Source organism: Pseudoalteromonas sp. SR45-4, assembly GCF_014163535.1.
In the GTDB taxonomy this organism is placed as follows: domain Bacteria; phylum Pseudomonadota; class Gammaproteobacteria; order Enterobacterales; family Alteromonadaceae; genus Pseudoalteromonas; species Pseudoalteromonas nigrifaciens.
The window spans coordinates 1-115,343 of the sequence record NZ_JACJDO010000003.1 but is presented as its reverse complement, the minus strand read 5'-3'; the positions used below and the strand labels follow the sequence as shown (position 1 = coordinate 115,343).

At 40.6% G+C, this 115,343-nt stretch carries 117 protein-coding genes, 1 tRNA gene and 1 pseudogene (1 of these 119 running past the window's edge); 23 read left to right on the top strand and 96 right to left on the bottom strand.

What is annotated here, in order from left to right:
* Positions 1–96, top strand: partial view of an SsrA-binding protein SmpB gene (smpB, locus tag H5058_RS02665; protein ID WP_011327534.1) — the 3' end only. Its footprint begins 384 nt before the window's first position; the window shows 96 of its 480 coding nt (coding positions 385–480); the start codon falls outside the window, past its left edge; the stop codon is at positions 94–96.
* 364 nt (positions 97–460) lie between these two features.
* Positions 461–3,049: a TonB-dependent receptor gene (locus H5058_RS02660; RefSeq protein ID WP_011327533.1), complete on the top strand. Its 2,589-nt coding sequence runs from the start codon at positions 461–463 to the stop codon at positions 3,047–3,049.
* 59 nt (positions 3,050–3,108) lie between these two features.
* Here the strand turns inward: H5058_RS02660 and H5058_RS02655 are convergent, their stop codons facing one another.
* Both H5058_RS02655 and fadR read right to left on the bottom strand, forming a co-directional pair.
* Positions 3,109–3,714, bottom strand: coding sequence for a peroxiredoxin (locus H5058_RS02655; RefSeq protein ID WP_011327532.1), 606 nt, complete (start codon positions 3,712–3,714; stop codon positions 3,109–3,111).
* Between the two features lie 278 nt (positions 3,715–3,992).
* Positions 3,993–4,706 (bottom strand): fatty acid metabolism transcriptional regulator FadR, encoded by a 714-nt coding sequence (gene fadR, locus H5058_RS02650; RefSeq protein WP_011327531.1) that lies wholly within the window; start codon positions 4,704–4,706, stop codon positions 3,993–3,995.
* 443 nt (positions 4,707–5,149) lie between these two features.
* Between fadR and dsbB the strand changes: the two genes are divergently transcribed.
* A complete protein-coding gene (gene dsbB, locus H5058_RS02645; RefSeq protein ID WP_011327530.1) occupies positions 5,150–5,668 on the top strand; it encodes a disulfide bond formation protein DsbB in 519 nt (172 codons plus the stop codon).
* Positions 5,668–5,970 (top strand): DUF6170 family protein, encoded by a 303-nt coding sequence (locus H5058_RS02640; RefSeq protein ID WP_011327529.1) that lies wholly within the window; start codon positions 5,668–5,670, stop codon positions 5,968–5,970. The genes dsbB and H5058_RS02640 overlap by 1 nt, the downstream gene beginning before the upstream one ends.
* Positions 5,971–5,985: 15 nt before the next feature.
* On the opposite strand, the gene H5058_RS02635 is transcribed toward H5058_RS02640, so the two are convergent.
* The gene (locus H5058_RS02635) at positions 5,986–6,285 is read right to left on the bottom strand and encodes a helix-hairpin-helix domain-containing protein (protein ID WP_011327528.1); all 300 of its coding nucleotides are present in this window, start codon (positions 6,283–6,285) and stop codon (positions 5,986–5,988) included.
* Positions 6,286–6,600: 315 nt separating this feature from the next.
* On the opposite strand from H5058_RS02635, the gene H5058_RS02630 reads away from it, so the two are divergent.
* Complete coding sequence (locus H5058_RS02630) at positions 6,601–6,918, top strand: YebG family protein (protein ID WP_011327527.1); 318 nt, start codon at positions 6,601–6,603, stop codon at positions 6,916–6,918.
* A 60-nt stretch (positions 6,919–6,978) separates the two neighbouring features.
* On the opposite strand, the gene putP is transcribed toward H5058_RS02630, so the two are convergent.
* Positions 6,979–8,490, bottom strand: a complete 1,512-nt coding sequence (putP, locus tag H5058_RS02625; protein ID WP_310735836.1) for a sodium/proline symporter PutP — start codon at positions 8,488–8,490, stop codon at positions 6,979–6,981.
* A gap of 321 nt (positions 8,491–8,811) precedes the next feature.
* On the opposite strand from putP, the gene H5058_RS02620 reads away from it, so the two are divergent.
* On the top strand, positions 8,812–10,035 hold the full coding sequence (locus H5058_RS02620) for an EAL and HDOD domain-containing protein (RefSeq protein ID WP_179807121.1): 1,224 nt from the start codon (positions 8,812–8,814) through the stop codon (positions 10,033–10,035).
* 63 nt (positions 10,036–10,098) lie between these two features.
* Here the strand turns inward: H5058_RS02620 and H5058_RS02615 are convergent, their stop codons facing one another.
* The 10 genes from H5058_RS02615 to ccmA are packed head-to-tail and all read right to left on the bottom strand — an operon-like array spanning position 10,099 to position 17,809.
* The gene (locus H5058_RS02615) at positions 10,099–10,830 is read right to left on the bottom strand and encodes a VacJ family lipoprotein (protein WP_179807120.1); all 732 of its coding nucleotides are present in this window, start codon (positions 10,828–10,830) and stop codon (positions 10,099–10,101) included.
* A gap of 9 nt (positions 10,831–10,839) precedes the next feature.
* Positions 10,840–12,081, bottom strand: coding sequence for a c-type cytochrome biogenesis protein CcmI (gene ccmI / locus H5058_RS02610; RefSeq protein ID WP_182676792.1), 1,242 nt, complete (start codon positions 12,079–12,081; stop codon positions 10,840–10,842).
* On the bottom strand, positions 12,082–12,543 hold the full coding sequence (locus tag H5058_RS02605; RefSeq protein ID WP_182676789.1) for a cytochrome c-type biogenesis protein: 462 nt from the start codon (positions 12,541–12,543) through the stop codon (positions 12,082–12,084). It lies immediately after the preceding gene.
* Positions 12,543–13,112, bottom strand: a complete 570-nt coding sequence (locus H5058_RS02600; RefSeq protein ID WP_089367885.1) for a redoxin family protein — start codon at positions 13,110–13,112, stop codon at positions 12,543–12,545. Before H5058_RS02600 ends, H5058_RS02605 begins: the two co-directional genes overlap by 1 nt.
* Complete coding sequence (locus tag H5058_RS02595) at positions 13,109–15,079, bottom strand: heme lyase CcmF/NrfE family subunit (protein ID WP_182676787.1); 1,971 nt, start codon at positions 15,077–15,079, stop codon at positions 13,109–13,111. The genes H5058_RS02600 and H5058_RS02595 overlap by 4 nt, the downstream gene beginning before the upstream one ends.
* A 2-nt stretch (positions 15,080–15,081) precedes the next feature.
* Positions 15,082–15,561, bottom strand: coding sequence for a cytochrome c maturation protein CcmE (gene ccmE / locus H5058_RS02590; RefSeq protein ID WP_011327519.1), 480 nt, complete (start codon positions 15,559–15,561; stop codon positions 15,082–15,084).
* Positions 15,561–15,761, bottom strand: a complete 201-nt coding sequence (ccmD, locus tag H5058_RS02585) for a heme exporter protein CcmD (RefSeq protein WP_011327518.1) — start codon at positions 15,759–15,761, stop codon at positions 15,561–15,563. The genes ccmE and ccmD overlap by 1 nt, the downstream gene beginning before the upstream one ends.
* Before the next feature lie 2 nt (positions 15,762–15,763).
* Positions 15,764–16,501: a heme ABC transporter permease gene (locus H5058_RS02580; protein WP_011327517.1), complete on the bottom strand. Its 738-nt coding sequence runs from the start codon at positions 16,499–16,501 to the stop codon at positions 15,764–15,766.
* A 1-nt stretch (position 16,502) separates the two neighbouring features.
* The gene (gene ccmB / locus H5058_RS02575; protein WP_011327516.1) at positions 16,503–17,189 is read right to left on the bottom strand and encodes a heme exporter protein CcmB; all 687 of its coding nucleotides are present in this window, start codon (positions 17,187–17,189) and stop codon (positions 16,503–16,505) included.
* Positions 17,189–17,809, bottom strand: a complete 621-nt coding sequence (gene ccmA, locus H5058_RS02570) for a cytochrome c biogenesis heme-transporting ATPase CcmA (protein WP_089367884.1) — start codon at positions 17,807–17,809, stop codon at positions 17,189–17,191. The genes ccmB and ccmA overlap by 1 nt, the downstream gene beginning before the upstream one ends.
* Before the next feature lie 113 nt (positions 17,810–17,922).
* On the opposite strand from ccmA, the gene H5058_RS02565 reads away from it, so the two are divergent.
* Entirely contained in the window at positions 17,923–20,025 is a 2,103-nt protein-coding gene (locus H5058_RS02565) for a flagellar hook-length control protein FliK (RefSeq protein ID WP_182676785.1), read from the top strand.
* 3 nt (positions 20,026–20,028) lie between these two features.
* Positions 20,029–20,337, top strand: a complete 309-nt coding sequence (locus tag H5058_RS02560; RefSeq protein WP_011327513.1) for an EscU/YscU/HrcU family type III secretion system export apparatus switch protein — start codon at positions 20,029–20,031, stop codon at positions 20,335–20,337.
* 30 nt (positions 20,338–20,367) lie between these two features.
* On the opposite strand, the gene H5058_RS02555 is transcribed toward H5058_RS02560, so the two are convergent.
* The 31 genes from H5058_RS02555 to H5058_RS02405 form a co-directional block, all read right to left on the bottom strand.
* Positions 20,368–20,769: a DUF2802 domain-containing protein gene (locus tag H5058_RS02555; RefSeq protein WP_011327512.1), complete on the bottom strand. Its 402-nt coding sequence runs from the start codon at positions 20,767–20,769 to the stop codon at positions 20,368–20,370.
* A gap of 18 nt (positions 20,770–20,787) precedes the next feature.
* Positions 20,788–21,285, bottom strand: a complete 498-nt coding sequence (locus H5058_RS02550; RefSeq protein ID WP_011327511.1) for a chemotaxis protein CheW — start codon at positions 21,283–21,285, stop codon at positions 20,788–20,790.
* Positions 21,286–21,309: 24 nt separating this feature from the next.
* Positions 21,310–22,059 (bottom strand): chemotaxis protein CheW, encoded by a 750-nt coding sequence (locus tag H5058_RS02545; RefSeq protein WP_089367882.1) that lies wholly within the window; start codon positions 22,057–22,059, stop codon positions 21,310–21,312.
* Positions 22,060–22,062: 3 nt separating this feature from the next.
* Positions 22,063–22,833, bottom strand: a complete 771-nt coding sequence (locus H5058_RS02540; protein WP_011327509.1) for a ParA family protein — start codon at positions 22,831–22,833, stop codon at positions 22,063–22,065.
* Positions 22,834–22,845: 12 nt separating this feature from the next.
* Positions 22,846–23,805 (bottom strand): flagellar motor protein MotB, encoded by a 960-nt coding sequence (locus H5058_RS02535; RefSeq protein ID WP_089367881.1) that lies wholly within the window; start codon positions 23,803–23,805, stop codon positions 22,846–22,848.
* Positions 23,806–23,813: 8 nt separating this feature from the next.
* The gene (locus H5058_RS02530) at positions 23,814–24,578 is read right to left on the bottom strand and encodes a flagellar motor protein (protein WP_058372798.1); all 765 of its coding nucleotides are present in this window, start codon (positions 24,576–24,578) and stop codon (positions 23,814–23,816) included.
* On the bottom strand, positions 24,571–25,746 hold the full coding sequence (locus H5058_RS02525) for a chemotaxis response regulator protein-glutamate methylesterase (RefSeq protein WP_182676784.1): 1,176 nt from the start codon (positions 25,744–25,746) through the stop codon (positions 24,571–24,573). Before H5058_RS02525 ends, H5058_RS02530 begins: the two co-directional genes overlap by 8 nt.
* Positions 25,747–25,797: 51 nt before the next feature.
* A complete protein-coding gene (locus H5058_RS02520; protein ID WP_179807109.1) occupies positions 25,798–27,975 on the bottom strand; it encodes a chemotaxis protein CheA in 2,178 nt (725 codons plus the stop codon).
* Positions 27,976–27,990: 15 nt separating this feature from the next.
* Positions 27,991–28,752: a protein phosphatase CheZ gene (locus tag H5058_RS02515; protein ID WP_011327504.1), complete on the bottom strand. Its 762-nt coding sequence runs from the start codon at positions 28,750–28,752 to the stop codon at positions 27,991–27,993.
* A gap of 15 nt (positions 28,753–28,767) precedes the next feature.
* Complete coding sequence (gene cheY / locus H5058_RS02510) at positions 28,768–29,151, bottom strand: chemotaxis response regulator CheY (RefSeq protein ID WP_011327503.1); 384 nt, start codon at positions 29,149–29,151, stop codon at positions 28,768–28,770.
* Positions 29,152–29,191: 40 nt separating this feature from the next.
* Positions 29,192–29,902, bottom strand: a complete 711-nt coding sequence (locus tag H5058_RS02505; RefSeq protein ID WP_011327502.1) for an RNA polymerase sigma factor FliA — start codon at positions 29,900–29,902, stop codon at positions 29,192–29,194.
* A gap of 26 nt (positions 29,903–29,928) precedes the next feature.
* Positions 29,929–30,789 carry a MinD/ParA family protein gene (locus H5058_RS02500; RefSeq protein ID WP_011327501.1) on the bottom strand — a complete coding sequence of 287 codons (861 nt, stop codon included), beginning with the start codon at positions 30,787–30,789 and terminating at the stop codon, positions 29,929–29,931.
* The gene (gene flhF, locus H5058_RS02495; protein ID WP_182676782.1) at positions 30,782–32,272 is read right to left on the bottom strand and encodes a flagellar biosynthesis protein FlhF; all 1,491 of its coding nucleotides are present in this window, start codon (positions 32,270–32,272) and stop codon (positions 30,782–30,784) included. Before flhF ends, H5058_RS02500 begins: the two co-directional genes overlap by 8 nt.
* Positions 32,273–32,292: 20 nt before the next feature.
* Positions 32,293–34,404 carry a flagellar biosynthesis protein FlhA gene (flhA, locus tag H5058_RS02490; RefSeq protein ID WP_089367879.1) on the bottom strand — a complete coding sequence of 704 codons (2,112 nt, stop codon included), beginning with the start codon at positions 34,402–34,404 and terminating at the stop codon, positions 32,293–32,295.
* Positions 34,405–34,476: 72 nt separating this feature from the next.
* Positions 34,477–35,607 (bottom strand): flagellar biosynthesis protein FlhB, encoded by a 1,131-nt coding sequence (flhB, locus tag H5058_RS02485; RefSeq protein ID WP_011327498.1) that lies wholly within the window; start codon positions 35,605–35,607, stop codon positions 34,477–34,479.
* Between the two features lie 9 nt (positions 35,608–35,616).
* On the bottom strand, positions 35,617–36,396 hold the full coding sequence (fliR, locus tag H5058_RS02480; protein ID WP_011327497.1) for a flagellar biosynthetic protein FliR: 780 nt from the start codon (positions 36,394–36,396) through the stop codon (positions 35,617–35,619).
* Positions 36,397–36,398: 2 nt separating this feature from the next.
* A complete protein-coding gene (fliQ, locus tag H5058_RS02475; protein ID WP_011327496.1) occupies positions 36,399–36,668 on the bottom strand; it encodes a flagellar biosynthesis protein FliQ in 270 nt (89 codons plus the stop codon).
* A gap of 41 nt (positions 36,669–36,709) precedes the next feature.
* Positions 36,710–37,450, bottom strand: coding sequence for a flagellar type III secretion system pore protein FliP (gene fliP, locus H5058_RS02470; protein ID WP_011327495.1), 741 nt, complete (start codon positions 37,448–37,450; stop codon positions 36,710–36,712).
* 4 nt (positions 37,451–37,454) lie between these two features.
* Entirely contained in the window at positions 37,455–37,838 is a 384-nt protein-coding gene (gene fliO, locus H5058_RS02465; RefSeq protein ID WP_041454360.1) for a flagellar biosynthetic protein FliO, read from the bottom strand.
* Positions 37,835–38,233 carry a flagellar motor switch protein FliN gene (gene fliN / locus H5058_RS02460; RefSeq protein ID WP_011327493.1) on the bottom strand — a complete coding sequence of 133 codons (399 nt, stop codon included), beginning with the start codon at positions 38,231–38,233 and terminating at the stop codon, positions 37,835–37,837. Before fliN ends, fliO begins: the two co-directional genes overlap by 4 nt.
* A gap of 20 nt (positions 38,234–38,253) precedes the next feature.
* Positions 38,254–39,345 carry a flagellar motor switch protein FliM gene (fliM, locus tag H5058_RS02455; RefSeq protein WP_011327492.1) on the bottom strand — a complete coding sequence of 364 codons (1,092 nt, stop codon included), beginning with the start codon at positions 39,343–39,345 and terminating at the stop codon, positions 38,254–38,256.
* A 9-nt stretch (positions 39,346–39,354) separates the two neighbouring features.
* Positions 39,355–39,885 (bottom strand): flagellar basal body-associated protein FliL, encoded by a 531-nt coding sequence (fliL, locus tag H5058_RS02450; protein WP_182676780.1) that lies wholly within the window; start codon positions 39,883–39,885, stop codon positions 39,355–39,357.
* Between the two features lie 57 nt (positions 39,886–39,942).
* Positions 39,943–41,523: a flagellar hook-length control protein FliK gene (locus H5058_RS02445; protein ID WP_182676778.1), complete on the bottom strand. Its 1,581-nt coding sequence runs from the start codon at positions 41,521–41,523 to the stop codon at positions 39,943–39,945.
* A gap of 137 nt (positions 41,524–41,660) precedes the next feature.
* Positions 41,661–42,110: a flagellar export protein FliJ gene (gene fliJ, locus H5058_RS02440; RefSeq protein WP_041454359.1), complete on the bottom strand. Its 450-nt coding sequence runs from the start codon at positions 42,108–42,110 to the stop codon at positions 41,661–41,663.
* Positions 42,110–43,444, bottom strand: coding sequence for a flagellar protein export ATPase FliI (gene fliI / locus H5058_RS02435; RefSeq protein WP_182676776.1), 1,335 nt, complete (start codon positions 43,442–43,444; stop codon positions 42,110–42,112). The genes fliJ and fliI overlap by 1 nt, the downstream gene beginning before the upstream one ends.
* Before the next feature lie 18 nt (positions 43,445–43,462).
* Entirely contained in the window at positions 43,463–44,278 is an 816-nt protein-coding gene (gene fliH, locus H5058_RS02430) for a flagellar assembly protein FliH (RefSeq protein ID WP_259398611.1), read from the bottom strand.
* 3 nt (positions 44,279–44,281) lie between these two features.
* Complete coding sequence (gene fliG / locus H5058_RS02425) at positions 44,282–45,322, bottom strand: flagellar motor switch protein FliG (RefSeq protein ID WP_011327486.1); 1,041 nt, start codon at positions 45,320–45,322, stop codon at positions 44,282–44,284.
* On the bottom strand, positions 45,315–47,030 hold the full coding sequence (gene fliF / locus H5058_RS02420; protein WP_182676773.1) for a flagellar basal-body MS-ring/collar protein FliF: 1,716 nt from the start codon (positions 47,028–47,030) through the stop codon (positions 45,315–45,317). The genes fliG and fliF overlap by 8 nt, the downstream gene beginning before the upstream one ends.
* Positions 47,031–47,050: 20 nt before the next feature.
* A complete protein-coding gene (fliE, locus tag H5058_RS02415; RefSeq protein ID WP_041454357.1) occupies positions 47,051–47,383 on the bottom strand; it encodes a flagellar hook-basal body complex protein FliE in 333 nt (110 codons plus the stop codon).
* Between the two features lie 160 nt (positions 47,384–47,543).
* The gene (locus H5058_RS02410) at positions 47,544–49,004 is read right to left on the bottom strand and encodes a sigma-54 dependent transcriptional regulator (RefSeq protein WP_182676771.1); all 1,461 of its coding nucleotides are present in this window, start codon (positions 49,002–49,004) and stop codon (positions 47,544–47,546) included.
* Positions 49,001–50,113, bottom strand: coding sequence for a PAS domain-containing sensor histidine kinase (locus tag H5058_RS02405; RefSeq protein WP_089368937.1), 1,113 nt, complete (start codon positions 50,111–50,113; stop codon positions 49,001–49,003). The genes H5058_RS02410 and H5058_RS02405 overlap by 4 nt, the downstream gene beginning before the upstream one ends.
* Positions 50,114–50,259: 146 nt before the next feature.
* On the opposite strand from H5058_RS02405, the gene H5058_RS02400 reads away from it, so the two are divergent.
* The gene (locus tag H5058_RS02400) at positions 50,260–50,856 is read left to right on the top strand and encodes a DNA-3-methyladenine glycosylase I (protein ID WP_089367872.1); all 597 of its coding nucleotides are present in this window, start codon (positions 50,260–50,262) and stop codon (positions 50,854–50,856) included.
* 140 nt (positions 50,857–50,996) lie between these two features.
* Here the strand turns inward: H5058_RS02400 and H5058_RS02395 are convergent, their stop codons facing one another.
* Entirely contained in the window at positions 50,997–52,430 is a 1,434-nt protein-coding gene (locus H5058_RS02395; RefSeq protein ID WP_179807102.1) for a sigma-54 dependent transcriptional regulator, read from the bottom strand.
* 374 nt (positions 52,431–52,804) lie between these two features.
* On the opposite strand from H5058_RS02395, the gene fliS reads away from it, so the two are divergent.
* A complete protein-coding gene (gene fliS / locus H5058_RS02390; RefSeq protein ID WP_179807101.1) occupies positions 52,805–53,206 on the top strand; it encodes a flagellar export chaperone FliS in 402 nt (133 codons plus the stop codon).
* Positions 53,207–53,212: 6 nt separating this feature from the next.
* Positions 53,213–53,512, top strand: a complete 300-nt coding sequence (locus H5058_RS02385) for a hypothetical protein (RefSeq protein ID WP_011327478.1) — start codon at positions 53,213–53,215, stop codon at positions 53,510–53,512.
* A 380-nt stretch (positions 53,513–53,892) separates the two neighbouring features.
* Here H5058_RS02385 and fliD read toward each other — a convergent pair whose 3' ends face one another.
* The 17 genes and pseudogenes from fliD to H5058_RS02305 form a co-directional block, all read right to left on the bottom strand.
* Positions 53,893–55,305, bottom strand: a complete 1,413-nt coding sequence (fliD, locus tag H5058_RS02380) for a flagellar filament capping protein FliD (protein ID WP_182676769.1) — start codon at positions 55,303–55,305, stop codon at positions 53,893–53,895.
* 82 nt (positions 55,306–55,387) lie between these two features.
* Entirely contained in the window at positions 55,388–55,804 is a 417-nt protein-coding gene (locus H5058_RS02375; protein ID WP_182676767.1) for a flagellar protein FlaG, read from the bottom strand.
* A 171-nt stretch (positions 55,805–55,975) separates the two neighbouring features.
* Complete coding sequence (locus tag H5058_RS18675) at positions 55,976–56,359, bottom strand: flagellin (RefSeq protein WP_404936289.1); 384 nt, start codon at positions 56,357–56,359, stop codon at positions 55,976–55,978.
* A 636-nt stretch (positions 56,360–56,995) separates the two neighbouring features.
* Positions 56,996–57,358 (bottom strand): annotated as a pseudogene (locus tag H5058_RS18670) (flagellin); the annotation flags it as partial.
* A gap of 663 nt (positions 57,359–58,021) precedes the next feature.
* Entirely contained in the window at positions 58,022–59,254 is a 1,233-nt protein-coding gene (gene flgL / locus H5058_RS02365) for a flagellar hook-associated protein FlgL (protein ID WP_182676763.1), read from the bottom strand.
* Positions 59,255–59,256: 2 nt separating this feature from the next.
* The gene (locus H5058_RS02360) at positions 59,257–61,317 is read right to left on the bottom strand and encodes a FlgK family flagellar hook-associated protein (protein ID WP_182676761.1); all 2,061 of its coding nucleotides are present in this window, start codon (positions 61,315–61,317) and stop codon (positions 59,257–59,259) included.
* Position 61,318: 1 nt separating this feature from the next.
* Positions 61,319–62,314: a flagellar assembly peptidoglycan hydrolase FlgJ gene (flgJ, locus tag H5058_RS02355; protein WP_011327471.1), complete on the bottom strand. Its 996-nt coding sequence runs from the start codon at positions 62,312–62,314 to the stop codon at positions 61,319–61,321.
* A gap of 127 nt (positions 62,315–62,441) precedes the next feature.
* Complete coding sequence (locus tag H5058_RS02350) at positions 62,442–63,536, bottom strand: flagellar basal body P-ring protein FlgI (protein WP_011327470.1); 1,095 nt, start codon at positions 63,534–63,536, stop codon at positions 62,442–62,444.
* A 12-nt stretch (positions 63,537–63,548) separates the two neighbouring features.
* Positions 63,549–64,232: a flagellar basal body L-ring protein FlgH gene (gene flgH / locus H5058_RS02345; protein ID WP_011327469.1), complete on the bottom strand. Its 684-nt coding sequence runs from the start codon at positions 64,230–64,232 to the stop codon at positions 63,549–63,551.
* A 16-nt stretch (positions 64,233–64,248) separates the two neighbouring features.
* Positions 64,249–65,037 (bottom strand): flagellar basal-body rod protein FlgG, encoded by a 789-nt coding sequence (gene flgG, locus H5058_RS02340; RefSeq protein ID WP_011327468.1) that lies wholly within the window; start codon positions 65,035–65,037, stop codon positions 64,249–64,251.
* 21 nt (positions 65,038–65,058) lie between these two features.
* Complete coding sequence (locus H5058_RS02335) at positions 65,059–65,802, bottom strand: flagellar basal body rod protein FlgF (protein WP_011327467.1); 744 nt, start codon at positions 65,800–65,802, stop codon at positions 65,059–65,061.
* Between the two features lie 286 nt (positions 65,803–66,088).
* Entirely contained in the window at positions 66,089–67,465 is a 1,377-nt protein-coding gene (flgE, locus tag H5058_RS02330) for a flagellar hook protein FlgE (protein WP_182676759.1), read from the bottom strand.
* A 49-nt stretch (positions 67,466–67,514) separates the two neighbouring features.
* Positions 67,515–68,192 carry a flagellar hook assembly protein FlgD gene (locus H5058_RS02325; RefSeq protein ID WP_011327465.1) on the bottom strand — a complete coding sequence of 226 codons (678 nt, stop codon included), beginning with the start codon at positions 68,190–68,192 and terminating at the stop codon, positions 67,515–67,517.
* Between the two features lie 13 nt (positions 68,193–68,205).
* On the bottom strand, positions 68,206–68,637 hold the full coding sequence (gene flgC / locus H5058_RS02320) for a flagellar basal body rod protein FlgC (RefSeq protein ID WP_011327464.1): 432 nt from the start codon (positions 68,635–68,637) through the stop codon (positions 68,206–68,208).
* A gap of 5 nt (positions 68,638–68,642) precedes the next feature.
* Positions 68,643–69,050, bottom strand: a complete 408-nt coding sequence (gene flgB, locus H5058_RS02315) for a flagellar basal body rod protein FlgB (RefSeq protein ID WP_041454356.1) — start codon at positions 69,048–69,050, stop codon at positions 68,643–68,645.
* 617 nt (positions 69,051–69,667) lie between these two features.
* Positions 69,668–70,498, bottom strand: coding sequence for a protein-glutamate O-methyltransferase CheR (locus H5058_RS02310; protein WP_011327461.1), 831 nt, complete (start codon positions 70,496–70,498; stop codon positions 69,668–69,670).
* Positions 70,499–70,518: 20 nt separating this feature from the next.
* Positions 70,519–71,454, bottom strand: coding sequence for a chemotaxis protein CheV (locus H5058_RS02305; protein WP_011327460.1), 936 nt, complete (start codon positions 71,452–71,454; stop codon positions 70,519–70,521).
* 138 nt (positions 71,455–71,592) lie between these two features.
* Between H5058_RS02305 and flgA the strand changes: the two genes are divergently transcribed.
* From flgA to flgN, 3 genes are all read left to right on the top strand, one after another.
* On the top strand, positions 71,593–72,300 hold the full coding sequence (flgA, locus tag H5058_RS02300; protein ID WP_011327459.1) for a flagellar basal body P-ring formation chaperone FlgA: 708 nt from the start codon (positions 71,593–71,595) through the stop codon (positions 72,298–72,300).
* Positions 72,301–72,376: 76 nt separating this feature from the next.
* A complete protein-coding gene (flgM, locus tag H5058_RS02295; protein WP_179807091.1) occupies positions 72,377–72,697 on the top strand; it encodes a flagellar biosynthesis anti-sigma factor FlgM in 321 nt (106 codons plus the stop codon).
* Positions 72,690–73,121, top strand: coding sequence for a flagellar export chaperone FlgN (flgN, locus tag H5058_RS02290; protein ID WP_011327457.1), 432 nt, complete (start codon positions 72,690–72,692; stop codon positions 73,119–73,121). The genes flgM and flgN overlap by 8 nt, the downstream gene beginning before the upstream one ends.
* Before the next feature lie 91 nt (positions 73,122–73,212).
* On the opposite strand, the gene H5058_RS02285 is transcribed toward flgN, so the two are convergent.
* The gene (locus tag H5058_RS02285; RefSeq protein ID WP_011327456.1) at positions 73,213–73,671 is read right to left on the bottom strand and encodes an LPP20 family lipoprotein; all 459 of its coding nucleotides are present in this window, start codon (positions 73,669–73,671) and stop codon (positions 73,213–73,215) included.
* A 155-nt stretch (positions 73,672–73,826) separates the two neighbouring features.
* Here H5058_RS02285 and H5058_RS02280 point away from each other — a divergent pair, with 155 nt between their 5' ends.
* Complete coding sequence (locus tag H5058_RS02280) at positions 73,827–75,020, top strand: flagellar assembly protein FlgT (protein ID WP_011327455.1); 1,194 nt, start codon at positions 73,827–73,829, stop codon at positions 75,018–75,020.
* Here the strand turns inward: H5058_RS02280 and H5058_RS02275 are convergent.
* On the bottom strand, positions 75,017–75,919 hold the full coding sequence (locus H5058_RS02275) for a LysR substrate-binding domain-containing protein (RefSeq protein WP_182676756.1): 903 nt from the start codon (positions 75,917–75,919) through the stop codon (positions 75,017–75,019). The two genes, H5058_RS02280 and H5058_RS02275, sit on opposite strands and share 4 nt — an antisense overlap.
* A 113-nt stretch (positions 75,920–76,032) precedes the next feature.
* Here H5058_RS02275 and H5058_RS02270 point away from each other — a divergent pair, with 113 nt between their 5' ends.
* Together H5058_RS02270 and H5058_RS02265 are read left to right on the top strand one after the other, a co-directional pair.
* Positions 76,033–76,761 carry a glutathione peroxidase gene (locus H5058_RS02270; protein WP_182676754.1) on the top strand — a complete coding sequence of 243 codons (729 nt, stop codon included), beginning with the start codon at positions 76,033–76,035 and terminating at the stop codon, positions 76,759–76,761.
* Between the two features lie 70 nt (positions 76,762–76,831).
* Positions 76,832–78,280, top strand: a complete 1,449-nt coding sequence (locus H5058_RS02265; RefSeq protein ID WP_182676752.1) for a dihydrolipoyl dehydrogenase — start codon at positions 76,832–76,834, stop codon at positions 78,278–78,280.
* A 414-nt stretch (positions 78,281–78,694) separates the two neighbouring features.
* Here the strand turns inward: H5058_RS02265 and H5058_RS02260 are convergent.
* From H5058_RS02260 to rppH, 11 genes are all read right to left on the bottom strand, one after another.
* A tRNA-Arg gene (locus tag H5058_RS02260) sits at positions 78,695–78,769 on the bottom strand.
* Positions 78,770–78,827: 58 nt separating this feature from the next.
* Positions 78,828–79,484: a FlgO family outer membrane protein gene (locus H5058_RS02255; RefSeq protein ID WP_182676750.1), complete on the bottom strand. Its 657-nt coding sequence runs from the start codon at positions 79,482–79,484 to the stop codon at positions 78,828–78,830.
* An 11-nt stretch (positions 79,485–79,495) separates the two neighbouring features.
* A complete protein-coding gene (locus tag H5058_RS02250; RefSeq protein ID WP_182676747.1) occupies positions 79,496–80,188 on the bottom strand; it encodes a FlgO family outer membrane protein in 693 nt (230 codons plus the stop codon).
* 13 nt (positions 80,189–80,201) lie between these two features.
* Positions 80,202–80,795, bottom strand: a complete 594-nt coding sequence (locus H5058_RS02245; protein WP_182676745.1) for a FlgO family outer membrane protein — start codon at positions 80,793–80,795, stop codon at positions 80,202–80,204.
* A 51-nt stretch (positions 80,796–80,846) separates the two neighbouring features.
* Positions 80,847–81,500, bottom strand: a complete 654-nt coding sequence (locus H5058_RS02240) for an SPOR domain-containing protein (protein ID WP_182676743.1) — start codon at positions 81,498–81,500, stop codon at positions 80,847–80,849.
* A 431-nt stretch (positions 81,501–81,931) separates the two neighbouring features.
* Positions 81,932–82,810 carry a UTP--glucose-1-phosphate uridylyltransferase GalU gene (gene galU / locus H5058_RS02235; protein ID WP_182676741.1) on the bottom strand — a complete coding sequence of 293 codons (879 nt, stop codon included), beginning with the start codon at positions 82,808–82,810 and terminating at the stop codon, positions 81,932–81,934.
* Positions 82,811–82,833: 23 nt separating this feature from the next.
* Complete coding sequence (locus H5058_RS02230; protein WP_182676738.1) at positions 82,834–83,685, bottom strand: thymidylate synthase; 852 nt, start codon at positions 83,683–83,685, stop codon at positions 82,834–82,836.
* Between the two features lie 10 nt (positions 83,686–83,695).
* Positions 83,696–84,499, bottom strand: a complete 804-nt coding sequence (lgt, locus tag H5058_RS02225) for a prolipoprotein diacylglyceryl transferase (RefSeq protein ID WP_089367854.1) — start codon at positions 84,497–84,499, stop codon at positions 83,696–83,698.
* A gap of 12 nt (positions 84,500–84,511) precedes the next feature.
* Positions 84,512–85,321: a sulfite exporter TauE/SafE family protein gene (locus H5058_RS02220; RefSeq protein ID WP_182676736.1), complete on the bottom strand. Its 810-nt coding sequence runs from the start codon at positions 85,319–85,321 to the stop codon at positions 84,512–84,514.
* 67 nt (positions 85,322–85,388) lie between these two features.
* Positions 85,389–87,653, bottom strand: coding sequence for a phosphoenolpyruvate--protein phosphotransferase (gene ptsP / locus H5058_RS02215; protein ID WP_058372750.1), 2,265 nt, complete (start codon positions 87,651–87,653; stop codon positions 85,389–85,391).
* Positions 87,654–87,681: 28 nt separating this feature from the next.
* Positions 87,682–88,200, bottom strand: coding sequence for an RNA pyrophosphohydrolase (gene rppH, locus H5058_RS02210; protein ID WP_008111786.1), 519 nt, complete (start codon positions 88,198–88,200; stop codon positions 87,682–87,684).
* 426 nt (positions 88,201–88,626) lie between these two features.
* Here rppH and mutH point away from each other — a divergent pair, with 426 nt between their 5' ends.
* Positions 88,627–89,298 carry a DNA mismatch repair endonuclease MutH gene (gene mutH / locus H5058_RS02205; RefSeq protein ID WP_011327439.1) on the top strand — a complete coding sequence of 224 codons (672 nt, stop codon included), beginning with the start codon at positions 88,627–88,629 and terminating at the stop codon, positions 89,296–89,298.
* Positions 89,299–89,710: 412 nt separating this feature from the next.
* On the opposite strand, the gene eno is transcribed toward mutH, so the two are convergent.
* The 5 genes from eno to rlmD form a co-directional block, all read right to left on the bottom strand.
* Positions 89,711–91,009 carry a phosphopyruvate hydratase gene (gene eno, locus H5058_RS02200; protein ID WP_011327438.1) on the bottom strand — a complete coding sequence of 433 codons (1,299 nt, stop codon included), beginning with the start codon at positions 91,007–91,009 and terminating at the stop codon, positions 89,711–89,713.
* Between the two features lie 109 nt (positions 91,010–91,118).
* Positions 91,119–92,753: a CTP synthase gene (locus tag H5058_RS02195; RefSeq protein ID WP_179807081.1), complete on the bottom strand. Its 1,635-nt coding sequence runs from the start codon at positions 92,751–92,753 to the stop codon at positions 91,119–91,121.
* Positions 92,754–92,913: 160 nt separating this feature from the next.
* Positions 92,914–93,711, bottom strand: a complete 798-nt coding sequence (mazG, locus tag H5058_RS02190) for a nucleoside triphosphate pyrophosphohydrolase (RefSeq protein WP_179807080.1) — start codon at positions 93,709–93,711, stop codon at positions 92,914–92,916.
* Between the two features lie 2 nt (positions 93,712–93,713).
* Positions 93,714–95,870, bottom strand: coding sequence for a GTP diphosphokinase (relA, locus tag H5058_RS02185; protein WP_179807079.1), 2,157 nt, complete (start codon positions 95,868–95,870; stop codon positions 93,714–93,716).
* 8 nt (positions 95,871–95,878) lie between these two features.
* Positions 95,879–97,204, bottom strand: coding sequence for a 23S rRNA (uracil(1939)-C(5))-methyltransferase RlmD (rlmD, locus tag H5058_RS02180; RefSeq protein ID WP_179807078.1), 1,326 nt, complete (start codon positions 97,202–97,204; stop codon positions 95,879–95,881).
* Positions 97,205–97,306: 102 nt separating this feature from the next.
* Between rlmD and barA the strand changes: the two genes are divergently transcribed.
* Positions 97,307–100,063: a two-component sensor histidine kinase BarA gene (gene barA / locus H5058_RS02175; protein WP_182676734.1), complete on the top strand. Its 2,757-nt coding sequence runs from the start codon at positions 97,307–97,309 to the stop codon at positions 100,061–100,063.
* A gap of 62 nt (positions 100,064–100,125) precedes the next feature.
* Complete coding sequence (locus H5058_RS02170; RefSeq protein WP_086995046.1) at positions 100,126–100,494, top strand: VOC family protein; 369 nt, start codon at positions 100,126–100,128, stop codon at positions 100,492–100,494.
* Positions 100,495–100,629: 135 nt separating this feature from the next.
* Here H5058_RS02170 and pdxJ read toward each other — a convergent pair whose 3' ends face one another.
* The 10 genes from pdxJ to rpoE all read right to left on the bottom strand — a co-directional run bounded on the left by pdxJ (position 100,630) and on the right by rpoE (position 109,194).
* Positions 100,630–101,361 (bottom strand): pyridoxine 5'-phosphate synthase, encoded by a 732-nt coding sequence (gene pdxJ / locus H5058_RS02165; protein WP_011327431.1) that lies wholly within the window; start codon positions 101,359–101,361, stop codon positions 100,630–100,632.
* A gap of 22 nt (positions 101,362–101,383) precedes the next feature.
* Positions 101,384–102,076 carry a DNA repair protein RecO gene (gene recO, locus H5058_RS02160; RefSeq protein ID WP_011327430.1) on the bottom strand — a complete coding sequence of 231 codons (693 nt, stop codon included), beginning with the start codon at positions 102,074–102,076 and terminating at the stop codon, positions 101,384–101,386.
* Between the two features lie 22 nt (positions 102,077–102,098).
* Positions 102,099–103,031: a GTPase Era gene (era, locus tag H5058_RS02155; protein WP_182676732.1), complete on the bottom strand. Its 933-nt coding sequence runs from the start codon at positions 103,029–103,031 to the stop codon at positions 102,099–102,101.
* On the bottom strand, positions 103,021–103,698 hold the full coding sequence (gene rnc, locus H5058_RS02150) for a ribonuclease III (RefSeq protein WP_041454353.1): 678 nt from the start codon (positions 103,696–103,698) through the stop codon (positions 103,021–103,023). Before rnc ends, era begins: the two co-directional genes overlap by 11 nt.
* Positions 103,699–103,700: 2 nt before the next feature.
* Positions 103,701–104,636, bottom strand: a complete 936-nt coding sequence (gene lepB / locus H5058_RS02145; RefSeq protein WP_011327427.1) for a signal peptidase I — start codon at positions 104,634–104,636, stop codon at positions 103,701–103,703.
* 16 nt (positions 104,637–104,652) lie between these two features.
* Positions 104,653–106,443 (bottom strand): translation elongation factor 4, encoded by a 1,791-nt coding sequence (gene lepA / locus H5058_RS02140; RefSeq protein ID WP_086995043.1) that lies wholly within the window; start codon positions 106,441–106,443, stop codon positions 104,653–104,655.
* Positions 106,444–106,565: 122 nt separating this feature from the next.
* Positions 106,566–107,015 carry a SoxR reducing system RseC family protein gene (locus H5058_RS02135; protein WP_182676730.1) on the bottom strand — a complete coding sequence of 150 codons (450 nt, stop codon included), beginning with the start codon at positions 107,013–107,015 and terminating at the stop codon, positions 106,566–106,568.
* Positions 107,016–107,035: 20 nt separating this feature from the next.
* Positions 107,036–107,989, bottom strand: coding sequence for a MucB/RseB C-terminal domain-containing protein (locus tag H5058_RS02130; RefSeq protein WP_011327424.1), 954 nt, complete (start codon positions 107,987–107,989; stop codon positions 107,036–107,038).
* Positions 107,990–107,993: 4 nt separating this feature from the next.
* On the bottom strand, positions 107,994–108,611 hold the full coding sequence (locus H5058_RS02125) for a sigma-E factor negative regulatory protein (RefSeq protein ID WP_011327423.1): 618 nt from the start codon (positions 108,609–108,611) through the stop codon (positions 107,994–107,996).
* A gap of 1 nt (position 108,612) precedes the next feature.
* Positions 108,613–109,194: an RNA polymerase sigma factor RpoE gene (gene rpoE, locus H5058_RS02120; protein ID WP_011327422.1), complete on the bottom strand. Its 582-nt coding sequence runs from the start codon at positions 109,192–109,194 to the stop codon at positions 108,613–108,615.
* Positions 109,195–109,438: 244 nt separating this feature from the next.
* Between rpoE and nadB the strand changes: the two genes are divergently transcribed.
* Entirely contained in the window at positions 109,439–111,046 is a 1,608-nt protein-coding gene (gene nadB, locus H5058_RS02115; protein WP_179807075.1) for an L-aspartate oxidase, read from the top strand.
* On the opposite strand, the gene H5058_RS02110 is transcribed toward nadB, so the two are convergent.
* Positions 111,024–111,392, bottom strand: a complete 369-nt coding sequence (locus H5058_RS02110; RefSeq protein ID WP_179807123.1) for a hypothetical protein — start codon at positions 111,390–111,392, stop codon at positions 111,024–111,026. The two genes, nadB and H5058_RS02110, sit on opposite strands and share 23 nt — an antisense overlap.
* 40 nt (positions 111,393–111,432) lie before the next feature.
* Positions 111,433–111,684: a succinate dehydrogenase assembly factor 2 gene (locus H5058_RS02105; protein WP_011327419.1), complete on the bottom strand. Its 252-nt coding sequence runs from the start codon at positions 111,682–111,684 to the stop codon at positions 111,433–111,435.
* Between the two features lie 164 nt (positions 111,685–111,848).
* Here H5058_RS02105 and ygfZ point away from each other — a divergent pair, with 164 nt between their 5' ends.
* On the top strand, positions 111,849–112,760 hold the full coding sequence (gene ygfZ, locus H5058_RS02100; RefSeq protein ID WP_089367843.1) for a tRNA-modifying protein YgfZ: 912 nt from the start codon (positions 111,849–111,851) through the stop codon (positions 112,758–112,760).
* A 12-nt stretch (positions 112,761–112,772) separates the two neighbouring features.
* Positions 112,773–113,258 (top strand): peptidylprolyl isomerase, encoded by a 486-nt coding sequence (locus H5058_RS02095; RefSeq protein WP_011327417.1) that lies wholly within the window; start codon positions 112,773–112,775, stop codon positions 113,256–113,258.
* Between the two features lie 67 nt (positions 113,259–113,325).
* Here the strand turns inward: H5058_RS02095 and H5058_RS02090 are convergent, their stop codons facing one another.
* The 3 genes from H5058_RS02090 to H5058_RS02080 all read right to left on the bottom strand — a co-directional run bounded on the left by H5058_RS02090 (position 113,326) and on the right by H5058_RS02080 (position 115,030).
* Positions 113,326–113,802: a hypothetical protein gene (locus H5058_RS02090; RefSeq protein ID WP_179807074.1), complete on the bottom strand. Its 477-nt coding sequence runs from the start codon at positions 113,800–113,802 to the stop codon at positions 113,326–113,328.
* A gap of 45 nt (positions 113,803–113,847) precedes the next feature.
* Complete coding sequence (locus H5058_RS02085) at positions 113,848–114,630, bottom strand: DUF481 domain-containing protein (protein WP_086995029.1); 783 nt, start codon at positions 114,628–114,630, stop codon at positions 113,848–113,850.
* 79 nt (positions 114,631–114,709) lie between these two features.
* Positions 114,710–115,030, bottom strand: coding sequence for an HI1450 family dsDNA-mimic protein (locus tag H5058_RS02080; RefSeq protein WP_011327414.1), 321 nt, complete (start codon positions 115,028–115,030; stop codon positions 114,710–114,712).
* Between the last annotated feature and the right edge of the window lie 313 nt (positions 115,031–115,343).

Below are 115,343 nucleotides of genomic sequence, written 5' to 3'. Positions count from 1 at the left end.
TTAGCAAAAGGTAAAAAATTACACGACAAACGCGAAGACGGTAAAGATAAAGACTGGTCGCGTGAAAAAGAACGCTTAATGAAGCATAAAGCATAAATAAAAACGCCTAATTTATTAGGCGTTTTTTTATTTATTTTAAAATAATTTAACGCACAATTTTAAACCAAACTGCATAAATATACTGCAACTTAGTGGCTGTTAATAAAAGAATAAATTATTACAAAATAAGTGCTCACTAAACTATTTAATTCTTACCACTAATTGCAAAGCAAGATTTATATTAAAACCCCGCTTTATGTCGAACTTCTATCTCCAAGTAAATAAAACACACTGACTATTTTACCAGCAACACCCAGACTAAAGTCACACCACACCGCAATTGCTAACACCTTTGTTACATGGTATTAATATGGAGGCTTTTTTAGCTACCAAATTCAACAAAACTAACAAGGACTTAAGGATGAAGCAATTTGCATTTACCCCTAGCTTAATTGCAGGGGCTACTTTGGCATTAACAGCTGGCTTTACAACAACAACATACGCCGCTGATGAAGTGAAAAAAGTAGAACGCATTGAAGTAACGGGCTCTCGTATTAAACGTTCTGATATGGAAGGCCCTTCTCCGGTTCAATCTATCAGTAGAGCCGATATTGATAACATGGGTTATGACAACCTACAGCAGTTGCTTGAAAGAATGCCTGTTGCAGGTAGCGGTACTTTCTCTACCCGTGGTAATAACCAAGACTCTACTGCAAATGGTTCTGCAGCGGTAAGTTTACGTGGCCTAGGTGCTGACGCAACTTTAGTACTTATTAATGGCCGCCGTGTTGCTATTAGTGCATTCGCTGAAGGTATTACTAACTCATTTGTTGATATTAACAGTATTCCTGTTTCAGCGATTGAACGTATCGACATTTTAAAAGATGGTGCATCGGCTATTTATGGCTCTGATGCTGTTGCGGGTGTAGTTAACGTTATCTTGAAAAAAGATATTGATGGTATTGAAGTAAACTTAGGCTACGGTGGCACTGACGGTCCTAATTACGAAGAAACATCAGCCAGCATCGTTTGGGGTACAAGTAACGAAAAAAGCAGTGCTTCCGTTATTATTGACTACTTTAAAAACACCTCTTTATCGTCAAGTGAAATGGGCAGTTTAGGCACTGCAGATCAAAGAGCTTTAGGTGGTGAGGACTTTCGTTCATCACGTGGCTTCCCTGGTTACTTTTACGTTGATGGTGTAAAAACCATTGACCCTGCTTGTCCAGCCGATAGCGCAACTGCCAGTGGCAGCTGTTTGTTCGATTACGGCCCATACGGCTATATTGCACCAGCATCTGAACGTATTGGGGCTATTTCGCAGTTTGAGTATAATTTTGATAATGGTATTACCGCATTTTTAGAAATGGCAGTACAACACAATAGCTCTGTGGCTATGGGTGCGCCAACTCCGCTAGATGAAGATGCAGGGCTTACTGTGCCAGCAAATCATCCTAATAACCCATTTGGTAAAGATATAGATATTGGCCGTTACAGAACGGTTGATGCCGGTGCTCGCCAATGGGATATTGAATCAGATACGATGCGTTTTGTAGCGGGTTTACGAGGCGAGTTTAACGACTGGAGCTGGGAGACAGCGGTACAAAAAGGTCGTAGTAAATCAATGCAAACTGGCGATCGCTCACAAGGCTGGGTGCGTACCGACTTTTTACAACAAGAAATAGATGCCGGTAATTACAACCCATTTGGCGGCACTTATAACGATCCTGCAGTAATCGACAGAATCACTACTAGCTTAGTACGTCAAGGTGAGTCACATATGACCTCATTTGACGCAAACATTAGCGGTGAAGCATTTAGCTTTGGCGACGATGTGGTGATGATGGCAGCCGGTATTGAGTACCGCGAAGAAGACGTTACAGATATCCCTGATGATCAGTTCCGTCGCGGTTTAATTTTTGGTACTGAAGCTGTATCAGCCGCAGCATCGCGCGATCAATATGCTGCTTATGTTGAATTTTCAATTCCACTAGCTGATACATTAGAATTGCAACTTGCTGGACGTCACGATGACTATAGCGATTTTGGCACAACTACCAATCCAAAAGTTGCACTTCGCTGGGCACCTAGTGATGAAATCACGGTTCGTGGCTCATGGGCACAAGGCTTTAGAGCACCCTCTTTAGCACAAGTTGGCCTAGGTCCATCAGAAAAAAGTCAGTTCTTTATTGATACTCAACGCTGTCAACAAACGGGCTTAGACTGTCAGGCACTTGATTACAACATTCAATTCTCTGGTAATGCAGACTTACAACCTGAAGAGTCTGAATCTTGGAACGTCGGCTTCATTTGGGCCCCTAGCGCAGAGTTTGGTTTAAGTGTTGATGTGTGGAGCATCACCCAAGACAATAAAATTGACCAAGAAGAGTTTGGTCCAATTTATGCTGCCGAGTGTGGTAATCAAAACAGTACTGTATGTGTTCGCTTACCGCCTACTAATGGTGAAAGCTTAGGTTCAATTCAAAAAATCTATAGCACATTTGAAAACGTCTCTTCACAAGAAGTATCTGGCATCGACTTTTCAGCAAATTACAATCATTCATTGGATGATTTAGGTTTATTGAAATTCAATTTAGAGTGGGCTTACCAAAACAAATTTGAAAAAGATGGCCGTGATTACTCTGGTGAGTATGGTTACCCTGAGCATCGTTGGATTTTCTCAACTAACTGGGAAGTGGGCGACTTTAATACTAATGTTAACTTAAGTTATGTTGGTGAGTTTGAAGACACACCTGATATCGACTTTGACGGTAACTTAGATTTTGATAGCAATACATCACGTATGATTGATTCACAAGTGTTGGTTGACTTACAAACGTCGTACCGTATCACTGAGTCAGCTAAATTATCACTAGGTATTAATAACTTGTTTGACGAAGAGCCTCCTTTTGCAATTGGTGATGGCGATTCTGACCTTTACGGTTATGCGTCTGGGGTTCATAACCCACGCGGTCGTTATATTTATACTAAAGTAAGCTTCTCGTTCTAAATTAGAAGCAACAAAAAAACCGCCAATTGGCGGTTTTTTTATTTAAAACGAGAGCTAAATTATAGATCGCCTTCGTTTTCAGATAGGAACTTAGCAACGCCTTCAGGGCTTGCATCCATACCTTTTTTACCTTCAGTCCAACCAGCAGGACATACTTCACCGTGCTCAGTGTGGAACGCTAGCGCGTCAACCATACGTAGCATTTCATCAATGTTACGACCTAGTGGTAAGTCGTTCACTACTTGGTGACGTACATTGCCTTCTTCATCAATTAGGAAAGAACCACGAAACGCAACACCCGCTTCAGGATGCTCAACGTCGTATGCTTTACAAATTTCATGTTTAATATCTGCAACTAGTGCATATTTAACTTTACCGATACCGCCATCTGCAACAGCAGTGTTACGCCATGCGTTGTGTGAGAATTGTGAATCGATAGAAACACCAATTACTTCAACGCCACGTTTTTGGAATTCTTCATAACGCTTATCAAATGCAATAAGTTCAGAAGGACATACAAACGTGAAATCTAGTGGGTAAAAGAAAATAACTGCTTTTTTACCTTTAATTTTTTCATGAAGGTTATAGCTATCTACAATTTCACCGTTACCAAGAACTGCTGCAGCGGTAAAGTCTGGTGCCTGGCGGCCTACTAATACACCCATTTTATTCTCCAAATATTTTGAGTTTGTTGTCAATTGCTTATGCAATGCTGATAGTTATATGGGCTCTAAAACTTAAAAACCAATAGCGCACATATAATTATTATTATTCTAGAGAGAACTGGTGCGAAATGACAATCGTATTTAACGATTCCTCCCATCGATAATACTGAACGCTAAAAAGTGATGGGGTTTATTTTATTAGCTCAGTTTCTTGGTTATAAAGTATTAATAAAATGAAGACACAAAAAAACCTGCAAATGCAGGCTTTTAAAATAGGTTTAATCCATTATGTCGCTGGGCATATCGCCACGAATTTGTTGCCAAATTTCACCGGTTTGATGACCATATTTACGCATCATCATGATCGCACCGTCGTGTTCTCTGTTTTCAGCCAATTTAGTTAAGTCTTTATAAAACTGGCGAGCCAACTCACGCGTCCCCGGATCTGAAAAATAATGACAACCTATTTTTGAATAAAACCCTTTAAAGCCATTGAGTATAAGCACGTAAATACGATTATTACCTGCAACAGCTAACTCGTGATGCACTTTATAATCGTAATCAGCAAATGCTTGCGCACTGTCTTCTAACTCATCGCTTTGTGAGAGAATTTCAATCACACGTTCTGGATTTAACTTTATAGCTGCACGCGTATAAATTGCGCTTATATTAGTGCGTGCAGAGAGTAACTGGTCGGTTAACTCTGGCATTTTATCTTCATCAAGACGTGCTAACGTTTCAAGAATATTTAGTCCTGACGTTTCCCAAAAGTTATTCACTTTTGTTGGCTTACCATGTTTAATAGTTAACCAGCCATCTCGAGCCAATCGCTGTAATACTTCACGTAACGTCGTTCGGGTAACACCTATTAACTCTGAGAGTTCACGCTCAGCAGGTAGAATAGATCCAGGAGGGAAATCGCCATTCCAGATAGACTCTACTATGTATTCTTCAGCAAATCCTGCTGGGCTTTTCGCTTTAAAAATTCTCATCCAATTCCCACTCGAATTAATTCACACTACTACATACGATTAACCGACTGATTGTACCAGACGACGCTCAAGTAACAAGTAAAGTACGCCATATTACTGCCAGTATGCGATTAAAATATTTGTGTCTATAAAATGCTTTATATTTTTTACTAACACTTGTCGCAAGCACTTATATATTCACCCTAGATACATTTTAAGTAGTTATTTACTTTAAGTTCGCGCCTTGCCTTATTAACTTATTACGTAAAGTCACCTCACACACATACTTTACTCGTTTAAAGGGCTACCTCTTTATTCACATTATTGGATTTTTATTGGCTTTTAGAATTATAACCTTAACTTTAATCATCATAAATGCATGTGGGTAGGCTTTAAGTCGTTTTGCTTGCCCCTAACTTTATCCTACGTCATAATCTAACGTCTTATTTAAATACGGATTTATTATGAACTGGCTTGCACAATTACCCACCCAACGTACTCCTTGGCTTTTGTTTAGTGGTATTGTTTTTCTGCTTGAAATAACGGCACTGTTTTTTCAATATAAAATGGGATTGGCGCCATGTATCATGTGCATATATCAGCGTACTGCGGTATTAGGTTTACTTATTGCAGGTATTATTGGTACAAGTAATCCAGAGCATAGAGGGGTTCGCTTGCTCGCCTATAGTGTATGGGCTGTTTCTAGTGTTTGGGGATTTATAATTGCCCGCGAGCATATCGAAATGCAAACAACCACTGATCCTTTTGCATTTAGCTGTGAGTTTGAACCTAACTTTCCTGCCTTTATGCCATTACATGAGTGGATCCCAAGCTTTTTTGCAGCCACTGGTGATTGCGGAAACATTGACTGGCAATTTGCAGGGCTAAGTATGCCGGCATGGATGGAAGTAATATTTGCGCTGTTTGCAGCCACTTTATTTTTACTGGTAACGAGTCGCTTAATGACTAAAAGGTCGCTGTAATGCTTGTGTTTTTTTCAAGCCAAATTAATGCTCTAAAACATTTAAAAATACGTGACAGACAAGCTGTTATAGCGATTTCTTTAAGTATGCTTTCACCTGTTAATAAAGTACTACTTCGTATTATAAAATTATTATTACTCAGTCCGCTGTTTTTAATATTTGCCGTATTTGAAGGCTGGTTACTCATCCCTTTTTTACTACTCGGTGGGTTGTGTTACCCACTACTAACGACTCCAATTGAGATTAACTTTGCTAAAAAGCATTTATGTGAAGCATTAACCCAATATACTAAGGGCGCTTAACGCGCCCTTTTTAACTTAAAACGAAACCTTACCTTCAAGCTTTGCAGCTAATTTTTTACCTATACCTTTTACCATTTTCAAATCCTCTAACGATGTAAAGTTACCCTTTGCTTCGCGATAATCTATAATAGCTTGTGCTTTTTTCTTACCAATACCAGGGAGCTTAGATAGCTGGCTAACATCAGCAGTATTAATATTTAAAGCCGCCTGTTTTACTTGCTGAGTTATTGCTGAGGTATCAACATTTGCGTAGGTAAGAGTTACTGGCAACATACAAAAAGCTGCAGCTAAAATACTATATTTTAGTTTTTTCATCTTTCTTCCTTTTTTGTTCATACATGAACATTTACTTTGTTGTTTATATGTTTAAGTCATAACGCAAAAGGCTTTTTACACCTGCACTTTATTAAATACTTAAACCTAACATTCACTCCCTGTGAGATCCTTAACTGCAACGGTACACAAAAGTGATTAAGTTAAATAAAGTAAAGTTAATCTTTGTTGTCAACTATTATCACTTAATATTAATTAGGGGACTTGCAAATTTAGGCACAAACTTGTACTGTACATAAAAACAGTAATCTAATGGTTTATATATACTATATGCCACGCAAGTAAGCAGGAGAAATCATGGCTGTTGTTGTTAAATATGTTGTAGAACGAAACGGAGTCGAGCGCATGACGTTTACTACCAAAAAAGAAGCTGATGCCTATGATAAAATGCTCGATATTGCAGAGTCGCTTGAAATTTTGCTAGAAAAAGTTGATGTACCATTAAGTGAGCAACAAGTAGAGTCACTCGCTTTAGAAATGGCAAAAAGTAAAGATGACTTCATGACAATATTAAAAGGTGGTAAAGAGCCTATAGCCCCTAAAGCTGCTGTAAAAAGCAAAAAAGCAGATAATGTTGCACCCATAGAAGAAAGTAGCGACAAAAAAGCGAGTTAATAAATTTTGCATAAAAAAAGGGAGTAACCTAAGTTACTCCCTTTTTTTGTTTATAACTTTTTATAGTTCTTGTTCTACTTCATCAAATAAGGTTGTAATTTCTTTAGCTGGCTCATTGGTCATTAAGCTAACTAATACAATCGCAATACTTGATAAAATAAAGCCTGGGACTATTTCATAAATAACGCTACTTAAACTCGCACCATTAATGGTAATTGGTGCGTATATCCATATAAGTACTGTTGAAGCCCCCACTAACATGCCTGCTAAGGCGCCAGCAAAGTTCATTCTTCTCCAGTAAAGGCTAAACAATACGAGTGGTCCAAATGCAGCGCCAAAGCCTGCCCACGCATTACTCACTAAGTCTAAAATAGAACTATCTCTATCGTAAGCTAAGTAAATAGCAAACATAGCAACTAATGCCACACTAATACGCCCAACAAAAACCAGCTCTTTTTGAGAGGCTTCGCGATGCAGGTATATTTTATAAAAGTCTTCAGTTAACGAGCTTGAACACACTAGCAATTGTGAAGAGATAGTACTCATTACAGCCGCTAAAATAGCTGCTAATAAAAAGCCAGCAATCAATGGATGAAAAACCAATTCTGATAACACTAAAAATATTGTTTCTTTATCATTTATCGGCATTTCATTTTCTAGTATGAAGGCTGCCCCAAATAAACCAGTTAGTACTGCGCCTATTGCAGATAATGTCATCCAAGACATACCAATGCGTCGCATTGCTGGAATATCTTTAACTGAACGTACCGACATAAAGCGTACTATAATATGAGGCTGACCAAAGTAACCAAAGCCCCAAGCTAACGCAGAAATAATTGCGATGGTAGAGCCACCAGCAAACCAATCTAGCATATTTAGAGAATGAACTTCACTGGCCTTTGGCGAGATAAGTAACAGGTCATAGCTTGCATTAGCGAGCGTTTCCATTACTGGCTGATCAAGCATAGTAAACGTTACTATTGGTACTACTAATAGCGCAATAAGCATAATGCAACCTTGTACAAAGTCGGTCAAACTTACCGCTAAAAAACCACCAAAAAGCGTATAAAGTACTACAACGCCAGTAGTAACATAAAGGCCAACTTCATAGCTCATTCCAAATGAATTTTCAAATAACTTACCACCAGCAACCACGCCAGATGAGGTATAAAGTGTGAAGAAAACAATAATAACAATAGCTGAAATAACACGTAATATATTCTTATTGTCCGCAAAGCGATTTGCAAAATAATCCGGGATCGTAATTGAATCATTCGCTTTTTCAGTGTAAACACGAAGCCTAGGTGCAACTAAGAAGTAATTTGCCCAAGCACCAAGTACTAAACCAATCGCAATCCAAACCTTACTCAAACCAAAAAGATACATAGCGCCGGGAAGGCCCATAAGTAACCAACCGCTCATATCAGATGCACCTGCAGATAGCGCAGCAACACTTGGTGATAAATTACGGCCCCCTAACATGTAACCTGAAACATCGCTGGTTGATTGCTTAAATGCATACAATCCTATACCTAGCATTACAACAAAGTATAATGCTAGTGAAATAATCATTCCTGTTTCCAAACTCGCCTCCACTAATAAATTGCAACAGGCTTTTGATCCAAATAATGACTCTTAAAATATTATAGTTAAGACAGTATTGGGATAAAAACCATTCTCTGTCACTATAGCATGGGTAATACTTAAAATTCCAACATGTCAACTTTAGTGAATTAAAAACAAACAAAGCGTATATATTTAAATCAAAACCTCTGTAACTTATTAAAAGTATGTTATTAATCTAAGATAAGCTTATTTACATCATGCTATTTTTAATGTTTTGCCATATATTGTTACAATCAATAGTTATTTTTTATCTATACGGAATTTTTTATGTACTTTTACGCTGCACGCCAACCGATCTTAGATCGCGATAAAAAGCTTATTGGCTATGAATTACTATTTCGTGATGGTGTAAATAACGTGTTTCCCGATATAGATGGAGATGAGGCAACAACACGCCTAATAGAAGGCAGCCAGTTTAATTTTGGCCTTGAGGATTTAACTGACAATAAACCAGCATATATCAATTTTACTCTAGAAACTTTACTAAAAGGCTACCCTACTTTACTGAGTAAAGACGCTGTGGTGGTAGAGATACTCGAAACGGTGCAACCTGGTAAGCGTTTACTTGCTATTGTTAAAGACTTAAAAGAAAAAGGTTATACATTAGCCTTAGACGACTACATTCATCAACCTGTGTGGCGCCACTTTTATCCATTTATTGATATTATAAAAATTGACTTTTTAACCTGTAATATAGAAACAATTAAAACAATTATTGATGATTTAAAACCTTATCCACATCTAAAATTACTTGCTGAAAAAGTTGAAACCCATGAGGTGTATAACCAAGCATTGGAACTTGGCTTTGATTATTTTCAAGGGTTTTTCTTTTCAAAACCAGAGATGATCCAAAGTAAAGCGCTTCCCCCCTCTGGTATGACATTAGCCGAACTACTTTATGAGACCTCAACGCTTGATATGGATCTAAAAAAGATCACCGATATATTTGAGCGAGATGTAAATCTATCTTATAAGTTACTGCGTTATTCAAACTCTGCAGCATTTGCTAGACGTGCAAAAATAAGCACAATAAAACAAGCGCTTATCACCCTTGGTGCCAATGAAATTAAAAAGCTTTTATCTTTATTATTTGCAGCGCAAGTTTCAACAGATAAGCCTATGGAGCTAATTAGGTTATCGCTCACTCGGGCGCGTTTTAGTGAGTTACTGGCTATTTCGCATGGTAAGTTTAAAGACACAGGAATGGTTTTTTTAACCGGCATGATGTCGCTTATGGATGCTATTTTAGATGAAAGCATGCAAAGTGTGATGCAAAAGCTGCCATTATCTAATGAGATTAAAGCCGCTTTACTTAATGATGAGGGCTTGCTTGCAAGCTACTTAAACTTGGTTAAGTTTTATGAGCAAGGCAACTGGCTGGCAGCTAATCAGATCAGCCAACAACTTGGTTTAGATGATAAAGTACCCGATGCTTACCACGAAGCAATTAGCTGGGTGAACGAGCAAATGCAGTTAATGAGCAATGTTTAATAACAACTTTCTAATCACTAATGAGAAAATAAAACGCCAGCATTGCTGGCGTTTTTAATAGGTTTACAAACTTTCTAAAAAATCTTCATCAAAGTCATCAGGCTCTTCTTTGATTGGCGGGTTACCGTCGTAAAGTTCGTATAATTGGCGTTGAAAATAAATATCTTTAATGAATAAGTAAGGGTCTAGTGAATCGTTCAATAAACCTTCTTGCGCAATTAGTGATGCACGGGCCTCAACAGCCTTTAAAGCAAACACTATAATTGTTTGTGGTGTAGTTAACGCTATTTCAGGTAAAACAAAGTTATCAACCACATCACCGGTTAAGTTACGCGCTGTAGAAGGCCCCATAGCAGGTAGCATCAAGTAAGCACCATCCCCTGCTCCCCATACACCTAATGTTTGCCCAAAATCCTCATCTACATGTTCTAGCCCTAATGAGCTGGCCACATCAAATAACCCAAAAACACCTACGGTCGAGTTAACTAAAAAGCGCGCTAAGCTAACACTGGCATTACTTGGTTTACCCTGTAAGCCTGCGTTGATCATATCTACCGGTGCACTAATATTATTAGTAAAATGCACTAAGCTTTGACGCACTGGTACAGGAGTCACCGTGATATACCCTACGGCGGCCGGTCTTAATATATATGTGTCTAAAACATCCATATTAAAATCGTATATTGGGCGGTTAATATTTTGTAGTGGATCGCGCTCGTCCTTTTGGCTATCAGGTACTTGTGCACACCCGGCCAGCACTAACAAAAATATATAAATTAAACCATGTTTTAACATCGCATATCCTTAAGGTATTAATGTGTCTATTTGCAGTTGCAACTGACGGGTACTTTCACGTTTTAACGCTGCTGAATGCCCTTCTAACTCACCGCTACTTGGCATTACTGAGTCATCATTAGAGATACGTGCAGTAATAACTATATCTTCTGCGCTTGACAAGTTTAACCCTGCAACCATAGAGTTTGCATCACTTAGTTCAACTGTAATAGGAAATTGATACTCGTTAAGCTTAACAACCGCTATTGGCATTGGAGAGCCATTTAACGCTTTTGCAAAAACAAATAAAATTCCGTTTTCAGGTTGTTTATTTTTAAGCTCTGTACTTATATTTACTGTCACTTTAATTGCTGCACTCTTTGTAACGTCAACATTTTGTGCTTGCTGTTGTTCTATCTCACTAATACGCTGCGCAATCATATTATAGCGGGTATCTGCTTTATCCATACTGGCAAGTAATACTTCAAACGCTGCTTTTGCTTGTACCCAATCTTTACGTTCGTAAGCAATGAGTGCCAATAAAGAAATAGCATCTAAATTTTGCGGCTCTTCTTGCAGTACTTTTGAAAGCATACCTGCAGCACGTGTCATGCTTGCTTCACTGCCCTCAAGTAACAGCACTTGGCTGTAACTAATAAGCACCTGCATATTGGCAGGATTCATTTGCAACGCTTTATCAAACGACTGCTGCGCCATATCAAATTCGTTCAATGACATAGCCACACGGCCCAGTAACATCCAAGCAATTTCGTCATCCCCCGTTTGGCTAAGCTTAGTTCGCAGTGCCAATGCAAATGCTTGCAGCTCGTTTTCACTCAGCGGCTCGCCTTTTTGCATAACAGCTCGCTCACCGTACTCTGCCAAGTTATCCATAGCATCGTGCCAAGCCGATATTTGCTGCTGATTACCGGTCATAGAGTAAAAAATACCGGTTAGGGCAATCACAAACGCACCGCCTGTTAAGGCAAAAATACGATTATTACCACGGCTATTAAGTGACTTTTCTGGAGAGAGCTCATTGAGTAAGCGACGTTTGAGCTCGATCACTGACTCACTGTGATTTTGTGCATCAATTCGCTGGTTTTCTAAGTCGTTTTGTAGCTCAACTAAACGCTGTTCATAAATACTAATAAGTTCTGCGTTCGCATTGTGCGTAATGGTTTTAACACGCTCTTTTTTTAAAAAAGGCAACATCACAAACAACAGTGCAATAAGTGTGAGTAAAGCAAAAGACGCCCACATTAAAATCATTTAACTTTGCTCCTGACGTTTATTTTTAGCAATTAATTTAACTAACATTGCTTCGTCGTTGTTGCTCCAGCTTTGTTTTACCGATGCTTTGCGTTGGCGAATAACAATAAAGCCAAAACCAAAAATTACAATCAATACCGGTAAAACCCACAGCACTAAAGTTGCAGGGGTTACTGGTGGATCGTAATGTACAAAGTAGCCATAACGATCGATCATATAATCTATTACTTCGCCTTTCGTTTTACCATCTTTTACTAAAGCTAATACTCGCTCGCGTAAATCTTTTGCTACTACCGCATCAGAGTCGGCAATATTTTGATTTTGACACTTAGGGCAACGTAACTCTTTGGTTAGCTCTTCAAAGCGAACCGCTTGCTCGTTACTGTCAAATTGGTAACGGTCTTGCTGAGCAAGCGCCCCCATACTGACAAAAAGGCTAAGGGTTAATAACAACCACTTCATTATTTGAGCTCCTGCATAATTGGTGCAAACTTAGCACGCCACACTCGCGGATTTATATCACCGGTATGGTGCAACAAAATGGTGCCGCTTTTATCAACTAAAAAAGTCTCTGGCGCACCCGACACACCTAAATCTAACGACAGTGTGCGATGTAAATCTAAAATATTAAACTGATATGGGTCGCCAGCACGCGTTAGCATATTGGTTACGTCACTACGCAGTGCTTGCATATCAAATGGCCCGTCAAAATCGGCATCGTAACCTTGCACATAGTACAAGCCTATAATTTTAACGCCTTGCTCGCGCAATTTAGTTAAGTAGCCTAGCTCTGCTAAACATGTAGGGCACCAGGTACCCCATACATTTAATAAATAAACCTCACCTTTTAACTGCTCATTGCTCCACAGCTTATTATCTTGCATTAGATCTGGCAGGCTAAATTCTGGCATAGATTGCCCTAATCGCCCTGTTTGTATTTCCCTTGGGTTAGCAAATAACCCTTGGAATAAAAACACACAAATAAAAGCAAAAACCAGTAACGGTGCTATAGCTAAAAGCTTACGATTCATGCTTCGCTCTCCGCTGTTTCTTTTGTTGATTGAGGCGATGAGGTGCGATAGCGTTTATCAAATAAAATTACAAACCCTGCTAACGAAATTAATATACCGCCAATCCACATCCAACGCACAAATGGCTTATGATAAATTCGTAATGACCACGCGCCTTCGCTTAATTGCTCACCTAACGCTAGGTATAAATCGCGTGTGAAGCCTGCATCAATTGCTGCTTCTGTCATAAACTGCATACCAATATCGTAACGGCGTTTTTCGGCATGTAACTGAGTAACTAGCTTGTTATTTTTTAATACCGATACAACACCCGCATGGCCACTGTAATTAGCCCCGCGAACATTTTTTACCCCTTCAAAGCGGTATTGATACTGATTAAGCTGCACCGTATCACCTGGTTTCATTGATACGTCGCGCTCAACAGAGTATGCCGAAGTAAGGGTTACGCCAGCAATTACAAAGGCAATACCTATATGGCCAAGTACCATAGCCCAATAACCTAAACCTAAGCGTTTAAAGCCTTCTTTAAAGGTGCTATGAACGGTAACTTTACTGTACAAATCAATACCCGTTGTAATTACAATCCATACTGCTAACGCGGTTGCTAATAAGGTAAGCGGTGCAATCACATCATAGCTAGAGAATAACCAAGCAAAGGTAATAATAATGCTAACTAATACACCCATTAGTATTTTATTTTGTAAAAACGCCCATTTATTTTGCTTCCAGCGTAAAAACGGCCCAATACCCATTAAAATAGCAAATGGCACTAACAGTATTGCAAACATCTTATTAAAAAATGGTTCGCCAATTGAAATGCTGCCTAAGCCCATTTCTTTATGCACCATAGGTAATAAAGTACCTAGTAATACAATTAAAGTAGCAACCACTAAAAATATGTTATTTAGCCACAGTGCTACTTCGCGCGATACTAATTTGTAACGCCCTTCGCTTCGCACTTGCGATACTCGCATGCCATAAAGTGCTAATGCGCCACCAACAACAATCGCTAAAAAAGCCAGTATAAATAAGCCTCTATCAGGGTCAGTCGCAAAGGCATGCACAGATACAATAATACCTGAGCGCACAATAAAGGTGCCCAGTAAGCTAAGCGAAAATGCTGCAATTGCTAACAGTACGGTCCATGATTTAAATACACCACGTTTTTCTGTCACACTCAATGAATGTAATAGCGCCGTTGCTACTAACCAAGGCATTAAAGATGCGTTTTCTACTGGATCCCAAAACCACCAGCCGCCCCAGCCAAGTTCTGAATACGCCCACCAACTTCCTATGGTAATACCTAAAGTTAAAAAGCCCCACGCGGTCATAGTCCAAGGACGAGACCATTTGGCCCAAGTATTATCTAGCTTGCCAGTTAAAAGTGCCGCAATTGCAAAAGCAAACGCTACAGATAGCCCTACATAACCCATATAAAGTAACGGCGGGTGTATGATCATACCCGGATCTTGTAGTAGCGGATTTAAGTCGCGCCCCTCTACCGGAAAATAAGGTAATAAACGCTCAAATGGGCTTGAAAGCAATAAGGTGTACATCATAAAGCCAACACCTAAAAAGCCAAGCACACCAAGTACACGAGCACGCAATACCCAAGGTAGTGCTTTAGAGCGCAGTGCAACAACAGCTGTCCAACCTGCTTGCATCAATAACCATAATAAAATAGCGCCTTCGTGCCCACCCCAAGTTGAGGTTATTTGATAATACCAAGGCAAAGAGCTACTTGAATGATACGCCACATATGCAACCGTAAAGTCATTTGTAAGGCTGGCATAAATAAGGGCGGCAAACGAAATAAATACAAATACAAATTGCCCTACCGCTAACGAAGGGGCAGCACGCATTAAGCGTAAATTACCGGTATGTGCCCCCCACAGCGGAAAAACACATAATAAAACGCTTAGCACCATGGCAAGCGTTAAAGAAAAATAACCAAGTTCTGGGATCATTATTAATTACCACTATCTAGGTTGTATTTAGGTTTCTCGTGTTTAATTCCTTTTAACGCTTCTGCCACTTCAGCAGGCATGTATTCTTCATCATGCTTAGCAAGTACTTCAAATGCTTCTATTACATTGGGCTCCACAAGTACACCTTGTGCAACTATGCCTTGGCCTTCGCGAAATAGGTCAGGCAAAATCCCCTGATAACGCACTACCACGGTTGGGCCTGTATCAACTAAAGTAAAGCTTACTTTTAAACTTTGCTCATTGCGCTCTACCGAACCTGGTACAACCATGCCACCAATGCGTAGCTTTTGGCCTATTTGTGGTTTTTCTTTATTGGGGCCTTTACCGTCAACAAGCTCACTTGGGGTATAAAATAAATTAATGTTTTCTTGTAATGCATACAGTACCAAGCCTATTGAGGCACCAATGCCAAACAGCACTGCAACAATAACTAAAAGGCGTTTTTTACGTCTTGGGTTCATTATATTTGCTCCTGCTTAGCATTTTTAATACGAACTTCTCGCGCTATTTGTTGCTCTACCGATGCCATAATATGTTTAGTCTCTCTGAGTGAACTAAATAAAATACCTAATAAAATAAGTGCGCATGTACCAAAAGAAAGCCACACATAAAATCCATAGCCTCCCATTGCAATAAAATCAGAAAATGAGTCAAACTGCATAACTACCTCTTAGTTAACAACTGGCGCACCCATGGGCGATGCTTTTCACGTTGTAATATTTCATTTTTAAGACGAATTAAAGTAACAGTGCCAACAAAAGCCGCAAACGCCAAAATGTTTACCATTAATGGCCAAAACATACTGGGATCAATTGCTTTGGTATCTAGCTTAGTTATTGACGCTCCTTGGTGTAGGGTGTTCCACCACTCAACAGAGTAATGAATAATAGGTAAATTAATAACCCCTACGATAGCCAAAATAGAAGCGGCACGACCCGCTGCCTTTTTATCTTCAAAGGCATGGTACAAAGACAACACACCCAAATATAAAAATAATAAAATTAGCTCTGAGGTTAAGCGCGCATCCCATACCCACCAAGCGCCCCACATAGGTTTACCCCATGCAGCACCGGTTATAAGTGCAATCGCAGTAATGCATGCCCCTACAGGCGCAATTGCAATAACTGCAAGTTCAGCGTTTCGTAACTGCCAAACCAGCGCAATAATGGCAGCAATTGCCATTGATGAATAAGCACCCATAGATAAAATAGCCGAAGGCACATGAATAAAAATGATACGGTAGCTGTCTTTTTGTTGGTAATCGGCAGGCGCAAAACCAAGCCCCCATACCCAACCAACTAACATACTAATAACCGTAACTACGGCAAAATAAGGCAATAACGTATTGCATAGCTTATATGCACGCTCTGCTTTAGCATAGGGATGTAACCACTTCCACATATTAACTTACACTCACTTTTAATGCTGACGATATGGCGATTGGCGCACTAATAATAGCAATAACTAACATAGCGCCAAGAATGGCAAGCTGCCCACTATAATCCAGCGACATAGTACTGGTATCGATAGCTGACGTTGCAAAAATTAAAACCGGAATATACAAAGGCAACACCAATAAACTCATTAAAATACCGCCTTTTTGTAATCCTACAGTAAGCCCAGCCCCAATTGCGCCAATAAAGCTCAACAAAGGCGTACCTAATAATAGCGTTAGTAACGTAGCCATTAATGCTGTGTTATCTAAATTCAATAGTAGTGCAAACAGTGGGGTCATTAATACTAAAGGAAGCCCAGTGATCACCCAATGCGCGGCTACTTTAGCCAACACAGTTAACGATAACGGATACGACGATGCAATAAGTTGTTCAAGTGAGCCATCGTTATAATCATCTCTAAACAGCTTATCTAACCCCAACATAGTTGAGAGCAAAGCAGCCACCCAAATTATACCCGGCGCCATTCTTGCCAGTAGACCGGGCTCTGGCCCAATAGCTAACGGAAATAATGAAATAACAATTAAAAAGAACAAAATAGGATTGATAATTTCAGCGCGCTGACGAAAAGCAAGTTTAACATCTTTACTAAACACGGCTTTAAAAAGTAACCAATAGGAGTGTTGTCGGGTCATTAGTGACGATACTCCAAAGTGAGTGTTTGTAGGTCGCTAAAATGAGCCGTTAAATCTTGATGCGTGGTTAGCAATATAGCTCCGCCATTTTTTAAATGCTCAACAAAACGTTGCTGTAAAAAGGCAACACCACTTTTATCAAGTGCTGTAAATGGCTCATCTAAAATCCATAGCTTAGCTTCACTTAACCATAATCGAGCTAACGCAACACGGCGTTGCTGCCCAGCAGAGAGCGTTCTAACCGGTACATCTTCAAGGCCTACTAAGCCAAGCTTACTTAATAAAGGGTATAAATCACCTTCATTAGTGTAGCCATTAATTGCCAACCAATGTTTAACGTTTTCAAGCGCACTGAGCTGCACATTAACCCCGGTTTTATGGCCTATAAATAATAGATCTCTGGCGTACTCTTCATAGTACTTTTTAATCGACTGATTAAGGTACAGAATATCGCCTTCATCAGGCATAGAAAAGCCCGCTATAATACGTAATAAAGACGTTTTACCAGCACCATTAGCACCCGCTAATTGCATGATTTGGCCGCTATTAAGGCTAAAATTAAGATCCGCAAACAAACAACGTTCTTGCTTGATGCAGGTGACGGACTTAATGTGTAACAAGATGACGATTCTCTCTGCCAAAAATTAGGCGTTAGTCTATCATAATGATAGGGTAATACGAATATTGCTTTAAAATCGATTCACTAAAAATAAAGAAAACTTGATTTAAAATAATGAATACACCTACGCAAATTACATTATCTAATTCATTGGTTAATAACCTAACTTCTAATGCGCCTAAGCATAACTTAACCTCGCTTCCTGGCGAGATGCTTGCGGCAAAAAACATTCAGTTTTCTAAAGAATCGATTACCCTAGATGTATTAATAAATAAGCACTGGCAAACTCTCAGGCTTGGTATTACAACTGCGCCAAAAAACTTAGACAAAATAGCCAGTGCGAGCATACAGCTCAGTAACGAGGGCAAGTCACTTACAATTACCCCCAACAATACAAGGCTTACACTTAATCAACCGGTGCAATTACAGCAATTTTTAAATTATATAAATACCGGAAGCGAGTTACAAAATAATCCTATGCCGGCGCAGGTCGTATTAACGCCTACACCCAAGCTGGTAATTGAAAAGCTTAATGCCAGCATTGCAATTAATAAAGAGGTAGCGCAACTACTGGCCGCCGAGCAACCATTAAAAATAATAATTAGCACTAATAATAAAGGCGCGCAGCTAGACGTTATCAATCGCTTTGCTGAATCCGTGCATACACAACCCATAACTCAAGCAAAACTAGCAAGTTTACTTGCGCAAAATTTGCCAAATGCACAGCTACAAGCAACCCCTAAATTTGCAATTTTAACGCATGCACAACAAGCAGGTTCATTTAAGCTTAATATAAACAATAATCAACTTAACCAACTTTCGCATACCGTAACAAACGTAAACTTGAGCAGCCAAGCCAACAAACTGTTAATTCAAACTAATATAAACAGTACCACTGTCATACTTAAAAACTCGTTCACAAAACCGTTTAATCAACTAATTTCGGCGCAGCAAAGCAGCGTATCAACAAGCAATTTAAATAACCCTACTAGTCCATTAATAGCGGCTAATAACAGCCCTATTGATTCTTGGTTAAAAAGTAGTTTTGGTGAACTAAAAACGCGTATAAGTGATGCAGTAAAATACTTCGAAAACAAACCTTTTGCCGCTATAAATCAAACGACAACTGGTATTAATAAACTAAATGTCGCCGAGCAGTTAAACCAGCAACCTAACCAGTTGCCACCTTTAGTGCAGTTAACCCAATTAATTAAATCAAGTGTTAGCTTATGGCAGTTGCCAACAAGCATGCTCTTTGCAACAACAAGCAATGGCAAACTAAGTTCGCAAAATCAATTACATCCTTTAGAAGCTAAATTACTCGCTCCACTGCTAAACCAACTCAGTGCAGCTAGCGCAATAAACACACCCAATAACACGCCGCTTTTAAGCAGCAAAATAGCAGATATTGCACAGCAGTTATCGCAGCAACCAGCCGACTTAACGCGCCTCGTAAATCAGGCATTTAATCGGATGGTTTCTAGTAATAATTTACACCCAACAGCTATACAGCGCGAAATTCTTGCCACATTACAACCAACGCAACTGACAAACGACACGCTGCAAAGCAGTTTTAGTAAGGGATTAGAGCAACTTGCAGTAAGCATTTTAGCCGCGCCTATTATTAGCCAAACAACTACACCTATTAGCATTAATAATCAAACCGGCTTAGATGCACTACTGCAGGTGTTATTACCCACATTTAAAACCGGCAACTCTGGTGCTAAATTACTTGAGCAACTGCAACAAAGCCAAGTGCAAGCACTTGCGGGGGAGTTAACACAAGTTAAAAATACCCTTGGCCAAGTAAATGTTACCCCTGCTAATCAGCTAGCCGACTCAAACCCCTTGGTAAACTTTTTATTACCAATGAAATTACCGCCAGAAGCGGCGCAAACAGAAATAACATTAGGCCAATATAAAAAGCCCAGTGGCGATAAGCTAGCAGAAAAAAATGTCTGGTTTGTTAGGTTAAACTTTGATTATGCACAGCTTGGTCAGTTACAAATTACTGCCGAATTAATGGATAAAGCACTTGATTGCCAGTTATTTGCATCAAGCCAAGAAGTGACCGCTATGGCTTATCCGCATCTTGATAATTTAAGATCAAAATTAGCCAAGCATGGTTTGCAAGTAGGTGATCTTACTTTAAAGCAAGGCGATGCAAGCCATCAAGCTTTTTATAAATCGCATGCCATTATTAATATTAAGGTATAAAAAATGAGTGACTCAGCCAACAACAAATCTGCGATTGGGCTTTTATATGCAGCCGGAAACTCGCCAATGGTAAGTACCAAGGGCTTTGGTAAATTAGCTGATGAAATAATAGCAGCGGCTGAAAAAAAAGGCATTATGATCCATCAAGATGAAGCATTAGCCAAAACGTTATCACACTTAGAGCTTGGGGAAGAAATACCTAAAGAGTTGTATTATGTAATTGCTGAGCTAATTGCATTTTCGTATGTATTAAGAGGGCAATTTCCGCCAGGCTGGCAAGACTTTCAAGGTAAGTTAAATATTAAGGCGTAGCTTTAACAGCATTAAAAAGCAAAAAAGACGCTAAGCGCCTTTTTGTTTATGCAATGAAAACAGCAGTTCTGCTTCTGCTCTAGGTAATTCGCATTCACGAATTACTTCTTCTAAATCAGCTCCAAGTTCGACCATTTTTACAGCACGAGAATAAATTTTTGCATCTGGATCGTCATACTTTTGCGCTGCTTGTTGTTGAGTTAGCTCTTCATTTTGCTGTTCAACTTCAAGTACTCGCTTACCAATACTTAATAACCCAGTGCGCAACTCTTGTACCTCACTGCGTAAAATATTAATTTGCTCAGCCGAGTCTTTAAATTGCTGCAGCTGAGAGGTAAGCTCACTTGCATAGCTGCTTTTAAATAGAATGATCATCGCCAATGCTATAAGGGCAACAGCTAACGCTATAATTGCTAAACTGAGTAATAACATAATTTTTAGTGGTAAAGCTTATAAATCGCTCAACTCATCCCATTCGTCGTCACTAAGTAGCTTATTTAAATCAACTAAAATAAGTAACTCGTTTTCGCGATTACACACACCCTGAATAAACTTAGCGCTTTCTTCTGTGCCTACATTCGGCGCACTGTCTATTTCTGAGCTGCGCAAATAAACCACTTCAGATACGCTGTCGGCTAAAATACCAATAACTTGCTCTTCAGCTTCAATAATTAAAATTCGCGAATTATCTGTTGCATCCGTACCGGCTAAACCAAAACGGGCACGAGTATCAATAACCGTAACCACATTGCCACGTAAGTTAATAATACCAATCACGTACGAAGGTGCACCAGGTACAGGGGCTATTTCAGTGTAGCGTAATATTTCTTGCACTTGCATTACGTTAACACCGTAAGTTTCGTCTTCTAACTTAAACGTTACCCACTGTAGTATTTCATCATTATTATCTGCATTTTTATTTGCTGACAGTAACTTATCTTGGTTCATGCTGTTTCCCCGTAATGGTCATTACTACTGACGGCTGTCTAGGCCTTTCTCTAATAATGCATTTAAATTATTTACATCTATTAAAGCGCACATTTTTTCTTTAATAACACCGGCAAGCCATGGGCGCTTACTTTGGTTTGTACGCCATTTTACATCTTCTTTACTCAATGTAATGTTATTTATTAGCTTTTCTGCCAATAATCCCCACTGACTGTCGCCTAGTGTAATTAAATACTTGTAGTTAAGTGACGCCTCTAACTTTTCGTCATACTTTTCTGGCATAACCCAACGTGCGGTATCAACCACATTAAGTTTTTCATCTCTATTGAGCATAACGCCTTTAAACCACTTTGGTTTACCAAATAAATGATTTACTTCACTTAATTCATGTATACCGCCTAACGCTTTAAGCGGCACAGCTAGCGTTAATCCTGCCACTTCAAAAAATAAGGCTTGAAACTGCCCGTCAAAATAATCAGCTTGGCTTTGTGCGGCTAATATTTGCTCGGCCGACAGTGTTTGCTCAGCAGAGGTGACTAGGGCTTTGATTTCTTGCGCTATCGGCTTTTTAATAATTTCTGGCACAACTTGCTCAAATACTGGCGTACTTTGTGTGCTCTGCGCTTCTAAATCTGGGTGTTCAGTCTTTTTATCCGTTACTTGCTCAAGTAATTTTGCAACGGGTTCAAGATTATCTACAGGCTCGTCTTCGCACAATAACGCGCCTAGATATTGAGTCATTACTTTTTCATTAGCAAATAATTGCTTACTCATTGATTAACCTTGTTCTATTAAATAGTCGAGCAATGCCTTGTAGGCATATACCCCGCGAGACCGTGGGCAAAATTCACTTGGAACTTGTTGCGCTAAACTGGCGTCTCTAAATTTGGTATCTACCGGAACAACGCCCGGCCACACTTTATCAGTATAAGTATTTTGCAGTGTTTTATATGCCTCTAACGAGGCTTTAGTGCGCTTATCGTACATGGTGGCAATTATAGTATATTCATAGCTTTTAGCTTGAGATGTTTGCATTAACTGCATAGTACGCATCATTCTGTCGAGCCCCTTTAGCGCTAAAAACTCGGTTTGTACCGGCACTAAAATGCGTTCACTCGCAGCTAGCGCATTAACCATTAATACGCCAAGTACTGGGGGGCAATCGAGGATTGCATAGTCGTAATATTCGCTTATTTTTGCAAGCGCTTTTTTTAATATTAATCCCATGCCGGTTTTATTGCCCATACTTCTATCTAGAGTAGCAATAGCCATAGTGGCGGGTAATATATCTAAGTTTTCAATACTAGATGGACATAATGCTTGGAGTATTTCTTCGCTTTGCATGCTAGTTCCGCGTACAAAAATATCGTATACGCTAACCTCTAAATCCTCAGAATCAATGCCAAAGTAATAGGTTAATGAGGCATGAGGATCGGTATCAATCAATAATACGCGCTTACCTTGAGATGCTAAAATACCTGCAAGGCTAACCGCGGTTGTGGTTTTCCCTACTCCACCTTTTTGATTTGCTACAGTCCAAATCTTCACATTGCATCCTAATTACAGTTCATTTCGAGTCGATATACGAATACCGCCATGGGGTAAACGAATTATTTTTATTGTATTATCGTCAGAGGGTAATTCTGCTTCAGGCTCAGGTTTAACGACTACTTGTTGCGGCTCAACGCTTACTACTTCTGCTGTTGGTGGCAACCCATATTTAGATAGGGCAATAACTACTTTGCGATTTTCAGCACGCCCTTGCTTAGTATCGTTAGTGGCAAAAGGAGAATATTGACCATATCCCTCAATCGCCATTCGCGCTGAATTTATACCTAGCCTTTCAAGCTCAACTAAAACGGCTGTTGCACGCGCCACCGACAACTCCCAATTCGAGCGGTACATTTCATTACCTATGGTTTGGTTGTCAGTATAGCCGCGTACTCTAATATAGTTATCTACCGGAGCAATTATATCTTTAATTATTTTAACAACTTGCTTAGCTCGAACTTGCGCTACACTACTGCCACTTGAAAATAGCATGCCAGAACTAAGCTCAATGATCAGCCAATCTTGGCTGAGTTCTAAACTTGCTTCACCATCGCGTATTTCATCTATTAATGACGATTGCAGCTTAGCCAACAAACTATCGAGTGGTTTGCCAAGGTGTTTTTGATCAATATTACTGGTATCGCTTTGTCCGTCCAGCAGCTTTGGCCCGTGTTCTTCTTTTAAAATACTTTCGCCGTAGAGCACTTCTTGCTCTGGGGTTACTCTGTCTGTCAATATTGCGTCGCCATTTACCCCAGTTCCTTGCTGCGAATGTTGACGGGCTGACTTATCAAATACATAACCAATCGAATCGGACAGCACTTGAAATTTCTCTTCTTTGTTAATTGCTATTGCGTACAAAACCACAAAAAAGGCAAACATAATCGTCATATAATCAGCATAAGACACCAGCCAACGTTCTGTGTGTTGACTTTTAGTAGTGGTGTTGCGTAAGCGACGACGTAACATAATAGCTGCTACTCAACCACGACATTTGGGCGGTCAACCCGATAGGCTTCAAGCTTTAATTCAATGCTTACTGGGCTTTCGCCTTGGCTTATTGCAATTACGCCCTCGGCAAGCATTTCGTGATAAAGCATTTTTTGCTCAACCCGTTGCTTTAACTTATTAGCCATAGGTAAAAATAATAAATTAGCTAAACCCACGCCATAAATAGTTGCTATAAAGGCAGTGGCAACACCGGCTCCAAGCTTTTGCGGATCTGTAATAAACGACATTGCCTGAATAAGACCAAGCACGGCCCCTAAAATACCTATGGTCGGACTATAACCGCCCATAGCTTCATAAACACGACTTGCCTCTAGCAGACGTTCGCGCTCTAACAGTAAATCTATTTCTAACGTATCGCGCAGTTTTTGATCTGAGCAACCATCAACTAATAATCCAAGCCCTTTTGCAGCATAGGCATCTGGGTGGGTAAGCGCTTCGTTTTCAAGGGCTAAATAACCTTCTTGACGTGCTTTATGTGACCATCCTTTTACTTGCTCTATGGCATCTTCAATATTGTATTTAGGCGATACAAAAACCCAGTGCGTAATTTCTAGCATCTTTTTAAAAGTACTGGCTGATGTTTGTAACATTACAGCACCCAATGTGCCGCCCAGTACAATGATCAACGCAGGTCCGTTAAATAATGCCGATACCACACCGCCCTCTAACGAGTAACCTATTGCAATGGCGCCTAAGCCAATAAGTAAACCTAGTACGGAAAGCTTATCCACAGCCCACCTCTGTCTTTAAACGTATTGCTACTTCATCTAATGGCAAACTTTCGCTCGCTAAACCAGCATTAGCAATTGCTTGTGGCATACCATAAACAACACAACTTTTTTCATCTTGTGCCCAAATGGTTGCCCCTGATTGTTTAAGCATACGAGCGCCTTCACGCCCATCTGCGCCCATACCAGTTAATACTATAGCTAATACATCACCTTGATACGCTTTAGCGGCACTGGCGAAGGTTACATCAACGCTTGGTTTGTAACTAATGCGCTCGCTGTTATCTTCAAAAACTCGTAGTGTTCTACTTGCCCCACGACCATCAATCATCATTTGCTGGCCACCCGGTGCTAAGTAAGCCACACCTGCTTGCAGTCGATCTCCTTGCTGCGCTTCTTTTACCTGAATTTTACACAAACTATTTAAGCGTGCCGCAAAAGCCGGAGTAAACGCAGCGGGCATATGCTGAATTAATAATATAGGGTGCGGAAAGTTAGCAGGAAGCTGAGTTAATATAGTTTGCAGCGCAACAGGTCCACCGGTTGATGTGCCAATTGCAACTAGTTGATAGTGCTTGCCACTCGTGCGCTTTGTTACTATTGCACTGCGACTAGTTACTGGCGAATTATTAAAGCTTCGCTCTGGTTGTACTACTGTTGTTGCTGTTTTATTTGTTTGTGCAAACCTTGCTGCTAATGCGCTTGGCGCTGAAGTAGGTGTAAATAAAGGTTTGTTTATACTGGAGGGGCTAGGGCTAGCAACACGTCTAATACGTTGGCGGCCAATTTCTTTTACTTTGCTTTGCAGCAGCTTAATGGCATCTTCGTTATTGCGAGCAATGTCTTCAAATTTTTTCGGTAAAAAATCCATAGCACCAGCATCAAGTGCATCTAAAGTTGCAGTTGCACCGGAGCGAGTTAACGAAGAAAACATTAAAATTGGCGTCGGGTTACTGGCCATAATTTCTTTTACAGCACTTATACCATCCAACACCGGCATTTCTACATCCATAGTGATCATATCAGGATGTAAACTAGCTGCTTTTTCTACAGCATCTTGGCCATTTACGGCAAAGCCAATTACTTCAATCTCGCTATCTAATTCAAGAATCTCACTCACTCGACGGCGAAAAAAGCTCGAATCATCAACAACTAAAACTTTAACGGCCATTTTGCTCTCTTATTTTTATTGTGTAGACGTATAAAGTATACGTCTACTTTATTATTTACCTGCGTAGTGTTTTAACATACTCGGTACATCTAATATAAGTGCAATACCACCATCCGAAGTAATAGTGGCACCTGCCATTCCAGGCGTACCTTGTAATAAAGCGTCTAACGGCTTAATAACCACTTCTTCTTGACCAATTAACGAATCAACCACAAAGCCAACTTGTTGTGTACCTATTTGCACAATAACCACATGCCCTTGCGCTTTACGGCTTGTACGATCGGCACCTTTCACTAGCCAATGCTCTAAATAAAATAAAGGCACTGCTTTTTTACGAACAATAATAGTTAACTGACCATCAACCACATTCGTTTTAGTAAGGTCCAAGTTAAATATTTCACTTACCCCTGCTAATGGTAGTGCAAATGTTTGCTCACTCACTACCACCATTAAGGTAGGTAAAATAGCCAAAGTTAACGGTACTTTAATTTCAAGTATAGTGCCCACACCTAGTTCTGACTCTATGCTAACCGAGCCATTTAACTGGGTGATTTTAGTTTTAACCACATCCATGCCAACACCACGACCAGAAATATCAGATATTGCTTCTTTGGTAGAAAACCCTGGCGCAAATATCAGATTGTAAGCTTCGGTGTTAGACAAACGGCTTGCTTGCTCTTGATCAAGCACACCTTTTTTAATTGCTATTTGTTTTAGTTTTTCAGCATCCATACCTGCGCCATCATCTTTAATGGTAAGCAAAATATGATCCCCCTGCTGCGAAGCAGAAAGCGTAACGGTACCTGTTCTCGGTTTACCCGCAGCTTCACGATCATCTGGCATTTCTATACCATGATCAACCGAGTTACGTACTAAATGCACTAATGGATCGGCCAGTGCCTCAACTAGGTTTTTATCTAAATCGGTTTCTTCGCCAACCAGCAATAAATTAATATCTTTATTTAAGGTACGTGCTAAGTCGCGAACAACACGCGGAAAACGGCCAAATACTTTTTTGATTGGCTGCATTCGCGTTTTCATTACCGCGCCTTGCAAATCAGCTGTAACAACATCTAAGTTAGATATTGCTTTACTCATAGATTCACTTTCTGAACTGGTGGCTAAACTCACTAAACGATTACGTACTAATACAAGCTCGCCCACCATATTCATAATTTGATCAAGGCGTTTAGTATCAACCCTTACTGTTGTTTCAGCTTGTGCAGGCGGCGCTTTTTTAGCAACTGGCGCAGCGGTATTGGTATTAGCACTTGCTGCTACAACAGCCGCTTGTGGCTGCTTAACTTTATCAACTGCTACTGGTGAGGCTTTAACTACAGCTGCTTTAGGAGCCGTAACTTTATTTACAGGTGCAGGTGTTGCCGCGCTTTCTTTAGATTTTGGCGCCGCTCCCTTGCCATGTAGCTCATCTAGTAAAGCTTCAAACTCATCGTCACTTATTTCATCATCGTTAGTGCTAGCAGCCGGACTTTGAGCTGCTTGAGGTTTTGGAGTTTTATTTACCGCACCAAAACTTCCCACCCCGTGAAGCTCATCTAATAAGCTATCAAATTCATCGTCGGTAATATCGCCACTTAAGTCGCTGCTATTACTTAATGACTCTTTTATTGCAGGGCCTTTACTTTTGCCATGAAGTTCATCAAGTAAGTTTTCGAATTCATCTTCGCTAATTTCATCAATATGCGCATCGTTTGCTGTAGCGTTTGTTGCTGCACTGGGTGCATCAAACAACTCATCAAATGCAAAAGGGTCATCATCTAAATTAGCATCTTGCGTTATTACTGGCGCAATAGTGTCACCACCAAGCTCTTCTTCTGTGGGGGGTAAACCTAATTTATGTAATATTTCGAGTAACTGGGGATCGGCAGGCTCTGGTTGCTCACGATTTTTTATCGTAGCAAACATTTCGTTAATAGTATCAAGTGCTTGAAGTATAACATCCATTAGCTCAGAGTTAACTGTTCGCACTTTTTGGCGCAGTAAGTCAAACACGTTTTCTGCGCCATGGCAGGCATCTACCAGCTCTGACATCGCTAAAAAGCCCGCGCCACCTTTAACAGTGTGAAAGCCTCTAAAAATAGCGTTCAATAATTCAGTATCTTCTGGGTTATTTTCCAGTTCAACTAATTGTTCAGATAAAAGCTCAAGGATTTCTCCAGCTTCAACTAAAAAATCTTGTAATATATCTTCATCGACTTCAAAGCTCATGCAGTTACTCTCCTATTAGAAGCCCAAACTTGATAAAAGATCATCAACTTCGTCTTGATCAGATACAACATCATCACGCGATTCTTTATCAATAATAGGGCCTTCTGGGCCTGCTAATGCTTGTGCGGCAATCGAGTTTTCTGTTTTTTGTTGCTCTTGGTTATCGTTTTCATCTTGTGCTGCAAACGCAGTTAACAGATGAATTAAACTTTCTTCAACTTCGCGTACCAGCTCAATAACACGGCGAATTACTTGTCCGGTTAAATCCTGATAATCTTGAGCCATTAACACATTAGTCATTAATACTTGCAACTCATCGGTTTTAAGATGCGAGCTGTTCATAAATTTATCAATGCTATGACACAATGTTTTAAATTCACCAAGTTCAAGATCGCGGCTCATTAACCGATCCCAGGTTGGCTTGATATGCGAAATATCATCAGCTAATTGCTGGGCTAAAGGCAGGCTCGCTTCAACCGCATCCATGGTTTTGTTGGCGGCGTTTTCTGTCATTTCTATGACATAGTTAAGTCGCTTTTTAGCATCCGGAATGGCATCAGTGGTTAAATCTGTTATGCGGGTGTCAAGCTCAAAACCCTTTAAAGACTCGTGCAACTGGCGCGTTAATTTACCTACTTCTGCAAACAAATATGATTGTTCTTGAGAGGCAGTTTCTAAAATTAACTGATCAGCTTTATGTTGCTCACCGTTTTCTAAAAAAGTGACCAGCTGACGTGCTTGCTCTAAAGTAATCTGAGGCGCAGCAGGTGCTGACATAAGCCTCTCCCCTTATTAACCTAAGCGTTCGAACACTTTTTCTAATTTAGTTTTTAATGTACCCGCAGTAAATGGCTTAACAATATAACCATTAACACCTGCTTGGGCTGCTGCAATAATTTGCTCTTTCTTAGCTTCTGCAGTAACCATTAAAACCGGAAGATGCTTTAATTTGTCATCTGCGCGTATTGCTCTTAACAAGTCAATACCTTGCATGCCCGGCATATTCCAATCTGTTACTACAAAGTCAAATGATTGATTTTGCAACATAGGTAAAGCAGTTGAGCCATCATCTGCTTCTAAAACATTGGTAAACCCTAAATCACGCAATAGGTTTTTAATAATACGTCTCATCGTTGAAAAGTCATCAACAACAAGAATTTTTATGTTTTTATCCAAAACATCCTCCAGTGAGGCCTAAACCTGTATTTACTTACTTCTAATTTATCCAGTCATTGATTTTTGCTTTTAGCTTAATCATCGCCTGACCATGTATCTGACTTACACGCGACTCACTTACATCGAGTATCTGTCCAATTTCTTTTAAATTCATTTCATCGTTATAGTACAACGAAAGCACCATTGCATCTCGCTCTGGTAGGGATTTAATTGCACTTAATAAAGATTCATTAAACCTTTCATTTTTAACATTATTAAAGGGTTTGTCTAGTGCTAAATCGTGCCCAACAGGTGTTATAACATCCTCATCAATACCTAAATCTTCTATTCCCAAGATTTTACTGGAATTAACATCGGTTAAAATATGATGATATTGCTCTAGTGTAATTTCAAGCTTTTGGGCAACTTCACTGTCTGTAGGTTCACGATTCAGGCTGCTTTCTAATGCTGAAATAGCTTCTATAACCTGGCGGCTTTTACGATGTACTGAGCGAGGAGCCCAGTCTCCACGGCGCATTTCATCAAGCATAGCGCCCCGAATACGAATACCCGCAAAGGTTTCAAAACTAGCGCCTTTAGTGGCATCAAAGTTTTTTGACGCCTCTATTAATCCTATCATTCCTGATTGAATTAAATCATCGAGTTGTACACTAGGGGGTAAACGAGCAATTAAATGACATGCTACTTTTTTTACTAATGAAGCATGCTTTTCAACAATCATATTTAAATTTTGTGTTGATTCATATCCCATAGCTCTATTCACCAATGTAGTCATAGTTAGCCGTTAACGAGTTTCTCAATGAAAAATTCTAAATGACCCGAAGGCTGGTTCGGTATTGGCCACTTTGTTATTCTTGTTGCTAATGTTTTAAAGGCAAGTGCAGCTGGAGAACTAGGAAACAGTTCAACAATTACTTTTTGACGACGTGTTGCTTTGCGCATATTTTCATCATAAGGAACGGTTGCAACCAGCTCCATTGATATATCTAAAAATCGGTCTGTAACCTTTGATAGCTTTGCAAATAACTCTTGCCCTTCGCGTAATGAACGCACCATGTTGGCAACAATTTTAAATTTATACACGCCATGTTCGCGGCTTAATACTTTGATCAGTGCATAGGCATCGGTTATTGAAGTTGGCTCGTCACATACCACAACCAAAACATCTTGTGCAGCGCGAGAAAAACTCAGCACCATATCCGATATACCGGCAGCGGTATCAACAACTAATATATCAAAATCAGTATTGAGTTCGCTAAAAGCACGAATAAGCCCAGCATGTTCTGCAGGCGACAACTCAACCATACTTTGTGAACCCGAAGTCGCTGGTACTATTTTTATCCCAGCGGGGCCTTCTACTAGTATTTCATCAAGCTCACATTCGCCAGATAACACATGCGATAAATTACGCTCAACACGTAGTCCAAGCATTACATCACAATTGGCTAAACCCAAATCGGCATCAAGCACTAACACTCTATTGCCTTGCTGACCTAAAGCGATCGCAGTATTTAACGATACATTTGTTTTTCCAACGCCACCTTTACCGCCAGTGACGGCGATAACCTTAACGCCGTTATTATTATTTTTGCTCATTTTACGCAGGCCGCTTGCTTGATCTAATACTGTGTTAATCATACATCTCTACTGTGCTCGACGCCACTGATTGGTGTCGTGAATGTTGTACTTTTGTTCTCTTTAAATATAATTGCTCAGCTTTTTTCACTAGTTTTTCTGCATTTGCAACTCGAATATCTTCAGGTACTCGTTGACCATTAGTAAGATACCCTATTGGCAGGCGATTTTGAATCGCAATACTAATTATCTCGCCTAAACTTAATGATTCGTCGAGTTTAGTGAAAATACAACCGCTTAACTGTACTTTTTTAAAGTGTCTTACGGTTTCTTGTAACACATTTATTTGCGCAGTGGCACTTAATACTAAGTAATTACGAATATCCACACGCTGATTACGCATTAAGGTATTTAGCTGCTCAGTTAAACGTAAATCACGTTGGCTCATACCTGCGGTATCTATAAGTACTAAGCGCTTGTTACGTAAATGATATAACACTTCGGCCAGTTCGTTCGCATCTTTAACTTGTTTAACCCCACAGCCAATAATACGGCCATATGTTGCAAGCTGCTCGTAAGCACCAATTCTGTAAGTATCGGTAGTAATTAGCGCTACTTTATCAGCACCATATTTTTGTGCACCTAATGCCGCGAGCTTAGCCACTGTAGTGGTTTTACCCACACCGGTTGGGCCAACTAATGCGTAAACACCACCTTGGCGCAAAATTTCGTTATTCGTGGTTTGCATCTGATCTTCAACCATAGTTAACAGCGCTTTCCAGCCCTGCTGACGCGGAACATCTTCAGGTACAAAACAAGCCATTTGCTCAGCAACTTCTTTATCGATTCCCATGCCTACTAAGCGGTCAATCATGCATGCGCGCGTTGGGTCACGGCGCGCCATATCTTGCTGCATTAAACCCGACACTTGGTGCTCTAATAACTGGCGAATTGCGTTCATTTCTTCACGCATTGTGCTCATTGCTTCACTTTCGGTATTTTTAGTCGTGTGTTTTTGCGCAACTGGCGTGTCTAACTCATCAAAATCACGGTCTAGGTCATCAAAACCTAAGCTGTCAGCTTGCGTTTGTGGGCGTGCTTGCGCAGCTTCTTCACGCGCAAACATATTTGTAGGGCGTTGTTTAGCGATCGGCTCTTGATAATGCTCTGAGGTATCTATACCTGATTGCGAAAACATTGAAGCCAATTCTGCTGAACGTGGACGCGGCGACTGGCGCTCTAATAATGCTTGTAAGCTGTCGGCTACCTTTGCTTGTGGCTCAGGTCTAGCACGCTGTGGCTCTGGTTTTACAAAGTTATGCATGCTTTGCGAGTGGGCAGAATGTGCCGTACGCTGCTGCAGCGGCGCACTTTGTTGTGGCGCGGCGGCTTTAGGGGCTGCTTTGTCATAATCAACCGCTGCGACAATTTCTACGCCGTTTGCGAGTTTTTTATTAGACATAATAACCGCATCAACACCTAGCTCATCTTTAACTTCTTTAAGTGCTGTGCGCATATCTTTAGCAAAAAAACGTTTAATCTTCATGGTTCAACCCCTTTAAAATCTTATTGTTGGCCTACTGAGCTAACAATCTTGATCTGCCTTTCGTCTGGTATCTCTTGATAAGACATCACTCGCAATCCTGGAATGGTGTACTTAACAAAACGAGATAACACAGTGCGTAACATTCCTGACGTTAACAGTATTGAAGGTTCACCGGCCATTTCTTGATTTTGATGCGCTTCGTTTAATGACACTTGAAGTCGCTCTGCAAGTCCTGGCTCTATTCCGGCACCTTCGTCGCCTGCATTTTGTAATGACTGATGCAACATCTGTTCCAACTCAGGCGCCAAGGTTATGACAGGGATTTCTGAAGACATACCCACCGCATCTTGAACTATTAATCGACGCAGTGAAATACGTACCGCAGCGGTTAAAACATCTGGGTCTTGGCTACGCGGGCCATACTCTACAAGGGTTTGTACTATTGAGCGCATATCGCGAATAGCTACACCTTCGTTTAATAAATTTTGTAAAACTTTAACTATAGTAGTTAATGGCAATACATCAGGCACCAAGCCTTCTACTAACCTTGGGTGACTTTTTGCTAGCATATCTAATAGGTTTTGTACTTCTTCGTGGCCTAATAATAACGCCGCATTATTGGTGAGTAATTGGCTAATATGAGTGGCAACCACAGTCGCCGAATCAACCACGGTATAACCAAGCGATTGCGCTTCATCTTTTTGATCAGGCTTGATCCACACCGCATCTAAACCAAAAGCCGGATCTTTAGTTTCAATCCCTTTTATAGGACCAAATACTTGCCCCGGATTAATTGCCAATTCATCGCCGTGTTTTAGTTCGCCTTCGCCACTTGATACGCCCATTAAGGTAATTCGGTATGCATTTGGGTCTAGCTCTAAGTTGTCGCGTATATGCACCGGGGGCACTAAAAAGCCTAATTCTTGAGAGAGCTTTTTACGCACGCCTTTAATACGGTTTAGCAATTCACCACCTTGGGATTGATCAACCAATGGAATAAGTCGGTAACCTACCTCTAAACCAATTACATCAACCTGCTGCACATCGTCCCAGCCTAACTCTTTTTGCTCTTGCTTATTGGCAATGCCTGTACCTACTGCGCTGCCATTAGCGGTTTCCTCAGCAAGTGCTGCTGCCGCTTTTAATTTGTTTTGTTGGGTGTAGTAAGCTAAATAACCTAATAATGCGCCCAAGCTTAAAAACGCTACGTGTGGCATACCAGGTACTAAACCCATAATAATTAAAATGCCTGAAGCAATAAATAACGACTTTTCGTTACCGAGTTGTTTCTTAAATTGATCGCCCATGTTGTGCGACTCATTTTGACGCGTTACAACAATAGCAGTACCAATAGAGAGTAATAATGAGGGAAGTTGTGCAACTAAGCCATCACCTATAGTGAGCAAGGTATAAATTTCCATGGCATTGCCAAAGCTTAAATCGTGTTGGATCATGCCAACAAATAAGCCACCAACAATATTAATAATTAATATAACAATACCGGCAATAGCATCGCCTTTAACAAATTTACTGGCACCATCCATAGAACCATAAAAGTCGGCTTCGCGGGTAACTTCTTCGCGGCGCTCTCGGGCTTGCTCGGCGCTAATAAAGCCCGCATTCATGTCGGCATCAATTGCCATTTGTTTACCCGGCATAGCGTCAAGGGTAAAGCGCGCCGACACTTCAGAAATTCGCCCAGCACCTTTAGTAATTACCACAAAGTTTATGATAATCAAGATTAAAAACACCACTAAACCTACCGCATAGTTACCACCAATAACTACAGAGCCAAAGGCTTCAATTACTTTACCGGCAGAGTCACCACCATTGTGGCCCTCAAGTAATACTACTCGGGTGCTGGCAACGTTAAGTGCCAAACGCATAATAGTGGCGATTAGTAACACAGCCGGAAACATACCAAATTCAAGTGGTTTCATGGTGTATACAGTTACCAGTAACACCACCAAAGCAAGGGCAATATTAAAAGAAAATAATATATCAAGCAGGAACGGAGGAAGAGGTAAAATGACCATACCCAGCGCAGCAAGTACCATTAATGGTGTACCTACGCCTTTGGCATACTCTTTTTTATCTTTGTTAAGTTGTTGTAATACCGCTTTAAATCCCATAACCCTACAATTTCAAAAAATTGACACTACTGTGAAATTGCAATAACTATTCCAAGTTATAGGTTATTTAAATTAATACTGATAATCGTCAGGAATAGGCAGTTTTTTATTAAGTTTGGTGGGGCGTTTTCCGCGCCCTTTATTAAAGCGCTTAAGCTGAAACACATAAGCTAATACTTGCGCAACTGCGGTAAATAATTGATCCGGGATTTGCTCCCCCACTTCTGCAGTATGATAAAGTGCTCGAGTAAGCGACGGCGACTCTAAAATAGGCACTTCATTACCAATCGCTATTTTACGAATTTGCATTGCCATTTCATCAATTCCTTTGGCAACTACTATAGGTGCTCCGGCGCGTTCGGTGTCGTACTTTAAAGCCACTGAGTAATGGGTAGGGTTAGTTACAATAACATCGGCATCGGGCACATCTTGCATCATACGTTTTTGCGACATTTGCCGCTGGGTTTGCCTTATGCGCGCTTTTATTTGTGGGTCACCCTCTGAGTTTTTATACTCGTCTTTTACTTCTTGAAGGGTCATTTTAAGTTGTTTATTGTGGTTATAGCTTTGAAACGGCGCATCAATCGCAGCAATAATAATTAAGGTACAAGACAAGCCTAAAAACATCCAAGCCAATATTTCTAAGGCATGAATAATATTACCTGGGGCGCTTTCTACACTTAAGTGCAGTATCTCATCAAAAAAGGTATTAATTAAAAACACTGCAAAACTGGCAACTAAACCAAACTTTAACAGCGACTTTAACAGCTCCACCCCAGCTTGCGGGCCAAACATACGTTTAAAGCCTTTAGCAGGTGACATTTTACTGGCTTTAGGTGCAGCAGCTTGCCAACTAAAATTAAAGCCACCTAGCATGGTGTTACCAATAAAAGCAGCTAATACAATAATTAATACAAACATTGCCATAGGAAACATCAGCGCATCGGCCACTTCGCCCCATACAGCAAACATTTTGGTGGTGTCGTAGGTTTCGTTACGGTTTAGGCTAAGCATTCTACCCATTACGTTATACAAACCTTTACCAATTTCGGGGCCGTACATGAGCAACGAAATAGCCGAAAAAATAAGCACAAACATAGTGCCCAACTCTTTGGATCGCGCTATTTGGCCTTTCTTTTTGGCATCCTCTACTTTTTTGGATGTGGGTTCTTCGGTTTTTTCTTGTCCAGAATCTTCAGACACAATAACCTCCTAAGGCGAGCAGCCCACTAATGAGCACATTAACTCGACCATTTTTAGCCACTGAAACTCAAACTGCGATACAAAGTTACCTAAGGTCGCCCAAATAATGATAAGCCCAGCAACTAAAGTAAACGGAAAACCAATAGAAAAAATATTTAGCTGTGGCGCGGCGCGGGTCATAATGCCAAACGACATATTAATTACCAGCATAGCGGTAAGCGGTGCCAGTGATAGCACCAGCGCTGTAGTAAACATCCAGCCGCCCCAAGTTACTATGTCCCAGTAATGATCCACCGACCACCAATTACCATCAATTGGCAGCACTTCAAAGCTGTGTACCACCATTTGAATCATCATTAAGTGACCATTAAATACAAAAAATAATAAGGTCGCTAAAATAAGGTAAAACTGCCCTACTGCAGGCACACTTAAACCATTGGAGGGGTCAACTACAGAGGCAAAACCAAGACCCGTTTGCATAGCCAATATTTGCCCAGCTAACACAAAGGTATTTAACAATAAGGTAGATGCAAAGCCAATCGCAATGCCTATTAGCATTTGCTGAATAACCACTAAAATCATTTCAAACGAAAACAAATTAGTAAAGGTAGCAGGCGGCAGCATAGGCACAGCAACAAAGGTAACAACAATTGCTAAGCCCATTTTTATACGTGTGGGTACGTTTTTAGCGCCAAGGCCAGCCATTACCATAATCATTGAGCTAATACGCACTAATGGCAGTAAAAAGTCACTCAACCATTGAATTACGACAGCAAACGGTAATTCCATACTTAGCCTGCAATTTCAGGAATAAGTAATACTAGGCGGGTAAAAAAGTCCATTAACTCTTGGGTAAACCAGTGGCCGCCAACAATAAGCGCACTTATAGTAATTAGTAAGCGTGGTAAAAAACTCAAAGTTTGCTCGTTAATTGAAGTTGCAGCCTGAAACACTGCAACCACTAAACCCACAATTAAGCCCGGCACTACAATAGCAGAAACCAATTTAATTACTAAAAACAGCGCGCTACTTAAAATATCAACAAATACTTCTGGTTCCACGGCGTACTCCTAGTGCGTAATTAGCTTAGTGTTAAGTAAGGTCATGTGCCTAAACCAAAGCTTTTTGCCAAGGTTCCCATCACTAAGCTCCAGCCATCAACCAACACAAACAGCATTATTTTAAACGGTAAAGACACTATCATTGGCGATAGCATCATCATACCCATGGCCATTAATACCGACGCCACCACTAAATCCACGATTAAAAAAGGAATAAAAAACATAAAACCAATAATAAAGGCCGTTTGCAGCTCACTGGTTACAAACGCCGGAATAAGTACAATTAAAGGAGTGGCTTCTGGCGAGTCTAGCTGATCGTACCCTGCTATTTTGGCAAAGGTTTCTAAATCTTTAATACGCACTTGCGACAGCATAAAGGCTTTCATTGGCTCTTTTGCCAGCTCCAATGCTTCCATTGAAGTGACTTGCTCGCTTAGATAGGGCTCTATAGCGCGTTCGTTCACTTGCTGATAAATAGGCGCCATAATAAAAATACTTAAAAATAACGACATGCCTAGCAATACTTGATTTGAGGGGGTTTGTTGTAAACCTATGGCTTGGCGCAAAATAGCCAGCACTACAATTATACGGGTAAACGAGGTCATCATGATTATAGCCGCTGGAATAAAGCTCAGCGCGGTCATAATCGCCAATACTTGCAGCGTTACCGAGTAGTCTTGGGTGCCATCTGCATTTGTGGTAATGGTTAGTGCGTCTATTCCTTCTGCACTAACATTTGGTACAAACAGCATGACAAAAATAAGAAGCAGCCATTTAGTCATAATTTTAATTCTTTTTATTTTGATTTGCTTGTGGGTTTAAAAGCTTACTAAAGCGTTTTGCTAATTCTGGTAGCTCTTTTTCACTCAAAGGTGTATCTAATTTATGTAAATAGTTAATGCTGTGCGGGGTAACCCCTAATAAATGTTGTGCGTTATCTATTTCTACCACCATTAAACGCTCACGCGAGCCCAGTGGTAAACTACGCACTACTTTAAACTCATCACTATTTGCTAAATTTGGATTAAACTTTTTCACAAAAAATGCCAGTACTATAATTAGCACCAGCACCATAACAAGCGATAACACCATAGAGAGAATATCGCCTGTGGGTGTTACCTGCTCTGCTTTTGTAAATACCGAGCTGGTTAAAGCAACAACCATACTCATCGTAATTTTTTGATCCGTTCTACTTGGCTAATTACGTCGGTTAAACGAATACCAAACTTATCGTTTACTACCACCACTTCGCCATGGGCAATTAAAGTACCATTAACCAGTACATCTAACGGCTCACCTGCAACACGGTCAAGCTCTACCACCGAGCCTTGGTTTAATTGTAATAAGTTACGAATATTAATTTTAGAGCGCCCTACTTCCATAGAAATAGTCACAGGTATATCTAAAATTGTATCGAGCTTGCGCTTTTCATCGCCACTGATCTCGTGTTTTGCATCGCTTAATTCATCGAGTTCAGTTACTTTTGCTTGGCCACTGTCATCAGTGCCCTCAGCTTCGGCTAAAGCTGCTGCCCATTCATCCATAGTGTCTTGATCATCGCTCATACGTTTAACCTTTTAATCAATTACCAGTCTAAGTCTACACCGTCAGAGAGGTGTAAATCATCTTCTAGTTCTGCTAATTCTGCATCTGAATCAATTTTCTTGCCGCCTTTGGTAAATACATGCAGCTCAGATTTAACTGAATCAGGTCGTTTAATTTTTTCACTAATTTGCAGCGCAACACTATCGCGTGAGCGGCCCATTTTAGCTCTAAATGTCGGTAACTCTTCAACAAATACAGTTATATGCTCAGGCATTTCTACCGGAATAATATCACCTGCTTTGAGTTCCATTATTTGTTTTAGTGTTAAATCTACTTCCAATAACTGAGTAGATAGCTCAACCTCTACGTCCATTATTTCATCGCGTAGTGCCTTACTCCAACGTAAATCGGTGTCTTCGGTATCCGATTGCACACCCGCGTCAAGCAGCTCTCTAATTGGCTCCAGCATAGAATAAGGCAGAGCAATATGAAAGTCTCCCCCACCGCCATCCAATTCAATATGAAAAGAGCTAATAACCACCACTTCGGTTGGGCTTACAATGTTAGCCATAGCAGGGTTTACTTCAGAATCTAAGTATTCAAACGATACATCCATTACCGGTGCCCATGCTTCTTTATAATCTTCAAAGATTATTTTTAGTAACATTTGCACAATGCGTCGCTCTGTAGGGGTAAATTCACGCCCTTCAATTTTTGCATGGTAGCGGCCATCACCACCAAAAAAGTTATCAACCAAAATAAACACTAAACGTGCTTCCATGGTAATAAGGCCGGTGCCTTTTAAAGGTCTAAAACGCACCATATTTAAACTAGTTGGCACAAACAAAGTATGCACATACTCGCCAAACTTAATCATTTGTACGCCATTTATAGACACCTCAGCGGTGCGGCGCATCATGTTAAATAGGCTAATTCGCATATGACGAGCAAAGCGTTCATTAACAATTTCCAGTGTCGGCATTCGCCCACGTACGATCCGATCTTGCGAAGAAAAGTCATACTGAAGCGTATTGCCTTCACCGTCTTCACCTTCGGGTATATCTTCCTCGTCAACGTCATCAACACCATGCAATAACGCATCAATTTCGTCTTGGGATAATAAATCGCTCACGCTAGCCCCTTATTGCATCACAAAGCCGGTAAATAATACCCGCTCAATTACTTTACTGCCTTCAACGTCCATTAAGCTATTTTGTACTTTTTCTAGTGCTGCAAAGCGTAAGTTTTCTTTACCTACACTGGTGCTTAGTTCGTCAGCCGTGGTCATAGAAAATATACTTAATAATGTACTTTCTATTAGTGGAATATGTTTTTTAGCGGTTTCTTCGTTTGATTCGCCGCGCACTAATAATTCCACTTTAATTTGCACAATTCTATCGCGACTAGAGCCCGGTATGTTAAATACAAAAGGTCTTGGCATTGCAACATAAAGTGCGCTGCCTATTTTGGCCGATGAGCCTGTAGAAGAGCTTGCTTGCTGTGCTGTAGCGGCTTCATCATTTAACGTTTCCGCTGGCGTGTCTGAGCCCGAAAGCAAAAAATAACCAACAACAGCTGCAACAATAACAAGCAATACAGCTGCAATAATTACTATGAGTTTCTTTTTGCTGTTACCTGTTTCTTCTATTTCTAAATTAGTCTCTTCAGCCATGACATTTCCTTTATTAGCAAAGGTACTTGCTTGTTTTAGTTATTATAATAGCAGTACTTAGGCATAGTAATCTATTGATGATGACGTTTGTTGTCGAGAACTTGGTATTTGTGTATTAATTTGCTCATCGTTTTCATCAGTAGTCAATTCATTATTAGCTAAACGACGACTATCGTTGTCATCATTTTGCTCTGCTCCTTGCCCTCCAGGCTCACCATAAGAAATAGTACTTTCGCCTAAATCTATACCTTGCTGGGCAAGCATTTCGCGTAAGCGCGGAAGCGATTGTTCAAGCGCTTCTTTAGCTTGCTGGTTTTGTACTACAAAGTTTATTTGTGCTTGCTCTGCATCGCTTCTGATGCGAATTTGCATACTGCCCATTTCTGGTGGGTCGAGACGAATTTCTGCTACTTTATTATTTATGCTAAGCATAGAGCTCACTCGCTCTTGCAACATTTTTGCCGCGTCACTTTTTATAATATTAAGCGCTTGCATAACACCTGGGTCCAAGCTTGCTTGTTTAACTTGCGCTGTGCTTTGTAATTGCCCAGCCTGCAACGCTTGCATATCAATTATAGTTTGCTCATACCCTACACTATCGTATAGGCCTAAACCATTTACCGTACTGGTAATTTGCGTCAATAATTGTGCTGCTCGGGGTGATAACTGTTCAGTGTTATTTTTTTGCAATGACTCTAACGATTTAGTGAGTTCTTTATCGCTAAGCGCATTTAATGCTGTTTTATCATCTGCAGATATTAATACTTTTTTATCAATCGATGCGCTTAGCTCTGCAATTGTTTGCTTAATACTTGCTAGCTGCTCACCTTGTGGCTGCTCATTTTTAATATAGCTATTTAACTGGCTCAGTAGCGCTTGTTTTTCTGGGGTGGTTAATGCATTTATTTGAGAATTTAAAGCCTGTTTAGCCGTGTCTGCTGCGCTTGCTTTATCACTTTCAACAACATATTGAGTAAGCATTTGCTTTAACGTTGCGAGGTTGTCGTTGCTATTGGGTTTGCTACTTGCCTGCAGCTGCGTAGTTAATTGCTCATGCTGCTCGGGTGTAAGTTTAGCAAGTAACGGATCTGATTTAATTGCCTCGCTATCTTTGCTTAGCAAGTTCATTACTGCGGCATCTACCGATTGTTTTTGCGCTGTTACATCGCCTTTATTATTTGCCGTAGCCATACTTTGAGATAAGGGCATTAACTTTTCATTTGCCGCTTCAGCGCTTGCTGCAACATCGCTAAACACACCTTTTTGCGGTGCAATTACAATAGGGGCAAGCTGATCATCAGGCTTCCCTTTTAATTGCTTAGCGTCTTCATCTAAAGCCTCGGCTTTAGCATCAGCGTTCTTTTTAACTGAGGTGTCTATAGTGTGCGCAGCATTTATTTGCGCCAACATACTATCGCCCGAAACAGCATCGTCTTGTGTTTCAGGCTGCTCAGCCTTAGCATTGCTAGCGCCTGCTTTAGCTTTGCTGTTATTATTGTAAGCCGCTTTATTGGCATCTTCTAACTGATTAAAAAAACCAGTATCAGAGTCATCATTACGTCTTGAGTTACTCGTTTGTTTATTAGAGTAAGCGTCTTGCTCAGATACCGCTAACATTGAAATATCATTAATCGTCATAAATCACCTAATATAAAGCGGCAACAAACCACCCAATAATGCCTAAAATTATAGTTCACTTAACAACAAAGCAATTAACGTGCCTTTGTTTATAAGGTACAAGCTTTTGTTAAAGCGGTTAAAGTACTCGCTACTTACTAAAGTCGATTGTTGTGTCGTTGAAAAAATTGATTAGCCGAAAATTCATCCAACATTTTTTGCTCATTTTTAGCCACTAGCACATCGGCCTTTAACTGTTGTTTTTCGATGAGTTTAGCGACTGCTTTAGCCTTAATTTGCTGCTTTAACCACAGGGTTTTACGCTGGCTAACCACTTGTTTTGCAGTGTTAACTGTATTGGCTTGTTGGCGAATTGCTTCTTCTATTTTAGCAATAAATGCATGAAACTGACTAAACCCAGCACTTGATAAGCCCGACTGCCCTTTAATGTGTAATTGCTGGGTGTATTCCAATCTAAAGTTATTTAAACCTTGGAGTTTTTGCTGGTTTGCCTGCAAATTTTGATTCGCCTGCAAATAGCTCATCCGCAGCGTTTCTTCTTTATCGTTTTCAATCTTTAGTAATAAATGCAGTTTGTTTTTAGCCATTATGCTTGCCCTAATAACTGCGCTAGCCCTTGCAGGCCGTCGTCGTAACTAATTACATCACGCATGCCTTGCTGTAAAAAGGCATTTACTCTTGGCATCATATTTATGGCTTGATCAAGCATTTGATCTGTCCCTTTTTGATACGCACCTAGGGTGATCATGTCTTTATTTTGCTGGTACATAGAGTACACCTGCTTAAGCACTCGCGCTTGTTGCATGTGCGTCTCAGATACCACTTGCGGCATTACTCGTGAAATAGATTTTTCTATATCAATTGCCGGATAATGACCGCTGTCGGCCAGTTCCCGCGAAAGTACAATATGGCCGTCGAGTATGGCGCGCGCCGCATCGGCAATGGGATCTTGCATATCATCGCCTTCACTTAATACGGTAAAAAAGGCAGTAATAGAGCCTTGCCCTTCTCCGCCGTTACCGGCACGCTCCACCAGCGCTGGTAGTTTTGCAAACACCGAAGGCGGGTAGCCTTTAGTCGCCGGTGGCTCGCCTACTGCAAGTGCTATTTCACGCTGCGCCATGGCATAGCGCGTTACCGAATCGAGCAATAACAAAACGTTTAATCCCTGATCGCGAAAGTACTCTGCAATTGTTACCGCAGTTTCGCAGCCTTTTAAACGCATTAATGGTGAAGAATCTGCCGGTGCTGCTACAACCACCGAGCGTTTACGCCCCTCTACACCAAGTATTTCTTCAATAAATTCTTTTACTTCGCGGCCACGCTCGCCCACCAGCCCCACCACAATAACATCGGCTTCACTACCACGAGTCATCATACCAAGCAGTACCGACTTACCTACACCCGAGCCTGCAAACAAGCCCATTCGCTGGCCTTGTCCTACTGTTATTACTGAATTTATAGCACGCACACCTACATCCATAGGCTGGCTTATGGGTCGTCTTGAAAGAGGGTTTATCGGTTTTTGGGCAAACTTAAGATAGTGCTCAGCATTAATTTTACCTAAACCATCAAGAGGACGACCTAAGCCATCAACTACGCGGCCCAGCAAACTCATGCCTACAGGTAAACCTGTGTCGTTAAGTTGGGGGATCACCCGAGCACCAGGGAGCACCCCCGATATATGATCGTTTGGCATTAAATATAAGGTTTGGTCGTTAAAGCCAACTATTTCGGCGTCAACAAAGCCGTTCATAGTTTCTATTTTACATTGGCTACCTACAGGCGCACGTAAGCCTTTGGCCTCAAGGGTTAGGCCAACTACTCGCGTTAAAATACCCGCTACAGCAAGTGTTGGCGGTTTAATATGCTGTTTGTATTGAGATAAGCGTTCGCTTAATGAAACATCTAAAGCAGACATAACAGACCAATAAAATAGTTAGATACTACTGCTATGCAAAAAACTATCCAATGTTTCTTTGACACGCGTTTTAAGTGTCATATCAAGCGATGATTGCGCCGTTTTAACTTCGCAGCCGCCTCGCTCTAACGTTGGCTCTGCAATCAACTGCCAGTTATTATCTGTCACTGTTTGCTCGCCATAACTTTGCTTTATTAGCTCTAAATCTTCGGGGTGTAAATGAATGCGTACTTTTTCTTGCTCGGTATTAAGCGCATCAATACTGTGTTTAAGGGTGTGTAAAATAACATCAGGAGAGATTTTTACTTCTTGATAAATAATAGCTTCTGCAAGCATAACGGCTAATTGCACTAATTGCTTTTCAGCTTGCTCATCTACTTTACCTAGTGGCGCGGTTAATCCCTCTAAAACACTACGCAGGCCAGTTAACTGCTCCTCTATTAGTGGTTTTACATCTTCTTGGCCTTGGGTTTTTCCCAGCTCTAGCCCCTCTTTGTAGCCAGCTTCTTTACCTTCGGTAACGCCTTTATCAAAACCGTCTATGTAACCTTGCTCGTGCCCTTGTTTTACACCTTCTTCAAACGCATCTTGTCTAATGCGCTCAAGTTCGGCCATAGTAAGCGCAGGTAACTCAGGTTCTTGCGGCTCTTCAATTAGCGACTCTTCAGCCATTTCTTTTCGATACAACTCAGCAAGCGGTGTACCAAAGGCAGTAGAGCGATTACCAAAGCTTTTTTCATCGGGTGCTACATCAGGAACATCCCAGTGCTTTAATAGTTCATCGGCTTCATCGGCGTGCAGTGGACGCCCTTTGTGCATTGACGATTTAGTCATGGTTTATAAAAACTCCTCGCCGCCGCCGCCGCCAAGCTGTATTTCGCCCGAGTCAGACAATCGACGCGCCGTAGAGAGTATTTCTTTTTGCGCTGCTTCTACTTCACTAATACGCACTGGTGCCATTGCCTCTAAGTCATCGGCAAGCATTTCGGCAGCACGTTTAGACATATTACCGAGTATTTTTTCTTTAAGCGCATCGTCTGTGCCTTTAATCGCTTTCATTAGTACGTCTTGTTGTACTTCGCGTAAAATTGCTTGAATACCACGGTCGTCTACGTCCATTAAGTTTTCAAACACAAACATAAGATCTTGAATTTGCTGCGACATTTCTTCGTCATGCTCACGAATAGAGTCCATTAACTGCCCTTCTACGTTGGTATCTAGGTAGTTCATAATATCGGCAGCCGCTTTTAAGCCGCCCATTTTCGCAGCTTGCGCACCCGCTTGGCCAGCAAACTGTTTTTCCATAATTTCGTTAAGCTCTTGCAAGGCAGCTGGCTGCACTTCTTCAAGGTTAGCAATACGCATGGTTAAATCCAGGCGCACTTTATCAGGAAACTGCGCCAGTATTTCGGCAGATTGCTCAGGCTCTAAATAAGATAATACAATGGTTTGAATTTGCGGATGCTCATTACGAATAATGTTAGCTACTTGTTTCGAGTCCATCCACTTTAACGAATCAAGTCCTTTAGCGCCCGATCCCATTACTATTTGGTCAATTAAGCTAGCGGCTTTATCTTCACCTAATGCAGCAGTAAGCGCTTTTTTAATAAAGTCTTCTGATTGAAAACCAATTGTACTAAAGCTTTGAATTTGCTCTATAAATAAATTATGTACTGCGCTTATTTTAGCTTGCGATAGATCCTGCAAACCGGCCATCGCCATACCCACTTTTTGCACCTGTTTGGGCTCTAAGTGTTTGAGTATTTGCGCTGCATCTTCTTCAGATAAACTTAATAGCAGTATGGCCGCTTTATCTACGCCATCTAGCTTATCAACATCGAAAGCTGCTGGGAGTTGTTTTTGGTTTTGATCAGTCATCTTCTGTTAACCACGCTTTCACTACTTGTGATGATAGTTCTGGTTCATTAGCTACAAGGGCACGTACGGCTTTAAGTAAGTCTTCGTCACCATGTAAATCGGGTAGCTGCAGTGTACCATCGCTTGAGAAGCCAACTGAAGCAGAATCAAAGTCTTTATTTAGCATATCTAAGCTATTATCGCCAATATCAACCCCTGAGCTAAGTGCATCTTCATCGTACTCATCAAGCGTGCTGTCTGGGTAAATTAAGCGTTTTAGCATAGGTTTAACTACAGCCATAATCAACACAATAATAACCAATGCAGCCAGTACTAAGCGTACTATTTTCATAAACCAGTCTTGTTCCCATAAAGGTACTTCAAAACTCATATCTACGGCTTCTCGTACAAAGGGAACTGTTACTACTTCTAGGGCATCGCCGCGCTGTATATCAAAGCCAACACCACCTTGTAATAAACGTCGAATATTTGACAGTGCCTCAACCGAGCGCGGGGTCATGGTGGTTTCACCGTTTTCGCCCACTGTTGGCAAATAATCAACCGCTACCGATACACTAATTCTGCGAATCGTGCCGCTTTGTTGGCGCTTATGCGAAATAGTAGTATCGAGCTCATAGTTACGCGTGGCTTCTTTATGCGTACGACTCGGTGAAGTAGCACTTCCTGCGCCGCCTTGGCCTGCTACTTCTGGAATATCTGAATTTACCGGAGGCTGATTACTTAACGCGCCAGGAATACCCACAGCTAAGCCGCCTATGTTGTTTTCCTCAAACGTGGTTTCGCTTCTTACCGCTGGTAGGTCTGGGTTATAACGTTTTTGCGTTTCTTCTAATGAGCTAAAGTCCATACTCAAATCAACTTGCGCAGTGTAATTACTCAAACCAACAATAGGGATTAAAATGCTATCAATTTTTTCTAGGTATTCTTGCTCGCGCTTACGCTCTAGGTCGTACTCTTTACGAGAACGCGCAGAAAGTGAGCTTTGTGAGCCCGAATTTAATAAACGGCCATTTTGATCGGTAACCGTTACACGTGCAGGCTCTAATCCTTGCACTGCTGAGGCTATCATATCCACCACAGAGTCTACTTCTTCGCTGTTAAGCGAGCGTCCGCGTTTAAGCGTAAGTACGACCGTTGCTGATGGTTTTTTCTCTCTGCGGGCAAATACGTTTTCTTTTGGAATAGCTAACAGCACCTTGGCGCGAGTGATGTTATTAAGCTCTTCTATAGTGCGGGCAAGTTGCTGCTCTCGGCCATGCTTTAGGCGCTCGCGCTCTAAGCGTTGGCTTACACCAAAGCCCATGTCTTGCATTATTATGTCTGAACCAGAAGTAGGACCTTGATCCAAGCCTTCGCGAGTCATTAGTAATTTTATATTTTGGTATTCGCTTTCATCAACCGACACTACATTGCCATCTAGTTGATAATCTATTTTTTGCGCATCTAAAAAATCAAGCGTTTGAATTAGCTCTTCGGTGGGCATTTTACCTAATGGGCGCATATCTGGCTGACGTGCCCAAATAATCACAAAAATGGCAATTGCCAAACAAATCGCCAGTGCAATAATAAGGGTAACTTGACGCAATACATCAACACCGCTTAACGCACTTAAATAGCCCGACTTTTGTTCTTGTTGATCGTCACTATCGCTTTGCTCAATACCGCCACTAGCAAGTGCAAGATCTGTAGATTGATTAGATTGCGCCACAATTATTCTCCACTACCTGATTAAACAGGCATATTCATGATTTCTTTGTAAGCTTCAACAAGTTTATTACGCACTTGTACGGTCGCTTCAAATGCAACAGAAGATTTTTGCGAAGCAATCATTGCCTCTGCAAGCGATACGCTTCTGTCGCCCATTTCAACCGCTTTTACTTTTTGACCTGTGTCTTGCTGTAACTCATGCACAGTATTGAGCGCATTGCTAAGCATATCGCCAAATTGTGCTGATGACGTAGACTGAACTTGCGTAGGCAATTTATTAATTTGATTATTACGGCCCGCTTCTAAGGCCATTGATTGCATTTCTTGAAATACAGCGCTATTTTGAATTTTCATTATTTGTCTCTAACAATGCAGTTAACTCTTAAGGTTAATAAAGCACAAAACGTGCCACATAAATAAAGCTTTAAATACATGGTGTTACAGTTAGTTTTTACTTAGTCAGAGTTTTGACAGCCCTAAATTCAAGGTATTGAATTTAGGGCTTTTTTGAAGGTTATGCAGGAAGTGAAATACCTAAGTCGCGCATTTGCGCTAGTTTATAACGTAAAGTTCGCGGGCTAATACCCAAAGTTTCGGCTACGTCTTTACGCTTGCCTTGGCAACGCGCAAGTGTTTCTAAAATAATTCGATGCTCTTTATCTTTAAGCTCATCTTTATAACTGCCTGTATCTTGAGCGAGTAAATCTGATTTTTGCTCATTCGGTGTTTGCTCATCAAGCTTTTCATCACCCGACTTTTCGTCATTAATAATGGCTGTTGTTTTACTATCGTAATAGGCGCTAGTTAACGCACTTTCACTAATTGCTGGCTCTACTACAAAGTTACTTGGGGCTAAGTTTTCAATAAAAATAGCTTGCTCACTTATGCTGTTGCCATTGCGCAGTATAAGCGCACGCTGAATTACGTTATCAAGCTCACGCACATTACCTGGCCATGTATGGCTAAGGAGCTTTTGCTCAGCTTGCTTATCTAAAATAGCCAGCGGCTGCTTAGCTTTTATTAAATGGCGTTCAATTAAGTGCTTCGCCAACACAATTATATCGCCAGGGCGCTCGCACAATGGCCGCCACATTAGCGGAAAAACGTTAAGGCGATAATATAAATCTTCCCTAAACTGATTATTTGCAACCGCTTGTTTTAAATCGCGATTACTGGTTGCGAGTATGCGTACATCCAGCGCAATGGTTTTACGACTCCCTAAGCGTTCAACTTCGCGCTCTTGTAATACACGCAGTAGTTTAACTTGTAAGCCTAAATCCATTTCGGTAATTTCATCAAGTAAAATTGTACCGCCCTGTGCTTGCTCAAACTTACCTGGGCATGCCTGAATCGCGCCAGTAAAAGCGCCTTTTTCGTAGCCAAATAATGTTGCTTCTAGCATGTTTTCAGGAATCGCCGCACAGTTAATAGCCACAAAGGGCTTTGCAGCACGCGCTGATTTATCATGAATAAACCGCGCTAATACTTCTTTGCCCGAGCCACTTGGCCCCAGCACCATAACACTGGCGTCTGATTTAGCTACCCTGCTTGCAAGCTCCAACAATTGAATACTCGTTGGATCGGCAACAATAGGGCCGTCGGTTTCTTTAGGTTTTTCGGGCAAATAGCGGCTCACCATATTTAATAGCACCTCGGGTGCAAATGGTTTGGCCATATAATCAATCGCGCCTAAGCGCATTGCCTCTACCGCATCGTCAATAGTTGCGTAAGCGGTCATCATTAAGACCGGTAAATCGGGGTAATTTAATTTAATACTGCGCAGTAAATCTAGGCCGCTCATAGCGCCCATTTGCACATCGCTCACCACTAACGAAAAGGATTCTTTTTTAAGTAGTAACATTGCTTGCTCAGCACTGTCGGCAGCAACGCATTCAATACCCGACATTTCTAGGGTATCTATTAATGCTTCGCGAAGTCCTGCGTCGTCCTCTACAACTAAAATAGTATTACTCATAACGATTCCTCTAATTTAGATGCTGCGCTAATTGGCAATAACAGATTAAAACAAGCGCCGCCATGTACATTATTAGTCACCTCAATACGCCCTTGGTGCGCATTAGCAACAGAGCTAACAACCGCCAACCCTAAGCCTGTGCCTTGGCTGCTAGTGGTAAAAAATGGTTCAAACAGTTTATCTACCTGCTGTAGGTCAACACCTGGGCCATTATCACTCACGCTAATGCGTACAAAATCTGGGGTTTGCAAATCGCGCATTGCACTTACTTGCACTTGTGCCCCAGCGCCTATAATTTGAATACTGTTATGAATCAGGTTTTGAATCGCACTGGCAAGCGCGGTTTTATTCCCTAAAATCGCAATGTCGGGCTCAGGTAAGCTTACATCAAGCTCACTGTTATTAAGCGTTACCATGGCATCTGCACCGGTTTTTACTTCGCTTAATAATTGCTGCATAGACACCTGCTCAACCACATGCTGATCGCCACTTTTGGCAAATAGCAGCATGTCGTTTACTTGATTTTCTAAATCTTTTAAGCGCGACATTAATTTAGTTTGAAAGTTATCGCGCGACGCTTCTGGTAAGCGTTTTGAACCTAAATTAGCAGCATAAAGCATAGCTGCCGACAGCGGCGTACGTACTTGGTGCGCCAAAGATGCCACCATTTTACCCAGCGCACTTAAACGCTGCATATGTGCAACCCGCTTTTGTAAGCGGCGGGTTTCGCTCAAGTCTGTCATTAAAATAAGTTGCCCAGGCTCTGGGGCAAGTGCGGTAATATCAAGTTTTATTAAGCGCCCGTCTTTTAAAGACACTTCGTGGCCATCATCTTGCTGAGGCCGAAAAGAGCGCTGAATAACACTAAACCACTTTTCGCCTTCAAGCGGCTCGCCAAGCATATCAATCGCAATTTGATTCGCTTTCGCTATCATACCTTTACCATCAAGCACAATTACTCCTGCGGGCATAGTATCTACTAAATGCGAAAGCCAACTAGCCTGTTTACGCAGATCACTTAACTCCCCTATATACTCCTCTTGAAGTAAACATGGGTTATACTGATTTGCAGAAATAAACTGTGGTTTTAACACACTAGCAAGTGCCATAATCAAATCTCTAATTGATGCAGATACAGTTTCAAATGCACAATTTATACCACCTTTTATTACCATGTATATCATTGAGTTACACAGTAAAAATGCGCGACATTAAAATGACGCGCAAATAAAAGCACCGCAACTAAGGAACTATAATGACCAAGCAAACCCGTTGCTCATGGCTCGACACCAGCAAACCCGACTACGTTGCATACCACGATAACGAATGGGGAGTGCCTGTGTATGACGATAAAAAACTGTTTGAATTTTTAACGCTGGAGTCGGCGCAAGCAGGATTGAGTTGGTACACTATTTTAAAAAAGCGTAATGGTTATAAAAATGCTTTTGCCGACTTTGATGTACACAAAGTAGCAGCATTTACCGAGCAAGATATTGAGCGACTAATGCTTGATGCGGGTATTGTGCGTAATCGCTTAAAAATTGCCGCTACTGTAAATAACGCCAAATGCTTTATTAAAATTCAGCAAGAATTTGGTAGCTTTAGTAACTATCAATGGCAGTTTGTTGGCAATAAGCCGCAAGTAAATAATTTAAACTCTGATGATGACACACCAGCAATTACCCCTACCTCAAGCGCATTTGCTAAAGATTTAAAAAAGCGTGGTTTTAAGTTTTTAGGGCCAACAACCGTATACGCCCATATGCAAGCCTGCGGTATGGTTAACGATCACAGTAATAAATGTTTTAGAAAAGAAGAAGTTAAAAAGCTAGGGGCTAGGCAAACAGTCTGATTTCAGGCTTTTAATCAAGCCTCTGTAATTAGTGCGCGCGTCAGCAAGCTTAACGCAGCAAAAGCTAAACGCTGTGCTTGGTTATTTTTTACCTAAAGCCTGAACCCTGACACCTAAAACCTGATAGCTACCCTTAGCTTTTAATCTCTCGACAAGTTATATTTTTTCATTTTTTCGACCAAAGTAGTGCGGCGTACTCCGAGTATTTCGGCGGCGCGAGCAACTACATAATCAAAGCGCTCTAATGCTTGAGTAATTAAGTTAATTTCTAGCTCGGCTAAGTATTCTTTAAGCTCAATCCCTTCGCTGGGTAACAAGCCTGAATCTGCTGCTGTAGAGTGTTCGGGCTCATCGTCATAGTCGCTAAAGTCAGTGCTAAATATGTCGTTAAAAGCATCGCGCTCCATTAACTCTTCTGGGTACTGTGGTTCATAGGCTTCAACTTCAATATAACGATACTTAGCCGGTAAATCAGGAACATCTACCACTTTTTCCGGGAACATTATCACCATTCGCTCAACTAAGTTTGCAAGCTCGCGAATATTACCCGGCCAACTATGCTCTTTTAAACTCTCGACCGCGCGCTCAGTAAACTTAGCGGTTGAGCCACTTTGCTCATTAACGCGGCGCATTAACTCTTTTAATAACAGCGGTATGTCATCGGCGCGCTGAGTAAGCGACGGGCTTTCAATAGGGAATACGTTTAATCGGTAGTATAAATCTTCACGAAACGTGCCTTGCTCTATCATGGTTTCGAGGTTGCGATGGGTTGCAGCAATAATGCGCACATCAGCCTGAATCGCTTTTGTACCACCTACTCGCTCATAACTGCGTTCTTGCAATACGCGCAGCAATTTAACTTGCATTTGCAGCGGCATATCGCCTATTTCATCTAAAAATAGTGTACCGCCTTGCGCCAGTTCAAAACGCCCTTTACGAGCAGAAATTGCCCCTGTAAATGCGCCTTTTTCATGGCCAAACAATTCACTTTCGAGCAACTCCCCCGGAATCGCACCACAGTTAACTGGTACAAAAGGCCCTTTAAGGCGTTTAGACAATAAATGTACGTTACGCGCCACCACCTCTTTACCTGTGCCCGACTCACCTAAAATAAGTACATTAGCATCGGTTTTTGCTACTTGCTCAATTAAAAAGCGCAGGTCTTTAACCGCAGATGTTTCACCTACTAGGCCATCAAAAGTATTGTGTGGTTTACTGTGTTTGTGCTCAATAGGCAACATGCGCTGATATTGTTGGCAGTCGTGTAATAGTTGCGTGGTTATTTCGTGGCTAAATGGCTCACAAATTAACCCCACTACATTAGCAATACTCAGTAAAGGCTTGAGTGTTTCGCCAATTAGTAAAAAAGGAAACGTAGGGTAGCGTTTAATTAAACTTTCGTGATCAAGCGCCTGCAATGCACCTAAAATTACAATGCATTCTTTACTTTGATACTTACTACATGCTTGCTCAAAGTCGGCTTCCGTTTGTAATTGCACCGCTTCACCAATAAAAGTAAGTGAGGCATATAATCCTATCGAGCGATTGTTATTATTATCTAAAATTAAGATCATATTTAGCGGGCCATTCATTTCACTAATTTATTTTGTTAATCAAATTGTAAGCCAGTTGAAATTGTATGCAAGCACTAGTGGCGACTTTTTGACATAAACGCCAAAAAACAGACACTTTAATTAAAGCAATAATACTTAAGGATTAACCATTAAGTATTAAGGTTATAAAGGCCCCCTACATTCGCATAATAAATTAATCGCAAAGCTTAATACTTAAATTAGAGATATAAAGTCACTTTATAATAAAAATATTCACTAATATTTACTTAAGTTGCTGCCTTAAATGCCGATAAGTAAGTATATATAAAATGCTTGGCATTATAATTGCTGGCATTGTATTAATATTTTTAGTTATCAAAATTTAGGATCTTCTCATGGCACATGCATCAATTAAAAAATACGGTCAAGTTCGTGCAAGCAGCATTAGCGAAATGACACCTTACGAACAAATCAACCTAATTTTTAGTAACATTATTGGGCGCTTAGCTGCAACCAAAGGTTTTATTGAACGCAAAGAAATTGAAAAAAAGGGCGAAAACATTTCAGCCTGCATTTTACTTTTTGGCGCATTACAAGACGCACTTAATTTTGACGTTGAGCAAGGCTCAGAAATTTCAGACAACTTATTAGCGTTATACGACTATTGCCAGCGTACACTAACTAAAGCTAACTTAAATAACGATACAGCAGCAATTATGGAAGTTTCTAGCATAGTGAAAGAAATAAAAGAAGGGTGGGATAATATTCCTGCTAGCGAACGCTCTCCTGCAGTTTAATTTATTATGCCTTTAATAACTGACCAACAGCCAGCAGAGCAAATTAAACAATTGCTCTGCGAGCTTGAAACACTGGTAAATAACAACGATGCTGACGCGGCAGCTTTACAGCTTGAAGCGTTAAATACGTGTTTAAAAAGCTGGTGCGAAAGCGCTGAGCAGCCAAGTAGTGACGAGCTTATAACAACACAAGCGCATATTAATGCTATTTTAACTCAAGCTAATATCCATAAAGACGACTCGTTTAAAGCCTTGTTAAAGCATAAAAAGTCAGACAAAGCGATCAGCGCTTACAAAAGCACTTAAAAAGACAGTTAGCATAATAAAAAGTAAATTAAACGATGGTTTTATACTTTTCTTCTCTAAAGCGCAGCGCCCTCTTAACCTCTTTGTGAATATATTTACTTAAATCAAATATGCATAGCGAGGAGAGGACGCGGGGAATGAGAAGTGAGTTAAACAAGTAATTTAGTGCCTTTTCTTCTCTAAAGCGCAGCGTCTCTTAGCCTCTTTGTGAGTAAATCACTTAAAGCCTTTTTGCACTGTTTTAATCTGTTTAACGCAAAAAGTGCGGTATTATTGTTATTAAATAAAGCCGCACTTATATAACTAAAAACTGCTTTTTCGCAAGCTCAGTATTTGCCTTAGCCTAAAGCCCAGTATATTCCCTAGAGCCTAACCCTTAACTACTTAGACTTTCTAACTACGCCTGGCATATTATCTAACTGAGATTGAAGATAACTACTGGTTGAATTTAAGCCTGCCACCAATAAATCCATGCTGTTGTACTGCGCATAAAGGCGCGACTCTAACGACTGCATTTTACGTGCAAACGATACTCGTTCGTCATCAATCCCGCGAAGCTGACCTTCTTTACTTTCTATTCTGTTTTGAATTAAGCCATCTGATTTAGTATAAAAGTTCATTAACTCATCAAACGATTGGGCAAAGCCGCCTTCGTCTTTATTTTCACCAATAAAAAACTGCTGTACTAAATCAACATCATTTTTTACTTGCTCATCTAAGCGTTCGCTATCTAAGCTTAATTTACCATAGCGGTCGGCTTCAACACCTAACTGCGACAACGACAAAGAGTTACCATCGCCTAAGTCAACACTGTTGGTAATTTCTTGCCTTAACTTTGACATAACACCGCGCAGCAGAGAATCACCCGCCATTACGCCAGCGCCATCCTCGCCAGATTTACCTAAATTTTTACTTAGCTCTAACAGCTCGTTATAGCTTTTAATAAAGCTATCTAGCCCTGCTTTAATATTATTGTTATTTTCTTTAACGGTTAGCTTACTTAGGTCGTCGTCAACACCTTGTGCTTTTTTAGCGGTAATAGTCACGCCATCAATCACGTTTTTAAATTCGTTAGTGCTGCTAGTTACCGTTACTGTACCGTCAATAGTTATTGACGCATCAACAGCGGCAACTACTTCGCTCACATTTTTTATTCCTGCAGGTGCAGGGTCAAACGCTAAACGCGAAAGGCCTAGAGTATCGGTGTTATTAGCATCGTCATCGGCCACTGCTATTTTAATTTGGTTTTCTACACCACTAGTTTGAGCCGAAAACACTAAGCGCTGGCCACTATCATCAGTAATTATGGTGGCGTTAATGCTTTTGTTATCTTTACTGTTGTTTATTGCATCGCGCACTTCGCTTAGCGTTGCAGTGTCTGATACTGCAATATCAAAGCTATTATCGCCCGAGCTTAACGTCATGGTGCCAGCACCAACAGGATTGGCGGCATCAAACGCACTCGACATTATTTTATGTTCAGTGGCTAAATTATTTACTTTTACCGAGTAACCACCTGGTTGAGCGTCTTTATCTGAGCTAAGCGATATAAAGTCATCATTACCTGATGTAGTACGTTTTTGATAGTTATCAGCGTCGCCTAGCCCACTCATCGACTCTTGTACTTTTTCGAGCGCTGCTTTTAGTGCACCCACCGCCGATATATCGGTAGTTAAGTTGGCTTCTTTTCTATTTAAACGTGATTCAAAAGGCGCTTTTTCAGCATTTACTAATGCGCCTACAATTTCAGATACTTGTAAGCCTGAACCTAAACCAGTAAACGAAATAGCCATGTTTATACCCCTTTTTACACTATTAAATAAAAAACAAAAAACTTAAAAATCGCAACTACTATTTAGTTATATACTTATATAGCTATACCGTTTGGTCAATTAATAAACCCGCGGTTTCAGACAACTTAGACACTAAACTTAACACTTCTTCCGAAGGGTATTGTTTAATAACATCGCCAGTGGCTTTATCGAGCACTTTAATTACATCGCGGCCTGAATCTTCATCAACTTTAAATTGCAAACTGCGGTTCATTTCGCCCATAAAATCCTGCAATTGCTGCGCCACTTTTTCTAGCTGTTCACGCTCTAGCGGTTGTTGCTGCTGCGTAGCAGTGTCAGCATTACTTTGATACTGCTGAGCTTGTGAAGCACTTTTTTTAACATCGCCAATAGCACCAGCAGTTAATTCTGCACTGGCTTGCCCTGCTTTACTTTCGCTAGCTTGCCCAGTATTACTTGCCGTTACTAAAGCTTCTGCGCCTGAGGTAATTGTATTCATAACGCCCCCTAAATAGTTTTAAACATTGTACACTATTTATAAATTAGCTTAATTTAGTAAGTTAAACGACAAAAGGAGATGAACAAAGCCATCTCCTTTTTTAAATTACTAATACTGACTTTTGGTATTAGTTAGCTATTAATAAGCTAATGCCTAATAAACTCTTAGCTATTAACCTAGTAAGCTAAGTGCTGCTTGTGGCAACTGGTTCGCTTGCGACAAAATTGACGTACCTGCTTGTTGTAATATTTGGTTCTTCGTCATTTGTGCTGTTTCTGTTGCAAAGTCAGTGTCTTGAATACGACTACGTGATGCAGATACGTTTTCTTGAATATTAGCAAGGTTACTAATTGTATGGCCAAATCGGTTTTGTACAGCACCTAAATCAGCACGTTGGCTATCAATTGAACCCAATGCAGCATCAATCGTTGCTATCGCTTTTTGTGAATCAAAAGCACTACTAATTTTCAAAGTACTGATAGCTTGTAATTCAGAGCTTCCTGCTCCAATTGCTTCAGCCCCACCAGTTGCAGTAAACGTATCATCAGATGTCATTACTACTTTAGCTCCAAAGCTTGAGGCCGTAGCTGTACTGATAGTCGTTGTGCCACCAACAGACCCCATGGCAGTCCCTCCTAAAGTAGTATCAGTCATGTCAATGCCATCAACCCCTATTGCTCTTATGGTCAACTTACCGCCAGCAACACTTGCTTCGTGTCCATTAGTTGAAATTTCAGCAGCTACACGGCCAAGATCACCATCCCTTAAATCGTATGTTTTTCCATCCATAGCAAACGACCCTGCTTTAGTAACGTCCTTTATTTCAATATCTACTTCCAAAACTGCTTTAGCTTCAACACCAAGTTTTAAATCTGTAATACCCTTTGCAACTTCAACAGCAGTATCACCAACTTTAGTTGTATAAATACCCGAATCGTTGTTAGCATTAGTGACTGTGATAGCCTCAGCGTTCGCTACTTTACCAAGCGCAGTTCCTGCTGCAGCCGCACCAATCACACTTCCTGCAACACTTTTACTATAATTACCAATTTTTTCTGCGGCAACACTTGCTAAATTTACAGAAATTGTTTGGTTTGCATCCGCACCTACTTGAAACTTTTTGGCTCCAAAATTACCATCAAGTAAATTAACACCACCAAAACTTGTTGTATCTGCAATTCGTGTAAGTTCTTTTTGTAATGCTTTCACTTCCTTTTGTAGGGCACCACGATCATCAGCCGAGTTAGAACCATTTGCTGATTGCAGAGCCAGCTCACGCATACGCTGAAGAATGTTTGTTGACTCACTCATAGCCCCCTCAGCAGTTTGCGCCATAGAAATACCATCGTTAGCATTACGCTGTGCTACAGCTAAACCATTTACTTGTGATGTTAAACGGTTTGAAATTTGCATTCCTGCTGCATCATCTTTTGCGCTGTTGATACGCATACCTGATGATAAACGTTCCATTGAAGTAGCTAAGCCCTGACCTGATTTGGAAAGGTTACGCTGAGCGTTTAGTGAAGATACGTTTGTATTTACTGATATAGCCATGATAAAACTCCTGATTACTTTCGTAATGTTACTATTTTAATTTAACCAAGAGCTGTCAAAAATGTATGCTCAGCTCCGTACTGATTAAGTTAACGGCAGGGCAGAAATTATCTTTAGCTTTTTTTTAATAAAAACTAAATTAATTTAAACAAAAAATATAACTAACTAATAATAAAGGTGTTATACAACTAAAATGATAGCCTTTATTGATTGATGCGCTTTAAAATACGCGCTGAATTTAATCCCCCCAACTTGGCTAATTGTTGATAGTTAAAACTACCTTTTTGCACAAAGAGAAAACAATGAGAGTAAATGAGAAGTAAATTGAAAAACTCGGAAACACATAATTGAGTGCTTTTTTCTTCTCTAAAGCGTAGCGCCCTCATAACCCTCTTTGTGAATAAATTTACTAAACCCATTTGCACAAAGAACAGTAAATTTCAGATAGTCGAAAACCCAAAAACGCGGTATAAAACCGCGCCTCCATCAGCAAAAACGCCTAGCTTGGCTAGTTTTTGCCTAAAACCTGCTCTTTCACACCGTGCTTGGTTAATTTTTGCCTAAAACCTGATACCTGACACCTAAAACCTGCTCTTTCACACCGTGCTTGGCTAATTTCTACCTAAAACCTGATACCTGACACCTCAAACCTGCTCTTAACCTTTAAATATAATCAAATAACGAGAGTTTGGCTAAGCGGCCAAAGGTGGCTTGCGATGCTTGTAGTGCGGTTTCTTGCTGAGTGAGTTCGCTAATTGCAGCGGCCATATCTACTTCAAGCAGGCTTGAACGATTACTTTGGTTTTGAATGTCTAACGCAGAGTTAGAGTCGGTTACTCTTTCTAGCACATTCATCCGCCCACCTAAACTGGCTTGGGTAAACACAACTTGTTCGCTGGCATTTTGTAACTGCGTTACACCATCGTTAAGTACTTGCTGAAAATCGTCTCCCGCAAGCGTGCCATTATTTAAACCTGTAATTAAACCCTGCAGTGTATTAAGTACGTTTTCTTTATGAGGTGGCTCGAGACTAAAGTCGAGCTGCCCAGGTGCAGCGCCGCTTAGCTGAATTTTCATGCCAGCAAATTCAATTGGCTCGCCTGCTTGTACCGCCCCAGTAACAGGTGGGTTTAATGGGTTACCTGCGCGCTGAATTTCATATTGCTGTGGATCGCCTAGAACAACCTTTACATTAAAAGTATTTTGGCTGGCATCAACGGCGTTATAGTTAGCTTTATGAAACTGATCGAACACTCCTTGTTTATCTACATAAACAGAACCCGTAAGCGTACTTGTTGCATCGCCTGCGTTAGATGCTACATCGAGGCGTGCATTGATTTTTTCAAAGGTGTCGTAGCCATTGTCGCTAGATTTAATCGACACACCTTCGGCAATAGTAATTTTATGTTGGCCTTGATCGCCTTGGTAATTATACTTGCCGCTAGCGGCATCAAACTGATACGGTTGCGTGCTGTCTTGGTAGCCTGAAAATATGTATTTACCGTCTTCTGATCGGGTGTTCATTAAATTAGCTAACGTTTTTTGTATTTCGGTTAGCTCCGACGCTAACGACTTTAAGTCGTCTTTACTGTATGCGCCATTACCTGCTTTTAAGGCAATATCTTTAGCTGCTTGAATACTTTCGTTAATACCTTGCAGTACGCTTTCTTCGGTTTTGAGTCGGCCATTGAGCTGGTTAATGTTTTTTGTATACTGTTCATTACTTTGTATTTTATTGGTATACAGCATAGCTTGCGATATGTCGGCAGGCGCTTCTGAGGTAGATAAATACTTTTGCCTAGTATTTACTCGCTCTTGTGCGTTTGCTACGCCATTTTGATTTTGTAGTATTTTATTAATGCTGTTTTGATACATTAAGTTATTTGATAAACGCATAATTACCTCGTGGCACTAAGTAAAGTGTCAAAAATAGAACGTGCAGCAGAAAGCACCTGAGCTGAAGCCGCGTAAGATTGTTGAAAGCGCAGCAAATTAGCTGCTTCTTCGTCAAGGTTTACCCCAGATAACGACTCGTACCATGCCTCTGACTGCTGTGCGAGTGCGTCGAATGCTGCGCCGTTTGTTTTAGCTTGGCCTGTTACCACGCCAATGTCGGTTACTAATCCGGCATACGCTTGGTTAAACGTTTTATGGTTATCGGCATCTGAGCTTGAAACAACATTTTGACGCACCAAGTCACCGTTTTGTAACTCGGCTAACTTTAAGCCATTACGGTTATCGTCAAAGCCGCCTTTGTTAAACTCTAATGTAAAGCTATCGTCTGTGGCTGGCGAGCCTTCAATATCAAAGTCAAAACCGTATAATTCAAAGCCATTACCTGCTTGTTGCAACATGTTTTTTGCCGGTGGTGTTACTGTAAATGTACTGCTATTTGCACCATCTGATACCGTAAATTGATTTTCAATTGCCGTTTTAACAACCGTAATAGGGCCATTTTTGAGTGTAGCTGGGTTAGTTGCAGCAAAACCCTCAGTGGTAATGCTAGTTACACTACCCGCGGAAATAGCGCCGCTACCGGTATTATTTATAGCATCGGCGGTGCGTATTGGCGATGCTAACGCTAGGTCTTCACCGCGCCCAGTGGCGAGAGTAATATTAGCTGCGGCTTCTGAATTGAGCTTAATTTGAAATTTATCGCCTGGATTACCAGTACCATTAATTTCTAGTTTTAAGCCAAATGAATCTTCAACTGTAGGTGGTTTTGGCGGCGTTGCATTAGGATCACCGGGTGTAGCTGGTTGTATAGCATCTTCACCTATGATGTTATTTGCAGGAATAACGGCTATGGCCGCATGGCCTATCGGCTCGCCTTTATTATCGATTGGCTGAATACTCACTTCGTTTGGATTATCGGTATAAGTCACAATAAAGTCACTGGCCGGTAATTCTTTGCCTTTGTCAGGTTCAACCGTGGCACTCACACTCGCAGAGCCGGTGTTTGCTTGATACCCATAACCATTGACTGTTGGTATAGTAAATATATCGCCACCCAATTTACCGTTAGCATCCATTCCTAAGTGATTTTGCTGATTAAATGCATCAGCTAACGCTAAGCCCATTTGGCCTATTTGATTTTGCGCAGGTACTAAAATATCGTCTCTGAAGGCAAGTAAACCACCTATTTTGCCTTTTAATTTACTGGCATCAACTTCAAGCGGCACAGCTTTGCCGCCATTTACATCTAAGCGCAGCTCTTTAAAGTTTGGATCGGGGTCGCCGCGCATCGAAAATAAGTTAAACGAGCCATTTTGCATTACAACCGCTTCACCGCTGCCCATAAAAACAAGTTTTTCACCATTGGGGCCGTCAAGCGTTTCAATGTCGATTAACTCTGATAAATCGCGAATCGCTTTATCGCGCTCGTTATATGTGCCGCTTGCAGCAGATGCGTTGTTAGTACCATTAACACCTGCTATTTGTTGGTTTAACGATCCTATTTTTTGAATTAAGGTGTTGGCTTCATCGGAGAATATTTCGAGCTGCTCATTTACAACATTTTTTTGATCCAGCACTATTCCCGACAATCTATCCATTTGGCTTATTAAGCTGTCGGCGTTAGTCATTACTAACGAACGTGCAACCGTTGACGATGGCTGATTAAGCGCTTCTTGCACGTTATTAAATAGCGAATTAATACCGGTCGATAAGCTATTCGCTTCTTGCGAAAATAACGTATCGACCCGGTTTGCTTCACTTACAAACTGATCAAAAAACGTTTTATTTGAGGTGTCTCTGTTTAATTGTTTTTGTGCAAACTCATTAAGTAACCTGTAGGTATTACCTTTGCCAACTTGATTGTCGATCATGGTGCCATGCTCTGTACGCTCGCGCACATAGCCGACGGTATTTACATTGTTAATATTTTTACTGGTTGTTTGCAACAGATCAGTGTTTGCTCTTATTCCTGAATTAGCAATGTTTAATAAATTAAACGACATGTTACTTTACTCCTTGGCGGATCACGTTTGTTGCAATATTTTTTAGCTCGCTACTGTTAAGTACGCGCTTTATTTTATCCGCATAATTTGGGTCTGTTGCATAACCGGCTTGTTGTAATGAGTCTAAAAACGCTGCCGGTTTGCCGGTATTTTGTAATGCTTGTTGATAGCGTGGGTTTTGAGTTAAAAAATCAACAAAGTCGTTTACGCTGTCTTTTATTGAGTCGTAAGCTCTAAAACTGGCTTGTTTTTTAACTGCAGCACCTTGTTCAAACTCTAAGGTTACTTTGTTGGCTTTTTCGCCCTGCCAGCTTTTATCTGACTTAATATTAAATAAGTTATTTGAGCTGTTACCGTCGCTTTTATTAATAATATGCTTACCCCAACCAGTTTCAAGTGCTGCTTGAGCCACCATAACGGCTGGGTTTAAACCAATTTTTTTAGCCGCTGTTTTAGCATGCTCCCATACCGAACTTACAAACTCTTCGGCCGTTTCAAAGTTTGGCTTAGCTACTTCTGGCTTTTCGGTATTCATAGTGCTTTTATCTACAGGCTCGGTTACGGCTTTTTTACGCTGTTGCTGCGGCAACTCTATGCCAGCACGCTGATCGCTTAAAAGATCGTTACTGGTTCTGAGTACTGAAGCTGGGGTGTAATTTTTTGCCGTAGGAGAGAGTTGCTGCACTATTAAGTCGGCAAGCCCTAATGAACCATTAGACGAGAGCTCTGATGAGAGTTGCTGATCGTGCATTTCTTCAAAAAACTTTACGCTACTTGAATTTAATGGGCTTTCTTTGTCTTCGAAGGCTTCGCTGGCTTTGCGCATACTTTTAAGCAACATTTGCGTAAATATGGCTTCAAATTGTGCCGCTGCTTTTTTGAGAGCCGCTTTTGAGGCATCACTAGACGCGTCGCCACTGTTTAGGGCGTCTTTACGCAAAGCGTTTAAGTTACCTAAATCAAAAAAGTTTTGCTTATCGAGGTGATTTGTTTCCATCAGCTTTTTGACACAATAATGAATAATGTATAAAGCAATGCAAAAATTGAGCCAGATGAAAGGGTGTTAAGCAAGATGCCATCGGTTACCAGCTTTTAAAACTGACCACCGATAGCATTACGTTGTTTTAAATTACAACTAGCTGGCCGTTTATTGCGCCAGCTTCTTTTAGGGCTTCTAGTATTGCCATTAAATCGCCAGGTGCGGCGCCTACTTCGTTTATAGCGCGTACTAGGTCATCTAGGCTCACTCCGGGGTTAAATACAAATGCCCGTGAGTCGTCTTGTTTTATATCTATAATACTTTGCTGGGTAACAACGGTATCGCCATCGCTAAAAGCATTAGGCTGCGATACGTTTAGCTGCTCTGCAATCGTTACTGTTAAGCCACCATGAGTAATAGCAGCTGGTTGTAGTTTTACATTTTTACCAATAACAATAGTACCGGTACGCGAGTTAACGATAATTTTTGCCGCTGTATCTGCTGGGGTAAACTCTAGGTTTTCGAGCGTTGATAAATAAGACACGCGCTGCGAGGCGTCTCTTGGGGCAATCACTCTAATAGACGCTGCATCGAGTGCTTGGGCGCTATTTGGGCCTACTAAATCGTTTATGGTTTTCTCTAATCGCTTGGCGGTAGTAAAGTCTGGGCGATTTAAGTTAAAAGTAATATAGTCGTTTTGCATAAATGGGCTTTTAACTGCGCGTTCAACGGTTGCGCCATTTGGAATACGCCCCACTGTTGGCGTGTTTATAACGACTTTACTGCCATCAAGCCCTTCTGCGCCTAAACCACCTACAATTAAACTACCTTGACCAATAGCGTATACGTTGCCGTCGACCCCTTTTAAAAAGGTTTGTAGTAAAGTACCACCGCGTAAACTACCTGCACTACCAATAGATGATACGGTAATATCTATAGTTTGCCCGGGCTTTCTAAAAGGCGGTAGCTCAGCATGCACTGCAACCGCAGCCACGTTTTTAATTTTTGGTTTTAAGCTTGCCGGTAGCGTAATGCCAAAGCTGTTTAACATGCCTTTAAAGCTTTGCTCGGTAAATCGGCTTTGCTCGCCCGTACCAGGTAAGCCAACAACTAGGCCATAGCCTACTAATTGGTTTGAGCGTACGCCCTCAACCATAGACACATCTTTAATGCGCTCGGCCATGGCAGGAAGTTGCCAGCCAAGTAACACCATTAAACAAAAAACTTTAAATACATTCATGATGAATGTCCTCTAAAAAGGAAAAAGTGAGCTACTAAAAAAGCGTGTTAGCCAACCGGCACTTTGCGCTTCTTGAGTTTGCCCTTTGCCCGAATATTGAATTCGTGCATTAGCAATTCTATTTGACTGTACGGTATTGTCTGCAGTTACATCTTCTGGCCTTACTAATCCCTCTAAACGAATAAATTCTTCGCCCGAGTTTAACGTTAGCCATTTTTCGCCGCGAATAACTAAATTACCATTAGGTAAAACACGCATTACGTTTACCGATATATCACCGGCTAAACTATTTGACTGATTTGATTTTGAGTCGCCTTTAAATGACGCGTCGCTGCCAATACCAAATTGAATACTGTCGCCGCCAATATTTACCGGTAATCCGCCTAAACCAATAACGGGGTCAAGTTTTGCGTCTGACTGCTTATCGGTTTCTGTTTTTGCCGCTTTAGAGGCTTGCGTAGATTCTTGCAATTTAACTGTAATTATATCGCCGGTACGCAGTGCTTTTTTATCGGCGTATAAGTCGTTCGATAAATACGTATTAAACAGTGAGCCATTAGCAACTGCCGGTTCAACATTGGGTTCTGGGTACATGGGTGCGTAGTAAGGGTCGTCTTGTACTACGTCACTATTTTGTGTAGACACACAGCCACTTAACAATAAAGTACCCGCTGCAAATAATATAATATTGCGCATAATAACCTCTAAAATATTATAATTGCTGATTGATGTAGCTCATCATTTCATCAACTGCCGAAATTACTTTTGAGTTCATTTCGTAAACACGCTGGGTTTCTATTAGGTTTACCAACTCTTCGGTTACGTTTACGTTTGACGTTTCTAGTGAGCCTTGAATAATAGTGCCTAGCCCATCAACCCCTGGGTTACCCTGTACCGGCGCGCCACTTACCGCAGTTTCGGTGTAAAGGTTTTGCCCTATAGGCTCAAGGCCCGACGGATTAATAAAGTCACTAATGGTAATTTGTCCAATAACCACGTTGTCGGCCTGCCCTGCAACACGTACAGACACTTCACCGTCTTGCGATACAGTGATTGATTGCGCGTCGTCGGGTACGTTCATTTCAGGCTGAACTACATAACCGGCACCCGAGGTTACAACTCGCCCGTCGCCATCGGTGGTAAATTGCCCGTTGCGCGAATAAGCAATATTGCCATCTGGCTGCAGTACTTCAAAAAAGCCTGAACCAGAAATCATCCAATCTAGTGAGTTTTCAGTGGTTAGCATATTACCTTGCGAAAAGTTTTTTTGGTTAGCTACCACTTTGGCACCAGCACCTAGCATTAAACCTGATGGCATTTCGGTATCTTGCGATGAGCGACCGCCTGGCTGATTAATGTTTTGGTATAGTAAATCTTCAAAAACGGCGCGGCTTTTTTTATAACCAACTGTACTGGCGTTGGCTAAGTTATTTGAAATAACCGAAATGTCGGTTTGTTGGGCGTCAAGCCCTGTTTTACTGATCCACAATGCTGGATTCATAATCGTGTCCTCATTTTAAAGTTAAACTATGCGCAACAGCTGATCTTGCGATTGATCTATTTCTTCTGCTGTTTTCATTAGCTTTACTTGTAATTCAAATTGGCGTTGATGGCTGATCATATCGACCATTTCGTGTACCGGATTAACGTTCGACATTTCTAATGCGCCGCTTATCACTTGTACGTTAGCTGAAGTTTCAACCGTTTGATTTGGTTTTGGTCTAAATAAACCATCGTTACCTTTTTCAAGTGTTGAGTTATTTGCCTCAACCACTTTTAAACGATCAACCTCTTCTAAAAAGTTAGCCGGCGCGCCTTGTGGGCGTACTTGTATGGCACCGTCTTTACTAAATTCTATTTTTTCAATCGGGACTGGCAAAATAATAGGGCCGCCTTCGCCAATTACTTGACGACCACCGCTGGTGACTAACATGCCTTCGGCGGTAATGTTTAGCGTACCTACTTTTGTATAAGCTTCGTTGCCGGAGGCGTCTTGTACACTCAGCCAGGCGTTATCGCTCATGGCAATGTCGAGCTCGCGACCGGTTTGCTGTATGCCGCCCGATGTCATGTTTGAACCTGGGCGCTCTTCCATAGAAAACACCCGCGATGGCAAACCTTCACCAAACGCTTGCATAGATCGAGCTTGGGCAAAGTCAGCTTTAAAACCTGTGGTATTTGCGTTCGCCAAATTATTGGCTTTAAGGGCAAGCCCCATTAAGCTTTGCTTAGCGCCAGACGCGGCAATGTAGACCATTTTATCCATAACATCGACTCATTTAAAAATCTCTGTAAGAACAAATGCAATATATGCGCCATTGTTAAATACAGCAGTAAAACTGCACCGCCAAGCAATGTGGTATACCGCCGGTAGCTGCAGAAATTATAGGGATGAGGTTCTAGGGGCTAGGTTCTAGGTTGATACCTGACGCCTCAAACCTGCTCTTTAAATTTCTGCCTAAAACCTGATACCTAACGCCTCAAACCTGATCTTATAAACAAAAAAGGCTGCAATTAAGCAGCCTTGAATATTCAAATTAATAAATTGTGCTTTATCTAATTTGTAGAATACTTTGCTGAATCGTTGAGTTAACTTCCAGCGCTCGCGAGTTTGCTTGGAAATTACGCTGTGCGCTAATTAAATCAACTAGTTCGTTAGTTAAGTTTACGTTTGACTGCTCAAGCGCTGATGAGTTGATATTACCTAAGGTGCCAGAGCCTGGTTCACCGGCAATAGGCTCGCCTGACGCTATACTCGCTTTCCAACCTGTGCTGCCCACTTGTTGTAAACCTTGTGAGTTTGAAAAACGCACCATAGCCACTTGGCCTAAAAATGTTGAGTCGCCATTACTGTACGAAGCCACAACTTTACCGTCGGCGCCAATATCAATACCCGCTAAGCGGCCAACCGTTGCACCGTCTTGCTCAAGTGCTTTTACTTCAAAGCGACTTGCGTATTGAGTAGGTATTTTATTAGCTGTACCGGTTTCATCACGCCAGTTAATTTCAACAGGCGCTGGGAAGGTAGCGCCATTGGTTAATAAATCAGAAAGCCCCGCATTACCACCGCCACCAGCTGCAATAGACAATGGATTAAAAGTGTTACTTACGTTTGGTGTTTCTATACCATCAATAGTTGTACTTTGCGGTAAACCACTTGAGTCAAACTTAAAAGTAGTCATTGGGCGGTACGGTGCTGCTGTTTGCTCTACACCCTTATCATCAAAGGATTTACCATCAAGTGTTGAATGTACGCTCCATTGATTTTCATTACCGGGTACTGCAGGGTCGCTTTTTACAAAAAACAGCTGCAATACATGTGGCTCACCGAGTGAGTCATATACGGTTGTTGAGGTTGATGAATTATACGTCGCACTTTCTGAAGGGTTAAACGCAATTGTAGGTGCAATTGATCGTGAATCTAAATTAAACGAGCTATACACACTCGAAGTAGCACGCGGCGATCCTGACGAGTCAGGTATTTGTAAAGCCGATGAAGTACTTAAACTCACTGATGTAGTATCGCCTGTTGAAGGGTCAACCGGAAAGCCTTGTAAAAAGCTGCCATTTGCATCTACCACAAAGTTGTCTTTGTTTAACTTAAATGCGCCGGCACGTGTGTAAGTAAAATCTTGCGCGCCTAGGTCTTGGCTGGTTGCAAAGTAACCTTCACCGGTAATCGCTAAATCTAACGAGTTATTGGTAAACTGTAATGATCCTTGATGAAATTGTTGTGCAACCATAGTCGTTTGCACGCCGTCACCATTTTTTGTTTTACCCGAACTAAATACCGACGATGCATACACGTCAGCAAATTCTGCGCGCGACTCTTTAAAACCCGTAGTATTTACGTTGGCTATATTATTTGCCGTAACGTTTAAATCTTTTTGTGCGGCAGCAAGGCCGGATAATGCAATATTGAAGCTCATAATTGACCTCTAAACTATTTAATTTTTAGCCCGCTGGCTAATGAATCTTTTACGCGATTTCTGCAACATCAGTCAGCCTAACCGCACCTTCTTTAGTGTTAATAATGATGCCATTTGCACCATTAATATTCACACTCTCAATATTTTTAAAGGTAGCAATTGGCAGGCTCGAAAACTCACCATTAGTACTCCCCTCGGCTTTAATTTTATATTCACCAGGGGGTAGGCGCTCACCTGCTTCATTTTTACCATCCCATGCAAAACGCACTGCACCTGCTGGTTGCGAGCCTAAATCTATAGTTCGAACTAACTGCCCAGACTCGTCTTCAATTCTAAGCTTTAAGCTTTCAACTGGCTTTTCGGCAACAACTGAGCCTCGTGCATCACCTGCTTCATTTAAATCTAACGTGTCAGACTCTAAAAGCGCCTGCTTACCTACTAATGTAGATGCTTGCAGTGCTGAATTTGATGTCATTGATGCAGCTAAAGCTTCAAAGTTAGAGTTTAAATTTGAAATTCCCTCAGCCATAGTAAAGCTAGTCATTTGCGCAATCATCTGATCGTTATCAGCCGGTTTACTCGGATCTTGAAACGACAGTTGCTGCGTTAGTAATGAGAAAAAATCTTCTTGGGTTAACGCATCACTCTTGTCTTTACTGGCTGCTTGTTTTTCTTGCCACCGTAAAGAGTCTAAATAGGATGAAGATGTACTAATATCGTTACTCATAACCTACCCTCTGTTACCGCTGGCCTAGCAGCAGTGTTTTACTTAACATTTGCTTTGCTGCATCGGCAACTTGCACATTTGTTTGATACGAACGAGAGGCAGAAATCATGTTTGCCATCTCCTCAACAACATTAACGTTGGGTTTATAGATATAGCCATTTTCATCCGCACTTGGATGGTTTGGGTTATATTCAATTTGTAATGGTTTGTTGCTCTCAACAATACCTAATACTTTAACGCCAACAGCGGAGCCCTGTGGATTACTTGCTGATGCTGAAGCTTTAGTAAGCTCAGCAGCAAATACAGGTTGTCGCGCTCGGTAAGTTTTATCCTGAGAAGAACTAATAGTATTCGCATTAGAAATATTACTTGCGGTGGTGTTTAAACGCACATTTTGTGCGCTCATACCAGAACCAGCAATATCAAAAACATTATATAAACTCATAATTATTATCCTTGGCTACCGAGTGCTTTTTTCAGACCTTTAAATCTGCCGCTTAAAAATTGCAAGCTGGCCTGATACTCCATAGCATTCTGTGCATACAAGTTTCGTTCCACCTGTATATCAACTGAGTTGCCATCACCTGTATCTGGTTGATTTGCATTACGAAACATTTCTGAACCACCTACTTCTTTACTACCACCGGCAATGTGTTTACTGTTGGTTCTGACCATACTATTGCCGCCTTGTTGGTGTGACTTTGCCGTTTTTAGTGCAGAGGCAAAGTCTATATCTTTTGCTTTATAGCCCGGCGTATCAGCATTAGCGATATTGGTAGCGAGCATTTCGGCTCTTTGCGAACGGATCAACATAGCATGCGGGTGCACACCAAGCGCTTTATCAAAACTGATAGCCATAACCATCTCCAAAAAATTGACTTAGCTTGAACAAAGCAAGAAATAAGCCATTTAACTAATTTTTGTTTAAAGTTATTTACTAAGCTAATTAAACATAGCTATTTAAAGTGCAGGTTTTAGGGAGATTTTAAGGCAATAAGTAAATTGATATGAGCCAATACAGTTATTATAAAAAATGCCAGCAGTTAAAAACTCTAAAGCACATTTGCACAATGGATGCGAATGGCAGTAAATGAGCAGTGATTTAAACAGATAATTTATCTATTTTTTCTTCTCTAAAGCGCAGCGCCCTCTTTGTGAATAAAGCATTTAAATATTATTTTGCACAAAGTGAAAACAATGAGGGAAATGAGGAGTAACTTAAACATATAATCTAGTAGTTTTACCTCTCTAAAGTGCAGCACTTCATAGCCTTTTTGTGGATATACTTGCTTAAATATATTGGCACAATGCGCTTTAAATAAGGGGAGGTGCGAAGCTATAACTTATACACAGTGCTTGGTAATACACAAAGCTTGGCTAATTACTTGCTTATCGCTAAAACGAAAAACGACGCTAAATGCGTCGTTTAAAATAATGCTTAAAATGTGCAAACTGCTCACACTTCACACTTGCAGTTATTTCTTTTGATAAATAATACCAGGGTTACATCTAACCATATCAAAATCATTACTTAAACCGCTCATTGATTCCGACGCACCTAAAAGTAAATAACCTTTAGGGTTAAGTGCTTGAGAAAATTTAGCAATAATTTTTGCTTTTACTTCTGGTGCAAAGTAAATCAACACATTGCGGCAAAATATAATATCAAACTTGCCTAAAAGCGCGTATGAGTCGAGTAAATTAAGGTGTCTAAAGTTAACCTGCTTTTTTATTGGGTCGATAACCTGAGCCATACCATTGCCGCTGTCTTTAAAAAACTTTTTGCGGCGTTCGGCCGAGAGCCCTCTTGCTAGTGCTAACGCGTCATACTCGGCGTGTTTACACATATCCAGCATAGTATTTGATATATCGGTAGCCACTATTTGCGCTCCCATGCGTAAAACCCCAGGAGAACTTGTCTGAAACTCAGCAACCGACATAGCAATTGAATATGGTTCTTGACCAGAAGAGCTTGCCGCAGACCATATTTTTAATGGCCTGTTAAGCCCTTTAAACTCTGGAAACAGTTTAGTTTTTAATAACTCAAACGGATATTGATCTCTAAACCATAGGGTTTCATTGGTGGTCATTGCATCAACCACTGCAGCGCGTAATTGGCGCTCATGCAAACCCAAGGTTTTATTTACTAGCTGTGACAAAGACTCAACATTAAATCGCTTCATTAACGGCGCTAAACGGCTTTTAACCAAGTATTGTTTGTTTTCGCCTAATACAATACCGCACTGTTGTTCTAAAAATAAGCGAAATTGATCGTATTCACTTTGCTGTAAATCTTTACTATTCAAATCAATAACACCTATATTTATTAATCACAATGAACCCATTTTCTTACTGCTGTTGCGAGTTCGTCGGGATTAAATTTTGCAATAAAGTCATCTGCACCTACTTTTTCAACCATGGCCTGATTAAACACGCCACTTAACGAGGTATGTAAAATAACATGTAATGGTGCCAATTTAGGATCGGCTTTTATTTCGGCGGTTAATGTATAGCCATCCATTTCAGGCATTTCTACATCCGAAATAAGTAACCCTACACGTTCTGTAATATCGTTTACGCAGTCATGTTCGGCTATTTCTTTTAATCGCTTAAGTGCTTCTTTACCATTTTTGGCAAGCTCAGTTTGAACGCCAAGTGGCTCTAATGCTCGCTTAACTTGGTTTCGTGCTACTGCTGAGTCATCGGCAATAAAAACAATTCGCTCGCCTAAATCTTTTTTAATGTCACCTTGTGTAGCCGCAACATCGGCACTTACTTCGGTATTAACTGGGCAAATTTCGTTTAATATTTTTTCTACATCTAAAATTTCAACTAATTCGTTTTCTATTTCAGTTACAGCAGTTAAGTAAGAATACCGGCCTGCACCTGGCGGTGGCGGCATTATTTTTTCCCAGTTCATATTTACAATACGCTCTACACCGCCAACTAAAAAGCCTTGAACGGTACGATTATATTCAGCAATAATTATAAAACTGTCTTTAATATTTTCAATTGGACGCCCACCCACAGCCATAGAAAGGTCGATAACCGAAATAGTTTGGCCGCGAATATGGGCAACACCACGAATGTAAGCATTTGATTTTGGCATATTGGTAAGAGGAGGACATTGCAGTACCTCTCTCACTTTAAACACATTAATCCCAAAACGCTGACGCCCTCTGAGTTTAAATAGTAGTAGCTCTAAGCGGTTTTGCCCCACCAACTGGGTTCGTTGGTTTACTGAGTCTAAAATACCTGCCATTCAAATCTCCTAAAAAACAAACTATACGGAACGATAATTGCTTTGAATCTATAAAGTCACATAATACAACGGGAGCGTCTACTTTTTGACGCTAAATATTTATACCCTGTTTTAACCTATAAGCATAGCCGAAACATTATGAGTTTGTTAAAAAAAATCAGAAGATACAGTGTTTTTTATGTTCTTACTAGCCTCTGTTTAACTTTGCCTTTAGAGGCAAAAGTATTTAGCAAAGACATATTACAACAAATGGCTATAACTCATGTTGCTGCGCAAATTAACAACCTTGATGAAAATAAAATACAGCTTAGTGCGTTACCGCTCGACCCCCGCACTCCCGATCGCAGTTGCGAATCAGAGCCTGAGTTATTACTCCCCAGCGATCCGCCTTTTAATCGCCAAGTAACATTACAAATAAAATGTAACGACACTAACAACTGGGCCCAGTATGTACACGTAAGAGTAACCGAAACGGCTCCTGTTGTAGTTGCTAATGTAAATTTAGCTCGCGGCGAAGTAATAACTGCGGCGCATTTAAGTATTGAAATGCGCTCAACTCACTTTATCAGAGTACAATATTTAGATAACCCAGCATTATTAATAGGCAGCCGAAGTAAACGAAATATACGCAGCGGAATGCCACTTTTACTTAGCCAAATATGCATGGTGTGCAAAGGCGATGCTGTAAATATTAATGCTAATATTAAGGGCTTAAAAGTTAAAACAACCGGTATTGCACTTGAGGATGGTAGCCTTGGCGAGCAAGTTAAAGTAAAAAACAAAAAAACCGGTAAAGTTTTAAATGCACGCGTAGATGGTGTAGAGTCTGTACAAGTTAATATATAATTTAAATTTATACTAAAGTATCTTATGTATATGCCGATAACTTGGCATTAGTTGGGTAATATACAGGTTTAATATTATGGTAGGTCAAGTTAATAAAAGTAATCAACAAGCAAATGTGTTAACTAACACTAAGCAGCAAAAAGTTGATATACAAAGAGATAATGCAAATACGCAAGCTGCACAGTCTTCGGCGCCTAAAGCTGCCAGCGACTCTGTAAGCTTAACCCCGCAAGCTAAACAGCTGAAAACTCTGCAAGATAAAGCGCAGCAGTCTCCTGGTTTTGATACCGATAAAGTGGCAGAGCTTAAAAAAGCAATCACTGAGGGTAAATACCAAATAGACAGCGAAAAACTTGCAAAAAACCTAGCTGAATTTGAGTTTAACGTTTATGGCTGATCACAATAGTTTAATTACTATTAAACTAAATGAGCAACACAATTGCTTAGAGTCGCTTAATATTTTATTAAATGACGAGCTAACATCTATTGCCTCGCGCCGTGGTGAAGGTTTAAAAGAAATTGCCCAACAAAAAATGTCTTTTTTAACCACGCTAAGCAACCTCGATAAAGAGCTCAACAAGTTGATTGCCAATAACGATGAGCAAACAACCGAGATCACCGATTTAATTAAACTAATACGCAGCAAGCTTGAGCAATGCCAAAAGCAAAATGAAGTAAATGCCCACGCAGCGCATCAAGCACAATTAAGCGTTAAACAATTAAAAGATATTTTAATTGGTGCCCCCTCTTCTATGACCTACGACCAAGCCGGTAGTGTAATAAACACCGATAATAACTTGGTACGTAATTTAAAAGCTTAATTTAAAATAACGTCCTACATAATAAAAAAGCCTTAACTGTTGATCAGCTAAGGCTTTTTTTGTTTTTAGAGTTACTAACGTTTTTAGGGGGCTAGTAATAAGTTACTTTTTTAACTTCTCGGGGTTTAATTTCGCCTATGTACAGGTCGTGCACGCGCTTCATATTTAGTTCAAGCTCAGTTATATAGGTGTCGTCTACCGCGTAGGCTTTTATAACTTGTGCGCCTTTAATAATGCCCTGCACTTTGCTTTGTAGGTAATCGTCTTGTGCTATTGAACCTGCAACTGTAGTACCTGCGGTAATTTGTTGCCCATACACTTGCTCTGCAAGCTCTCGATACGCTTCTAGCTTAGAAGCTTTAATAGCCATTAACTGCTTTTGCGACTTATTAACACCCGACTGCAGGCTAATAGGTGCATAACCCACGGCTTTTAATACCGGGTAGTTGTTTGGCTCTACATATTTGTATTCAACGTGCTTATCAAACATATTGCTACAACCGCTTAAGGTTATGCATCCTAACGTGATAAGTAATGGCATTACTCGCATAGTACCTAGCCCTAAAAAACAAATTAAATAATTATACGATACTTATGCAGGTTTAATGCCATTGGCACTTAAGTGGTATTTACTCATATATAACATTGGTACGCTCCTTGCTGTATAACTTATGCTAATAGCTAAAATTTAACTGGAGTAAATGTATGAATTCGTTTTTATCATCGGTATTTGCAGGATTAAGCGCAACTGCTTTATTAACGTTTTCGCCTTTTACTGCAGCGCAGTGGTATGAGTCGACCGGCCATGCACAAGTTAAAAGTAGCGATGTAGGCGCAGCTAAATCTGCAGCAATTAAAGATGCCATTACACAAGCGTTAGTGTTCTCTGGTGCGCGGGTAAGCTCGGTACAAACCTTAGTAGACGGCGTGCTAATGCAAGATCAGCTTAAAATAAGCAGCCATGGCGAAATTCAAAAAATAGAACTTGTGAGCGAAGAACGTCATAATAATCAGCTAGCTATTACACTACGCTTAGATATTTTTGCGCAAACAGAGCAATGCCCACAAAGTAGTTTTAAAAAGTTTGTGGCCGTTACCCAAAGCCAGCTTAATCATCGTGAACAAGCCCGCATGGGTCAAATATTTGACATAGATAAAGCGGTTAGCAAAAATATTTATACCGCATTGCAAAAGTCAAAAATGAGCGCTGTACCTATTGCTTATTACAACAACGCAATAAAGGTCGATAAGTATTTTTCGCAGCAACACGACTACTCTAATGCGCAACTAGAAGATATTTCCTCGCGTAGTAACGCGCAGTACGTTTTATTAAGCCAAATAACCAATCTATCAACTAGCGATAAGCTCAATAGCGACTATGCCTTTTGGCAAGACGAAAGCTATCAACGTAGTTATCAAATAGAGTTTACCCTTTTTGATGGCACTACTTATGAACAGCTTTGGCAAAATAGCTATAAAAACCAAGCTATTTGGCCATTTGAAAAAACCGCTATTGTTGATGTTAACAGTAGTATGTTTTGGCAATCACCCTATGGGCAAAGCATAAACGATATAAACCAAACGCTAAGTTACGATTTACAATCAGCTATGGCTTGCTTGCCTACTCAAGGAAAAATTATGCACCTTGATCAGGGCAACATAGTGATTAACTTAGGTAAAGCGCACGGCCTTAAAAAAGGCCAACTACTTAGCATAGCGCACCACAATTACCTAACAGACGCGTTAGGCAATACTATGCCACATAAAGTGATTACCCTTAATAGCATTCGTGTTGAGCAGTTGTATCAACAAAGTGCCATTGCGGTAAGCATTAATAATGCACCACTTCCGGGCGTGCAAATTAACGATATAGTCGAAATAGTTAGCCAAAACCTTTAATTCAAGACTTTAGTTAATTTAGCCTTTAAATTAGGGTGAGCCGACAACCATTCACCCAATTGTTCAACCCCCGATAAATGCGGGTAATGCTTCCTACATGCAAATACTATATTGCGCTGCTGATTAGGATAAATAGCTAAATAATTAACCCCTACGCGCTCAGTACAAGCCAATTTAGGCACAAATGTAACCCCGTCATCCATAGCCACCAGCGCCAGTAATGTTTCTAAACTATTACCCTGATACTGGCTCGACACATTAACTCCTGCCGAAAAACAAAACTGTTGGGCTTGATCTTTAAAGCAATGGCCATCACTTAACATTAATAGGCTGCATCCTTGTAATTCGCGCAGCGCTACTTTTTTTTGCTGAGCTAATGAATTATCGTGTGATACAGCCACTAAAAAATCTTCTTTGTATAAATTAACGCTATGGTACTTTTTTAGCTCGGGTACATCAGCCAAAATTGCAAAGTCGAGCTCACCGTTATCTAGCGCTTCTAAAATTGTAGCGGTTTGCATTTCAATAAACGAAAAGCGACTATTAATAAACGCCTCTTTCATTGAAGTGAGTAATACCGGCAGTAAATAAGGCGCAATGGTTGGAATAATACCAATAGTTAACTTACCCTGTAGCGGCTCGTTTGACGTAGCAGCAAGCTCTTTAAGTATTTGTGTTTGTTCTAAAATAACATTAATTTGTGTTAATAAACGCTCGCCTTTAGCGGTTAATGTTACCTGTTTAGTAGAGCGGTCAAATAAAGTAACACCTAGCTCCTGTTCGAGTTTTTTTACTTGACCACTTAATGTTGGCTGGCTTACAAAGCACGCATCGGCTGCTTTACGAAAGTGCTTAAAGTGCGCTATGGCTTTTACATACTCTAAATCTTTTAAGTTCATATTCATTACCAGACTGATAGCTTATACCTATCAGTTTAATACAAACAAACGATTGGAACTATATTTAAATCACCGCCATAATGGCTATCAACAAATCAAGAGGAACAAAAATTATGTTAAACAATATTGAAGGCAAAACAATCCCAAGCGTTACATTTGCAACTCGTCAAAACGATGAATGGAAATCAGTAACAACAGACGACATTTTTAAAGGTAAAACGGTTGTTGTATTTTCACTACCGGGTGCATTTACACCAACGTGTTCGTCTACTCATTTACCACGTTACAACGAACTGGCTGGTGTATTTAAGCAAAACGGCGTTGACGAAATTGTATGTTTATCGGTAAACGACACCTTTGTAATGAACGCATGGGCTGAGCATCAAGAAGCGCAAAACATTACTTTACTACCAGACGGTAACGGCGAATTTACTGACGGCATGGGCATGTTAGTAGACAAAAACGACCTAGGTTTTGGTAAGCGCAGCTGGAGATACTCTATGCTTGTAAAAGATGGCGTGATCGACAAAATGTTCATCGAACCAGATTTACCAGGCGACCCGTTTGAAGTATCTGACGCAGATACAATGCTTGACTACATCAACCCTAAGCAAGCTAAACCAGAGCCAGTAACTGTATTTACTAAACCTGGTTGTCCGTTCTGTTCAAAAGCTAAAGCGCTTCTTACAGAAAAAGGCTTTGCATTTGAAGAAATTGTTATGGGCTCAGGCGCATCACTAACAAGCCTTAAAGCAGTATCTGGCCGTGAAACCGTTCCACAAGTATTTATTGGCGGTAAGCACATTGGTGGCTCAGACGATTTAGAAAAATACTTTGCTTAATTAATAATTTTGCTCAATTAGTAAATATAAATAGGGGCACTGGTTGCCCCTATTTTATAAGGAAAAAATAATGAAAGAATTGCAAACCGACGTTGTTATTATTGGTGCGGGTACTGCGGGTTTAAGTGCTTATCGTAATGCTAAACAATTTACAAATAACGTACTTATGATCGAATCAGGCCCTTACGGCACTACCTGCGCACGAGTTGGTTGCATGCCGAGTAAATTATTAATTGCAGCTGCTGAAGCTGCGCACTCAATCACAATGGCACCTGCATTTGGTGTACACAGCTCTGCACCACGTATTAATGGTAAAGAAGTGATGGCACGCGTTAAAAGCGAACGCGACCGCTTTGCCGGATTTGTAGTAGAAGCTGTAGATGAGCTTCCAAGCGATGACAAAATTCGTGGCTATGCTAAATTTTTAGACGCAAACCGCATACAAATAGATGATCACACCATAATTACTGCTAAACGCTTTGTTATAGCAACCGGCTCACGCCCTTCATACCCTGGCGTATTTAATAATTTTGGCGACAAATTAATTATAAACGACGACGTATTTGACTGGGACGACCTTCCAGAATCGGTAGCCGTATTTGGCCCAGGTGTTATAGGCCTTGAAATTGGCCAAGCACTGCACCGTTTAGGCGTTAAAGTAAAATTATTTGGTGTTGGTGGTGCAATTGGCCCCCTTACCGACCCAGTAGTAAAAGACTACGCAAACACCGTATTTGCCGAAGAATTTTTTGTTGATACCGACTCAAACGTATCCGACATGATGCAAGTAAACAGCAAAGCGCAGCTTACTTACACCGACAAACAAGGTGCTAAACACACCGAGCAATTTGACTACGTACTTGCCGCAACGGGGCGCGTACCAAACACAGATAAACTCGGCTTAGAAAACACCGGTATTGAACTCGATGAGCGCGGCGTACCTGTTGCTAATGCTAAAACAATGCAATGTGGCGATTCAAATATATTTATCGCAGGCGACGCCAGTAATATGCTGCCACTATTACACGAAGCATCCGATCAAGGCCTAATAGCTGGCCAAAATGCTGGACGCTTCCCCGATGTACAACCAGGATTACGCAGAGCAAAAATTGCCGCCGTATTTAGCGACCCGCAAATAGCCATGGTTGGCGAAAGTTATAAAGAAATCACCACTCGTCTAGGCAGCTGCGACTGTTTTGAAATAGGCGAAGTAAACTTTGAAAACCAAGGCCGCAGCCGCGTAATGCTTAAAAACAAAGGCCACATGCGTGTTTACGCAGAGCAAGGCACAGGGTTATTTTTAGGGGCAGAGTTTATCGGCCCACAAGCCGAGCATTTAGCTCACCTACTAGCATGGGCGGTACAAAACAAAATGACCGTACCACAAATGTTAGAAATGCCTTATTACCACCCAGTGATCGAAGAAGGGCTACGCACAGCGCTGCGCGACCTAAACGCCAAACTTAAATTTGGCCCAGACATTATTAACCATTGTATGGAATGTGGCCCAGGGGCATAAGCTTAGGACTTAGGGCTTAGGGCTTAGGGCTAAATAAAAATAATCAGCGAGTAAATTTATTTATTCGCTTTTTTATGCTCAACTTAAAGTGAGTGACAGCCAATCGATAATGCAAAATAGTGATATTAATTGATAACATACTTTTTCGTTGGGTTTCGCTGCGCTCAAGCCAACCTACGTATAAGCCACTCCGCCTGCGCGACAAAAACTTGAATAAGGTTTTTTATATCACGACCTAGCTTTAACTTAGTGCTGTAATATTTATTCGACTGAAGTGATAAATTAAATTAGATGTTTAAAATACAGAAGTATTAATAATCTTTTTGAAAATGAATGCCTGAGTTAGCACTGCTACATATGTGCTAGATGAAGTTTGAATTTCAAAGCACCAACCTCGTAACTAATTGATTTTATTGGTAGCCCCTGCAAGAATCGAACTTGCAACTGCCCCTTAGGAGGGGGCCGTTATATCCATTTAACTAAGAGGCCTAAACTGAGGCTAAAATTATAACGGCATTGTCTTTTTTGGATCAAGTGCAAACTGTGTTTAATTACTTGATAAGTAGATATCTTCTTTGTTTAAAACGTATATTGGTATAAATTTTCGGCTACTAGCAACGACTTGTTTATTATTTACGTTTATAACTCGGGTATTCACTGTAACGCCATTGGCGCGGTATATTAACGTACCACCGAGTACATGGCTTGCCATATGCTTTTTGCTGAGATTTTTTATGTCTCGTGAAAAAACAAAGTCGCCACGGCGATTTACGTTTATTGCATCACTCGTTTTAAAATCAACTACCCCATAACCAAACTTTTGCAGCTGATGAATGAGGGTTTCTGATATTTGATTACCCAGCTGGTTGCTGTTATTTAAGGTGGCATCTAAATCGACTATGCTTGTTACCGCTATATTTATGCTCTCATCAAGCTCACTGCCAGACTCTAAGGTGTCGACTAAATCAAGCGCCATTTGCTCTACATAATTAACCAAGGTTTTATGATGCTTTAACGGCGTAAATTGTTGCGACGAGTCGTATTCACTCTGCGTTTTTAGCCCTTGTGCGTGCTCATAACGAGCATTTATATCGAAATGGCCTGCATTATTAGTTTTAACCTGCTTATTATTGCCAGCAGTAGAGCACCCTGCTAATCCCATCAGGATAAATAATGCGGTAACGCTATTTAATTTGTAACCCATTACTGCCTCGCTCATTTACTGGCTTGTTTAAGCATAATGCCATCGGTTCTGTAACTACTATTAAGTGCATCAACCACTGACTGAGGAATGAAGCCTTGTGCTGTTCCTACTACGGCTTTACTGGCTAAGCCAATAATACGCGCATTTACAAGCACACCACCTTGATGGCTTACTAAAGTACCGGCTAAAACATAGTTAAAGTTTTGATCTTGGTTTAGCTCAAGGTAGTCGCGGCTAAATACAAAATCGCCGCTTGGAGTTACGCGCATATAATCGGTAGTTTTAAAGTCGATAACAGGTATGCCAAAGCTATGTAGTTCATGCATAAAGCTTTCGGCTATTTGATTTCCTAACAAACTTGCGTCGTTGTAATCATCATCTAAAAACACAAAGCTTGAAACTGCCAGTGGTGTTTTTTCGTTCACATATTGTAGGTTTTCTACCATATTTTGCATTATGCCACGCACATAATGATTAATATTTTTACGCGATGGCGTGCTCGATTTTGAATAATTAGTATGTTGCACTAACCCCGACTGATATACCTGGTTGTCGGTCATTGGGGCTGCCACTGCACGCTCGCCATTAGCCAATTGTACGGAGTTGTTTTGATTTTTTTGTGTGGTTTCTGAGTTCATGCCTGTTAGCATTTGTGAGCACCCAAAGCCCAATGGCAAACATAATGTAAGTAATAGCTTTTTCATTTTGTGCTCCTAATTAGTATTCGCTGCGATATAAGTTATTATCGCGTTGCTGAACCTTTTCACTGCCCCACATTACATTAATCGGGATCTCGGTACTGCCAGCTGATAAAACGTGTTTATTGTTAATATTAACCAATCGGGCATTAACAATGTAAGCATGTTGCTGGCGCGTAACTGTGCCGGTAATTATTAAGTCAATATTCTGACGTTCGCGCAGTTGAGTTACATCTCTGCTAAGCGCGCTGTCGGCGTTAGATGATAAATTTATATTATTACTTAAACGGTACTCAACGGTGTTATATCCCAGTTGAGTGAATTGCGTTAGCAGGCTTTCTTGAATTTGTTGGCTTAAACCTTCAGCTTGGCCGCTGGGAAGCTTTGAATCTAGCGCGTTTGCGTAATAAAAGTTGCTTACCCCAATGCGAGAGTTACCGCTTAAAGGCCCTTTAAAGTGACTAAGCTGATAAGTTAAGTTATTTACGTAATCGTTAACCGTATAAGGTGCCATGGCTGCTTTACGCGCAGGTGTGCTTACACTTTGCTCAGGCTGTGGTGTTAAGCTACATGCTGCTAAGTTTACTAATAATAACGGTAATAAAAGGCGCATAGTTGCCATCCTCAAAAAACATGACAATAACAAAGCAATTACTATGCCTATTTATAATTTTAATGGTTGTTCTGTGTAATTACTAACAATACAACTCACTTGATGCTGCTTTAGTATGTCGCAATCTGCCGTTGCATTATTTTGAAGCTTATAAGCGCCAATTTTTAAGCGATAAAAAGTAACCCCTTTAACCTTTGCAGTCTCTACGTTAGCAATAAATGGGCTTACTAATAGTTTTTTAGCCTTAGATTTCACTTCATTATAACTTTGGGTTAATCGTATCCAATCGGTAACAGATGCAACCTGCAGGGCAAACAATGGCTGTACTACTTTGGGTTGTGAGGTAACCTTGGGGTGTAAATTAACAGCCGCCTCTGGCGCTGTAGTGTCTTGGTTTAGATTGCTCGCTTCTTGGTTTAGATTATTTTGTGTTGCCGACTCTCGTTGCGCTACTTCATTTAATTGGCTAATAAGTAACTTTAAATCATGTTCAATAACAAGCAAACGTCTAACGCCCGCTTTAGCTTGTTGCCACTGTTGAGATGATGCTCTTAATTGCGCTAATTCTTCTGCCGAAATAGTAACCTCATTACTAACCTTATTTGTGGTAGTAACATTGTTTTGAGCCTCTTTAACTTTACTACTGCATCCACAAAGTACAATTAGGCTAATACTTAACAATCTCATTAGCTGTTGTTTTATCATATTATTTGCCTTTAAATTTTTGCTTGGTTTTACTAAACGCCAACTTTATATATTACTTAAACTGGCATACAGCGCAGTTACAGACAACACTATAAACAAGCCTATTAATTTATGTTTATCTACATACTTACTATTACTGGCTTTTAACTACTGTATTAACTTTAGCTCGACTTATAGGTATGTGTTAGCACACAGATAAATTGAGTTTCAACGTTATGACTAATCAGCTTTAAATACCTAAAACATACTTCGCTAAATTTTTTGGGTGTAATTGCCCACAAAACAAGTTATTTGCTGCAGCGCTAAAATTTTACAATCGCTTTGTGCCGGAGCTTTATTTTTATCGCCAAATACAACGATATTAACGACTATAAAACAAAAAAGACGCCATATAGGCGTCTTTTTAGTTATTTTTATAAAAAGTAGGTATGTTAAATTAATGTTTTAATAAACGTTTTTAACTCGTCAGCAAATTCTTCACGACGTAGTGCAAACTCAATAGTTGCTTTAAGATAACCAATTTTACTACCACAGTCGTGGCTACGCCCTTTAATTGCGTATGCATCAACAGTTTCGTGCTGCATTAGCATGGCAATAGCGTCCGTAAGCTGAATTTCGTTACCAGCACCTTGCGGTGTTTTAGCTAGTAATGGCCAAATATTTTTACTTAATACATAGCGCCCTACTACTGCAAGGTTTGATGGTGCTTCGTTAACTGGTGGCTTTTCTACCATGTTATGAATTGGCGAGCTTTCGCCTTGTTTTAGCTCAACACTGCCTAAGTCAACAACACCAAATTGATCAACTTCAGCCATTGGTACTGGCTCTACCATTATTTGGCTATGTTGAGTTTGCTCAAAGCGATTGATCATTTCGGCTAAGTTATCTTTACTAAGATCGCTTTCCATATCATCAATTATTACATCGGGTAAAATAACCACAAATGGTTCGTTACCTATAATTGGCGCTGCACAGTTAATTGCATGCCCTAGGCCTTTGGCCTCGCCTTGGCGTACTTGAATAATGGTTACATCTTTAGGACAAATAGACTGTATTTCGGCAAGTAGCTGTCGTTTTACTCGTTTTTCTAGTGTGGCTTCAAGCTCAAAACTAGTGTCGAAGTGGTTTTCTATTGAGTTTTTACTTGAATGCGTTACCAGTACTATTTCTTTAATACCTGCAGCAACGGCTTCGTTAACTACGTATTGAATTAGTGGACGGTCAACAACCGGTAGCATTTCTTTTGGAATTGCTTTGGTGGCTGGTAACATGCGTGTTCCTAGGCCCGCTACGGGGATCACTGCTTTCATGGTGTTTTCCTTAATCTGTTTTGTTATACCGAAAATGGGTATTGAATGGCTTCGTGACACTCATAACCTGTCACTTCAAAGTCATCGCGTGTTACCCAGGTTTCTATATCGTTTAGTGATTTAATGTTTGGATTAATTTTTAACTGCGGCGATACAAATGGCTCGCGCTTTAACTGCACATCGCGCATTAGCTCAAGCTGGTTTTCATAAATATGCGCGTTGGTAATTTTATGATACGCCTTACCCGCTTTATGCCCAGTAATTTGCGCCACTAATGCCAGTAATACAAAACACTGAATTTGATTAAAATTAAGCCCTAGCGGTACGTCGCAGCTGCGCTGAATCGACGTTAAATAAAGTGTGTCACCTAATAATGAAAACGTGTGGGTGTGCATACACGGGCGTAAACAGCCAAGCTCAAATTCGCCTGGGTTGTAAAAACTAATTATTTCACCGCGATCGTCTATACCATTTTTTAAGTTATTAATTACTTTTGCTAGTTGGTCTAGCGTTGAGCCATCTGGGCGCTGCCAAGCACGCCCTTGTACGCCATAAACACGGCCCATGTCGTCATCACCTTTACGGTGCGGATTATTAAGCCAAGCGCTATTTTCGTTTGCGTTTGCATCCCAGGTTTTACAACCTATGCTACGAAACTGCTCAGCACTGTCATAGCCTCTTAAATAACCTAATAATTCAGCAATAGCCGCTTTGTAATAGCTTTTACGTGTGGTGATCATAGGAAACTGATTATTCGCCACATCGTACTCTAAATCGGCGTTGATCACGGTTAAACAGCGTGTGCCCGTACGTTTGTTTTCTACCCACTGGCCTTCATCAACAATACGCTGACATAATTGTAAATATTGTTTCATGGTATTTATTCTAACCCTTTACCGCTGTTTTTTGTGGTGCTTGCTTATAAGCCCAAATTAATAAGCCTAATCCGCCTACGATCATAGGCAGCGAGAGTATTTGCCCCATCGAGATAAAATCAGCAAATAAACCCAGCTGTGCATCTGGTTGGCGAAAGTACTCAATACAAAATCTAAATGTGCCGTAACCTAGTAAAAATACACCCGCTACACTACCAGCAGGGCGAGGCTTTTTAATAAACCACTGTAAAATTAAAAATAATACTAAGCCTTCAAAAAATGCTTCGTATAGCTGCGATGGATGGCGTGCTAACGGCCCGCCGGTTGGAAATACCATAGCCCATGGTACATCGCTTACTCGACCCCAAAGCTCACCATTTATAAAGTTACCTATACGTCCAGCTAATAAACCTACCGGTACAAGCGGTGCAACAAAGTCGCCTACTTGCAGTATTGACTTTTTACGTGTCCAAGCAAAAATAACAACCGCGGTTATCACTCCTAAGGTGCCACCATGAAACGACATTCCACCTTGATCTATCCTGAACAAATATAGGGGGTTTTCTATAAAATAGCTAAATTGATAAAATAATACATAACCAATACGCCCACCAAGAATTACCCCTAGCATGCCGTAAAATAGGAAGTCGCCTACTTGGTCTTTAGTCCAACCTGAATTTGGTTTTGCCGCTTGGCGATTTGCAAACCACATTGCAAATGCAAAACCTATTAAATACATTAATCCGTACCAACGTACGCTCAGTGGCCCGACAGAAAATATGATCGGATCGATTACAGGAAATTCCAGTGCCATAAAAATAAACCTTTAGCTAAAAACCATTTTAATTGCGATGATAACAAGTAACACCGCGAAAACTTTCTTTATTGTATTAACCGGTAAATAGTGGGTTGCTTTAGCGCCAATAGGCGCTATAAACCACGAGGTAATTACAATCCCAAATAATGCGGGTAAGTATACAAACCCTGCAAAACCGTGTTCTAAATCGGTAACCTGCCATCCGGCACTGATATAACCAATAGAGCCAAAAAAGGCGATTACAATTCCGCATGCTGCAGCGCAGCCTATGGCCTTTTTAATATCAACCGAAAAATAATGCAGTAAAGGCACTATTAGTGCGCCACCACCTATACCTATTAACCCTGATAGCCCCCCCATAATGGCGCATAAGCTGCCTAAAATAGGACCCGACGGTAAAGGTTTTTCTGACAAAGGTTTATTGCGAGCTGATAACACCATTCTTAAAGCAATAAATACCACGCTTACAGCAAATACCGTACGTAATATTTGCTCGGGGATTAAGCTTGCAGCAAAGCCACTAATTAGCGCGCCAACAGCTACGCCCGACATAACCCAAGGTGCAATAACCCAAGGCACGTTATCATTTTTATGATGAGCCAGCGCTGAAGATGTAGAGGTAAACAAAATAGAGGCAAGCGATGTTGCAATGGCAATAACTAATACGTTTTCAGCAGCCGTTACATTAAAAGCGAGTAATAAGGCACTTAATACTGGCACAATAATTAAGCCACCACCAATTCCGAGTAACCCGGCTAAAAACCCGACAACACAGCCTAGTAGCGCGCAACTTGCAACCAATAATCCTAGATCATACATAGTTATCCCATATACCTTTTATTATGCGCGTATCTTAATGGATTCTGATTACAGTTAACACGAGAATTTATTTGGGGGTATAAAATAAGTTACCCAGCTCATGCTCTATCATAAAGCTGCGAGTTAAACGCAATACTTGCTTAGCCGACGATTGCGCTAAGCACTCTTTAAGTAATGCTTCCATTTCGCTGACATGTAAGCGCCTAAGCACCCATTTAACTTTATTTAATGATGATAAGTTCATACTTAAACGACGATACCCCATGGCAATAAGTAATATTGCGCCTTCAGGATCGCCGCCAAGCTCGCCGCATAAACTAAACGGTAGCTCGTATTGCTGGCACTCACGAGCCACTTTATTTAATACTCTGAGCACTGCAGGGTGATACGGGTTAAACAGTTCTGCAACCCGCGCGTTTGATCTGTCTACAGCGAGCAGGTATTGCGTTAAATCGTTACTGCCCACTGAGCAAAAATCGACTTTTTTAGACCAGTCTGCCAGCATAAATACACTCGACGGTACTTCAAGCATAATACCTATATCGGGTCGTTCAATTGTTTGCTCTGGGTATTGCTCGTTCAGCTCAAAATACGCTTGCTCAAAAAGAGCTAATGATTCGTCTACTTCTTCTGTACCACTTATCATCGGCAGCATTATTTTTAAATTACCTAAGCCTATATTTGCTTTAAGCATGGCTTTGAGCTGATCTAAAAATAGCTCAGGGTGATCTAAACTAATGCGAATACCACGCCAACCTAAAAAGGGATTTTCTTCGGTAATATTAAAATAATCGAGAACTTTATCGCCACCAATATCTAACGTTCGCATTACTACCGGATTAGGGTAATAACTATTAAGTACTTCTCGGTACCAGGTTTCTTGCTCTGATTGCGATGGAAACTGCCCTTTTTGCATAAACCAGGCTTCGGTGCGGTACAAGCCAACGCCGTCACAAATATGGGCACTGTTTTGCTGCGTGTTTAACTCCAGCCCCGCATTGAGTAGTAAACTTATGTGTTCACCATCAAGGGTGACCGCTGTAAAGTTTTGCTCGGCTAAAAAACGATTATTAAGTAAGTTGTCTTGGTGCTGTAATTCTGTGTATTCATCAATTAGCATTTGCGATGGGGAAATATATAACCGCCCCGAAAACGCATCCAAAATCATTGGTTTACTATTTAATTGCAGTAATGGAATATCTTCGATGCCCCAAATAGCAGGCACGCCCATAGCACGGGTTAATATTGACGCATGACTGTTTGCCGAGCCATTTATGCTCACCACCCCCACTAAGCGATCGTTAGGCACCTCAGCCAGCATGGCTGGAGTAAGTGTATGCGCTATAAGTATGGTATTGGGTGGATAATCTTTTATTGCGAATTCGGTATTAACAAGGTGGTGCAACACTCGCAGGCCAATGTCTTTAACATCAACCGCGCGCTCTTTTATGTATGGGTCTTGCATGGCATTAAACTGAGCGATTAAACGCTCAATTACTATTTTTAAGGCGCTTTTTGCACACCAACCTTGTTGCAACTCCATCTCAACGTTATGACCTAAGCTTTTAGCATCGAGTAATTGCTGATAAACATCAAAAACAGCCAAAGCCTCATGCGGAATAGAATCACTTAGTGTCATTGATAGTGTATTAAATTCTTTTCGGGTTGCCGCTACGGCTTGGGTAAATAAGCGTCGTTGCTCATTTACATCGCTTTCTTTTTCAAGCTCAATTGATTTAAAGTTAACTTTAGGAATAACTACAAATGCATGGCCAATACTAATACCCGGAGCACTCGACACCCCTTTTAATACTGAGGTTTGATGAGAAGACTCATCTTGACGCAATACTTCTTTTATTTCAGCATGCGCTAATTGTGAGGCAAGTTGCGCCGACAAAGTAATTAAAAACGATTCTTCATCTTGGCTAAATACACGTGCCATTTTTTGTTGTACTACAATAACGCCCAGTACTTTTTTTTGATGCACCACAGGCACAGACAAAAATGCATTATAGCCTTCTTCGTTAACTTCTGGGGAGAGCTTAAAACGGGGATGAGATTTGGCAAAGGCAATATTAATTGCCTCCTCGCGCTGTGCCACCAGCCCTACTAGGCCTTCGGTAAAGCCAATTCTAAACTTACCCACCGCATCGGGGTTTAATCCTTCGGTGGCCATAAGTACAAAGTTATCTTGGCTGTAGTCAGCAAAATAAATAGAGCAGCACTGGGTTTGCATGGCTTCTTTAACCATTGTCACAAAGCACGCTAAAGCACTGTCTAAATTCGCTTGTTGCGAAACCGACTCTGCAATAGACCTAAGTGTTGCCAGCATGTCCTGCTCCTTTAATTTACTAAACTAACTACCTTTTATTTCGCCAATGATCTTTTTGCTGTTCGCGTTTATTAAAAGGCATAGCAAAAGGAGCAAACTCTTTCATTACACGCCGATAAACATCGCGTTTAAACGACACCACCTGCCTTACCGGATACCAATAACTTACCCAGCGCCAATCATCAAATTCAGGATGGTGGGTTTTAAGTAAATTTACATCCTCATCTTTACAGCGTAGTTTTAGTAAAAACCATTTTTGTTTTTGCCCAATACATACCGGACTTGAGTCTCGGCGTATTAATCGTTTGGGTAACTTATAGCGTAACCAATGTTTAGAACTTGCAACTATCTCTACATCTTCTGGTCGCAAGCCTACTTCTTCGTGTAATTCGCGGTACATGGTTTGCTCTGGCGTTTCACCATCGTCAACACCGCCTTGGGGAAATTGCCAAGAATGTTGACCATAACGTCTAGCCCAAAACACTTGTCCTTGGTTATTGCAAATTACAATTCCGACATTGGCACGAAAACCTTCGGCATCAATCACCTTAGTGCCTCATTTGTAAGTCGATTTTTAATGATTGTTCCACATTACCTGCTTTACGGCAAACAATATTGGAATATTTACTGTGGTTACTCACAGCTTGTGCATAACTTTTATAAAACACGCTCATTTAGCAAACAAATCCACAATATAAGATCGCAAAACTGGATTTCTCCACAGATTCTGTGGATAAACATGTTTATATATGTGTACTCATTCAAACAACCTTAGTGTCACTTAATGAAAACTGAACAGTTTATTTTTAAATTTTATTATAATTCATGGGCTTATATTTATTTAACTGTTTATTAAAGTGTGTAAAATTGCACCAAACCCAAGGTGCACAAAAAACACTCAAAGGCAAAGATATCCACGGCTGGACTGATTTGCTATCATGGCGATGGTATTTATTCAACTTAAATAAACAGTATGCGACCTATAAAACCACATTCAATTAATGACTTAATGCAGCGTGTTAATAATATTGCTGGGCTTACCCTTGGCCAATTAGCCAATGAGTATAACTTTAAAACGCCTGACGATTTACTCCGTGAAAAAGGCTGGACGGGGCAATTAATTGAATATGTATTAGGCGCAACTGCTGGCTCAAAACCACTGCCCGATTTTGAAGATTTAGGCATAGAGCTAAAAACATTGCCAATTTCTTATAAAGGCAAGCCGCTAGAAACCACCTTTGTATCGGTAACCCCACTCATTAACGTTACTGGCATGACCTGGCACGCAAGCAGCGTGCGTAAAAAACTAAACCATGTACTTTGGTTGCCTATACTAAGTGAGCGCGACATAGCCCCGTTTGATAGAACCATAGGCAGCGGCTTTTTATGGCAACCCACACCTGAGCAAGACGCTTTATTGCAACGCGATTGGGAAGAACAAATGGAGCTTATTGCGCTAGGGCGTATTGATGAAATATCGGGGCATTTAGGTGACGCAATTCAAATTCGCCCTAAAGCCGCGCACAGTAAAATAGTAACCGATGCTATTGGCCCTAATGGTAAAATTATTAAAACCCTGCCCCGTGGTTTTTATTTAAAAACCAGCTTTACCGGCGAAATTTTAAAACAGCAGTTTCAACTTTAATTTGTACAAATAGAAGTAAATTAGGGCGGCATAAAATTTAACTTGAGGCGACAACTAACTTGAAAAACTCCGTTGTGAGTAAATCATTTAAAATTTTTGCACAAAGAGAAAAAATGAGAGTAAATGAGCAGTGACAAGACACATTATTTAGTCTTTTTAGCTTCTCTAAAGCGTAGCGCCTCATAACCTCTTTGTGCATATATTCACTTAAAGTCTTTTCACACTACTTTTAACATATTTAAACTAAAAAGAGAGATAGAAAACCCCACCTAAAAAACCGTATTTAAACTGTTACTGACAGTTATCTCACTTCTGATTTTCTGGTTACTGTTTTACTTTTTTTACCTAGGCAAAAAAAATCCCCACCAAAGTGAGGATTTATAAGCTTAAACATCATATTCTAATTAAAGAATTACTGACCTTTAACTTCTTTTAAACCGTTGTACGGTGCTTTATCGCCTAATTGCTCTTCAATACGAAGCAATTGGTTGTACTTAGCAACACGATCAGAGCGGCTTAATGAACCTGTTTTAATTTGACCTGCGGCTGTACCTACTGCTAAATCTGCAATGGTTGAATCTTCTGTTTCGCCTGAGCGATGAGAAATAACAACTGTAAAACCAGCATCTTTAGCCATTTTAATTGCAGCTAATGTCTCAGTTAAAGAACCAATTTGGTTAAACTTTATTAAGATTGAGTTAGCAATACCGTTGTCGATACCACGTTTTAAAATCTTAGTATTGGTTACAAACAAATCGTCACCCACTAATTGGATTTTATCACCCATTAGTTTAGTTTGGTGTGCAAAGCCATCCCAGTCAGACTCATCAAGGCCATCTTCGATAGACACGATTGGGTACTGCTGAGTTAAATCTTGTAAGAAGAAGTTAAATTCTTCAGAAGTGAACTTTTTGCCTTCACCTTTAAGATTGTAAATATTTGCTTCTTTGTCGTAAAACTCAGAGGCTGCACAATCAAGCGCTAATGTAATGTCTTTACCTAGCTCGTAGCCTGCATTTGCAACAGCTACTTTAATTGCAGCTAGTGCCGCTTCGTTAGATGCAAGGTTTGGTGCAAAACCACCTTCGTCACCTACCGCTGTTGAGTGACCGTCTGCTTTAAGTACTTTAGCTAGGCTGTGAAATATTTCTGCGCCCATGCGTAGAGCTTCACGGAAGTTTTTAGCGCCAATTGGTTGGATCATAAACTCTTGAATATCTACAGAGTTATCTGCATGTTCGCCACCATTGATAATGTTCATCATTGGTAATGGCATAGAGTAAACACCCGGTGTACCGTTTAAGTCAGCAATATGCTCATAAAGCTCAACTTTTTTAGATTGTGCAGCAGCTTTAGCCGTTGCTAGCGATACTGCTAAAATTGCGTTAGCACCTAATTTTTCTTTATTTTCGGTACCATCTAAATCTAGCATTACTTGATCAACAGTGCTTTGCTCAAGTGCATTTTGGCCTGCTAAAGCGGTTGCGATTTCATTATTAATAAAACCAACTGCTTTTAATACGCCTTTACCTAAATAACGAGATTTATCACCATCGCGTAATTCTAATGCTTCGCGAGTCCCTGTAGATGCGCCAGACGGCGCCGCAGCACGGCCCCATGAACCATCAGCTAAATGTACATCAGCTTCAACAGTTGGGTTACCACGCGAATCCATAATTTCGCGACCAATTACTTTTACGATTACTGACATCTTGATTCCTCTATATTCCCAAAATGGTGAATTACTGCCAACTTAATTTAAACTAATTTGGTTGGCATTTAAAACAAATAAGCCGTGCAATATGCACGGCCTATTAATATTACGAAGACGCTTTTTGGTGGATGTGAGCCGCAGCTACAAACCCTTCAAACAGCGGGTGACCATCGCGTGGTGTTGAAGTGAATTCCGGGTGGAATTGCGCTGCAATAAACCAAGGGTGATCTTTATTTTCAATAATTTCTACTAGCTTTTTATCTTCCGATAAACCAGTAAAGCTTAAACCAGCTTTTTCTAGCTGCTCTACAAAGTTATTATTAACTTCGTAACGATGACGATGACGTTCTACTATTTCATCGCTACCGTATACTGCATGCACTTTAGAACCCGGTGTTAAATGACATTTTTGTGCGCCTAAACGCATAGTGCCACCTAAGTCTGATTTTTCATCACGCTGCTCTACTTTACCTTCAGCATCTAGCCATTCGGTAATTAAGCCAACCACAGGGCTTGCAGATTGCGCGTTAAACTCAGTTGAGTTTGCATCAGTAAGACCCGCTACGTTACGAGCATATTCAATTAGCGCTACTTGCATACCTAAACAAATACCTAAGTAAGGCACTTTGTTTTCACGCGCGTATTTAGCCGCTAATATTTTACCTTCAACGCCACGACTACCAAAACCACCAGGTACTAAAATAGCATCTAAGCGCGTTAGTGAATCAACGCCTTTGGTTTCTAAGTCTTGTGAGTCGATGTACTGAATATTTACCGTTAAACGATTTTTCAGACCGGCATGTTTTAATGCTTCGTTTACAGATTTATAAGCATCTGGTAATTCAGTATATTTGCCTACCATACCAATAGTTACTTCACCTGTAGGGTTAGACTCTTGATAAAGTACTTGTTCCCATTCAACTAAATCAGCTTCAGGAGCTTCTAAATGAAAACGACGACATACAAAGTAATCTAAATCTTGCGACTTTAATAACGCAGGAATTTTATAAATACTGTCTACGTCTGGTAGTGATATAACCGCTTTTTCTTCTACGTTAGTAAACAATGCAATTTTTGCACGTTCGTTATTTGGTAGTTTGCGGTCTGAACGACAAATAAGAATGTCTGGCTGAATACCAATTGAGCGCAGTTCTTTAACCGAATGTTGCGTTGGTTTAGTTTTCACTTCGCCTGCAGGGCCTAAAAATGGCACTAGCGTTAAGTGAATAAATAGCGCGCGCTCACGGCCAATTTCAGTACCCATTTGACGAATTGCTTCTAAAAATGGTTGTGACTCTATGTCACCCACTGTGCCGCCAATTTCAACGATTGCTATATCATGGCCTTCAGCGCCAGAATAAACACGTTGCTTAATATCGTTAGTAATGTGTGGAATTACCTGAATTGTTGCTCCAAGGTACTCGCCACGTCGCTCACGACGTAATACATCTTCGTATACACGCCCTTGTGTGAAGTTATTACGACTCGTCATTTTGGTGCGAATAAAACGCTCATAGTGACCTAAATCTAGATCGGTCTCTGCGCCGTCTTCAGTAACGTATACTTCACCATGTTGAATTGGGCTCATTGTGCCTGGATCAACGTTGATGTAAGGATCCAGCTTTAAGATAGTAACATTAATACCACGGGCCTCTAAAATAGCTGCCAATGATGCTGCTGCAATACCTTTACCCAACGAAGAAACAACCCCGCCGGTAACGAAGATAAATTTTGTACTCATGCGAACCCTAGAATATCAGGAATTAAAAGGAATATAATACCCAAACAAGTGATTTTGGAATATAAACAGGACGGGGAGAAATTGTACCAAAGCATAGCCAATCAATCCAGCTAAAATTAGAAATTGTAAGCACAAAAAACAGCCATAATTTTACTACACACTATTTGACTTTTTTGATCTCATCCCATGCTGCATCCATCTCATCAAGCGTGGCCGACTCTAAACATTTTCCTTGGGCATTTAAATAAGCTTGTACTTTTTCAAAGCGAGTTGAAAACTTGTCGCTGGCGCTACGTAGTAATTGCTCTGGGTCGCGCTTTACATGGCGCGCAACGTTTACTGTAGCAAACAGTAAATCGCCCAGCTCTTCTGCGCTGTGATCTGAATACGGATTGTGAGCGAGTGCTTCTTTTACTTCCTCTACTTCTTCGCTCACTTTATCCAATGCACCATGGTAACTTGGCCAATCAAAACCAAGAGCAGCCACGCGCTGCTGAATTTTTTTAGCTTTACTTAAGCTTGGCATATTAACGGGAATATCTTGCCACAGCGAAGGCGTAGCATCTGCGCTTTTGGCGCTGCGCTCTTGTGCCTTAATTGCTTGCCACTGCGCAGCAAGCTCATCATCGCTTAGCGCTGTTTGCTGGTCGAACACATGAGGATGACGGCGCGTAAGTTTAGCGTTTAATTGTGTCACTATATCGTTAAAATCAAATAACTTTTGCTCATTAGCAAGTTGAGCATAAAACACAATTTGAAAGAGTAAATCGCCAAGTTCATTTTTAAGCTCACCTAAATTGCCCGATTCAATGCAATCGGCCACTTCAAACGCTTCCTCAATAGTGTGTGGCACTATTGAGCTAAAAGTTTGCTTACGATCCCAGGGGCAGCCAATCTCAGGATCTCTTAGCGTTTTCATTATATGCAGTAGTTGCGCAAGCGCGGCGTTATCTGTCATATTTATTGCCCTCGCTTTGCACTGTGTACACCTTCAATTTGGTGTAACTTAGAAAGCACTCTATTAGTACCCGACAGATCGTGTACCTCTATTTGCATGGTAAATATAGCAATTTGATTATCATCAACGGTATTTACATTCATATTTAGCACATTCACTTTTTCGTTGGCTAACACTACACTTATGTCGCGAATTAAACCTGAGCGGTCGCTGGCCTCTATTCTAATACTTAGCGCATAGGAGTTATGAATATCGTCTGACCAGCTTACAGAAATAACTCGCTCTGGATGCTGAGTTTTTAAATTATTAAACGAGTCGCAATCATCACGATGTACACCAATACCACGCCCTTGCGTTATATAGCCAATAATTTCATCCCCCGGAACCGGACGACAACATTTAGCAACATGACTCATTAAGCTACCTACGCCATCAACCACAATACCGTTATTATCGCCGGTTACTTTTGTTGGGTTTTTAAAACGTATTACCGGCTCGTCTTCGGGGCGATCGGTAACAAAGTTAAGCATTTGATTAAGGCGAATATCACCTGCGCCAATGGCGACCATTAAATCGTCGAGCTCTTTAAAGTTAAAACGCTTAATAGCGGGTGCTAAGTCTCTATAATTTAAATCGAGTTTTTGCAGTTCGTTATCGAGTATTTCTTTACCGGCACTAAGATTTTTGTCGCGATCGAGCTGTTTAAACCAATGGTGTATTTTGGCTCTAGCACGCGATGACTTTATATAGCCTAATGATGGGTTTAACCAATCGCGGCTGGGGTTTGGCTGTTTTTGGGTAAGAATTTCTACCTGATCGCCGGTGCTTAACTGATGGGTAAATGGCACAATTTTGCCAAATACTTTAGCGCCAATACAACGATGCCCCACATTAGAGTGAATATAATAAGCAAAATCTAATGGTGTTGCCCCCAGTGGTAAATCAAAAATATCGCCTCGTGGGGTAAATACGTATACGCGGTCTTCTACCACTTGATTTTTAAGCTCTTGTGCTAGGTCGCTGCCATCAACCACTTCTTCTTGCCATTGTAATAGTTTACGCAGCCAGCTAATTTTTTGCTCATAACCTGAGCCTCGCCCTGGCAATGCGCCTTCTTTATACATCCAATGCGCAGCAACACCCAGCTCGGCATCTTGGTGCATATCGCTGGTGCGAATTTGAATCTCTACCGTTTTGCCTTCGGGGCCAAATACCACGGTATGAATAGACTGATAGCCATTTTGCTTAGGTGTGGCAACGTAGTCGTCAAACTCTTTATGCAAATGACGCCAGTTAGTGTGCACTATGCCCAGCGCGCCGTAACAATCTTGCAGGCGCTGCACCACAATACGCATTGCGCGAATATCAAACAGTTGATCAAACTCGTAGTTTTTTTGCGCCATTTTTTTATAAATGCTGTAAATATGCTTTGGCCGCCCGTAAACCTCTGCTTCTATGCCCGCCTCGCTTAAGCGGCTTTTAACTTGCGCTACCATGTCTTCCATGTAGGCTTCACGCGCTAGGCGTTTGTCATCAAGCTGTTTGGCAATGTTTTTATAAATATTGGGGTGCAAATACCTAAACGATAAGTCTTCAAGCTCCCACTTTAATTGCCCTATACCTAAGCGGTTTGCCAGTGGAGCAAAAATGTCGGCGGTTTCTTTGGCGGCAATAACACGGTCTTCTTCTGCGGCATTTTTAACATTGCGTAAATGACATACTTGCTCTGCTAACTTAATAACAACCGCGCGCACATCCTCTACCATAGCAAGTAACATACGGCGAATATTATCAACCTGTACCGTGCCTTTGCCTTGGTGCGCCAAAGTGCTAATAGTAGCCATTTGTGCGACCCCGTTTAGCAATACCGCAATACTGCTACCTAGCTGCTCTTCAACAGTTTCAAGGGTGACTAAGTTATTTATAAAATACGGCGTTAAATAAGCAGTAGCTAATGAGTCTGCATCAAGATTAAGCTCGGCTAAAATTTCGACCATTTCAATAGCTGTGCTTTGTCGGGTGGTATTGTCGCACGCTAAACAAAGTGCCTGTGCTTTATTAAGCAACTCTACTTTTTCTGCCGACAGAGCAAGTAACTTTAAGCGACTAGCAAAGTCCCCGGTTTCATCCTGTTGATGTGATTGACGTGTAGCTACCATAATGCGCTTTACCTCCGTTGAAATAACGCCATAGTTTCAATATGCCCGGTGTGCGGAAACATATTCATTAGCCCAATTTTATGCAGTTCAAAGCCTGCTTGCGAAATAATAGCGCTGTCACGGGCTAAAGTAACAGGGTCGCATGAGACGTATAAAATAGTTTTAAACTGCTTTAAAGGAAGTTGTTCTAATACCGTTATTGCCCCAGTACGTGAGGGGTCTAACACCAGTACATCTAAATTTTTATTAAACCACGAAGCCGTTTCAATTTTATTTGTTAAATCAAAGCAATTAAATTGAGTATTAGTGATTGAGTTAGTGTGCGCATTTTGCGTTGCCATTGCAACCGCTGAAGCAACCCCTTCTATACCAATTACTGTTTTTGCTTGTTTTGCCAGCACTAGTGAAAAGTTACCAATACCACAAAATAAATCTAATACGTTTTCGTCGCCTTTTAGTGCCAGCCAATTTTGTGCTTGTTTAAGCATTGCTTGATTAACGCTAGCATTAACTTGGATAAAGTTATTTAAGCCAAATTCAAACTTTAACCCTAACTCTTCAAGTGCATAAAATGGCATGGCTAAATGTGAGTGTTCAATCACTTCACTTTCGCTTTGCCACACTAATTGCCATTGTTGCTCAGCGGCACTTTGTGCTACCAGTGCTTTTATACTCTCTGAAATAGGTTTTGTGTGGCGAATAATAACAAAGTTTTGCTCATCGCCTTGGCACAATTGCAAGTGAGATACACTGTGCAATGCCTTGTGTTGATTAATTAAGTTATCAAATACAGTAAATACATTTGCAAATACTTCACTTAGTACTGGGCACTCATTAATACTAATAATACTTTTAGAGCCACTTGCTCTATAGCCTACATGCATTTTTTTTGCTTTTTTATCAAACATTACCGCTAAACGAGCACTTCGTCTGTAATGAGTGGCTTTACTTAATAAGGGGGCTTGCCAGTTTAATTCATCAAGCTTGGCAAACTTTTCAAATAATTTGCTCACCGCTATTTGCTTTTCGACTACCTGTTGGCCGCTATCTAAATGCTGCAACTGACACCCACCACATTGATTATAATGCTCACAAAATGGTGCTACGCGATATTCACTCGCCTGTAATACTTTATGTGTTTGCGCTTCGCTGTAACGCGCTTTGTCGGCAACAATGGTGGCTTTTACTTGCTCGTTTGGCAAAGCATTACTTACAAAGCACACTTTATTATTGTGTTTCGCTATGCCGCGACCATGGTGATCCATGGCGGTGATATCGAGCACTAAAGACTGTTGTTTTAGCGGTTTTTTTGTTGCTTTAAATATTTGCGCCATTAGGCATTACCTTTAACATTTGATGAATCGACTCCAATTGCAGAATACCTCATTATCCGTATATACTCTGAGCATGCTGATAACAATAATAACGCTCCCAATATGACTAAATTAGGCTTACGCGATTCTGTTTTAACACTCACTCTGATCCCCACGGTGATCATTGGATTGTTACTCGGTGGTTATTTTACAATAAATCGTTACATTGAGCTTGATGAAATTTTATATCAACAAGGGACTACTATTTCAGAGCCCCTTGCTATTGCACTTGAGCAGCCATTACTTGAAAAAAACAAACAACTACTAAATCGTGTCATTAGCTATACCCACAATAAGCACTCCCCAGTAGTAAAAGCGATTGCATTATTTGACGACAATAATAAGCTAATAATAACCAGTAACTATCATCGCTCGTTTGATGACTTGCTCAACAACGAGCAACTAAATAATCTTAATGCCACTCAAGTTCATAAAACAGATGATTTAATTACCTTTTTTACACCCATTATTAATCACACAAGTCCTGATACAAAATGGGATAAATCGATATTTCAAACCTCACTAGGAACTGTAGTATTACAGTTAAATAGAGATCAAGCAGTTATTGGTCAGCAAAGGGCCTTACTGGTCAGTGGTATTGTTATTATACTAGCCTTGGTCTTGGCCGCTATTTTAGCACTTAAACTTAGCCATATGTTTATGAGCCCTCTTAATAAATTAGTACTGGCAACCGATAGGCTCGTGGAAGGTAAAAGAGAAACTGGTTTAAACGAATCTATGGTTGGTGAGTTTGAGTTGCTCCGCGAAGGGTTAAATACTATTTCTTACTCTATGGTGATGCAAAAAGATGAAATGCAAAAAAACATTGATCAAGCCACCAGTGATTACCGCGAAACACTAGAGCAGTACGAAACGCAAAATATTCAGCTCACTATGGCCAAAAAAGAAGCCCAAGATGCCAACCGGGTTAAATCTGACTTTTTGGCAAAAATGAGTCATGAGCTACGCACCCCTTTAAATGGCGTGATTGGTTTTACGCGTCAGCTGCATAAAACGCCATTAAATAAAAACCAAAAAGATTACTTAGATACCATTGAACTGTCGGCTAATAGTTTAATGACCATTATTAGCGATATATTAGACTTTTCAAAATTAGAAGCAGGCGCTATGGAACTTGAGTCTATTCAGTTTCAGTTGCGCGATACCGTTAACGAAGTAATGACGCTGTTAGCCCCAAGCGCCCATGATAAGCAGCTTGAGCTGTCTATTTATATTAGCCCGCAAGTGCCCGATCACCTAACCGGTGATCCTACGCGATTAAAACAAGTTTTAATTAATTTATTAAGTAACGCAATTAAGTTTACCGAAAAAGGCGCTATAAAAGTCGACATTAGCCATAGACTACTCGATGATGAGCGCACCTCTATTTTAGTCTCAGTGGCCGATACCGGCGTAGGTATTCCTGTTGATAAGCAAGATGCATTATTTACCGCCTTTGGCCAAGCCGATTCAAGTATTACCCGTAAATTTGGTGGCACTGGCTTGGGGCTAATTATCACCAAGCATATTGTAGAGGCCATGAGTGGTAAAATTACACTTAACTCAGCCCCTGGTAATGGCACCTGCTTTACCTTTAATGGCGTATTTAGACTGCCTAATCATGTGTTTGCCAGTGACTTACCAACTAAATCTTTGCTCGGTAAGCATGTTTTATATTTAGAGCCACACGAGCACACCCATCATGCTGTTTTATCTTTGCTTAACGAATGGCAAATAAGTGTGACCGGCTGCTTTAGCGATGCAGAATTTTTAGCAGCAATCGACAATAAAGAGCAGCAATATGATATTTGTATCATTGGTGATATGGCCTCGGTTAACGATATGCAGCGTTTAAAGGCTCATGTAAAAGCGGTGCGTGAATCAACCGACTATTTATATTTAATGCTCAACACGGTATCGCATAGTATGCGTGAAGCCTTTATTGGCAGCGGCGCTGATGCCTGCTTAAGTAAACCGCTTAACCATCGTAAATTGTGTGAACTACTTGCCGCGCCGTATCGATTAGATCACCCGGTGCACAACATTGAGCAAAATGAGCAAACACTCTTGCCGTTAAAAGTATTAGTAGTTGACGATAATGACGCTAACTTAAAATTAATTTATACCTTACTTAATGAGCAGGTTGAGCTAATAGACACTGCGCACAATGGCTCGCAAGCTTACAGTTTGAGTAAAAGCCACAAGTACGACGTAATATTTATGGACATACAAATGCCAATTATGGATGGTATTACTGCCTGTAAGTTAATTAAAGAATCATCATTAAACGAAGATACTCCAATAATTGCAGTGACCGCACATGCACTGCATAGCGAAAAAGAGCAGTTATTAAAAGACGGTTTTGAAGGCTATTTAACTAAACCGATTGATGAGGACATGCTCAATCAAATTATTTGCGATCACAGCCCACAACTACCGGTTAGCCGCGATAAACTAAAAAATATGCCACAAAGTCCGCCCCCCTTTAACAGTGTGCGCCTTGATTGGGGCATAGCACTGCAACATGCAGGCGGTAAAAGTGAACTGGCATTAGAAATGCTCAATATGTTACTTCTCAGCGTGCCCGAAACACTTAGCTTATTAGCGCAAGCTATTGCCGATGAAGACTGCAAACAGGTACTGAGCATTATTCATAAATTACATGGGGCGTGTTGCTACACTGGCGTACCTAAATTAAAGTCGCTGGCCGAAACAATCGAAACCGCGTTAAAAAGTAACTGCGTATTAGCCACTATTGAACCTGAGTTATTTGAACTACAAGACGAGCTAGAGAACTTACTACTTGATGCTAAAAATTAAAGGCTCGAAACTATAATACGATAGCTATTGCGCCATCAGTACAATAAATAGGAAGAGACTTTATGAGCAATAACAAGGTAATTGGTAGTATTGAATGGCGCGATCTTACTGTGGCTGATGCACAACAAATCAGCGACTTTTATGCACACGTTGTTGGTTGGCAAAAAGAGCCTGTAGATATGGGCAGTTACAATGATTTTAATATGAATAACGCACAAGGGACAATAGCAGGCATTTGCCATGCAAAGGGCGATAACGCCGACTTACCAGCACAGTGGTTAATGTATGTTCGCGTAGAAAATGCTCAGCTTAGCGCACAAAAAACGCTGGAGTTAGGAGGTGAAATTATTAAAGGGCCGACTGAATATGGTGGCGAAAGCTATTTTATTATTCGCGACCCAAGTGGCGCTATTTTGGCAGTATATTCATAGCTTTTATTAGCTTTAATAATACTCAACCAAGCTAGTTGGTAATTTACATAATAGCGAGGCTCAAAACCCGAAGCTTCATGCACCTAATAGTACTAAGTAGCAAGAAGCTTCAAGTAGCTTATTTAAAGCGAGGCTTTAGGCACGCGCTTCAAGCATTAAGCGTTTCATATCGCGTACGGCTTTATCTAGCCCATCAATGGCGGCGCGAGCAATAATGGCGTGACCAATATTAAGCTCATAAATTTCTTCCATTGCGGCAATTGGTTTTACATTATGGTAATGCAAACCATGGCCCGCATTGACAATTAAGCCAATACTGGCTGCGTATTTAACGCCTTGGCGAATATGTTCAAGCTCTTTGCTTATTGCCTCATCTGTTGTAGCATCTGCATAAGCACCGGTATGAATTTCAACATACGGAGCGCCTGTTGCTTTAGCTGCATCTAGCTGCGCTTTATCGGCATCAATAAATAACGAAACTTTAATACCTGCGTCGCTCAAGGTTTTTGTTGCTGCGGTAATTTTTTCAAGATTACCCGCCACATCAAGTCCGCCTTCGGTGGTTAGCTCTTCGCGTTTTTCTGGCACTAGGCATACGTACTCAGGTTTTACCTCAAGTGCAATATTGATCATTTCATCGGTTACGGCTGTTTCAAGGTTCATGCGTGTTTGTATGGTTTTAGCCATTACATACACGTCACGGTCTTGAATATGACGGCGATCTTCACGTAAATGAATAGTGATACCGTCGGCTCCTGCATGCTCAGCTACACTTGCTGCATGTGCTGGATCAGGGTAGCTAGTGCCACGTGCTTGGCGAAGTGTTGCAATATGATCAACGTTTACACCCAAAAGAATATCTTTCATTATTTTACCTGTAAAATTACGTTTATTGAGAGGCCGCAAATAACTCACGACTTTTTAATGGTTTATTACCAAGTAGTGGCTTTAATAAGTAGCGGCTTAATTGCTTTGCCATATATAACACATCTGCTTGGCTAAAGTCATGATTAGCTATGGCATTAAGTTGCAAACCGCTAAATCCAGAGCGCGGATCGTCTTGTACTAAAAAGCCAACTTCTGCAAAATAGCTATACGTTCGCTTTTCATCTATGGGTTCACCGCTGGCGTCAAAACTAAAATCGACGCCATAACCTAATAGTTCTAATAGTTGAAATTCGTAAGAACGCAGTACTGCTTGTAAATTAGCACCGCTATTAAGGTTTTTTAAGTGCGTATTATAAAGCTGAAAAACCTGATCAATCGGTTCATTAATTGGCACAATTCGATTAGTTAATTCATTTAAATAAAAGCCGCAATAAAGCTCATCACCTTTTAAAAAAAGTGGCGTTCCGTGCAGTTCAAATTTGTTGATGTATTTTAAATCGTACTTGCCGTTGTAATGTACCAACAAGGCTTGGAAAGGTTGTAATTGCGCTTTATGTTTAGTGGCCTGGCGGCCACTAATACGGGCTAGCATTCTAAGTTGGCCAACGCCTTCTACTAGCATATCAAGCATTACTTGGGAGTCACTATAAGGACGCCGATGTAATAAATACGCTCTGTAGAAGTCGCTATCCATAATTTAAACTGCTAGCAGATTATTAGTCTTCACCATAACCTAGGCTTCTTAATGCGCGCTCGTCATCAGCCCAACCCGATTTAACTTTAACCCAAAGCTCTAAAAACACTTTATTATCGAGCATTTCTTCAAGATCTTTACGTGCTTCGCGACCAATGGTTTTTAGCTTTTCGCCTTTATTACCAATCACCATACGCTTTTGTGTTTCGCGCTCAACGAGTATTAAACCATTGATATGCCAAATACCGTTTTCTTGCCATTTAAACTGCTCTATTTCAACAGTAACAGAATACGGTAGCTCCTCGCCCATAAAACGCATTAGCTTTTCACGAATGGTTTCTGCTGCCATAAAGCGCATTGAACGGTCGGTTACGTAGTCTTCTGGAAAATAAAATTCACTTGGCTGAAGGCGTTTAGTTACTTCAGCTTTGATCAAGTCGATATTTTTACCTTGCTCAGCCGACACTGGCATAATACCAATAAAGTCAAACTTGTCGCCTAACCACTTCATATGAGGCAGTACTAGGTCGCGATCTTTTACTAAATCTATTTTATTGATCACCAATAATACCGGCTTACCACTTTGCGATACTTTATTAAGTACCATGTCGTCATCGGCATTCCAGTGGGTGCCTTCAACTACAAATATAATAAGCTCTACATCACCAATTGAACTTGATGCTGCGCGGTTCATTAAGCGGTTAATAGCACGTTTTTCTTCAACGTGTAGGCCAGGTGTATCAACATAAACAGCTTGATGATTACCTTCGGTATGAATACCCATAATACGGTGGCGTGTGGTTTGTGGCTTACGTGAGGTAATACTAACCTTTTGCTCAATAATTTTATTAAGTAAAGTAGATTTACCTACGTTAGGTCGCCCTACTATTGCGATCATGCCGCAAAACGTATCTATATCGCCATCGTGTGGTTGTATTAAGGTATCAAGGTTCATTTTTAAGTATCTTCAATGCTTTTTCAGCAGCTTTTTGTTCGGCTTTACGACGCGAGCTACCAACAGAAATAATGCTATCCATGCCATCAACAATACATTCAACCGTGAATGTTTGATTGTGTGCCTGGCCTTTTGTATCAACAACTGTATAGCCCGGTAACGATAGTTTACGAGCTTGCAAATGCTCTTGCAGCAGGGTCTTAGGATCTTTTTGATTAAGCCCTGGTGAAATAGCATTTAAACGCTCTTCATACCAAGATAAAATTAATTCGCCACAGCGTTCAATATCCGAATCTAAAAACACAGCGCCAATAATCGCCTCTACGGCATCGGCAAGTGTTGACTCGCGACGAAAGCCGCCACTTTTTAGCTCGCCTGGACCTAAGCGTAAATAATCCCCTAAGCCAAACTCTAAGCCAAATTCAGCCAATGTTTGACCACGCACTAAGGTAGAGCGCATACGGCTTAAATCGCCTTCACGCGCTTTAGGAAATTTAGCATACAGCGCATTTGCAATCACAAAGCTTAAAATTGAATCGCCTAAAAACTCTAGTCGCTCGTTATGCTGACCTTTATGACTACGATGCGTCATTGCTTGCTCAAGCAAGCCTTGATCTGCAAAGATGTAGTCTATTGTTTTGTATAGTTCTGTTACATTTTTTTTCATTGCTATTGAATATTACCTAGGCGTTCAAAACGAACACCAGTTGGAACCCATCCTGGTAAAATGTCATCTGGGCCATTATCAAATTCAAAACTCATCCATATAAAGACAGCTTTACCCACCAAGTTTTCTTTTGGCACAAAACCCCAAAAGCGACTATCTTGGCTGTTATCGCGATTATCACCCATCATAAAATAATGATCAGCAGGAACAACCCATTCATCGGTAGGTGTACCTGGTTGCTGATAATAACGCCCTTTACGTTCAGGCGCCTGAGGGTTAATTAAAATATCATGGTTTAACGTAGTTAAGTTTTCATTTAAACGCGCTAATGCCATTGAGCCTTGCTTAAATTCGTCATCATTAATTAATTTAAAATCAATTTTATTAAATTCATTACAAAGCAGCTCACCCTGCTGGGTTTCACCAGCTTTACAATTTGGTTGAATATATAAACGCTTATCACGATAAACAATTTTATCGCCAGGCAAGCCTATTGTGCGTTTAATAAAATCGACCTTTTCGTCTAGCGGGTATTTAAAAACAATAATATCACCACGCTCAGGCTCACCTACATCAACTAATTGGCTGCGCCATACAGGGTCTTTAATCCCGTACGAATACTTTTGCACTAAAATAAAATCTCCTACTAATAAAGTAGGCATCATTGAACCTGAAGGTATTTGAAACGGTTCAAACATAAACGATCTAAATATAGTGATAGCAGCAATCATCGGAAAAATCGACTTTGCTGTTTCAGTAAGCATAGGCTCTGGTGCGATTAATGCGGCAGTTTCTTCATCTAATTTACCACCAGCAGAAGCCTCTGCCATAGCCAAATGCGCATTTCGTTTCGGCGCAAACATTAAGTGGTCTATTAACCATATTAGACCTGAGCCTAAGGTTAATAGCACCAATAAAACTGAAAAATAGCCAGCCATTTATAATCCTTTGTTTTTATTTACCAACTTTTAAAATAGCTAAAAACGCTTCTTGAGGCACTTCAACGTTACCTACTTGCTTCATGCGTTTTTTACCATCTTTTTGCTTTTTAAGTAGCTTTTTCTTACGACTCACGTCACCGCCGTAACACTTAGCAATTACGTTTTTACGCATCTGTTTTATCGTAGTACGGGCAATAACATGTCCGCCAATAGCTGCTTGAATCGCAATATCAAACATTTGACGTGGAATTAGCTCTTTTAGTGCATCGGCTAATTGGCGACCACGTGATTGCGCACTATCGCGGTGAGCAATGATCGCCAGCGCGTCGACGCGCTCTGAGTTGATTAAAATATCAACACGTACCATGTCTGATGTTTGGAAATGCTTAAAGTTGTAATCAAGCGACGCAAAGCCACGACTGGTTGATTTTAACTTATCAAAAAAGTCCATAACTACTTCTGCCATAGGCAGTTCGTAAGTTACCGCAACTTGCTTACCATGATATGACATTTTAGTTTGCATGCCACGCTTATCAACACACAAGGTAATAACACTGCCTAAGTATTCTTGCGGCACTAAAATATTGGCTTCTACAATCGGTTCACGAATTTCTAAAATATCGTTTACCGCAGGTAAATCAGATGGGTTATCAATTTGGAAAGTCCCGTCTTTTTTAGTCACTACTTCATAAATTACGGTTGGTGCTGTGGTAATTAAATCAATATCGTATTCACGTTCTAAACGCTCTTGAATAATTTCCATGTGTAGCATGCCTAAAAAGCCACAACGAAAACCAAAACCAAGTGCTGTTGAGTTCTCTGGTTCGAAAAATAACGACGCATCGTTTAAGCTTAATTTATTAAGCGCATCACGAAACGATTCATATTCATCAGAAGCAATTGGGAACATACCTGCATACACTTGTGGTTTTATTTTTTGAAAACCAGGTAAACGCAATGGTGCCGCATTTTTTTGATGAGTGATAGTATCGCCAACAGGTGCACCATGTATTTCTTTAATACCAGCAATTACAAAGCCTACTTCACCGGTTCTTAAAATACCTGTGTTAGTTTGCTTTGGTGTAAATACACCTACCTGATCGGCTGTGTGTACGTGATCGTTCGACATGATTTTAATTTTGTCGCCCGCGCGCAGTTCACCGTGCTTAATGCGCACTAATGATACAACACCTTGGTATGGGTCAAACCATGAGTCAATTATAAGTGCTTGAAGAGGAGCATCTTTATCGCCAACCGGTGGCGGTATATCTTTAACTATCATTTCAAGTACTTCGGCAATACCAACGCCAGTTTTAGCGCTACATTGCACAGCATCTAGGGCATCAATACCAATAATATCTTCAATTTCTTCAGCCACACGAAGCGGATCGGCTTGTGGTAAATCTATTTTATTAAGTACAGGAATAACTTCTAAGTTCATTTCAATGGCAGTGTAACAATTTGCCAGTGTTTGTGCTTCAACACCTTGACCAGCATCTACAACGAGTAACGCACCTTCACATGCTGCTAATGAGCGTGATACTTCATAAGTAAAATCAACATGCCCTGGGGTGTCGATAAAGTTAAGCTGGTAGATCTCGCCGTCATTGGCTTTATAATTCAAGGTTACACTTTGCGCTTTAATGGTAATACCACGTTCGCGCTCAATATCCATTGAATCCAAAACCTGTTTTTGCATTTCACGGTCGGTTAAACCACCACAAACTTGGATCAAACGATCTGAAAGGGTCGATTTACCATGGTCAATGTGGGCGATGATCGAAAAATTACGGATATGCTTCATAAAATGGATTCTAAACTCTATTTTAATGGACTAAGTAGATATACCTAAACAACTTGAAAATATTTGTTTTTATATTTTCAAGTTGTTGTGGCGTAAGCGGGCAATTTTACATTTAATTGGCATCAATCACCATCTATTTGAGTTAAAGGAAGGCTAATTGGATGAATTTTTATCACTTTGATATCATGCCTGAATGATTTAACCCACATTTTAGCCATTAAAAAGCCAATACCGCCACCCAAAGCAGCAGCTAAAATTTGCCATCCTTCGGAAACTAACAGTAATTCAGCGGCAACTAGCGCAAAGCCTAGGCTTAAAAATAGCGGCAACATATATACAGTAAAGGCGTGTTTAACAACGTGGCTGTCATCAAGCGATAAGGTGATTTTTTGTCCCACCACTACGGGCGTGTCAAATTTATAGGGAAAGGTTTTTTTAGCACTGCCAAATAACTTACTAAACACCTGCGATCCACAACGACCATTACAGCCTTCGCATGCTTGTTTTTGTTGTGCCTCTAAATGTGCAATGTGGCCACTAAGGGCCACAACTTTTAAGGTTTGTTCTATCATAACAACTCTTTATAAATCGTTTATAATGCGCGGGTCACCGACTCTGCAATTTTTTTGGCCGTTAAACTAGGAATATTACCCACCACCGAAACATCAAAATTACCGCCGTTGTGCACATAAACTGTGGTTGCCCCAGAGGTGAGTGAGCCACTTAAGCGCTTACCCGGCAAAGGTCTTTGTATAAATACCGACACTTCTACAAAGCCATCTGAAAATAAATAGTAGTCGGTTAATTCATTATTTAAATCTAATTTATGGCGGTCTGATTTTAATAATTCAAAGCCTGCTGGCAACCAGTCTATTTTCCACGTTTTTGCCGTATTACTGTCCAATGTTTCGAGTGAGTTATTTGGTAACGGGGTTGGAAAGTTGCGATTAAGTATTTCCAGCAACATACTAGCAGGCTGCTCTGTAACACTTATGTGGGTAAGTTGCAGTTGCTCTAAAGCTTCGCCTTGATGATTAACATAGGCCGCTTTTAGTAATAAAGAGGATTCCATATCAAGCCAAATCCAGTAGTTATATTTGTCTTCATCTTTAGATTCTATACGTACTAACTGAGCTGCTCGTCCTGATATACGCCCTTTTCCACCAAGTACAAAGTCATAATGGCCACTTAAACGCTCAACGTTTTTAAACAGTACTTCAGGAATTGGCCCTGCAATTGAATCAGTTGTAAGTGAATAAGGCTCTGATTGCGGCTCAAAATAAGTAACTTGGTTGTCAACGCGTACCATTTCTAGGCCCGCGCCATTGAGTAAACTTAAGTGTTCTATCTCAATGTCATCTTGTTTTGCATGTAACCAACGGTAGGGTTCCATGGTTTTACCTTTAACAACCACAAACGAGGCGTCAAAGTTACGGGTATGAACGGCATTAGCCATTTTAAGCAGTAAATCTTTGGCAGGATTGGTGTCGCTGGCAAAGGTATTAAAGCTGATTGCCAGCGACAGAATAAAAGTAATTACTTTCATTTAATTAGTTGTTTTCCTCTGGTTTTTTTGCATCCGTTTGCGCAGCCTCTAATGAATGTGCAACACGAGCTTGGCGTTGATGCTCTAAAACAAGTGCGCCAATACGTTGCTGCTGCAATTCACGCAAACCATTTTCTGCGTTTTTAAGCGCGGGCTCCGATGAATAACTCACTGGTGATGCAGTACCTGTAAAAGGTGTTGTTTGCAGCAATGGAATTTCGCTTTGTTGCGCGCCATCGCCCTGTGGCAACATATTTACGCCTACAATAGCAAACATAGCAACACTTGCTGCAATCGCAAGTTGTGCCACTGGCTTGCGCCAATTAAATGCCACAACTTTATTGTCGTTTATAGTATCACTTTGCGGCGCAGATTGCGCTTTAGACTGACTGAAATCTGCATATACTGGTTCGCTTTCGAGTGCTAACGCAACACGCTTGCTAATATCAATATGAATATCGCTGTGATCTTTTTGAGCTCGCATTGCATCACCAATTAACGCATAACGGCCAAAGGTAGCAACGTCTTGCTCTGCAATTTTTGCATCTGCTAGTTGTTGCTCGCCGTCAAGTAATGCAGATAACGATTCGTCATCTAACCTGTTAACGTGTGCTTTTATCATACTAAGACTCGCCTATTAATGGGTTTAATTTGTTATCAATTGCTTCACGGGCACGAAATATACGCGAACGTACCGTCCCGACTGGGCAATCCATTACCACAGCTATTTCTTCATAGCTCATCCCTTCAATTTCTCTGAGGGTGATTGCGGTTTTAAGATCTTCAGGCAAACTATCAATCGTATTAAAAATAACAGCGCGTACTTCTTCGCTCAGCAGTAAATTTTCAGGAGATGCGTTAGAACGCATTGAGTCCGCGCAGTCATAAAATTCGGCATCTTGTGCGTCTATATCACTTGCTGGCGGTTTACGCCCCTGAGCTACTAAATAATTTTTAGCACAATTTACTGCAATACGGTACAACCAAGTATAAAAGGCACTATCGCCCCTGAAGTTAGGAAGCGCACGATAAGCTTTTATAAACGCTTCTTGTGCTACATCTGCAATATCACCCTGATTTGACACATAACGTGAGATCAAACCGGCAATTTTGTTTTGATACTTCTTTACTAATAGGTTGAAGGCGTTTTTATCTCCTTGCTGAACCCTTTTTACTAGCGCTAAATCTTGATCCTGCTCGCTCATTCGAGCCGGTACTCCTGTGTCTAATTTTTGCTTATCATTCATAGTGTCGCCATTGTTCACAGATACTCTGACTCTTACATGAATAAAAAGTTCTGCTTTATATTGTTTTTTTATTAAATAGTCGTAAATAACCGTAGTTAGAGCCAAAATTACTACTTGGTATGATGGCAAATATGATACAACTACCACTATTGAAAACAAACATTGCTCTATATGGGCATTGTAACCGCAAAGTACCTCTGACATGAACCAAAATAAACATCACATTGCAGATGTCGCTATTATCGGTAGCGGCGCAGCGGGCTTATCACTTGCCTTATCTTTAGCTAACTATTGTAACGTTACCGTAATCAGTAAGGGAGCACTCACTGAAGGTTCCACACTCTATGCCCAAGGTGGTATAGCCGCGGTATTTGATAAGAAACATGACAGTATAGAGTCACATGTGCAAGACACGCTCGATGCGGGCGGTGGCTTATGCGACAAAGAAGCAGTGCACTATACCGCTAGTAATGCCCACGATTGTTTGCAATGGTTAATTAATCAAGGCGTACCGTTTGATATAGAGCTGGATAGCCATGGTAAAGAGCGTTTTCATTTAACGCGTGAAGGCGGCCACAGCCACCGACGCATTTTACACGCCGCCGACGCTACTGGTAAAGCCGTACAAACTACATTAATCAGCCAAGTTCAAGCCCACAAAAACATCACCCTGTTAGAGCATTACAACGCCATTGATTTAATTACAGATAAAAGCGGCAATAAAGCTAGCTCGCATATAAATGGCATGTATGTATGGAATAAAAACGCCAAAAAAGTAGAAACAATTGCGGCTAAATTTGTTGCTTTAGCTACAGGTGGTGCTAGTAAAGTGTATTTGTATACTTCAAACCCTGATGTTTCCAGTGGTGATGGTATTGCTATGGCATGGCGTGCGGGTTGTAGAGTGGCGAACATGGAATTTAACCAGTTTCATCCAACCAGTTTGTACCACCCTGAATTACAAAACTTTTTAATTACCGAAGCAATGCGTGGTGAAGGCGCTTATTTAAGACGCCCCGACGGCAGCCGATTTATGCACGAGTTTGATGAGCGTGAAGAGCTTGCTCCTCGCGATATTGTTGCTCGCGCTATCGACTTTGAAATGAAACGTTTGGGTGCCAATTGCGTATTTTTAGACATTAGTCACAAAGATAAAAATTTTATTATTGAGCACTTCCCCACTATATATGCAAAGTGTCTAAGTGTCGGGCTCGATATTACCAAAGATCCTATTCCTGTTGTACCTGCAGCGCATTATACCTGTGGTGGAGTAATGACTGACTTTAATGGTAAAACCGATTTAGATAACTTATATGCAGTAGGTGAAGTTGCTTATACCGGCTTACATGGTGCTAATCGTATGGCGAGTAACTCATTACTAGAGTGTATTGTGTTTGCCCATGCGGCTGCAAAAGACATTTTAAGCAAAATTGAACATGCACCAGAGCCCATTAACCTGCCGCACTGGGATGAAAGCCGCGTAGCTAATTCAGATGAAGAAATAGTGATTACTCACAACTGGCATGAACTAAGGTTGTTTATGTGGGACTACGTGGGTATTGTGCGCTCAACCAAACGCTTAGAGCGTGCACTACATAGAGTTGAGTTGTTACAGCAGGAAATACATGACTATTACGCTAACTTTAGAGTTAGTAATAACTTGTTAGAGCTGCGTAATTTGGTACAAGTTGCCGAACTAATTATTCGCAGTGCACTTGAGCGTAAAGAAAGCCGTGGCCTGCACTACACTATTGATTACCCAGAGCAAAACGCTAATCCAACACCTACTATTTTAACTCCACAGCGTTAATTGCATTAAGTGTAGCGCGTTTTAGGCGCGCATAGCTTTGTACATCAACACTATTGGCTGTAATAATCAGCCAATAGTTGTTATTAAAACCCTTAATATAAAGCCAAACACTATTGCCAATTAAGCGGCTTTTAGCACTTATTTCGCCTTGAATTAACCGTGTGTTATTTTCAAACCTAAACTGCTTTGGGGCTAAAATAATAACGCCTTCGAGTGGCTGTACAGCCTGCATTTTTAGCCATACAAGTATGGCCGCTACAAAGTTAACAACTATGCAAAAAATTATTGCCTCAAGTGAACTTAAAAATAAGCACAGCAATAATGTTAAAACACAAAAAAAGACCACAATAGGTTTATGGTCTGTTTTGTTTGCTGTAACTGTAAACCTATACACGAACTCGGTCTAAAATAAGTTGCACCATGCTGTTGAGCTGCTCATCTTTACATTCTTTATGGCCCATAAACCAAGCAAATAAGTCAGGATCTTCTTCGGTAAGTAAACGCTGAAAAATAGCTTGCTGTTCAACGCTAAGTGAATCAAAAGCATCCTCTACAAAGGGCATAAACAATACATCTAGCTCTAGCATGCCACGGCGACAAGCCCAACGGATACGTGCTTTACTATGAATTTCAGTCATTTTAAACCTCATATTTAATTGACCTGAGTTTAACAAATACCAATTAATTTAGCAGCTCTTAATCACTTATTAAAATAATAAAAACCCGTACAGAGTTAGCTGCTGTACCCAAGGTTGTATCTACGTTATTATGTTACCTCATTAAATAGTCAAAGAAGGTGTTTATGTCGATTGTTCATGCGTGTGCTTTATCTCATCAGCTTATTAGCTTCTCTGGCGCAGATAAATTATCTTATCTTCACGGACAAATCACTCAGGATATCAACAAGCTAACCAACAACAATTATCTTTGGGCCGGGCACTGTAGCGCCAAAGGTAAGTTATGGGGCGTGTTTAAATTATTTTCTCATCAAGATCATTACTATTTAATTGGCTCTAAGGCTGAAGTAGAGTGCTCTTTAGCCGAGTTAAAAAAATATGCGGTATTTGCTAAAGTAGACATTAACGTAGCACCACAGCGATTAATTGGCTTAATTAGCGACGACTTTACTGAGTTACTCACACAACTTAATATCGAATTTGCGGCGCAAGACACTGCATGCGATTTTAGCCATGGTAAAGCTCTTAAGCTTACCGGCAATCGACTTTTACTAATGGTAGATGAGCAATTTAACTTGCCTGATAACGTAGTAACGCTTGAAAACGATATGCTATGGCAACAAGCTGCTATTTTAGCCGGCGAGCCACAGCTTAATGAGCAAGCGATTGGTGAATACGTGCCGCAAATGGTTAACTTGCAAGCAATAGGTGGCATTAGCTTTAAAAAAGGCTGTTACGCAGGGCAAGAAACCGTAGCGCGAATGAAATACTTAGGTAAAAATAAGCGTGCTATGTATATCGTTTCAGGGCAAAGCGATGGGTTACTTACTGAGTTGGATCTAGAAAGACAACTAGGCGAAAACTGGCGCCGCGCTGGTAAACTTATCAGCCAGAGCTTTAATGAACAAAGTAAAACACTTACTGGCCTTGTAGTGTTGCCAAACGATACTGATGTTACTCAGGTACTTCGTGCAAAACACACTCCTTCGGTAGAGCTAAACATTCTTCCTCTACCCTACTCTCTTGAAGATGAATAAATAGGACTGACTATGATCGTTGCAGCAAACAAAGTGGTAAAAATGCATTATTCGGTATTAGATAATGACGGCAATACCATTGATAACTCGTTCGATGGCGAACCACTAATTTTTATTATTGGCACCGGCTATCTAATTTCAGGCCTAGAAAATGCTCTGCAAGGCAAACAAGCTGGCGACACGTTAAGCGTAAAAGTTGAACCTGATGAAGGTTACGGCGAACGTAGTGACAACTTAATGCAAGCTGTGCCTAAAGAAATGTTTGAAGGCATGGAAATTGAAGTGGGTATGCAGTTTCGTGCATCAACCGATGATGGCGATCAATCAGTCATGATCATCGACATTCAAGACGAAGAAGTTATTGTAGATGGTAATAACCCACTGGCTGGTATTACGCTTAACTTTAATGTAGAAATTTTAGAAGTACGCGATGCAACCGAAGAAGAACTAAGCCATGGTCATGTACATGGTGAAGGCGGTTGTGGTCACGACCACTAAAATGCCCTAAGCAAATAAAAAAGCGCCTAAGGCGCTTTTTTTGTTACTAAACTCAATTTAATTACATTTAAACCGCAGCAGGTTTAACATCATCGGTAGCTGCTTTAAGTGTTTCTGCAGGTGCTATTTTACCTTCAAGCGCTGTGAGTAAGCCTTGCTGATCATTAGTACCCACTCTGTATAAAGTGCCATCTTTAAGGGTAAGTTGAATAGCACTAAAACCAGACACTGTATATATCCAGCCATCGTGGGTAATACGAATACCAATCCCATGACGATACGAGTTTTGCACCGCTTTAGCTTCTGCAATATCTGCAAGTGCAATACTTTGCCCAGCAACACCAGGACCAAATGCCCAACTAATATGAGTGTCATTTACTTTTACGGTTAAGCCATGAAACAAAAAACCCACCAGCACTAAAATACCGGCAAACACCATAAGTGGGCCATCAGCCCCAATTAAATTCCAGGCGAGGGCTACAAAGCCACCAATCCAGGCTAATACAAAAAATATAAATAGCGCATACTGCTTATGCTGATACATAACACTCTCAAAATTAAATAACGATACGATTAAAAATAAAACAACTTAAAAGCTATAAACTAATGTTGCGCTGAGCTCTGAGTCAAACTTGAGCTTATTTTCTTCAGGTTTGGAATTATAACGATACATATAAGCAAACTTAAGTGATACCCCACCAATTACTTGGCTGATCAAGGCTGTTTCTGATTTTAATCGTGAATTAAGCCCCGACAAAGACTGCTCTATACTTACATCTTGGTTAAAGCGCGTTCGCTCAGAAACCAACCGCTCCCATTGCATAGCAAAGCGCACTAAATAACCTACTTTGTTTTTATCATCTTCGCTAACATCAGACTGCTCCTCAGCCACAGAGCGATACAAACCAGGTCCTATATCAATATCAACTTTATTTTTAACGCCTTGGTAAACGCGCGCACCATAACCTGTTGCTACAGTACTTTTAAACGCTAGACCGCTAAATTTATCTTCTTCGTAATCGCCATAAATAAAAAATGAGGAATTCTTAACGCCTACTTTGTAGTTACCTTGCGCTGATATAAACACCCGGTTAGCGGTCACATCAGACTTTCCGGTGTCATCGTTATGATCGCGTTTGTATAAAGAATCTATTTTAAATTGATTACGCCAGCTTTCAAAATCTTGATAAAGGTTACCTTTGAGTTTAAAACTGGTCGAATTAGTATTGCCTTTACTTAATATAAAACCAAATTCGGTGTCGCCGTAAAGCATTTCGCCTTTATGTAAATCATGAATTTCTTCATCCGAGAGTTGTCCGTATTCATGAAAATCTTCAAAAGGATCGACAGCCCAACTTGGGCGGCAAACCATTAAAAAAATTAAGAATAAAAACTTACGCAAAACACTCTCTCTTGTAGGTGATCATAAAACAACTTTAACTAAAACTGAGTTACTCAGTCTCTTTCCATAAAATGTGACAAAAAGGCGCGTCTTTATCACGGCTAATTAAAATTTTAGCGAATAATACATCGTCATTTTCAAATTCTAAGCCTACTAACACCTGCAAAAAATGATCAGCTTCAACTTCTAGAGCAACAAAATCCTGCCATTGCTCATCGGGCTCGCCCTCTTCAATAAAACCAAGTTCTTCTCTGTATTGATTAAAAGTTTCAACGTCTTGCTCATTCAGGTTGCTTGGTGCCAACTCTAAAAAAATATCGTACGCTTGATGAGTTGCTTCTTCTTCTGTGTATAAACGCGGGCCTGACATGAGTAGTTAACCTTTGAGCTTTTAAAGTATGATCATAATACCAAAAGTTATCGTTGTTTTGAGAAAAAAACGCTGAAAAAACTGACTTTCTTCAGTCTCTTAATTGTTATAAGTAAAATCAATCAATTGAGACCTGCCGCTGAGTAATAAATTCATTTTATTTTAGGGTCTGTTGACCTTTGCGGATTAAATTTGTTCAAACTAGGGGCGATTTAATCACGGCGCGAGGTTTGTAACCTAGTGGGCTAAGTAAAAACCGAGCAAAGCTTCCGCGTCCTGCTCACGCCCCTTACCTACATCCATGTAGGCAACA

Excerpts from the sequence above, each read along its gene's own strand:
- H5058_RS02595 (WP_182676787.1), bottom strand. The coding sequence starts at position 15,079 with ATGATCCCAGAACTTGGTTATTTTTCTTTAACGCTTGCCATGGTGCTA.
- fliI (WP_182676776.1), bottom strand. The coding sequence starts at position 43,444 with ATGTCTGCTTTAGATGTTTCATTAAGCGAACGCTTATCTCAATACAAA.
- H5058_RS02270 (WP_182676754.1), top strand. The coding sequence starts at position 76,033 with ATGTTAAACAATATTGAAGGCAAAACAATCCCAAGCGTTACATTTGCA.
- flgE (WP_182676759.1), bottom strand. The coding sequence starts at position 67,465 with ATGAGCTTCAATATTGCATTATCCGGCCTTGCTGCCGCACAAAAAGAT.
- putP (WP_310735836.1), bottom strand. The coding sequence starts at position 8,490 with ATGATTATTTCACTAGCATTATACTTTGTTGTAATGCTAGGTATAGGA.
- H5058_RS02245 (WP_182676745.1), bottom strand. The coding sequence starts at position 80,795 with ATGCGCCTTTTATTACCGTTATTATTAGTAAACTTAGCAGCATGTAGC.
- H5058_RS02360 (WP_182676761.1), bottom strand. The coding sequence starts at position 61,317 with ATGTCGTTTAATTTATTAAACATTGCTAATTCAGGAATAAGAGCAAAC.
- H5058_RS02335 (WP_011327467.1), bottom strand. The coding sequence starts at position 65,802 with ATGGATAAAATGGTCTACATTGCCGCGTCTGGCGCTAAGCAAAGCTTA.
- H5058_RS02085 (WP_086995029.1), bottom strand. The coding sequence starts at position 114,630 with ATGGTTTGCCGCCCAAGTTGGGCTGTCGATCCTTTTGAAGATTTTCAT.
- H5058_RS02445 (WP_182676778.1), bottom strand. The coding sequence starts at position 41,523 with ATGACGATTAATGATATTTCAATGTTAGCGGTATCTGAGCAAGACGCT.
- H5058_RS02125 (WP_011327423.1), bottom strand. The coding sequence starts at position 108,611 with ATGATAAAAGCACACGTTAACAGGTTAGATGACGAATCGTTATCTGCA.
- lepA (WP_086995043.1), bottom strand. The coding sequence starts at position 106,443 with ATGAAGCATATCCGTAATTTTTCGATCATCGCCCACATTGACCATGGT.
- flgL (WP_182676763.1), bottom strand. The coding sequence starts at position 59,254 with ATGCGTTTATCAAATAACTTAATGTATCAAAACAGCATTAATAAAATA.
- flgN (WP_011327457.1), top strand. The coding sequence starts at position 72,690 with ATGGCTGATCACAATAGTTTAATTACTATTAAACTAAATGAGCAACAC.
- mazG (WP_179807080.1), bottom strand. The coding sequence starts at position 93,711 with ATGACAGATAACGCCGCGCTTGCGCAACTACTGCATATAATGAAAACG.
- H5058_RS02265 (WP_182676752.1), top strand. The coding sequence starts at position 76,832 with ATGAAAGAATTGCAAACCGACGTTGTTATTATTGGTGCGGGTACTGCG.
- H5058_RS18675 (WP_404936289.1), bottom strand. The coding sequence starts at position 56,359 with ATGACATCTGATGATACGTTTACTGCAACTGGTGGGGCTGAAGCAATT.
- ccmI (WP_182676792.1), bottom strand. The coding sequence starts at position 12,081 with ATGATTTTAATGTGGGCGTCTTTTGCTTTACTCACACTTATTGCACTG.
- H5058_RS02080 (WP_011327414.1), bottom strand. The coding sequence starts at position 115,030 with ATGTCAGGCCCGCGTTTATACACAGAAGAAGAAGCAACTCATCAAGCG.
- pdxJ (WP_011327431.1), bottom strand. The coding sequence starts at position 101,361 with ATGAAAGATATTCTTTTGGGTGTAAACGTTGATCATATTGCAACACTT.
- fliN (WP_011327493.1), bottom strand. The coding sequence starts at position 38,233 with ATGAGCGATGATCAAGACACTATGGATGAATGGGCAGCAGCTTTAGCC.
- H5058_RS02395 (WP_179807102.1), bottom strand. The coding sequence starts at position 52,430 with ATGATCTTAATTTTAGATAATAATAACAATCGCTCGATAGGATTATAT.
- H5058_RS02580 (WP_011327517.1), bottom strand. The coding sequence starts at position 16,501 with ATGTGGAAGTGGTTACATCCCTATGCTAAAGCAGAGCGTGCATATAAG.
- H5058_RS02600 (WP_089367885.1), bottom strand. The coding sequence starts at position 13,112 with ATGAATCGTAAGCTTTTAGCTATAGCACCGTTACTGGTTTTTGCTTTT.
- H5058_RS02635 (WP_011327528.1), bottom strand. The coding sequence starts at position 6,285 with ATGAAAAAACTAAAATATAGTATTTTAGCTGCAGCTTTTTGTATGTTG.
- flgG (WP_011327468.1), bottom strand. The coding sequence starts at position 65,037 with ATGAATCCAGCATTGTGGATCAGTAAAACAGGGCTTGACGCCCAACAA.
- H5058_RS02525 (WP_182676784.1), bottom strand. The coding sequence starts at position 25,746 with ATGGCCGTTAAAGTTTTAGTTGTTGATGATTCGAGCTTTTTTCGCCGT.
- ygfZ (WP_089367843.1), top strand. The coding sequence starts at position 111,849 with ATGTCGATTGTTCATGCGTGTGCTTTATCTCATCAGCTTATTAGCTTC.
- H5058_RS02130 (WP_011327424.1), bottom strand. The coding sequence starts at position 107,989 with ATGAAAGTAATTACTTTTATTCTGTCGCTGGCAATCAGCTTTAATACC.
- mutH (WP_011327439.1), top strand. The coding sequence starts at position 88,627 with ATGCGACCTATAAAACCACATTCAATTAATGACTTAATGCAGCGTGTT.
- H5058_RS02410 (WP_182676771.1), bottom strand. The coding sequence starts at position 49,004 with ATGAGTAATACTATTTTAGTTGTAGAGGACGACGCAGGACTTCGCGAA.
- rlmD (WP_179807078.1), bottom strand. The coding sequence starts at position 97,204 with ATGGCGCAAATATTTAAAGCAACAAAAAAACCGCTAAAACAACAGTCT.
- H5058_RS02170 (WP_086995046.1), top strand. The coding sequence starts at position 100,126 with ATGAGCAATAACAAGGTAATTGGTAGTATTGAATGGCGCGATCTTACT.
- H5058_RS02240 (WP_182676743.1), bottom strand. The coding sequence starts at position 81,500 with ATGATAAAACAACAGCTAATGAGATTGTTAAGTATTAGCCTAATTGTA.
- galU (WP_182676741.1), bottom strand. The coding sequence starts at position 82,810 with ATGAAAGCAGTGATCCCCGTAGCGGGCCTAGGAACACGCATGTTACCA.
- flgA (WP_011327459.1), top strand. The coding sequence starts at position 71,593 with ATGAGTTTGTTAAAAAAAATCAGAAGATACAGTGTTTTTTATGTTCTT.
- H5058_RS02350 (WP_011327470.1), bottom strand. The coding sequence starts at position 63,536 with ATGAATGTATTTAAAGTTTTTTGTTTAATGGTGTTACTTGGCTGGCAA.
- H5058_RS02560 (WP_011327513.1), top strand. The coding sequence starts at position 20,029 with ATGAGTGACTCAGCCAACAACAAATCTGCGATTGGGCTTTTATATGCA.
- H5058_RS02275 (WP_182676756.1), bottom strand. The coding sequence starts at position 75,919 with ATGAACTTAAAAGATTTAGAGTATGTAAAAGCCATAGCGCACTTTAAG.
- flgM (WP_179807091.1), top strand. The coding sequence starts at position 72,377 with ATGGTAGGTCAAGTTAATAAAAGTAATCAACAAGCAAATGTGTTAACT.
- H5058_RS02630 (WP_011327527.1), top strand. The coding sequence starts at position 6,601 with ATGGCTGTTGTTGTTAAATATGTTGTAGAACGAAACGGAGTCGAGCGC.
- H5058_RS02195 (WP_179807081.1), bottom strand. The coding sequence starts at position 92,753 with ATGAGTACAAAATTTATCTTCGTTACCGGCGGGGTTGTTTCTTCGTTG.
- relA (WP_179807079.1), bottom strand. The coding sequence starts at position 95,870 with ATGGTAGCTACACGTCAATCACATCAACAGGATGAAACCGGGGACTTT.
- H5058_RS02105 (WP_011327419.1), bottom strand. The coding sequence starts at position 111,684 with ATGACTGAAATTCATAGTAAAGCACGTATCCGTTGGGCTTGTCGCCGT.
- H5058_RS02405 (WP_089368937.1), bottom strand. The coding sequence starts at position 50,113 with ATGGCACTTGCTAGTGTGTTAAAACCACAGTTTATTTCTGCAAATCAG.
- H5058_RS02230 (WP_182676738.1), bottom strand. The coding sequence starts at position 83,685 with ATGAAACAATATTTACAATTATGTCAGCGTATTGTTGATGAAGGCCAG.
- H5058_RS02520 (WP_179807109.1), bottom strand. The coding sequence starts at position 27,975 with ATGAGCTTTGAAGTCGATGAAGATATATTACAAGATTTTTTAGTTGAA.
- H5058_RS02090 (WP_179807074.1), bottom strand. The coding sequence starts at position 113,802 with ATGTATCAGCATAAGCAGTATGCGCTATTTATATTTTTTGTATTAGCC.
- nadB (WP_179807075.1), top strand. The coding sequence starts at position 109,439 with ATGAACCAAAATAAACATCACATTGCAGATGTCGCTATTATCGGTAGC.
- ccmE (WP_011327519.1), bottom strand. The coding sequence starts at position 15,561 with ATGAACCCAAGACGTAAAAAACGCCTTTTAGTTATTGTTGCAGTGCTG.
- H5058_RS02545 (WP_089367882.1), bottom strand. The coding sequence starts at position 22,059 with ATGAGTAAGCAATTATTTGCTAATGAAAAAGTAATGACTCAATATCTA.
- H5058_RS02500 (WP_011327501.1), bottom strand. The coding sequence starts at position 30,789 with ATGATTAACACAGTATTAGATCAAGCAAGCGGCCTGCGTAAAATGAGC.
- flgC (WP_011327464.1), bottom strand. The coding sequence starts at position 68,637 with ATGAGTTTATATAATGTTTTTGATATTGCTGGTTCTGGTATGAGCGCA.
- H5058_RS02605 (WP_182676789.1), bottom strand. The coding sequence starts at position 12,543 with ATGAAGTGGTTGTTATTAACCCTTAGCCTTTTTGTCAGTATGGGGGCG.
- H5058_RS02385 (WP_011327478.1), top strand. The coding sequence starts at position 53,213 with ATGCCTTTAATAACTGACCAACAGCCAGCAGAGCAAATTAAACAATTG.
- flgB (WP_041454356.1), bottom strand. The coding sequence starts at position 69,050 with ATGGCTATCAGTTTTGATAAAGCGCTTGGTGTGCACCCGCATGCTATG.
- H5058_RS02325 (WP_011327465.1), bottom strand. The coding sequence starts at position 68,192 with ATGAGTAACGATATTAGTACATCTTCATCCTATTTAGACTCTTTACGG.
- H5058_RS02505 (WP_011327502.1), bottom strand. The coding sequence starts at position 29,902 with ATGGGATATGAATCAACACAAAATTTAAATATGATTGTTGAAAAGCAT.
- flhA (WP_089367879.1), bottom strand. The coding sequence starts at position 34,404 with ATGGGATTTAAAGCGGTATTACAACAACTTAACAAAGATAAAAAAGAG.
- H5058_RS02550 (WP_011327511.1), bottom strand. The coding sequence starts at position 21,285 with ATGAACCAAGATAAGTTACTGTCAGCAAATAAAAATGCAGATAATAAT.
- lepB (WP_011327427.1), bottom strand. The coding sequence starts at position 104,636 with ATGGCTGGCTATTTTTCAGTTTTATTGGTGCTATTAACCTTAGGCTCA.
- H5058_RS02655 (WP_011327532.1), bottom strand. The coding sequence starts at position 3,714 with ATGGGTGTATTAGTAGGCCGCCAGGCACCAGACTTTACCGCTGCAGCA.
- barA (WP_182676734.1), top strand. The coding sequence starts at position 97,307 with ATGACTAAATTAGGCTTACGCGATTCTGTTTTAACACTCACTCTGATC.
- rnc (WP_041454353.1), bottom strand. The coding sequence starts at position 103,698 with ATGAAAAAAAATGTAACAGAACTATACAAAACAATAGACTACATCTTT.
- ptsP (WP_058372750.1), bottom strand. The coding sequence starts at position 87,653 with ATGCTGGCAACACTTAGGTCTATTGCAGAGTCGGTTTCGCAACAAGCG.
- ccmB (WP_011327516.1), bottom strand. The coding sequence starts at position 17,189 with ATGACCCGACAACACTCCTATTGGTTACTTTTTAAAGCCGTGTTTAGT.
- fliH (WP_259398611.1), bottom strand. The coding sequence starts at position 44,278 with ATGACTAAATCGTCAATGCACAAAGGGCGTCCACTGCACGCCGATGAA.
- fliE (WP_041454357.1), bottom strand. The coding sequence starts at position 47,383 with ATGAAAATTCAAAATAGCGCTGTATTTCAAGAAATGCAATCAATGGCC.
- H5058_RS02305 (WP_011327460.1), bottom strand. The coding sequence starts at position 71,454 with ATGGCAGGTATTTTAGACTCAGTAAACCAACGAACCCAGTTGGTGGGG.
- H5058_RS02280 (WP_011327455.1), top strand. The coding sequence starts at position 73,827 with ATGAATTCGTTTTTATCATCGGTATTTGCAGGATTAAGCGCAACTGCT.
- fliO (WP_041454360.1), bottom strand. The coding sequence starts at position 37,838 with ATGAGTATGGTTGTTGCTTTAACCAGCTCGGTATTTACAAAAGCAGAG.
- H5058_RS02400 (WP_089367872.1), top strand. The coding sequence starts at position 50,260 with ATGACCAAGCAAACCCGTTGCTCATGGCTCGACACCAGCAAACCCGAC.
- fliR (WP_011327497.1), bottom strand. The coding sequence starts at position 36,396 with ATGGAATTACCGTTTGCTGTCGTAATTCAATGGTTGAGTGACTTTTTA.
- H5058_RS02555 (WP_011327512.1), bottom strand. The coding sequence starts at position 20,769 with ATGTTATTACTCAGTTTAGCAATTATAGCGTTAGCTGTTGCCCTTATA.
- lgt (WP_089367854.1), bottom strand. The coding sequence starts at position 84,499 with ATGGCACTGGAATTTCCTGTAATCGATCCGATCATATTTTCTGTCGGG.
- H5058_RS02250 (WP_182676747.1), bottom strand. The coding sequence starts at position 80,188 with ATGAAAAAGCTATTACTTACATTATGTTTGCCATTGGGCTTTGGGTGC.
- H5058_RS02640 (WP_011327529.1), top strand. The coding sequence starts at position 5,668 with ATGCTTGTGTTTTTTTCAAGCCAAATTAATGCTCTAAAACATTTAAAA.
- recO (WP_011327430.1), bottom strand. The coding sequence starts at position 102,076 with ATGGATAGCGACTTCTACAGAGCGTATTTATTACATCGGCGTCCTTAT.
- eno (WP_011327438.1), bottom strand. The coding sequence starts at position 91,009 with ATGTCAGTAATCGTAAAAGTAATTGGTCGCGAAATTATGGATTCGCGT.
- H5058_RS02535 (WP_089367881.1), bottom strand. The coding sequence starts at position 23,805 with ATGTTACGTCGTCGCTTACGCAACACCACTACTAAAAGTCAACACACA.
- H5058_RS02095 (WP_011327417.1), top strand. The coding sequence starts at position 112,773 with ATGATCGTTGCAGCAAACAAAGTGGTAAAAATGCATTATTCGGTATTA.
- dsbB (WP_011327530.1), top strand. The coding sequence starts at position 5,150 with ATGAACTGGCTTGCACAATTACCCACCCAACGTACTCCTTGGCTTTTG.
- fliG (WP_011327486.1), bottom strand. The coding sequence starts at position 45,322 with ATGACTGATCAAAACCAAAAACAACTCCCAGCAGCTTTCGATGTTGAT.
- fliL (WP_182676780.1), bottom strand. The coding sequence starts at position 39,885 with ATGGCTGAAGAGACTAATTTAGAAATAGAAGAAACAGGTAACAGCAAA.
- fliJ (WP_041454359.1), bottom strand. The coding sequence starts at position 42,110 with ATGGCTAAAAACAAACTGCATTTATTACTAAAGATTGAAAACGATAAA.
- H5058_RS02565 (WP_182676785.1), top strand. The coding sequence starts at position 17,923 with ATGAATACACCTACGCAAATTACATTATCTAATTCATTGGTTAATAAC.
- rpoE (WP_011327422.1), bottom strand. The coding sequence starts at position 109,194 with ATGAGCGAGCAGGATCAAGATTTAGCGCTAGTAAAAAGGGTTCAGCAA.
- fliD (WP_182676769.1), bottom strand. The coding sequence starts at position 55,305 with ATGGCTATTTCGTTTACTGGTTTAGGTTCAGGCTTACAAGTATCTGAA.
- era (WP_182676732.1), bottom strand. The coding sequence starts at position 103,031 with ATGAACCTTGATACCTTAATACAACCACACGATGGCGATATAGATACG.
- ccmD (WP_011327518.1), bottom strand. The coding sequence starts at position 15,761 with ATGCAGTTTGACTCATTTTCTGATTTTATTGCAATGGGAGGCTATGGA.
- H5058_RS02220 (WP_182676736.1), bottom strand. The coding sequence starts at position 85,321 with ATGTATGATCTAGGATTATTGGTTGCAAGTTGCGCGCTACTAGGCTGT.
- fliP (WP_011327495.1), bottom strand. The coding sequence starts at position 37,450 with ATGACTAAATGGCTGCTTCTTATTTTTGTCATGCTGTTTGTACCAAAT.
- flgH (WP_011327469.1), bottom strand. The coding sequence starts at position 64,232 with ATGCGCAATATTATATTATTTGCAGCGGGTACTTTATTGTTAAGTGGC.
- flhF (WP_182676782.1), bottom strand. The coding sequence starts at position 32,272 with ATGAAGATTAAACGTTTTTTTGCTAAAGATATGCGCACAGCACTTAAA.
- H5058_RS02660 (WP_011327533.1), top strand. The coding sequence starts at position 461 with ATGAAGCAATTTGCATTTACCCCTAGCTTAATTGCAGGGGCTACTTTG.
- H5058_RS02135 (WP_182676730.1), bottom strand. The coding sequence starts at position 107,015 with ATGATAGAACAAACCTTAAAAGTTGTGGCCCTTAGTGGCCACATTGCA.
- fliS (WP_179807101.1), top strand. The coding sequence starts at position 52,805 with ATGGCACATGCATCAATTAAAAAATACGGTCAAGTTCGTGCAAGCAGC.
- fadR (WP_011327531.1), bottom strand. The coding sequence starts at position 4,706 with ATGAGAATTTTTAAAGCGAAAAGCCCAGCAGGATTTGCTGAAGAATAC.
- H5058_RS02620 (WP_179807121.1), top strand. The coding sequence starts at position 8,812 with ATGTACTTTTACGCTGCACGCCAACCGATCTTAGATCGCGATAAAAAG.
- H5058_RS02255 (WP_182676750.1), bottom strand. The coding sequence starts at position 79,484 with ATGGGTTACAAATTAAATAGCGTTACCGCATTATTTATCCTGATGGGA.
- H5058_RS02615 (WP_179807120.1), bottom strand. The coding sequence starts at position 10,830 with ATGTTAAAACATGGTTTAATTTATATATTTTTGTTAGTGCTGGCCGGG.
- H5058_RS02285 (WP_011327456.1), bottom strand. The coding sequence starts at position 73,671 with ATGCGAGTAATGCCATTACTTATCACGTTAGGATGCATAACCTTAAGC.
- H5058_RS02375 (WP_182676767.1), bottom strand. The coding sequence starts at position 55,804 with ATGAATACAATTACCTCAGGCGCAGAAGCTTTAGTAACGGCAAGTAAT.
- flgJ (WP_011327471.1), bottom strand. The coding sequence starts at position 62,314 with ATGGAAACAAATCACCTCGATAAGCAAAACTTTTTTGATTTAGGTAAC.
- H5058_RS02515 (WP_011327504.1), bottom strand. The coding sequence starts at position 28,752 with ATGTCAGCACCTGCTGCGCCTCAGATTACTTTAGAGCAAGCACGTCAG.